The sequence below is a fragment of the Paracidovorax valerianellae genome (genome assembly GCF_900102625.1).
Lineage (GTDB): Bacteria > Pseudomonadota > Gammaproteobacteria > Burkholderiales > Burkholderiaceae_C > Paracidovorax > Paracidovorax valerianellae.
Genome location: NZ_FMZC01000004.1, coordinates 277,361 through 392,703 on the forward strand (window position 1 = coordinate 277,361; position 115,343 = coordinate 392,703).

At 66.5% G+C, this 115,343-nt stretch carries 85 protein-coding genes and 1 pseudogene (1 of these 86 cut by a window edge); 44 read left to right on the plus strand and 42 right to left on the minus strand.

The window, feature by feature from the left end; translation table 11 throughout:
- Positions 1–102, plus strand: the 3' portion of a protein-coding gene (locus BLT03_RS09040) for a putative signal transducing protein (RefSeq protein WP_092742596.1). It extends 207 nt beyond the left edge of the window; 102 of the gene's 309 nt are visible here — the last part of the coding sequence; its start codon lies off the left edge, out of view; it ends in the stop codon at positions 100–102.
- Positions 103–231: 129 nt separating this feature from the next.
- On the opposite strand, the gene BLT03_RS09045 is transcribed toward BLT03_RS09040, so the two are convergent.
- Together BLT03_RS09045 and purB are read right to left on the minus strand one after the other, a co-directional pair.
- Entirely contained in the window at positions 232–792 is a 561-nt protein-coding gene (locus tag BLT03_RS09045) for a YaeQ family protein (RefSeq protein ID WP_092742597.1), read from the minus strand.
- A gap of 86 nt (positions 793–878) precedes the next feature.
- Entirely contained in the window at positions 879–2,258 is a 1,380-nt protein-coding gene (gene purB / locus BLT03_RS09050) for an adenylosuccinate lyase (RefSeq protein WP_092742598.1), read from the minus strand.
- A 101-nt stretch (positions 2,259–2,359) separates the two neighbouring features.
- On the opposite strand from purB, the gene BLT03_RS09055 reads away from it, so the two are divergent.
- On the plus strand, positions 2,360–2,974 hold the full coding sequence (locus BLT03_RS09055) for a glutathione S-transferase N-terminal domain-containing protein (RefSeq protein ID WP_092742599.1): 615 nt from the start codon (positions 2,360–2,362) through the stop codon (positions 2,972–2,974).
- A gap of 349 nt (positions 2,975–3,323) precedes the next feature.
- On the opposite strand, the gene BLT03_RS09060 is transcribed toward BLT03_RS09055, so the two are convergent.
- The 7 genes from BLT03_RS09060 to BLT03_RS09090 form a co-directional block, all read right to left on the minus strand.
- On the minus strand, positions 3,324–3,911 hold the full coding sequence (locus BLT03_RS09060; protein ID WP_092742601.1) for a glutathione peroxidase: 588 nt from the start codon (positions 3,909–3,911) through the stop codon (positions 3,324–3,326).
- A gap of 117 nt (positions 3,912–4,028) precedes the next feature.
- Entirely contained in the window at positions 4,029–5,228 is a 1,200-nt protein-coding gene (locus BLT03_RS09065) for an HD-GYP domain-containing protein (protein WP_092743068.1), read from the minus strand.
- A gap of 152 nt (positions 5,229–5,380) precedes the next feature.
- Positions 5,381–10,507 (minus strand): hypothetical protein, encoded by a 5,127-nt coding sequence (locus tag BLT03_RS09070; protein WP_092742603.1) that lies wholly within the window; start codon positions 10,505–10,507, stop codon positions 5,381–5,383.
- A 201-nt stretch (positions 10,508–10,708) separates the two neighbouring features.
- The gene (locus BLT03_RS09075; protein WP_092742605.1) at positions 10,709–13,861 is read right to left on the minus strand and encodes an efflux RND transporter permease subunit; all 3,153 of its coding nucleotides are present in this window, start codon (positions 13,859–13,861) and stop codon (positions 10,709–10,711) included.
- An 87-nt stretch (positions 13,862–13,948) separates the two neighbouring features.
- Positions 13,949–15,187, minus strand: a complete 1,239-nt coding sequence (locus tag BLT03_RS09080; RefSeq protein WP_092743071.1) for an efflux RND transporter periplasmic adaptor subunit — start codon at positions 15,185–15,187, stop codon at positions 13,949–13,951.
- Between the two features lie 67 nt (positions 15,188–15,254).
- Positions 15,255–16,745: an efflux transporter outer membrane subunit gene (locus BLT03_RS09085; RefSeq protein ID WP_092742607.1), complete on the minus strand. Its 1,491-nt coding sequence runs from the start codon at positions 16,743–16,745 to the stop codon at positions 15,255–15,257.
- A 19-nt stretch (positions 16,746–16,764) separates the two neighbouring features.
- Positions 16,765–17,520 (minus strand): CerR family C-terminal domain-containing protein, encoded by a 756-nt coding sequence (locus tag BLT03_RS09090; RefSeq protein ID WP_092742609.1) that lies wholly within the window; start codon positions 17,518–17,520, stop codon positions 16,765–16,767.
- A gap of 202 nt (positions 17,521–17,722) precedes the next feature.
- On the opposite strand from BLT03_RS09090, the gene BLT03_RS09095 reads away from it, so the two are divergent.
- Positions 17,723–19,627, plus strand: coding sequence for a methyl-accepting chemotaxis protein (locus BLT03_RS09095; protein WP_092742611.1), 1,905 nt, complete (start codon positions 17,723–17,725; stop codon positions 19,625–19,627).
- Between the two features lie 128 nt (positions 19,628–19,755).
- On the opposite strand, the gene ssuD is transcribed toward BLT03_RS09095, so the two are convergent.
- The 9 genes from ssuD to BLT03_RS09140 form a co-directional block, all read right to left on the minus strand.
- Entirely contained in the window at positions 19,756–20,949 is a 1,194-nt protein-coding gene (ssuD, locus tag BLT03_RS09100) for an FMNH2-dependent alkanesulfonate monooxygenase (RefSeq protein ID WP_092742614.1), read from the minus strand.
- Positions 20,950–20,998: 49 nt separating this feature from the next.
- Positions 20,999–21,661 carry a methionine ABC transporter permease gene (locus tag BLT03_RS09105; RefSeq protein WP_092742615.1) on the minus strand — a complete coding sequence of 221 codons (663 nt, stop codon included), beginning with the start codon at positions 21,659–21,661 and terminating at the stop codon, positions 20,999–21,001.
- Positions 21,633–22,853, minus strand: coding sequence for a methionine ABC transporter ATP-binding protein (locus tag BLT03_RS09110; RefSeq protein WP_092742616.1), 1,221 nt, complete (start codon positions 22,851–22,853; stop codon positions 21,633–21,635). The genes BLT03_RS09105 and BLT03_RS09110 overlap by 29 nt, the downstream gene beginning before the upstream one ends.
- On the minus strand, positions 22,850–23,680 hold the full coding sequence (locus BLT03_RS09115) for a MetQ/NlpA family ABC transporter substrate-binding protein (RefSeq protein WP_092743074.1): 831 nt from the start codon (positions 23,678–23,680) through the stop codon (positions 22,850–22,852). Before BLT03_RS09115 ends, BLT03_RS09110 begins: the two co-directional genes overlap by 4 nt.
- Positions 23,680–24,495, minus strand: a complete 816-nt coding sequence (locus BLT03_RS09120) for a MetQ/NlpA family ABC transporter substrate-binding protein (RefSeq protein ID WP_092742617.1) — start codon at positions 24,493–24,495, stop codon at positions 23,680–23,682. The genes BLT03_RS09115 and BLT03_RS09120 overlap by 1 nt, the downstream gene beginning before the upstream one ends.
- A 70-nt stretch (positions 24,496–24,565) precedes the next feature.
- A complete protein-coding gene (locus BLT03_RS09125; protein ID WP_092742620.1) occupies positions 24,566–25,414 on the minus strand; it encodes a MetQ/NlpA family ABC transporter substrate-binding protein in 849 nt (282 codons plus the stop codon).
- Positions 25,411–26,904: an LLM class flavin-dependent oxidoreductase gene (locus tag BLT03_RS09130; protein WP_092742623.1), complete on the minus strand. Its 1,494-nt coding sequence runs from the start codon at positions 26,902–26,904 to the stop codon at positions 25,411–25,413. The genes BLT03_RS09125 and BLT03_RS09130 overlap by 4 nt, the downstream gene beginning before the upstream one ends.
- A gap of 1 nt (position 26,905) precedes the next feature.
- Entirely contained in the window at positions 26,906–28,168 is a 1,263-nt protein-coding gene (locus tag BLT03_RS09135; protein ID WP_092742625.1) for an SfnB family sulfur acquisition oxidoreductase, read from the minus strand.
- 75 nt (positions 28,169–28,243) lie between these two features.
- Entirely contained in the window at positions 28,244–29,485 is a 1,242-nt protein-coding gene (locus tag BLT03_RS09140) for an SfnB family sulfur acquisition oxidoreductase (RefSeq protein WP_092742626.1), read from the minus strand.
- Positions 29,486–30,032: 547 nt separating this feature from the next.
- On the opposite strand from BLT03_RS09140, the gene BLT03_RS09145 reads away from it, so the two are divergent.
- The 8 genes from BLT03_RS09145 to BLT03_RS24805 all read left to right on the plus strand — a co-directional run bounded on the left by BLT03_RS09145 (position 30,033) and on the right by BLT03_RS24805 (position 41,160).
- Positions 30,033–31,331, plus strand: a complete 1,299-nt coding sequence (locus BLT03_RS09145) for an AAA family ATPase (protein ID WP_245711297.1) — start codon at positions 30,033–30,035, stop codon at positions 31,329–31,331.
- Entirely contained in the window at positions 31,328–33,547 is a 2,220-nt protein-coding gene (locus tag BLT03_RS09150; RefSeq protein ID WP_092742628.1) for a S8 family peptidase, read from the plus strand. The genes BLT03_RS09145 and BLT03_RS09150 overlap by 4 nt, the downstream gene beginning before the upstream one ends.
- A 50-nt stretch (positions 33,548–33,597) precedes the next feature.
- Positions 33,598–34,368: an RNA polymerase sigma factor gene (locus tag BLT03_RS09155; protein WP_092742629.1), complete on the plus strand. Its 771-nt coding sequence runs from the start codon at positions 33,598–33,600 to the stop codon at positions 34,366–34,368.
- A complete protein-coding gene (locus BLT03_RS09160) occupies positions 34,365–34,961 on the plus strand; it encodes a hypothetical protein (protein WP_092742630.1) in 597 nt (198 codons plus the stop codon). The genes BLT03_RS09155 and BLT03_RS09160 overlap by 4 nt, the downstream gene beginning before the upstream one ends.
- Positions 34,962–34,963: 2 nt before the next feature.
- Positions 34,964–38,389, plus strand: coding sequence for an ATP-dependent helicase (locus BLT03_RS09165; protein WP_092742632.1), 3,426 nt, complete (start codon positions 34,964–34,966; stop codon positions 38,387–38,389).
- A 92-nt stretch (positions 38,390–38,481) separates the two neighbouring features.
- Positions 38,482–39,411 carry a multiubiquitin domain-containing protein gene (locus BLT03_RS09170; RefSeq protein ID WP_092742633.1) on the plus strand — a complete coding sequence of 310 codons (930 nt, stop codon included), beginning with the start codon at positions 38,482–38,484 and terminating at the stop codon, positions 39,409–39,411.
- Positions 39,411–40,817, plus strand: a complete 1,407-nt coding sequence (locus BLT03_RS09175) for a ThiF family adenylyltransferase (protein WP_092742635.1) — start codon at positions 39,411–39,413, stop codon at positions 40,815–40,817. The genes BLT03_RS09170 and BLT03_RS09175 overlap by 1 nt, the downstream gene beginning before the upstream one ends.
- A 25-nt stretch (positions 40,818–40,842) precedes the next feature.
- On the plus strand, positions 40,843–41,160 hold the full coding sequence (locus BLT03_RS24805; protein WP_245711317.1) for a ubiquitination-like system serine protease family protein: 318 nt from the start codon (positions 40,843–40,845) through the stop codon (positions 41,158–41,160).
- 258 nt (positions 41,161–41,418) lie between these two features.
- On the opposite strand, the pseudogene sfnG reads toward BLT03_RS24805, so the two are convergent.
- The 3 genes and pseudogenes from sfnG to glnE all read right to left on the minus strand — a co-directional run.
- Positions 41,419–42,408: pseudogene (gene sfnG, locus BLT03_RS09185) on the minus strand (dimethylsulfone monooxygenase SfnG); the annotation flags it as partial.
- 79 nt (positions 42,409–42,487) lie between these two features.
- A complete protein-coding gene (gene msuE, locus BLT03_RS09190; protein WP_092742636.1) occupies positions 42,488–43,087 on the minus strand; it encodes an FMN reductase in 600 nt (199 codons plus the stop codon).
- A gap of 368 nt (positions 43,088–43,455) precedes the next feature.
- Entirely contained in the window at positions 43,456–46,284 is a 2,829-nt protein-coding gene (gene glnE / locus BLT03_RS09195) for a bifunctional [glutamate--ammonia ligase]-adenylyl-L-tyrosine phosphorylase/[glutamate--ammonia-ligase] adenylyltransferase (protein WP_092742637.1), read from the minus strand.
- Positions 46,285–46,386: 102 nt separating this feature from the next.
- On the opposite strand from glnE, the gene BLT03_RS09200 reads away from it, so the two are divergent.
- The 4 genes from BLT03_RS09200 to BLT03_RS09215 are packed head-to-tail and all read left to right on the plus strand — an operon-like array spanning position 46,387 to position 54,114.
- Positions 46,387–50,640, plus strand: coding sequence for a YhdP family protein (locus BLT03_RS09200; RefSeq protein WP_092742638.1), 4,254 nt, complete (start codon positions 46,387–46,389; stop codon positions 50,638–50,640).
- Positions 50,637–51,452: a carbon-nitrogen hydrolase family protein gene (locus BLT03_RS09205; RefSeq protein ID WP_092742639.1), complete on the plus strand. Its 816-nt coding sequence runs from the start codon at positions 50,637–50,639 to the stop codon at positions 51,450–51,452. Before BLT03_RS09200 ends, BLT03_RS09205 begins: the two co-directional genes overlap by 4 nt.
- Complete coding sequence (locus BLT03_RS09210; RefSeq protein ID WP_434802341.1) at positions 51,449–53,485, plus strand: two-component system sensor histidine kinase NtrB; 2,037 nt, start codon at positions 51,449–51,451, stop codon at positions 53,483–53,485. Before BLT03_RS09205 ends, BLT03_RS09210 begins: the two co-directional genes overlap by 4 nt.
- Positions 53,485–54,114 carry a response regulator transcription factor gene (locus tag BLT03_RS09215; protein WP_092742641.1) on the plus strand — a complete coding sequence of 210 codons (630 nt, stop codon included), beginning with the start codon at positions 53,485–53,487 and terminating at the stop codon, positions 54,112–54,114. Before BLT03_RS09210 ends, BLT03_RS09215 begins: the two co-directional genes overlap by 1 nt.
- Before the next feature lie 111 nt (positions 54,115–54,225).
- Here BLT03_RS09215 and BLT03_RS09220 read toward each other — a convergent pair whose 3' ends face one another.
- Complete coding sequence (locus tag BLT03_RS09220; protein WP_092743080.1) at positions 54,226–54,873, minus strand: YiaD family glycine zipper/OmpA-like lipoprotein; 648 nt, start codon at positions 54,871–54,873, stop codon at positions 54,226–54,228.
- A 679-nt stretch (positions 54,874–55,552) separates the two neighbouring features.
- On the minus strand, positions 55,553–55,708 hold the full coding sequence (locus BLT03_RS24440; RefSeq protein WP_175537709.1) for a hypothetical protein: 156 nt from the start codon (positions 55,706–55,708) through the stop codon (positions 55,553–55,555).
- Between BLT03_RS24440 and mltA the strand changes: the two genes are divergently transcribed.
- From mltA to BLT03_RS09235, 3 genes are all read left to right on the plus strand, one after another.
- Entirely contained in the window at positions 55,641–56,867 is a 1,227-nt protein-coding gene (mltA, locus tag BLT03_RS09225; protein ID WP_092743083.1) for a murein transglycosylase A, read from the plus strand. The two genes, BLT03_RS24440 and mltA, sit on opposite strands and share 68 nt — an antisense overlap.
- A gap of 195 nt (positions 56,868–57,062) precedes the next feature.
- The gene (locus BLT03_RS09230) at positions 57,063–57,500 is read left to right on the plus strand and encodes a DUF8788 domain-containing protein (RefSeq protein ID WP_092742642.1); all 438 of its coding nucleotides are present in this window, start codon (positions 57,063–57,065) and stop codon (positions 57,498–57,500) included.
- 154 nt (positions 57,501–57,654) lie between these two features.
- Positions 57,655–58,845, plus strand: a complete 1,191-nt coding sequence (locus BLT03_RS09235) for a hypothetical protein (RefSeq protein WP_139160354.1) — start codon at positions 57,655–57,657, stop codon at positions 58,843–58,845.
- A gap of 16 nt (positions 58,846–58,861) precedes the next feature.
- On the opposite strand, the gene BLT03_RS09240 is transcribed toward BLT03_RS09235, so the two are convergent.
- Both BLT03_RS09240 and BLT03_RS09245 read right to left on the minus strand, forming a co-directional pair.
- On the minus strand, positions 58,862–60,001 hold the full coding sequence (locus BLT03_RS09240; protein WP_217640152.1) for a hypothetical protein: 1,140 nt from the start codon (positions 59,999–60,001) through the stop codon (positions 58,862–58,864).
- 561 nt (positions 60,002–60,562) lie between these two features.
- Positions 60,563–61,918 carry a hypothetical protein gene (locus tag BLT03_RS09245; protein ID WP_217640153.1) on the minus strand — a complete coding sequence of 452 codons (1,356 nt, stop codon included), beginning with the start codon at positions 61,916–61,918 and terminating at the stop codon, positions 60,563–60,565.
- 222 nt (positions 61,919–62,140) lie between these two features.
- On the opposite strand from BLT03_RS09245, the gene BLT03_RS09250 reads away from it, so the two are divergent.
- On the plus strand, positions 62,141–63,373 hold the full coding sequence (locus tag BLT03_RS09250; protein WP_092742645.1) for a hypothetical protein: 1,233 nt from the start codon (positions 62,141–62,143) through the stop codon (positions 63,371–63,373).
- Positions 63,374–63,404: 31 nt separating this feature from the next.
- Here the strand turns inward: BLT03_RS09250 and BLT03_RS09255 are convergent, their stop codons facing one another.
- The 4 genes from BLT03_RS09255 to BLT03_RS09270 all read right to left on the minus strand — a co-directional run bounded on the left by BLT03_RS09255 (position 63,405) and on the right by BLT03_RS09270 (position 68,699).
- Positions 63,405–64,568 carry a hypothetical protein gene (locus BLT03_RS09255; RefSeq protein ID WP_217640154.1) on the minus strand — a complete coding sequence of 388 codons (1,164 nt, stop codon included), beginning with the start codon at positions 64,566–64,568 and terminating at the stop codon, positions 63,405–63,407.
- Positions 64,569–64,815: 247 nt separating this feature from the next.
- A complete protein-coding gene (locus BLT03_RS09260) occupies positions 64,816–66,198 on the minus strand; it encodes a hypothetical protein (protein WP_217640155.1) in 1,383 nt (460 codons plus the stop codon).
- A 132-nt stretch (positions 66,199–66,330) separates the two neighbouring features.
- On the minus strand, positions 66,331–68,052 hold the full coding sequence (locus BLT03_RS09265) for an MFS transporter (RefSeq protein WP_092742648.1): 1,722 nt from the start codon (positions 68,050–68,052) through the stop codon (positions 66,331–66,333).
- A 152-nt stretch (positions 68,053–68,204) separates the two neighbouring features.
- Positions 68,205–68,699 (minus strand): Lrp/AsnC family transcriptional regulator, encoded by a 495-nt coding sequence (locus BLT03_RS09270; protein ID WP_092742649.1) that lies wholly within the window; start codon positions 68,697–68,699, stop codon positions 68,205–68,207.
- A 181-nt stretch (positions 68,700–68,880) separates the two neighbouring features.
- Between BLT03_RS09270 and BLT03_RS09275 the strand changes: the two genes are divergently transcribed.
- The 5 genes from BLT03_RS09275 (at position 68,881) to BLT03_RS09295 (ending at position 78,439) form a co-directional block, all read left to right on the plus strand.
- Positions 68,881–72,450 carry an indolepyruvate ferredoxin oxidoreductase family protein gene (locus tag BLT03_RS09275; protein ID WP_092742650.1) on the plus strand — a complete coding sequence of 1,190 codons (3,570 nt, stop codon included), beginning with the start codon at positions 68,881–68,883 and terminating at the stop codon, positions 72,448–72,450.
- Positions 72,451–72,779: 329 nt separating this feature from the next.
- Positions 72,780–73,115: a preprotein translocase subunit YajC gene (gene yajC / locus BLT03_RS09280; protein ID WP_092742652.1), complete on the plus strand. Its 336-nt coding sequence runs from the start codon at positions 72,780–72,782 to the stop codon at positions 73,113–73,115.
- An 83-nt stretch (positions 73,116–73,198) separates the two neighbouring features.
- On the plus strand, positions 73,199–75,091 hold the full coding sequence (gene secD, locus BLT03_RS09285; RefSeq protein ID WP_092742654.1) for a protein translocase subunit SecD: 1,893 nt from the start codon (positions 73,199–73,201) through the stop codon (positions 75,089–75,091).
- A gap of 12 nt (positions 75,092–75,103) precedes the next feature.
- A complete protein-coding gene (gene secF / locus BLT03_RS09290) occupies positions 75,104–76,057 on the plus strand; it encodes a protein translocase subunit SecF (protein ID WP_092742656.1) in 954 nt (317 codons plus the stop codon).
- Positions 76,058–76,093: 36 nt separating this feature from the next.
- Complete coding sequence (locus BLT03_RS09295) at positions 76,094–78,439, plus strand: DUF1631 family protein (protein WP_092742658.1); 2,346 nt, start codon at positions 76,094–76,096, stop codon at positions 78,437–78,439.
- 93 nt (positions 78,440–78,532) lie between these two features.
- Here the strand turns inward: BLT03_RS09295 and recX are convergent, their stop codons facing one another.
- Positions 78,533–79,000: a recombination regulator RecX gene (gene recX, locus BLT03_RS09300; protein ID WP_092742660.1), complete on the minus strand. Its 468-nt coding sequence runs from the start codon at positions 78,998–79,000 to the stop codon at positions 78,533–78,535.
- A gap of 79 nt (positions 79,001–79,079) precedes the next feature.
- Positions 79,080–80,195, minus strand: a complete 1,116-nt coding sequence (gene recA / locus BLT03_RS09305) for a recombinase RecA (RefSeq protein WP_092742662.1) — start codon at positions 80,193–80,195, stop codon at positions 79,080–79,082.
- A gap of 140 nt (positions 80,196–80,335) precedes the next feature.
- Between recA and BLT03_RS09310 the strand changes: the two genes are divergently transcribed.
- From BLT03_RS09310 to BLT03_RS09320, 3 genes are all read left to right on the plus strand, one after another.
- Positions 80,336–80,884: a MarR family winged helix-turn-helix transcriptional regulator gene (locus BLT03_RS09310; RefSeq protein WP_092742664.1), complete on the plus strand. Its 549-nt coding sequence runs from the start codon at positions 80,336–80,338 to the stop codon at positions 80,882–80,884.
- 136 nt (positions 80,885–81,020) lie between these two features.
- Complete coding sequence (locus BLT03_RS09315) at positions 81,021–81,695, plus strand: response regulator (protein ID WP_092742666.1); 675 nt, start codon at positions 81,021–81,023, stop codon at positions 81,693–81,695.
- 81 nt (positions 81,696–81,776) lie between these two features.
- A complete protein-coding gene (locus BLT03_RS09320; RefSeq protein ID WP_092742667.1) occupies positions 81,777–83,234 on the plus strand; it encodes a sensor histidine kinase in 1,458 nt (485 codons plus the stop codon).
- A gap of 39 nt (positions 83,235–83,273) precedes the next feature.
- On the opposite strand, the gene BLT03_RS09325 is transcribed toward BLT03_RS09320, so the two are convergent.
- From BLT03_RS09325 to BLT03_RS09335, 4 genes are all read right to left on the minus strand, one after another.
- A complete protein-coding gene (locus tag BLT03_RS09325) occupies positions 83,274–83,597 on the minus strand; it encodes a DUF4148 domain-containing protein (protein ID WP_245711299.1) in 324 nt (107 codons plus the stop codon).
- 241 nt (positions 83,598–83,838) lie between these two features.
- Positions 83,839–84,177 (minus strand): DUF4148 domain-containing protein, encoded by a 339-nt coding sequence (locus tag BLT03_RS09330; RefSeq protein WP_092742669.1) that lies wholly within the window; start codon positions 84,175–84,177, stop codon positions 83,839–83,841.
- Positions 84,178–85,160: 983 nt separating this feature from the next.
- The gene (locus BLT03_RS23850; protein WP_139160355.1) at positions 85,161–86,048 is read right to left on the minus strand and encodes a hypothetical protein; all 888 of its coding nucleotides are present in this window, start codon (positions 86,046–86,048) and stop codon (positions 85,161–85,163) included.
- Between the two features lie 442 nt (positions 86,049–86,490).
- Complete coding sequence (locus BLT03_RS09335; RefSeq protein ID WP_245711300.1) at positions 86,491–88,164, minus strand: adenylate/guanylate cyclase domain-containing protein; 1,674 nt, start codon at positions 88,162–88,164, stop codon at positions 86,491–86,493.
- A 146-nt stretch (positions 88,165–88,310) separates the two neighbouring features.
- Between BLT03_RS09335 and BLT03_RS09340 the strand changes: the two genes are divergently transcribed.
- Entirely contained in the window at positions 88,311–89,018 is a 708-nt protein-coding gene (locus BLT03_RS09340) for a Crp/Fnr family transcriptional regulator (protein ID WP_092742670.1), read from the plus strand.
- Between the two features lie 127 nt (positions 89,019–89,145).
- Here BLT03_RS09340 and BLT03_RS09345 read toward each other — a convergent pair whose 3' ends face one another.
- Positions 89,146–90,060 carry a LysR substrate-binding domain-containing protein gene (locus tag BLT03_RS09345; protein ID WP_092742671.1) on the minus strand — a complete coding sequence of 305 codons (915 nt, stop codon included), beginning with the start codon at positions 90,058–90,060 and terminating at the stop codon, positions 89,146–89,148.
- A 111-nt stretch (positions 90,061–90,171) separates the two neighbouring features.
- Between BLT03_RS09345 and BLT03_RS09350 the strand changes: the two genes are divergently transcribed.
- The 4 genes from BLT03_RS09350 (at position 90,172) to xopAC (BLT03_RS09365) (ending at position 95,721) form a co-directional block, all read left to right on the plus strand.
- The gene (locus BLT03_RS09350) at positions 90,172–91,134 is read left to right on the plus strand and encodes a tripartite tricarboxylate transporter substrate binding protein BugE (protein ID WP_092742672.1); all 963 of its coding nucleotides are present in this window, start codon (positions 90,172–90,174) and stop codon (positions 91,132–91,134) included.
- Positions 91,135–91,152: 18 nt separating this feature from the next.
- Positions 91,153–92,109, plus strand: a complete 957-nt coding sequence (locus BLT03_RS09355; protein WP_092742673.1) for an N-formylglutamate amidohydrolase — start codon at positions 91,153–91,155, stop codon at positions 92,107–92,109.
- Between the two features lie 167 nt (positions 92,110–92,276).
- Entirely contained in the window at positions 92,277–93,917 is a 1,641-nt protein-coding gene (xopAC, locus tag BLT03_RS09360) for a leucine-rich repeat domain-containing protein (RefSeq protein ID WP_092742674.1), read from the plus strand.
- Between the two features lie 172 nt (positions 93,918–94,089).
- Entirely contained in the window at positions 94,090–95,721 is a 1,632-nt protein-coding gene (gene xopAC / locus BLT03_RS09365) for a XopAC/AvrAC family type III secretion system effector (protein ID WP_092742675.1), read from the plus strand.
- 41 nt (positions 95,722–95,762) lie between these two features.
- On the opposite strand, the gene BLT03_RS09370 is transcribed toward xopAC (BLT03_RS09365), so the two are convergent.
- The 3 genes from BLT03_RS09370 to BLT03_RS09380 are packed head-to-tail and all read right to left on the minus strand — an operon-like array spanning position 95,763 to position 98,063.
- Entirely contained in the window at positions 95,763–96,551 is a 789-nt protein-coding gene (locus BLT03_RS09370; protein ID WP_092742676.1) for an SPOR domain-containing protein, read from the minus strand.
- A gap of 25 nt (positions 96,552–96,576) precedes the next feature.
- A complete protein-coding gene (locus BLT03_RS09375; RefSeq protein ID WP_092742677.1) occupies positions 96,577–97,416 on the minus strand; it encodes a biotin--[acetyl-CoA-carboxylase] ligase in 840 nt (279 codons plus the stop codon).
- Positions 97,413–98,063, minus strand: coding sequence for an SET domain-containing protein (locus BLT03_RS09380; protein ID WP_092742680.1), 651 nt, complete (start codon positions 98,061–98,063; stop codon positions 97,413–97,415). Before BLT03_RS09380 ends, BLT03_RS09375 begins: the two co-directional genes overlap by 4 nt.
- Before the next feature lie 102 nt (positions 98,064–98,165).
- On the opposite strand from BLT03_RS09380, the gene BLT03_RS09385 reads away from it, so the two are divergent.
- The 11 genes from BLT03_RS09385 to BLT03_RS09430 all read left to right on the plus strand — a co-directional run bounded on the left by BLT03_RS09385 (position 98,166) and on the right by BLT03_RS09430 (position 111,547).
- Positions 98,166–101,138 carry a DNA topoisomerase III gene (locus BLT03_RS09385; protein ID WP_092742681.1) on the plus strand — a complete coding sequence of 991 codons (2,973 nt, stop codon included), beginning with the start codon at positions 98,166–98,168 and terminating at the stop codon, positions 101,136–101,138.
- A complete protein-coding gene (locus BLT03_RS09390) occupies positions 101,135–101,329 on the plus strand; it encodes a hypothetical protein (RefSeq protein ID WP_092742687.1) in 195 nt (64 codons plus the stop codon). Before BLT03_RS09385 ends, BLT03_RS09390 begins: the two co-directional genes overlap by 4 nt.
- Before the next feature lie 106 nt (positions 101,330–101,435).
- Positions 101,436–103,412, plus strand: coding sequence for a UvrD-helicase domain-containing protein (locus BLT03_RS09395; protein WP_092742688.1), 1,977 nt, complete (start codon positions 101,436–101,438; stop codon positions 103,410–103,412).
- A 90-nt stretch (positions 103,413–103,502) separates the two neighbouring features.
- The gene (locus BLT03_RS09400) at positions 103,503–104,264 is read left to right on the plus strand and encodes a 3-oxoacyl-ACP reductase (RefSeq protein ID WP_092742689.1); all 762 of its coding nucleotides are present in this window, start codon (positions 103,503–103,505) and stop codon (positions 104,262–104,264) included.
- Positions 104,265–104,479: 215 nt separating this feature from the next.
- Positions 104,480–105,223: a glutathione S-transferase N-terminal domain-containing protein gene (locus BLT03_RS09405; protein WP_092742692.1), complete on the plus strand. Its 744-nt coding sequence runs from the start codon at positions 104,480–104,482 to the stop codon at positions 105,221–105,223.
- Positions 105,224–105,392: 169 nt separating this feature from the next.
- Complete coding sequence (locus tag BLT03_RS09410) at positions 105,393–106,376, plus strand: glycerophosphodiester phosphodiesterase family protein (protein ID WP_175537710.1); 984 nt, start codon at positions 105,393–105,395, stop codon at positions 106,374–106,376.
- Positions 106,377–106,814: 438 nt separating this feature from the next.
- On the plus strand, positions 106,815–108,656 hold the full coding sequence (locus BLT03_RS09415) for a DEAD/DEAH box helicase (RefSeq protein ID WP_175537711.1): 1,842 nt from the start codon (positions 106,815–106,817) through the stop codon (positions 108,654–108,656).
- A 1-nt stretch (position 108,657) separates the two neighbouring features.
- Positions 108,658–109,653 carry a hypothetical protein gene (locus tag BLT03_RS23855; RefSeq protein WP_139160356.1) on the plus strand — a complete coding sequence of 332 codons (996 nt, stop codon included), beginning with the start codon at positions 108,658–108,660 and terminating at the stop codon, positions 109,651–109,653.
- 11 nt (positions 109,654–109,664) lie between these two features.
- On the plus strand, positions 109,665–110,249 hold the full coding sequence (locus BLT03_RS23860; RefSeq protein WP_139160357.1) for a hypothetical protein: 585 nt from the start codon (positions 109,665–109,667) through the stop codon (positions 110,247–110,249).
- A gap of 406 nt (positions 110,250–110,655) precedes the next feature.
- Positions 110,656–111,177, plus strand: a complete 522-nt coding sequence (locus BLT03_RS25080) for a peptidoglycan recognition protein family protein (protein WP_353615275.1) — start codon at positions 110,656–110,658, stop codon at positions 111,175–111,177.
- Positions 111,167–111,547, plus strand: coding sequence for a PACE efflux transporter (locus tag BLT03_RS09430; RefSeq protein WP_139160358.1), 381 nt, complete (start codon positions 111,167–111,169; stop codon positions 111,545–111,547). The genes BLT03_RS25080 and BLT03_RS09430 overlap by 11 nt, the downstream gene beginning before the upstream one ends.
- A 128-nt stretch (positions 111,548–111,675) precedes the next feature.
- On the opposite strand, the gene BLT03_RS09435 is transcribed toward BLT03_RS09430, so the two are convergent.
- Positions 111,676–112,809, minus strand: coding sequence for a Fic family protein (locus BLT03_RS09435; RefSeq protein ID WP_092742709.1), 1,134 nt, complete (start codon positions 112,807–112,809; stop codon positions 111,676–111,678).
- A gap of 96 nt (positions 112,810–112,905) precedes the next feature.
- The gene (locus BLT03_RS09440; protein ID WP_092742712.1) at positions 112,906–113,481 is read right to left on the minus strand and encodes a flavin reductase family protein; all 576 of its coding nucleotides are present in this window, start codon (positions 113,479–113,481) and stop codon (positions 112,906–112,908) included.
- Positions 113,482–113,823: 342 nt separating this feature from the next.
- Between BLT03_RS09440 and BLT03_RS09445 the strand changes: the two genes are divergently transcribed.
- Positions 113,824–114,210 carry a VOC family protein gene (locus tag BLT03_RS09445; protein ID WP_092742715.1) on the plus strand — a complete coding sequence of 129 codons (387 nt, stop codon included), beginning with the start codon at positions 113,824–113,826 and terminating at the stop codon, positions 114,208–114,210.
- A gap of 88 nt (positions 114,211–114,298) precedes the next feature.
- Here the strand turns inward: BLT03_RS09445 and BLT03_RS09450 are convergent, their stop codons facing one another.
- A complete protein-coding gene (locus BLT03_RS09450) occupies positions 114,299–115,270 on the minus strand; it encodes an alpha/beta fold hydrolase (RefSeq protein WP_092742718.1) in 972 nt (323 codons plus the stop codon).
- Positions 115,271–115,343 lie beyond the last annotated feature (73 nt).

Here is a 115,343-nt window from a genome sequence, read left to right on the forward strand (position 1 = left end):
GACCTGCCCCAGCGCCGCTGGCTGTGCGGGTGCGGCGAAATGGTGGAGGGCGGGTTTGAGCAGTGCTGGCAGTGCGGGGCGCTGATGCCGCAGCCGGCTTAGCGCCGCAGCAATGAGGGCCTGCGTGGCACGGCCGCATCGACTGGGTTGCTCATCTTTTAATAGCTGTCTGCCCTAGCGGAATATGCGCTGGAGGGCGATTTGGCCTTAACCCTTACGCCGGTGGCTACCTCACTTCCAACGCTGGGGTTCCACGTGCACGCTGCCCAGGTTGCTGCTCAAGGTCAGTGCGCCTTCCTGCACGGTGGCCTGCAGTTGCATGCTGCGCTCCGCCAGGGCTGCCATGGCCTGCGAGGCTTCGGCCGGCAGGCGCCACACCTGCAGCTTGTCCAGGCGCGAGAGCTTGGTTTGAATGCCCTTCCACCACACCTCGGCGGCATGGTGGAAGCAGTAGACGATCACGGAGTCCGACTTGCTGCAGGCCTTGGTGAGCGGCTTGTCCTCGGGCTGGCCGACTTCGATCCACACGCGCTTGCGGCCAGTGAAGTCGGTCAGTGAGACGTCCGGATCGTCCGGGTCGGACAGCCCCGCGCCGAAGGCCAGCGTGCCGTCGCCGTTGCACACCGCCTGCAGCTGGTGGGCGTTGAGGGCCAGCGCGGCCAGCCGCACCATCATGCGTTCGTCGGTCTCACTCGGGTGGCGGGCCAGCGTGAGCGAATGGTCGGCGTAGTAGCTGTTGTCGATGTCGGCGATCTGCAGGTTCGCCTTGAAGATGGTGGACTTGATGGCCATGGGCTGGTGCTCACAAAAATATAGCAGTCCGCACCCGATGGAGGGGCGCGGACCGGCAAAAGGGCTTCAACCCGGGCGGAGGGTGGTCAGACGCGGCGCGCCAGCTCGGCGGCCTTGCCGATGTAGCTGCCGGGCGTCATGGCGAGCAGGCGTTCTTTTTCGGCCTCGGGAATCTCCAGGCTGCGGATCAGCCCGTGCAGGGCCTCGGCCGTCACGGTCTTGCCGCGAGTGACTTCCTTGAGCTTTTCGTAGGCCCCCGGCACGCCGAAGCGGCGCATCACCGTCTGGATCGGCTCGGCCAGCACTTCCCACGAAGCGTTCAGGTCGTCCGACAGCGCCTCTTCGTTCAGTTCCAGCTTGTTCAGGCCGGTCATGAGCGAGGTGTATGCCAGCGCGGCGTAGCCCAGCGCCACGCCGATGTTGCGCAGCACGGTGCTGTCGGTCAGGTCGCGCTGCCAGCGGCTCACGGGCAGCTTTTCGGACAGGTGCTTGAGCAGCGCGTTGGCCAGGCCCAGGTTGCCTTCGGCGTTCTCGAAGTCGATCGGGTTGACCTTGTGCGGCATGGTCGAGGAGCCGATCTCGCCGGCCTTGAGCTTTTGCTTGAAGTAGCCCAGGCTCACATAGCCCCAGATGTCGCGCGACAGGTCGATGAGGATGGTGTTGGCGCGTGCCACGGCGTCGAACAGTTCGGCCATGTAGTCGTGCGGCTCGATCTGGATGCTGTAGGGCTGGAAGGTCAGGCCCAGGCCCAGGGGCTCGGGCGTTTCGATCACGCGCTTGCTGAAGGTTTCCCAGTCGAAGTCGGGCCAGGCGGACAGGTGGGCATTGTAGTTGCCGACCGCACCGTTCATCTTGCCCAGCATCTTCACCGAGGCCACGCGCTCGCAGGCGGTCTGCAGGCGCACGACGACGTTGGCGAGTTCCTTGCCGACCGTGGTGGGGCTGGCGGTCTGGCCGTGGGTGCGGCTCAGCATGGGAATGGCGGCGTACATGTGGGCCATTTCGCGCAGCTTGAGCACGATGCGGTCCAGGCCCGGCAGCACGACCTGGTCGCGGCCCGAGCGCAGCTGCAGGGCGTGGCTGGTGTTGTTGATGTCTTCGCTGGTGCAGGCGAAGTGCACGAACTCGGCGGCTTTCTCCAGCTCGGGCCGGGCCTCGAACTTGCCCTTGAGCCAGTACTCCACGGCCTTCACGTCGTGGTTGGTGGTCTTTTCGATGTCCTTGATGGCGGTCGAATCGGCCTCGGAGAAATTCTTGACCAGCCCCAGCAGGTAGGCGCGGGCGCCGGTGGTCAGGGGCTTGAATTCGGCGAAGCCGGCATCCGACAGGGCGATGAACCAGGCCACTTCCACCTGCACCCGGCGGTGCATGTAGCCGTGCTCGCTCATGATCGGGCGCAGGGCGGAAAGTTTGGCGGCGTAGCGGCCGTCGAGGGGCGAGAGGGCGGTGATGGTGGACAGGCTCATGGGCGGGGATTGTAGGTGGCGCTGCCTGTAAGCTAGAAGGCAAGACTGCCCATAAAATCAGCGGTCTTGCCCCTGTCCCCCGCCGTGCCCGGAAGAACACCATGAAATTGATCGGATCCTCAGCCAGCCCCTATGTGCGCAAAGTGCGCATCGTGATGGCCGAGAAGAAGCTGGACTACCGCTTCCTCGAGGAAGACGTCTGGGCCGAAGACACCACCATCGCCACCTCCAATCCGCTGGGCAAGGTGCCTTGCCTGGTCATGGAAGGCGGCGAGGCCGTGTTCGATTCGCGCGTGATCGTCGAGTACCTGGACACCCTGTCCCCCGTGGGCCGCCTCATTCCCACGCAAGGCCGCGAGCGCGCGGAGGTCAAGACCTGGGAAGCCCTGGCCGACGGCGTGATGGATGCGGGCGTGCTCGCACGGCTGGAGTCCCGTTGGGCCGGGCGCCAGGACGGCGAACGCAGCCAGGCGTGGATCGACCGCCAATTGGGCAAGGTCGATGCCGGCATCAAGGCCATGGCGCAGGGCCTGGGCGAAAAGCCCTATTGCAGCGGCATTCACATGAGCCTCTCCGACATCGCAGTGGGCTGCGCGCTCGGCTGGATCAGCTTCCGTTTCCCCGAGATCGAGTGGCGCGCCGAGCATGCCAATCTGGCCCGACTGCTCGACAAGCTGGAACAGCGCGTGAGCTTCGCGGACACGCGGCCTGCGTAGACCGAACACAACGGTGTGCTGATCCGCTCACCGTGCTCTCAGAAAGCCAAAAGGGCGCAACTTGCGAAGGTTGCGCCCTTTTTCGTGGCGGAATAAAAAAGTTGCGAAGCGTCCCGAAACGAATTAGAGAGGGAGGGAGGAGAAGCGCTTCAGGGTTTCAGTCGAACCACCAGGGTCCAAAAGGCTTCGCAACAGTAAACGGTTGACTGGGTGCGGCGCCGTCGCCGTCGCCGTCGCCGTCAGTGGTTACTAGAGTAGGGGCTATCTTTGAAAGTTCCAGTGCTTTCTCCGTTAGAACCCTCAAAAAATGTAACTGCCAGTTTGCAACGCTCGGGCTCAAGAAGCTGCTTCAGCGGCCGATCGCCAACTGCTGCTCGATCGCGCGTACCAGCTTGGGGTCTCCCGGCTCCACGGCGCTCGCGAAGCTGCCCACCACCTTGCCGTCCCGCCCCACCAGGTATTTATGGAAGTTCCAGCGCGGCGCCTCTCCGGATTGCGCCTTCAGCTCCAGGTAGAGGGGCGATGCTTCGGCGCCCTTGACCCGGCTTTTGGCAAACATCGGAAATTTGACCCCGAAGGTGCTTTCGCAGAAGTCGGCGATCTGCGCATTGCTGCCGCCCTCCTGGGAAAAGTCGTTGGACGGAAACCCCAGCACCGTGAAACCCCGGTCCTTGTAGCGCGAGTGCAGGGCTTCCAGCCCATGGTACTGCCCCGTGAAGCCGCAGTAGCTGGCGGTGTTGACGATCAGCAGGACCTTGTTGCGGTACTGGCACAGCGGCTGGGGCTGCTCGTCCTGCAGGCGCAGCGGCGTGTGGCGCAGCAGGGGCGGGCATGTGCCGTCTTCCGTCCCGATGGCCGGAGGGGCGGCTCGGGCAGGAAGGCTGGACAGGGCCAGCGGAACGGCCGCGAGGGCGAGGCACACGAGTCGGCGCAGCATGGGGAATCCTCCTTATGGGTTCGCCACGGACGCGTGGCATCAGGCGCGATGAAACCGTTTTTGGATGAGTTTGGCGCAATTTCGCCAAAAAGTCGCTAGGCCGTGCGCTTCGGCGGGCTAGACCAGGCTCAGCAGGCGGTTCAACTGAAGCTGTACGCGCACGTCGCGCTGGGCCACGGCGCCGGTCACTTTCCAGGCGGGCTGGGCCGTGTCGCGCGGGATGAGCTCTCCGGTGGGCATGCCGTTACGGTTCAGCACCACGGCCACCCGGGGCGTCGTGGCATTGCCGCCGCGGCGCAGGGTCACGCCGATTTCCTGGCTCACGAGCCGCACGAAGGCGCCGGGCGGGTACACGCCAAGGGTTTTCACCAAGGCCGAGCCGGCCTCGTCCACCTGGTGCGATTCGTCGTAGTAGCTGGCCTGCATCGCTGCGGTCACCGGCATCGGCGCGCGGGAGGCCCGGGGCGCCAGGCGCGCACCGAACACGTCGGCGCGCTGGATGAGGCGGGCGATCTGCTGGGCCTCGCTCTTGTCCGCCAGCGGCCCGGGCAAGCGGTGATGGTGGCAGCGCACGGCCTCCAGCCACACGGGATCGTGCACGCCCAACTGGCGCAGCAGGGCCTCTGACCGGGTGGCATGGCTTTCCACCGCGGCGATCTGCTGCGAGGTGAGTGGTTGCGTCTGCACCGCCAGCTGGTCCTGCAGCGCAGTCATGGCGATGTTCATCGACAGCGCGGCGCGCCCGGTCTGCATCACGCGCTCGACCGGCCAGCGCAGCTGCTCGATAGCGACCAGCATGCACACGCACGAGACCAGCATGGCGTGGGTGCCGCTGTACTGGCGCGTTTCGTGGCCCGACAGGTAAATGAGCGCGAGCAGCACCGCATCCGGGTTCTGGCGGCAATGCAGGGCGAGCTCGCGGTGCAGCGCATCGAAGCGGTCGGGGAAATCGTTCGCCTGCGGCGCGCGCAGCAACTGCGTGGCGCGCAACTGCAGCCCGGGCCAATCCGGCGGGCCGCCTTCGGGGCGGTCGCGCGAAGACTGGGCGGCGCTGATCTTCATCGAGGCGATCTGCCCGAGCGAGGTGTCGGACATCAGCATCTGCTGCAACTGCGCGAGGTAGGCACGGTGGCTGTCGCCCGACTCGTCGGTGTCCACGCACAGTTGCAGGCCGCGCGACAGGAGCACGTCCAGTTCGTTGCGCGTGCGGATCACGTAGCCCTTTTGCGCCAACAGCACGCCATCGGCCCCGCGCAGGATGAAGGGGAGCGGGGAGCCGAGTTGGATCGAGTCGATGTTCAGCGCAACGAGGTTCATGGTGGGTCGCCGCATTATCGGCGCACGAACGCACGGCGAAGGCCGGTGTCACGGCAGGATTTCATCCCTGTTTGGCGCTTCGTCGGGCCATCCGGGGCGGACAGGATGGGCGCACCCTCTCATACGCAGTCCGAGCTGCGAGGCCGATGGCTTCAGGTGGCTGGTTGGGATCCCGGGGTATGCGCGGCGGCGCGGTCTTGCGCAGGCGTCGGCAAAGGGTAGCTCTGCGGCTCTGCCGAGGGGGTGCTGCGGCGCTCCGGCGGCCGGGAAGCCGGGACGGATTGCGGGGTCGGCAAGGGATAGGACTGATCGGGGGCTGGGCGGGTCCCGGATGTTGAAAGTGTGGCCTGGCGCAACCCGCGCAGTGGCGGGGGAGGGGAGCCCGCGGGCGGCAATGGCAGTGGATAGCTCTGCGGCGCTTCACGCGCGTTGCTCGAGGTGGATGGCGGCGTCAGCGCGCCCTCTTGGTGGACCGCTGCCTCTTCAGGCACCCAGTCCCTGAACGACGGGCTCGCGGACATCGGGGGCCTCGGAAGTTCGTGAAGGGGATGCTTGTCTCCGAACGGCGCTTTGAACAGTTCGCCCAGCGTCGGGCGCCTCGGCTTCACGGGCTGCTCTGGAACGGAGGTCTCGGAGGATTGGAGAACCGTTTCTGGGTCTTCTTCCACTTCGGTTTCCGGTGCCAGTTTCTTGTTCATGGCTTCGTTCGTCCTCGCGGCCAGGCTTTGCGCATGCTGGTTCGCCTGGGCCGACATCTTGCTCACCTGCGTCTCGGCACGGGCCCGCCAGAGCGCCTCGGGATGGATCGCTTCCGTCTCTGTCGTCTGCTCCGGGTCGGACTCAGGGATCGGGTTGCGCGCCACGGGTGGCAACTTCGGCGACCACCGGGCCGAATGGTCCTCGGGCGCGGCGGCATGCTGCATCGGGGTGCGGCCGACCTGCTGGGAGCCCGCCGGCAGGAATTCGTGCAGCCGGGTCGATTCCGAGGCCGCCTTGCCTTGCAGGATGCCGAGGGCGGCGCTCTGCGACACCTCGTCCTTGGCTTTGGTCTTGAACTGCAGGTTGTTGGCGATCCAGGCGTCGTGGCTGTTCAGCAGGTTGCGCACCTTGGCGCGGTAGCCGTCGGCCTTGGCCTCCTGGGTTTGCGCGATGGTTCGCAGGCGCGCCGCCTCGGACTGCTGGTCTGCCGCCAGGGCCCGCAGCCGGGTCGCGTTCGCTTGCTGGGCCAGCGCCTCGGTGGGCTGGCCCGCGGCAGCGGCCCGCCGGATCGCGGCACTGGCCTGCTGGCTTTCCGTGGTGCTCCGCCGGGCGGCTTCGGTCGCCTGCTCCGCTGCGGCGGCGGCTTTGTGGCCTGCCTCGGCGGCCTGCTGTGCCAGGCCCTGCAGCTTGTCGTAGGCCTCGGCGGCCTGGGGGCGCAGTTTGGTCACCACGGAAAACGCCATGCCGGGTGCGCTGGCCTGGGCGGCCTGCACCAGCGTGTCCTGCAGCCGCAGCCAGGCCCGGCCGGTCTTTTCGGCGGCGGTGGCATCGGGAACGCCGTCGCGTGTTGCCAGGACCGAGACGAACTCGTGCATGCGGGGCTCCAGCTCCGCCAGAAAGTCGTCCAGGTCTTCGAACTCCCGGATCATCTGCGTCTGGTCGGCCCAGGTCTCGCCGTGGCGGGTCGTGATGCGCAGGGTGGTATCGACGCCGCTGTTGGCCAGCTGCTTGCGCACGTCCACGCCCGCCCCGCGGGCCTGGGCCGCCTTTTCGGGATCGTGCCGTGAGGCCGGCACCAGCCCGAGGCTGGCATTGGCGCTCGCGCGGGCTTCGGCCCGGTGCTGGGCCGACAGTTTGTACTCTTCCACGTTCAGTCCGGACCGGCTTTCGGTCTGCACGGACTGGGAGCGCTGGGCGCTGCTGGACATGCCCGCCTGCACGCCGACCCCGATGGCCCGCCGGGTGGCCCTGCGGTCGTCATCGTCGCGTTCGCGGGACCCGCGAACGCGCACCATCGCGTTGGCGCCCACGGCCAGTTCGGAGGTGCGGCTGCGCTTGGTGTTGGACAGCTCGGCCACGGCCAGCGCGGGGAAATGCTCCAGCAGATGGGCCAGCGGGTCGGGTCCGGCGCCGCCCTCCGGTGGCAGGCCCCCGCCCTGGGTCATGGCGATCAGCGCGTCGGTGAATTGCCGCCGCAAGGCGTCTTCGTGGGCCGCGGTGCGCTGCATGCGCAGGCTCACGCCCTGGGTTTGCGAGGTTTCGCCGCCCGCCTCGAAGCGCATATCGAACCGCAGCGCGATGCCGGCTTCGTCGTCACCCAGGTTGAATTCGTGGTCCTTGTGGCCCAGGGCGCCGCGCACGCCCAGGTTGAGCCCCACGCTCGCGTTCCTGGAGTCCGCCGTGGCGATCTGGATCTGCATGGCCGCGCCGACCATGTTCAGGTCCATCGAGCGCTCATGCCCCAGGCCGACGCCGGCGATGGGGGTGACCAGCTCCGGCGTGGCGGTGGTGACCGACACGGCCTTGCCCAGTTCCAGCCGGGCCAGTCGGGCATCGCTGCTCTTGATCTTCTCGCCGAGGCTGATGCGCTGCGCCAGCGATTTCATGACTTCGGCGGCATCGGCCGGGCCGCGCAAGTCGTTGAACAAGGTCACCGTGTCGGCCACGCACAGTTCGAAGCGGTTCACGTGCACGTCCCGCTGCAGGGCTTGCAGCGCGGGCGCCGCCGCCGCCACGGCATCGGCCACCGAGCGGGGCGCGTGGCTGGTGGACGCGGCCGCCGGGTCCGCCGCGGGCACGCTCCAGGGCACGGCGCTGGCCGCATCGACCAGCGTGCGCATCAGCCGGCCGGCGTCGTTGCCCGATGCCTTCATCGCCTTCCACGCGCTTTGCACCGACGCGGGCCAGCGCTCCTGGAGGGTTTCGATGGCCTGGTGCCAAGGGGGCCGCTCCCCCTCCGGCAAGGTTGTCAGCCAGGCGCTGGCGAGCTGGTTTTCGATGGCCTCGAACGTCTCGATGCGCAGCGACCGCAGGGCGGCCGGGGGATTGACCTTGGCCAGCACGGTGGCCGAGGCTTGCATCAGATCGGCCAGCGCCTGGGTCGGCTCGGACTCGGCCTGTGCGGCCGCGTGGGCTACCTCGGCGATGTCCTTGAAGCCGTCGATGGCTTCGTGCGCGATGGCATCGGTGCGCAGCCCGCGGGCGACCTGGGTGGGCACCACCGTGGGCGAGAGCGTGCCGTCGGCCATGGCGCGCAGATCGATGTGTTCGCTCAGCAGCCGCAGCAGGTGCCCGACGTTGGGCCGGCTGCCTCGCAGCGACTGCCAGTTCGCCGCGAGTTCCGGGGACAGCCGGGCCATGCCCTCCGCGCCCAGGTGGGCCTCGACCTTCTGGAACAAGCTTTTTCCCAGGTGCTTGAGCGTGCTTTGCGACGGCGGATTCGAATGGGCGCCGAGCTTGAGTTCTTCCAGCACGGCGAGCATCAGCGTTTCGGCGGGGGCTGCGTCCGCGCCCGTGCGCGTCTGCAGGTGCGCCCGCATGTCGGCGGCCGTACGGTGCAGCGCCGCCACGGCCTCGTCGCGGCGCGGCAGCATGCCGTTCTCGCTGGCGGCCGCGGTCAGCTTGCGCATGACCGACTTGCGCCACATCGTCGGCTGCGCGCCGGGCAGCCAGGACGCGATGGCCGGCAGCGCTGGGGCCAGCAGCCCTTCCAGGTTCGTCGAGTTCTTGACGATGGCCTTCGGCAGCCCGCCCGTCAGCCAGTTCTGGAGCCGCCCGAACCGCCCCGATGCGGCGCGCGCGTTGCGCTGGGCCGTCTGGTCCAGTGCGCCGTCGCTGAATTGCAGCAGGCGTTCACGAACCCGGTCGTAGCTGGAGCCTTTTTCCTTGCTCGTGAAGCCGTTTTGCAGGCACCCGAACGCCTCGCGCTGTGCTGCGTCCCGCTCGGGTGCCACGGCCGGGGCGCTTCCTGGCTGGACTTGCTGGAGCGCATGCTCCACCGCGGCGCGCAGCAACCCGATGTCCGCCTTCGCGGGGGTGGTGCCCGGGGCGCCTTGCCGCAGCGGCTCCCATTCCACCATGGCCCTCATCGCCACCCGCAAGGCAGTCTTGCGCGCGCCCATGGCCGGCGGATCGGTCATCTTGTCCAGCAGGTGCTCGCCCGCGGGCGGACGGGCGATGGCGACGGCCAGGCGCAGCAGCGGGTCCTGGGCCGTGGCCGTCGCCGCCGGTGCATCGGTATTGGCATTGGCATCGGCCTGGAAGGCATCGTTCACCAGGCCGACCAGGCGGGCCGGCGAGCTGTGCGACAGGTCTTCCATGGCCTTCACCATGGCCTCCGGGTCGCTCTCGAAGGTGTTGCGGGCGGCATTGATGAAGAGTTCGACGCCCAGCACGTCCGGCACCTTGGCCCCGCGGTTCAGCGCGGCGACCAGGGTGTCCGCCGCAGCCTGCAGGCGCTCGTGCAATGCCTCGGGCGCGCTGGCCACCAGTTCCGCCACCATTTCGGCATTCGCGGCCGTGGCCTTGTCCTTCGACTGCAGCTCGGCCGCCTTGCTGGCGTCGGTCAACCGCTGCAGCGCCTCTTGCGTGTCCAGCCGCTCGCCGTCGGGCAGGGACGCCTGCGTGGCAAGGTGGATCGTCGCCTTGGCCTTTTCCGCATGGACCAGACTCTCCAGGTGGCTCAGGACGATGGCTTCCGGCCCCGCCGAGCCGCCCTGGCTTCCGTTGAAGCCCTGGGTGCCGTAGAACATCGCCAGCGCATCGCCGGGCACGCTCTCGGGGCCCTTGCCGATCGCCAGCACCGAAAGCGCCTGCTGGGTCCAGTACTTCGCCGTGCCCGCCGCCTGCTCGGCCCAGCCCGGCGCCTGCGCGTCGGGCGACTGGCCGGTTTCCACTTGGTGCAGCGCCTGCTGCACGGCCTGGGCGAGCCCGGTTTTGGTGGCATTGGGCAGCGGCACCGTTGCGTCGGTGTCGAACCGCGGTGCCTGCACCTGGTTGTGCCGCCCGATCGGGTGCTGGGTCTGCGTGCCCACGGCCAGGGGGCCCAGATTGGCGTTGGCGGTGGTCTTGCTGGCTTTCCAGTAGTTCTTCAGCTTGGAGAAGACGCCACGATCAGAACGCTTCGCCATGTTGGCGGTGGTGTAGACCGCCTCCGCACCGGCCTTTTCGCGCGCTTTCAGCCCGTCGGGCGCGCCCAGGGGCGTGCTGGGCCGCGCAGGGCTTTGTGGCCGTGTGGACGGCGGCGGTTCGGGCCGCTCGAAGGCGACTGGGCGGATTTCCTCCGATTTGGCAGTGCGCACGGTCTTTGTCTCCCCTGGATTTCTTGGATTCCATGGTTGTATACAAAGCGGTGCGCATTCCTTCGCGGTGCGAAGGGGTTGGCCGACCTGCGAAGCGGCCGGGCCGGCGTGCCTGGAGCGGCCGAAGGAATGTGTTAAAGGGTGTTAATGGCCTGGCGCGCGGCGGAGCGTCCGCCGGCGGCCAGGCCATGGCCGCCGCCTTCAGTGGGGCGGGGCCGGCTGAACAGGCTGCACGGGCTGAACAGGCGCTACGGGGTGCGCCCCGTGCACTGGCCGCCGCATCACCTTGCGCTGGAACCACTGCGCGAAGTCGTCCACGTAGGTGAACACCGCCGGCACCACCAGCAGGCTGAGCACCGTCGAGGTGATGAGCCCGCCGATCACCGCCACCGCCATGGGCGAGCGGAAGCTCATGTCCGCGCTGCCCAGGGCCAGGGCGATGGGCATCATGCCCGCGCCCATGGCGAGCGTGGTCATGATGATGGGGCGCGCGCGCTTGTGGCAGGCGTCAAGCAGCGCATCCCAGCGGCTCATGCCGGCAACGGCGGGCCGGCCGTCGCTGCCGTCGTGCCCGCGGCGCGCGACGATGGCGTATTCCACCAGCAGGATGGAGTTCTTGGTGGCGATGCCCATCAGCATGATGAGCCCGATGAGGGAGGGCATCGAAAAGCTCTTGCCCGCCACCAGCAGCGCCACGAAGGCCCCGCCCAGCGACAGCGGCAGCGCCGCCAGGATGGTGACCGGCTGCAGAAAGTCCTTGAACAGCAGCACCAGCACGAGGTAGATGCAGATCACGCCGGTCAGCATCGCCAGGCCGAAGCTGGCAAACAGCTCGCCCATCATCTCGGCGTCGCCCACGTCGATCAGGCGCACGCTGGCGGGCAACTGGGCGACGGCGGGCAGCTGCTTGACGGCCTCGGTCACCTCGCCCAGGCCGCGCGCGCCCAGCTCGATCTCGAAGTTGACGTTGCGCGCGCGGTCGTAGCGGCTGATGACGGCCGGGCCGCCCGCCACTTCCAGCGTGGCCACCTCGCCCAGCCGCACCGGGCCGCGCGCGCCGGGCACCGTGAGGCGCTCCAGCACCGAGAGGTCTTCGCGCGCCGCGTTGTCCAGGCGCACGACGATGGGCACCTGCCGCTGCGCGAGGTTGAGCTTGGGCAGGTACTGGTCGTAGTCGCCCACCGTGGCCACGCGCAATGTCTCGGCGATGGCGCTGCTGGTCACGCCCAGGTCGGCGGCGCGCGCGAAGTCCGGGCGCACGGCGATCTCGGGCCGCACCAGGCTGGCGGTGGAACTCACGCCGCCGATGCCGGGAATGGTGCGGATGCCGCGCTCCACCGCCTGCGCAGCGGCAGCCAGGGCCTGCGGGTCTTCGCTGGCCAGCGCCAGCACGTACTTGTCGTTGGAGCCGCCCAGGCCGATCTTCACGCGCACGCCGGGCAGGTCTTCCAGCGCCGCGCGCAGCTGCTGCTCGATGACCTGCTTGCGCGGGCGCTCGCCGCGCGGGTCCATGCGCAGGGTGAGCGTGGCCTTGCGCGGATCGCCCGCGCCGGCCCCGGCGAACGGGTCGGAGCCGGCCGAGCCGCCGCCGATGGTGGTGTAGATGCTGACCACGTGGCCCACGCGCTTCACGCGCTCGGTGGCCTGCGCCACCGCCACGCGGGCGTCGGCCAGCACGCTGCCGGGCGGCAGCTCCAGGTTGACCTGGGTCTGCGCGTTGTCGTCGGCCGGAATGAAGCCCGAGGGCAGCAGCGGGATCAGCGCGATCGAGGCGGCGAAGAACACCAGCGCCCCCAGCAGCGTGATCACGCGGTGCCGCAGGCACCAGGCCGAGGCGCGCATGTACGTGGCGAGCCAGCCGGGTTCCTTCTCCTGCGCCACCATGGGTTTCATGATGTAGGCGGCCATCATCGGCGTGAGCAGCCGGGCCACCACGAGCGAGGCGAACACCGCCAGCGCCGCCGTCCAGCCGAACTGCTTGAAAAAGCGCCCGGCGATGCCGCTCATGAAGGCGGTGGGCAGAAACACCGCGATCAGCGTGAAGGTGGTGGCGATCACCGCCAGCCCGATCTCGTCGGCCGCCTCCATGGCCGCCTGATAGGGCGACTTGCCCATGCGCAGGTGGCGCACGATGTTCTCCACCTCCACGATGGCATCGTCCACCAGAATGCCCACCACCAGCGACAGCGCCAGCAGCGTGATGATGTTGATGGAAAAGCCCAGCAGGTGCATGCCGATGAAGGCCGGAATCACCGACAGCGGCAGCGCCACGGCCGAGACGATGGTCGCGCGCCAGTCGCGCAGAAAGAGCCACACCACCACCACGGCCAGGATGGCGCCTTCGTACAGCAGCCGCATGGAGCTGTCGTATTCGTCGCTGGCGATGTCCACGAAATCGACCGTGCGCGTGAGGTGCAGGTCGGGCCGCTCGGCCTGGAGCTGGTCCAGCGCGCGCTGAACGCCCGCGCCCACCTCGACCTCGCTGGCGCCGCGGCTGCGCGAGACCTCGAAGCCGATCACCGGCTTGCCGTCCAGCAGCGCGGCGGTGCGCTGCTCGGCCACCGTGTCGCTGATGGTGGCGACCTGGTCCAGGCGGACGTGGCGGCCGTCGGTCAGCGGGATGTCCATGGCGCCGATCTCCTGCGCCGTCTGCACGGTGGCGATGGTGCGCACCGGCTGCTCCGCGCCGCCGAGGTCGACCCGCCCGCCGGCGCTTTCGATCTGCACCTGGCGCAACTGGCGCGACACGTCCGACGCGGTGGCCCGCAGGGCCTGCAGGCGCAGCGGATCGAGCGACACCCGCACCTCGCGCGTGACGCCGCCCACGCGGTTCACGGCGCCCACGCCCGGCACGGCCAACAGGCGTCGCGTGAGCGTGTCGTCCACGAACCACGACAGCGCCTCGTCGTCCAGGCGGTCGGAGGCGATGGCGAAGGCCAGGATGGGCTGGGCCGAGAGTTCGAGCTTGGCGACGATGGGGTCGCGCAGGTCGGCCGGCAGGTCGGCGCGCACGCGGCTCACGGCCGAGCGCACGTCGTCCACGGCCTCCTGCACGGGCTTTTCGAGCTGGAACTCGGCCGCGATGGTGGCCGTGCCGTCCACCAGCGTGGAGGTGATGTGCTTGAGCCCCTGCGTGGTGGCGATGGCGTTCTCGATCTTGCGCGCCACGTCGGTTTCCAACTGGCCCGGCGCGGCGCCGGGCAGCGAAGCGGTGACCATGACCACGGGCAGGTCCATGTCGGGAAAGTTCTGCACCTTCATCGCATGGAACGACAGCATCCCCGCGAACGAGAGCAGCACGAACAGCATCGCGGCCGGAATCGGGTTGCGGATGGACCAGGCGGACAGATTCATGGCAAGTCCTTGCGGGCGGCGGGGCCGCGGTGGCAAACGGGCAAAAACATGTTTTGCTCCTTAATTAATAGCAATGTGCCCTAGTGCTTATTGCGCTGGATGCACTTTTGATGCGGATTTTGAAGGCGCGGCAGGGGCGGCCGGTGCTGCGGACGCCGGAGTCGCCGGGGCCGCTTTTGCGGGGGCGGTGCCCGCGGGCGCTGCCGCCTGCACGCGCACCAGGTCGCCGTCGTTCAGGAACGCGCCGCCGCGCTCCACCACCGTCACGCCCGGCTGCAGGCCCGAGACGATCTCCACGCGGTCGCCTGTGCGCTGGCCGGTCTGCACGCGGCGCATCACCACGCGGTTGCCTTCGCCCACCTCGAACACGCTGCTGAAGCCGTCGCGCACCACTACCGCCGACTGCGGCACGCTGATGGCGTCGCGGTCGCCCAGCATGAAATCGCCACGCGCGAACATGCCGGCGCGCACGTCGGGGTGCGCCGGCAGGTCCACGTACACGAGGCCGTTGCGCGTCTGCGGATCGACCGTGGGGGCGATCATGCGCACCGTGCCGGGCACCTGGGCGCCGCTGGCGGCCGTCACGCTCACCTGGCTGCCGGGGCGGATGCGCGGCAGGTCGCTGGAGGTGACCTCGGCGCGCCATTCCAGCCGCCCCTTGCGCACCATGCGGAACAGTTCGGTGCCGCCGCCGAGCACCGCGCCCACGGTGGCGGTGCGCGAAGAGATCACGCCGCTGTCGGGCGCCAGCACCTGCGCGTGCTTGAGCCGCAGTTGCTGCGCGTTCAGCGCCGCCTGCGCGGCCTCCACGCGCGCCTGGGCCGTCTCGCCGGCGGTGGCGTATTGCTGAATTTGCTGCTGGCTCAATGCGCCGGTCGCCTGCAGCGTGCGGGCGCGCTCGGCGTTGGCGGCGGCCTCGGCCGCGCTCGCGCGGGCCTCCAGCAGGCTGGCGCGGGCCTGGGCCACATCGGCCTGCAGCGTTTCGGGCGCGAACGTGGCCAGCACTTGGCCGGCGCGCACGGTGTCGCCCACGTTCACGCGCACATCGGTCAGGCGCAGGCCGCTGCTTTCGGTGCCGATGCTCGCCTCCTGCCAGGCGGTCACGTTGCCGTTGGCCGGCAGGCGCAGCGCCAGCGAGGTGCGCGTGGGCTGCGTGGTGGTGACGGTGAGCGCCGGCCGGGGCTCGTTGGCCTTGGCGTTCTTGGCGTCGTCCGCCGCACGCGAGGGGCCGGCGGCCATCAGCGCGCCGCCAGCGGCGAGCACGCACACGGCCACCACGGCCAGTGCCGCAGAAAGGGAAGAGGGGACGAATTTCAAGCGTTGCATGGAGGTTCCGTTCATGCGGTCAACGACGACTGAAGGCTGAAGAAAAAAGAAACGGGCGCGCGGCGGTTCATCGCGCGGTGGATGCCGAGGCGGCCGGGGCGGCCGCGGCTGCGGTCGAAGGCGGCATCGGCGCTGCGGCAGCGGCCTGCGGGGTGGCTTCGGCCTCCCAGCCGCCGCCCGCGGCGCGGTACAGCCCGATCCACGCGGCCATGCGCTCCTGGCGCAGGTTGATCAGCGCCGATTCGGAGGCCAGCGCCGTGCGGCGCGAGTCTTCCAGCTCGACCAGGCTCGCCAGACCGCCGCGCCAGCGCGCTTCGGTGGCCGTGAACGAGGTGCGGTAGCCCTCTGCGGCGCGCTGGGCATCGGTGCTGCGCGCGGCGGTGCTGGCCAGGCGCACCAGGGCCTGTTCGACCTCGCTCACGGCCTGGCGCACGGTGCCGCGGTATTGCTGCACGGCCGCGTCGTACTGGGCCTCGGCCGAATCGACCTGCGCGGCGCGGCGGCCCGCATCGAAGATCGGCAGCGACAGCCCCACCGGCCCGATGGACCAGGTGTTGGAGTCCAGCGTCGCGCCGCCCGTGCGCACCCAGCCGCGGCCGACCGAGCCGCTGAGCGTGAGGCGCGGCAGGCGCTGGGCGCGGGCGCTGCCCACGTCGGCACTGGTGGCGGCCACCTCGCGCTCGGCGGCGTACACGTCGGGCCGCTGGGCCAGCACGCGGGCGGGCAGCGCATCGATGGCGAAGAGCGCATCGGGCACCGGCGCCGGCGGCGCGGCGGCGGCGCGGGTGCGCAGCGCGGATTCGTCCGTGCCTGTGAGCGCCACCAGGGTCTTCAGGTCGATCTCGCAGGCCATGCGCTGCTGTTCGGCGCGCACGCGGCCCTCGGCTTCGCTCGCCTGGGCCAGTGCCAGCGTGGCGGGCGCGGTGAACCCGGCCTGCTCGCTCTGGCCCGACAGGCGCGCCGTCTGCGAGCGCGATGCGGCATCGGACGCCGCCACCTCGGCCAGCGCGAGGCACTGGCGCCAGCTGCTGTATTGGTTCGCGACCTCGGCCGCCACCGATACGCGGGCCTCGTGCCACTGGGCCTGGGCACCGGCCAGGCGCTGGAGGGCCGCCTCGTTCGCTGCGGCATTGCCGCCGAACAGGTCCACTTCCCAACTGGCCTGCAGGGCGGCCTGGCCGGTGGTGGCAAGGCCGCCGACCTGCTCGTTCACCCCGCGGCTGGCGCTGGCCTGGCCGTCCAGCGACGGCAGCAGCGCAGCCCGCGCGCTCACCCGCGACGCCCGGGCCTGCGCCAGCCGCCCACGGGCCTGCGCCACGCTGGGGCTGATGTCCTGCGCCGCGGCGATCAGTTCGGCCAGCAGCGGGTCGCCTGCGCGCTCCCACCAGCGGGCGATGTCGGCCACGCTGCCGTGGTGCGGCAGCGGCGCCTGCCAGCCGGCGGGCGTGGGCGCCTCCACGCGGGCCGCGGGGCTGGGAACGGCGCAGGCGGCCAGCCACAAGGGCAGGGTGATCGCCAGCAGGGCGCGGGCGGTGCGGTGCGAAGGGATGGTGTTCATGGTCGGGACAAGAAAGGCTTCAGCGCCGCCGGGGCTCGGCGCGCCGGGCAGGGGTGGCAGGGGCGTCGGCGGTCACGGTGGTCTTGGTGGTCGTGGTGGCGGCACCTGCCGCTGCGCGCAGCGCCCGCTCGGCTTCCACCATGGCGAGCGCGTATTCGGTGAGGCGGGCGGTCCACGCGTCCACCGCCTCGGCGGTGTCCAGCAGTTGCGGCTCCATCACCGCCACCACTTCCTGCTGGCTCCAGATCTGGAACGCCAGGCCGGTGATGGCCAGGGCCAGCCGGTGCAGGCCGTCGTCGGGGCCGGCCGCGCCCAGGTGGCGGCACAGCAGCCGCACCATGGCGTCGTGGGGCTGGCGCACGTCCTGGTCCAGCTCCTTTTCCCACTGCTCGGTGGGGTCCAGCATTTCGCGGATGTGCAGCCGCATGTACTGGCGGGCCATCTCCCCGTGCTGCAGGGGCGACAGCACCCCGCTGAAATAGCGCTGGAACGCCTCGCGCAGGTCGAGGCCGTCGCGGGTGAAGTCCGCCACCAGCGTCGGCATGTCGCCGAACGGCTCGGAAAACAGCGCCGAATACAGCGCCGCCTTGTCGCCGTAGTAGTAGCTCACCGCCGCCACGTTGGCCTGGGCCGCCTGCGCGATGGCGCGGATCGACGTCTTGGCATAGCCGCGCTCGGCGAACAGCCGCAGGGCCGCGTGCAGCAGCCGCAAGCGTGCCGTGGGGGGGCCGGCCGGGGTTTCGGCGGGGGCGTCGGGGGGGCTTTGGGGGGACATCGCGGCGGATTACACCACGATAAATCAAACGTTTGTTTTAAATTGGGCCGAGCCTTGCGTTTGCTTGGCCGTAGCCGTGCCGACACAAAGCGATAAATCACCGGTAGCCGACGGGTTTCGTCGGCTTTTTCTGGCAAACTTTTTGTTGCAAATGGTGTGGGGTGTGGCCCGTCTTGGGCCGGTTCGATCAAGGGGCGCGCGCATGTTCAGGAATCTTTCCATCCGGGTGGCGCTGCTGCTCGTGCTGCTGTTCTTCACCGGCGCCCTGCTCGTCTCGGTGGGCGTGGGCTGGGTCGGCACGCGCGCCGGCGTGGTGGCCGGCGAGGTGCAGGACCGCACCACGCGCGACATGCTCGCGCTCAAGCAGGCCGAAATCCGCATGTGGGACAACCGCGTGGCCCTGGCCGTGGGCCACCGCAACGTGCTGCGCGGCGACCCGCCCGAAAGCGTGCGCTCGCAGACCACGCGCGCCGAAAAATCCATGCAGGAAGCGCGCCCCATCCTGCAGTCCGTGGCCCAGGGCCTGCCGGCCGACTGGTCGCAGGAGCGCCAGCTGGCCGCCTCGATGCTCACCGCCTTCGACGCCTACGCCGCGCTGGTGCAGCGCGGCGCCGTAGGCCTGGCGGGCGGCAACGAAGCCGAATACAGCGGCAAGGAGATCGTCGCCCAGCGCAACAAGCTGCTGGCCGACATGGAGGGGCTGATGAAGCAGCTTTTCGAGGCCGAAGGCCAGCGCGGCAACGCCCTGCAGGCGCAATCGGTGCGCCTGTTGAAGATCGCCGAAGTGGCGGCCGGGGTGCTGATGGTGGTGGGCGTGGTGCTGGCGATCCTGTGCTGGGTGTTCATCCGCCGCAACGTGCTGGCGCCGCTGGACGAAGCTGGCGCGCTGCTGGAAACCGTGGCGCAGGGCGATCTCACCACGCGCATCGAAGTGCGTTCGACCAACGAGATCGGCCGGCTCATGGGCGCCGCGCGCACCATGCAGGAGGGCCTGGCCCGCATGGTCACGCAGGTGCGCCAGGGCGTGGAGGAGATCCACACCGGCTCGCGCGAGATCGCGCTGGGCAACGGCGACCTGAGCGGCCGCACCGAGCAGCAGGCCGCGTCGCTGGAAGAAACGGCCGCCAGCATGGAGCAGCTGTCGTCCACCGTGAAGCAGAACGCCGACAGCGCGCGGCAAGCCAATCAACTGGCCGCCAGCAGCATGGCGGTGGCCCAGCGCGGTGGCGCGGCCGTGGGCGAGGTGGTGGCGACCATGCAGGCGATTTCGGACAGCTCGCGCCGCATCGCCGACATCGTCACGGTGATCGACGGCATCGCCTTCCAGACCAACATCCTGGCGCTGAACGCTGCGGTGGAAGCGGCCCGCGCGGGTGAGCAGGGCCGGGGGTTCGCCGTGGTGGCCAGCGAGGTGCGGGCGCTGGCCCAGCGCAGCGCCAGCGCCGCCAAAGAGATCAAGGGCCTGATCGACGAGTCGGTCGGCAAGGTGGGCGCGGGCTCGACCCAGGTGGAGCGCGCAGGCGCCACCATGCAGGAGATCGTGGCCTCGGTCCAGCGCGTGACCGACATCATGGGCGAGATCTCGGCCGCCTCCATCGAGCAGTCGTCGGGCATCGACCAGGTCAACCAGGCCGTGGTGCAGATGGACCAGGCCACGCAGCAGAACGCTGCGCTGGTGGAAGAGTCCGCCGCCGCCGCCTCGTCGCTGGAAGAGCAGGCCAAGCGCCTGCGGGAGGCCGTGTCGCAGTTCCGCGTGGCGGCCGGTGCCGTGCCGCTGGCGGCTGCGGTGCGCCCGCCCGCCGCCGTCTCTGCGCCCGTGCGCAGTGCGGCATCCGCCCCGGCCCGCGTGGCGAGCCGGCCAGCGCCCGCGCGCCCCGCCATTCCCGCCCCGCCTTCCAAGCCGCGTGCGCCTTCGCCATCAGCGTCGGCGGCATCGGCACCGGCCCATCCGAAGCCTGCTTCCCCGGCGCCTGCGTTGTCCGCTCCCGCCGCCAAACCCAAGGCGCCTGCTGCGCACAAGCCCGCAGCACCGTCCGCCAAGCCTGCCGCACAGCGCGCTGCGCCCGCTGCGGCATCGCGGTCGGATGACGACTGGGAAACGTTCTGAGACCCGTGGCGGATTTGCTACTGTTTTAATAGCTGTTAGCGCATGCTGTTAAAGCGCTGGAGGCATATTTGGTGCTTGGTGCTTGGTGATTGGGTGATGGGTGCCTGCAGCTGCCTTGGCCAGGAGGCTCAGCGCACGGACTCCGCTTCAGCCTCCGCCACGGCCGTCACGGCCGCCTCGCGCGTCGCACGGATGTCGAAGGCCCCGCCAGTCAGCGACTGATCGCGCAGCGTCACGGCCTGCTTGCCTGCCAGCCGGGGGAACACCAGTTCGGCGAAGCGGATGGCCTCTTCCAGGTGCGGGTAGCCCGACAGCACGAAGCTGTCCACGCCCACGTCCACGTATTCCTGCAGCCGCGCGGCCACTTCCTCTGCATTGCCCACGAGCGACGTGCCGGCGCCGCCGCGCACCAGCCCGACGCCGGCCCACAGGTTGGGGCCCACCACCAGCCGGTCGCGCCGGCCGCCGTGCAGCGCGGCCATGCGCTGCTGGCCGTGCGAATCCATGCGCGCGTAGTTCTGCTGGGCGCGGGCGATGTCGTCGTCGGTCAGGCGGCTGATGAGCCGGTCGGCATCGGCCCAGGCTTCCTCGCTCGTCTCGCGCACGATGACGTGCAGGCGCACGCCGAAGCGCAGCGGGTGCCGGGCCAGGTCGCGGCCCTGGCGCGCGGCGTGCCCGCGCACGTCGGCGATCTTCTCGGCCACGGCGGCGGGCGGCTCGCCCCAGGTCAGGTAGGCATCCACGTGCCGAGCCGCCAGCGCGTGCGCGGCCGGTGACGAGCCGCCGAAGTAAAGCGGCGGATAGGGCTGCGTCACGGGTGGGAAGAAGTTCTGCGCGCCCTGCACCTTGAGGTGACGGCCCTCGAAATCGACCTTTTCGCCCTGCAGCAGGCGGCGCCAGATGGCCAGGAATTCGTCGCTCGCGGCATAGCGCGCGTCGTGGTCGTAGAACACGCCGTCGGCCGCCAGTTCGGTGGCGTCGCCGCCCGGCACCACGTTCAGCAGCAGCCGGCCCGGGCCGAGGGCCTGGTCCAGCGAGGCCGCTTGGCGCGCCGACGCGGTGGGGTGGCCCAGCGATGTGCGCAAGGCCACCAGCAGCTTGATGCGCTGGGTGACGGGCACGAGGCTGGCGGCGGTCACCCACGGGTCCAGGCACGAACTGCCGGTGGGGATGAGCAGGCCGTCGTAGCCGAGTTGTTCGGCCGTGACCGCGATCTGGCGCAGGTAGCCGTTGGTGGGTGCGCGGCCGAAGTCGGACGTGCCCAGGTAGCGGGTGTCGCCCGAGGTGGGCAGGAACCAGAAGATGTCGGGGCGCAGGCTCATGGGAAGGAAAAGTTCGGATTCGGGTTCGGATTCGTTGTGCGCACGGCGTTCAGCGGCTGCGCAGCCAGCGCACCCAGCGGTCGCCGCTGAACTGCACCAGCGACACCAGGGCGATCAGCACCGCGATCACGATCAGCATCACCTGCGTGTCGAAGCGCTGGTAGCCGTAGCGAATGGCCAGGTCGCCCAGGCCGCCCGCCCCCACCGCGCCGGCCATGGCCGACGAACTGATGAGCGCCACCAGCGTGATGGTGAAACCGCCGACGATGCCCGGCAGCGCCTCGGGCAGGTACACGTGCCAGACGATGTGCCACTTGCGGCAGCCCATGGCCTGGGCGGCCTCGATCAGGCCCGGGTCCACCTCGCGCAGGCTCACCTCGGCGATGCGCGCGAAGAACGGCGTGGCGCTGATGGCCAGCGGCACGATGGCCGCCCACACGCCGATGGTGGTGCCGGTGACCATCCGCGTGAACGGGATCAGCGCCACCAGCAGCACGATGAAGGGCGTGGCCCGAAAGCCGTTGACCACGCTGCCCACGCCGCGGTGCACGCGCGGCGACGCCAGAAAACCGCCCGGCGCCGTAACGATCAGCAGCACCGCCAGCGGAATGCCCGCCACGAAAGCGATGCCGGCGGAGGCCCCCACCATCGCCAGCGTATCGGCGAACGCCTGGGTGTAGCGCTCAAAGGGAATGCTCAACGTCAGCGACATGGCCGATCACCTCGATGGAATGGGCAATGGCGCCAGGGCCTTGCACCAGGGATGAAAGCGGGGGCACTGCCACCGCACCGGGAACGGACAGCAGCAGCCGCCCCTGCGCGTGGCCGCGGATGCGGTCGATGCCGCCATGCACCAGGCGCACCGGGCTTTGCAGCGCGGTGGCGATGCGGGCGAAGTCGGGCTCCAGCCCGTCCTCGCCGGTGTAGCCCAGCCGCAGGATGCGTTGGTACGTGCCCGTGGCGGGCGGCTCGGGCCGCAGGCAGGCCTGCAGGTCGTCGGGCAGGCCGTGCTGCAGCGGCGCCAGCAGCGCGCGGGTGGCATCGTGCTGCGGCGCGCCGAACACCTGCCACACCTCGCCCAGCTCGGCGATGCGGCCTTGTTCCAGCACCAGCACCTGGTCGGCGATCTCGCGGATCACGCTCATCTCGTGCGTGATGAGGATCACGGTGATCCCCAGGCGCCGGTTGATGTCCCGCAGCAGTTGCAGGATGGAATGCGTGGTCTCCGGGTCCAGCGCCGAGGTGGCCTCGTCGCACAGCAATATTTCGGGGCCGGTGGCCAGGGCACGGGCAATGCCCACGCGCTGCTTTTGCCCGCCCGACAGGCGCGCGGGAAAGGTGCGGTGCTTGTCCTGCAGGCCCACCAGCGCCAGCAGTTCTTCGACGCGGCGGTGCACTTCGGCAGGCCGGACGCCGGCCACGCGCAGCGGCAGCGCCACGTTGTCGTACACCGTCTTGGCCGACAGCAGGTTGAAGTGCTGAAAGATCATGCCGATGCGCCGGCGCAGCGCCACCAGGCCGTCGTCGTCCAGCGCGGCGATGTCCGCCCCGTCCACCAGCACCCGGCCGGACGTGGGCGATTCGAGCCGGTTGATGGTGCGCAGCAGGCTCGACTTGCCCGCGCCGCTGCGCCCGATGATCCCGAAGATGCTGCCGGCCGGAATGTCGAGGCTGATGCCCTCCAGCGCGGGCACGGGGCCGGCGGACGAGTCGTACACCTTGGCCACGCGGTCGAAGGCCACCGTGCCGGTGAGCCCGGTCGCGCCTTCTCGGCGTCTTGCAGGCTGGGTCGGCTGCAGGTCCTGCACGGGTGTGCCGGGCGAGGCACCGGCGGCGGCGGGCCGCTGCGGCGCGGGTCCGGCCACGGTGCGCCACAGCGAGGGGCGGGGTGTGGCGGTCGTCATTGCGTTTTCCAGGGCAGGGTGTAGAGCTTGGCGTCGTTGTTGAACCGGCCGGCGATCACATTGCGCACCTGGGCCGAGTTCTGGAACAACTGCACGAAGCGGGCGATCTTCGGGTCTTGCGCCTTGTCCTTGCGCGCGACGAAGCCCATCGCATAGAACGAATCGTCGATGCCCGAATACAGCAGCGCGCGGCTGGCCTGCTCTTTCTTGCCCGCGTTGACGAAGTAGCTGGGCCACACCACGGCCAGGTCCACGTCCTGCAGCGAATGGATGAGCTGCGGGCCTTCGATCTCATAAAAGCGCAGCTTCTTCGGGTTGCCGACCACATCGTTCACGCTGGCGCCCACGGCGTTGCCCTGGCGCAGCGTGATGAGGCCGGCCTTTTGCAGCAGCAGCAAGCCGCGGCCCTGGTTCACCGGGTCGTTGGCCACCGACACCTTGGCGCCGTCGGGCACGTCCTCCAGGCGCTGGATGCGGTTGGAATAGATACCGATGTTCTGCAGCAGGCCCAGGCCCACCAATTGCAGCGAATAGCCGCGTTCCTTGATCGCGTTGTTCAGGAATGCCTGGTGCTGGAAGAAGTTCAGGTCGATGTCGCCGTTGTTCACCGCCTCGTTGGGCAGCGTCCAGTCGGTGAACTCGACCAGCTTCACGTCCAGGCCCTGTGCGCGGGCGTCGGCCACCACGGCCTCGATGGCGTCGGACGTGACGCCCGGCGTGGAGCCGATGCGGATCACATCGGCAGCGTGCGCGGTGAAGGCGGCGGCCACCAGCAGGCCGCCCAGCACTGCGCCGGCGGCGGCTTGGAGAAAGCGGTGCGTGCGCATCATTGCTGCGTCCAGGTCAGCACGTACAGGCGCTTGTCGCCTGCGAAGGCCCGGTCGATGGCGGCCTTGACCCCGTCGGAGTTCTGAAACACCTTCACGAACTTCTGGATCACCGGGTCCTGCGTGCGGCTGGCCTTGACCACGAACTGGATGGCGAAGCGCGCGTCTTCCACACCCGAATACGCCAGGCCGCTGGACGGGTCGAACGCCTTCGATGCCACGATGAAATGCGGGTAGCCCTGCGCGATGTCCACGTCGCCCGTGATGCGCACGAGCTGCGGACCTTCCACCTCGACGAAGCGCAGTTTCTTGGGGTTCTGGACAATGTCGTCCACCGTGCCCACGAAGCCCACGCCCGGCTTGAGCGTGATGAGACCGACCTTTTGCAGCAGCAGCAGGCCGCGCCCCTGGTTCACCGGATCGTTGGCCAAGCCCACCTTGCCGCCCACGGGCACGTCGTTCACCGACTTGTGCTTGAGCGAATACAGGCCGATGTTCGCCAGAAAGCTCGTGCCCGCGCTGGCCAGCTTGAAGCCGTTCTTCTGGATCGCGTTATCCAGGAACGGCTGGTGCTGGAAGAAGTTGATGTCCAGGTCGCCGGAATCCACGGCCACGTTGGGCGTGGTCCAGTCGGTGAACTCGGTCACCGTCACGTCGATGCCCTGGGCCTTGGCGTCCTTGGCCGCCGCCGCAATGGCATCGGCGTACACGCCAGGCAACACACCGATGCGCAGCTTGTCGGCCGCGTGGACGGCGCTGGTGCCCAGCAGGGAAAGTGCGACGAGGGGCGCGAGAAGAAAGCGAGGGAAAGTCATGGATGGGGCGGCTCAGCGAGGCCGTAAAGGTGAAGGAAAGGGTTGAGAGAGGGAGATCGAAGAAGCGGCATCACGGCGCCGGCCGGGCCAGCCACGGCAGGCTGTAAAGCCGGTCGTTGCCCGCGAAGGATTTGCTGATCTGCGCGCGCACGGCGGGCGAGTCCTGGTAGACCTTCACGAACCGCTTGATGCGCGGGTCCTGGGCCTTGTCCTTGCGCGCCACGAAGCGAATCGCATAGGCCAGATCATCGATGCCCGAGTACAGCAGCGCGCTGCCCGCCACCTGGGGGCGCCCGGCGTTCACATAGTGGGCGGGGTAGCCCTGGGCCAGATCCAGGTCGTCCAGCGCGCGCACCAGTTGCGGCCCTTCGATCTCGGCGAAGCGCAGTTTCTTTGGGTTGGCGACGATGTCGTTCACGCTGCCGCGCGCACCCACGCCGGCTTTGAGTTGAATGAGCCCCGCCTTTTCCAGCAACAGCAGGCCACGGCCTTGGTTCACCGGGTCGTTGGCCACGCCCACGCGCGCACCGTCCTTCAGGTCGGCGAAACGCTGCACCTTGAGCGAATACAGCCCGATGTTGGGCAGCAGGCCCGTGGCCACGCTGACGAAGGCATAGCCCCGCTCGCGGATCGCGTTGTCCAGAAAGGCCTGGTGCTGGAAGTAGTTCAGGTCGATATCGCCCGCCTCCAGCGCGGTGTTGGGCGTGGTCCAGTCGGTGAACTCGATGACCTTCACGTCCAGCCCCTGCTGGCGCGCCTCCTGTGCGGCCACCTGCACCGAGTCGGCCAGCGAGCCCGGCGTGACGCCGATGCGCAGCGGCGCGGTCGGCGCCGGGGTCTGCGCGTGCAGCGCCGGGGCCAGGCCCGCGGCGGCGAGCACGGCAACGAAGGAAAGCAGATGCCGGGCAAGGCGTTTCATGGCTGGGCCTCCAGGACGGATGGGGAATGGCGGGCCGCGTGCTGCACAGCCGTGCCATTCGTGCCGTCCGTGGTTTTGGCGGCATCGCCGGCATCGGCGGCTTCAGTGGCATTCGCGGAGCGGACAGGGGTGCGGCGAAAGGCCTGCGCGGCGTGCCGCGCCGGCAGCCGGTCGCCCTCGCCGAAGAGCCGGTGGCGCAGGGTGCCTTCGGCGTAGTCGGTCTTGTAGACGCCGCGGCTCTGCAGCTCGGGCACCACCAGGTCGATGAAGTCCTCGTAGCTTTCGGGCACCACGGTGCGGCTGAGGTTGAAGCCGTCCACGCCGGTCTCGGCCACCCACGCCTGCAGTTCGTCGGCCACCTGCTGCGCATCGCCCACGATGGCGGGGTAGCGGCCACCCAGCGCGAAGAGCTCGAGCAGCTTGCGGCGCGTCCAGCCGTGCTGCTGCGCCGTGCGGCTGGCCGACTCGATGGCGTTGCCGGGCGAATAGTCCACCGGCGCGTCGAGGTCGTACTGCGCGAAGTCGATGCCGGTGCTGGCGGCGAAATGCGCCAGTCCCGCCTCGCGGCTGGCGTAGCGCAGGTAGTCGGCATGCTTTTCGCGCGCCTCGGCCTCGGTGCGGCCCACCACCACCGCCGCGCCCACGAACACCTTCACATCGTCCGGGCGGCGGCCCGCGCGCACCAGTTGCTCGCGCAGGGCCTGCACCGTCTTGCGGGCCGCTTCCTTGTTGGGCGGGGAGATGAACACGCATTCAGCATGGCGCGCCGCGAACTGCTGGCCCCGGCCCGAGCTGCCCGCCTGGAACAGCACCGGCGTGCGCTGCGGCGAAGGCTCGCTGAGGTGATGGCCCTCCACGTCGAAGTAGCGGCCGTGGTGCACCACCTTGTGCACCTTCGCCGGGTCGGCGAACACGCGCGCGGCCTTGTCGCGGCGCACGGCGCCGTCTTCCCAGCTGCCCTCCCACAGTTGGTAGAGCACGTCCAGGTATTCGTCGGCGCGTTCGTAGCGCTCGTCGTGCGGCAACTGCTGCGGCTGGCCCATGGCGCGGGCGGCGCTGTCCAGGTAGCCGGTCACCACATTCCAGCCGATGCGCCCGCCCGTCAGGTGGTCCAGCGTGGAAAACCGCCGTGCCAGCAGGTAGGGCGCCTCGTACGACAGGTTCACCGTCACGCCGAAGCCCAGGTGGTGGGTGGCCGCCGCCATCGCGGGAACCAGCAGCAGCGGGTCGTTCACGGGCAGCTGGATCGACTCGCGCAGCGGCGTGTCCACGTTGCCCTGGTACACGTCATACGTGCCCACGATGTCGGCCAGGAACAGGCCGTCGAACAGCCCGCGCTCCAGCGTGCGCGCCAAGTCGGTCCAGTAGCCCAGCGTGCGGTAGTCGGTGGACCGGTCGCGCGGGTGCGTCCAAAGGCCGTGGTTGATGTGGCCCACGCAGTTCATGTTGAACGCGTTGAGCAGGATGTGCTTGGGGTTCGGTGTCGTCATGTCAAAGGGCCCCGTGGCGCGGCGGAATGCGGCCGTTCAGGTGGAAATTGCCGACGGCGTGGTACTTCCAGCGCACCGGGTCGTGCAGCGTGTGCGTGCGGGCGTTGCGCCAGAAACGGTCCAGCCCCTGCTGGCCGGTGGTGGCCGACGTGCCCGCCAGTTCGAAGAGTCGCGTGCCGGCGTCGAGCGACGCGGTGGTGGTGAGTGCCCGCGCTGCAGCGACGGCGATGGAAGCCTCGGCCACGCTCTGCTCAGTCGGGTTGGCCTGGGCCGCATCGACGAAGCGGCCGGCGCGGCGCACCAGGGCTTCGGCGGCTCGAATCCGCACGGCGGTTTCGCCCACCTGCTGGATGAGCAATGGATCGTCGGCGGCGCGCTCCACTCGCGCGTCGATCCAGGGCCGTGCGTGGTCGCGTACCTGGGGCAGCGTGGCGGCCAGCGCACCGCAGGCCAGCCCCAGGTCGATCGCCGCGTGAAGGAGCTGCGCCAGCGGACCGATGGGCGTGGGCCGCTCGAACGATGCGAGAAACGGCACGACCCATTCGGCCTTTACCCGCACGTCGTCGAACTGCACCGAGCCGCTGCCGGTGACCCGCTGGCCGAAGCCGTCCCAGTCGTCGGTGATGTGCACGCCTTCGGCCGTGCGCGGCACGAAGGCGAGGTAGGTCACATCGCGGCCCGCGTCGTCGGCCACCACCAGCGTGGGAATCCAGTGCGCATAGAGCGCGCCGGTGCAGTAGAACTTGCGGCCCCGCACGCGAAAGCCTTCGCCGTCCGGCACCAGCCGCGTGCGGCGCTGAAAATCCTTGTGGCCGATTTCTGCCAGCGCGTTGCCAAAGCGCTCGCCAGCCAGTGCGCGGCCGTAGAAGAAGCGTTGCTGGGCTTCGGTGCCACCCACGCGCAGCACCTCCAGCGCGTAGAAATGGTTCTGCGGAACCTGGCCGATCGAGCCGTCGGCCGCGCTGACGAGGGCGATCACCTCGGCCAGCGTGCCGGCGGACACGCCCGGGCCGCCGTGGGCGCGGGGCACGGTGATCGACCACAGGCCCGTGGCGACGAAGTCGTCGAGTTCGGCCCACGGCAGCAGGCGCTCGCGGTCGCGCCGCGCAGCGCCCGGGGCAATGCGCGCGGCGTAGCGCTGCGCGGCGGCGATGGCCTCCGCATCGGTGGCGATGCGTTGCGGGGCATGCAGCGGGGGCGCTGCGGGTGGCGGCGCGGTAGCGGCAGCAGCCAGGGGGTCGAGCGGGGCTTGCAGCAGGGTCATGGGGATGTGCGATGGATCGGTCAATCGGTCACTCACTCATTTACTCAGTCATGGGCAGGCGCGGCATTGAGCCGATCAGTTCCACGAATGCCGGGCCGGCAGCACGCCGTTCAGGCGGTGGTTGCCGATGAGGTGCAGCTTCCAGCGCACGGGGTCGTGCAGCGTGTGCACGCGGGCGTTGCGCCAGTGGCGGTCCAGGTTGGGCGCGGCGCGGGTGGAGGCCGAGCCGGCCAGCTCGAACAGCTTCTCGCTGGCCTCCAGCGCGATGCGCGTGGTGAGCACCTTGGCCTCGGCCACCGCCACCGACGCGCGGGCGCTGTCCTCGGCGCTCAGGCCCGGCTGTGCGGCCAGGGCATCGAACAGCTCGCCGGTTTCGCGCAGCACCTCGCGCGCCGCCTGCAGGTCGATTTGCAGGCGGCCCACGTCGGCGATCACGTAGGGGTCGTCATGGGCGTGCGCCACGCCGGAATCGATCCAGGGGCGCGAACGCTCGCGCACGTAGCGCATCGCATCGGCCACGGCGGCTTCGGCAATGCCCTGGTCGATGGCGGCCTGCAGCAACTGCGAGGTAGGGCCGTACAGGCCGGGCCGGTCGGCCAACCGCCAGAGCGGCAGCACATCGTCCGCCGACACGGGCACAGCGTCGAACACCACCGTGCCGCTGGCGGTGGTGCGCTGGCCGAAGGCGTCCCAGTCGTCCACCACAGCCAAGCCAAGCGCGTCGCGCGGCACCCAGGCCTGCACGGCACGGCCCGCGTCGTCGATGGCGCGCACGGGAATGCGGTGCGCGAAGAGCGCGCCCGTGGAATAGAAGCGCTTGCCGGTCAGGCGCAGGCCGTCCGGCGTGGTGCGAAGCCGTGTGCCGCTGTGCAGGACAGTGGCGGCGCCATCGGCTTTGCGCTCGGGCCCCGCGTTGCCCAGGCGGCGGCCGGCCAGCACCTCGCCGTAGAAGCGCTGCTTCTGCGCCTCGGTGCCCAGTTCGCGCAGCACGCCCAGCACGCCGAAGTGGTTCTGCGGAATCTGCCCGATGGACGGGTCGGCCGCGTTCAGGATCACGAACACCTCGGCCAGCGTGGCGTACGACACCTGGGCCCCACCGTGCGTGCGCGGCACGGTGATGCCGCCCAGGCCGCTGGCGGACCAGCGGGCCAGTTCGTCCCAAGGAAGGATGCGGCCCCGGTCGCGTTCGGCCGCGCCTTGGGCGAAGTCGGCCGCCAGCCGATGGGCCGCAGCGATGGCTTCAGCGTCGGTGGCGATCCGCGCCACGTCGGCAGGGATTTCGGGGAGGTGTTGTTGCAGTGCCGGTCTTGCTGTCATGCCCCGATTGGAGGGCGAGACGGCGCTGCGTGGTGCGAAGGAATCGGCGCATCGATATGCGGAATTCGTTGTGGGTATTCGCTGCTGGGGTGCGCGTTGAACGAGTTGCCGCTGATGGGATTGAGGCCACCTGCGTTGCGGCACGTCCTTGAGAGGCTGGATGTTCCGGCTTGACTTCGGGATCTGCCTGGCTGTCAATGCAGATGCACGGCTATTGGCTGGTGGACGGTATGGCCGTTGTTGTCGTTAAAAACTCTACCGCCTATGGCTGCTGTGCAGCGATCGCGGAAGCTCGAGGCCGATAGACAGCTTCACGGTGCGTGATTTCAAGCCGTCATCGGCTTACCTGAAAGCTAGCCAACTGCATTGACTGGAGTCGGGTGCGCTGCGGTCACTCAGCCTGACAGGCGACAGGTCGCGCCGTCAACCTGCTATGCACGTTAAGGGTCGAGCTCACGCTGTCGAACCTCGGTGGTCGTTCTGAACTGTTCCGGGAGCGGTTCACTGCGCTAGGAGGGCTTTCAATCCGATCTGATCCACGTGGGACTTGGCTCTCCATTTTGGTGCGCGAGCAGCTGCGCTTGCGATCTTTTTCGGCCTTTGCATCAAAAACGTGAGAAAATACATCTATTCCGCTTTGTATATTTTATTTCTTGTTTATTATCAACAACTTACAAACATGTTGGACGAAATGAATGATGTCCAATCAGATTTAGCCCAGCTGATTCGGCTTGCACTTGCAGAGCAGACGGAGGATGTGCGGCTGTTCGTGGCCCGACTCGTGCGCAAGTATCGCAACACGGATCCGGAGCTGGCTGAACAGATGGATCTGTACCTCCGCGCGAAGGCGCCCCGCGCAAGCGCTCCAATGCGCAAGGTCGCGCCGCCCGCTTCCCCAGTACAACCAATTCCGGTCGATGACGAATCAAGGTTGTCGCTGCTGAAGGTCTTCAAGGACGACCCTGATCGTGAGCAGCCGCTGCTGTCTCTGGACCTGGAAGAAACCTTGAGCCAGTTGATCCAGGAACGCCGCCAGACCAAGCGACTGGCATCGATGGGCCTGAACCCCACGCGTTCGGCCATCTTCGTCGGCCCACCCGGCGTCGGCAAGACGTTGACCGCGCGCTGGCTGGCGTCTCAACTGGGTGTGCCGCTGTATGTACTCGACCTGACCGCCGTCATGAGCAGCCTGCTCGGGCGAAGCGGGAGCAACCTGCGGGCCGCACTCGACTTCGCCAAGCGCAGCCCCTGCGTGCTGCTGCTCGATGAAATCGACGCCATCGCCAAACGCCGCAGCGACGACACCGACATTGGCGAATTGAAGCGCCTAGTCACGGTCATCCTGCAGGAAGTCGATGATTGGCCTGCCACCGGCTTATTGCTAGCGGCTACGAATCACGCGGAACTGATCGACCCCGCGCTGTGGCGTCGCTTCGACTTGGTGATCAACTTCAAGGCGCCGGAAATGCCTACGGTCAAACAGGCGATCAAGCGCTTTCTCGGCCCCGACTATGCATTGTTCGGCCGCTGGATCGACATCCTGACCTTCGCCTTCAACGGCGAGTCGTTCAGCGACATCGAGCGGGATCTTCAGCGTTTCCGGCGCGCTGTTGCATTAGGCACGGCCTCGGACGCCGATCTGATCGAGGAGTTCGTTAAATCGCGCGCACTGGTTCTGGAACGCCAAGGCCGCATCGATCTGGCAGTCCTGCTGGCCAAGCAGACCCGCCTGTCGCAGCACACCATCTCCGACATCACCGGCGTCAGCCGCGACACGATCCGCAAGTACACCAGTGAGCAGCCCGTGGCAGCGAAGAAAACCTCGAAAGGAAAGCCTGACGCATGAGCCAAACCAATTTTCTGATCGGGCGCGGCGAGCTGCTGACGCATGACATCAAAGGGCCGAAGCGCATGCCAGGCAAAGCGGAGGTTTATTCCTTCGCGCAGGCCGCGCAGCGACTGACGCCGCAATTCTCGGCGACCGCGACGGACCTCGACGCATTGCCCTCGAACGCTTGTCCTGGCGATTTTGGGGTGGCCCGGCTGACGATGAACCCCAGCTACATCGCCCGGTCCTTCTTCCCGACGGCAATGCTGCGCGCCGTGGGTCTGGAATCGGTCGGTAGCCGAACCGTGAAGGTGACACCTGGCGGTTGGACCAAGAAGGGCGAGCCCCAGGAATGCACGACGACAGAGCTGTTCGTCGCCGGAAAGCGCCAGGCATTTCGCCATCTCAATAAGTGGACTCGGCAGATCGAACCCGAGTCAGACGAAGCGTTGGACCTGGCACACATCGAGCAGTTTTCCGCCTTCACGCCTCGCGAGCGCATCGCCGACTATGGCAGCCCCAAGGATCGCTTCTTTGAGGTCGGTATTCACCTGCTGCCCGATGAGAGCCGCCTGCTCGTCCAGCAGGCCTTCGTGAATTACGCCAAGGAGGTGAGAGTCAAGGTTCACAGCGACCTTGGTTTCACAGCGGGCAACCTTTGGTTCGTGCCCGTCGAAGGCAAGCACGACCACATTGAGCGGCTTGCCGAATTCGTCTTCGTGCGCGTCATCCGTCCGGTGCCCAAGCTGCGCGGCATGCGGCCCGTGCACCGTACGGGCGAGGTAACGGTAGGCTGTAGCTTGCCGACCGAGCAGCCGCTGTCGTCGGAGCCTAGGGTCGCCATCCTCGACGGCGGCCTGCCTAAGCAACATGCCATCGGCCCGTGGCTGCGCTCTTACCGTGTTCTGGACGAAGACGCGCAGGACGATCCGGCGGGCCTGGAGCATGGCTTGGCCGTCAGCTCCGCCTTCCTGTTCGGTCCCATCCAGCCGAACGGCGCCGCCAGCCGCCCCTTCGCCTATGTAGACCACCTGCGCGTACTCGACAAGGACGCCGATACGGAAGACCCGCTGGAGCTGTACCGGACCTTGGGCTTCGTCGAGCAGGTGCTGCTCTCACGGCAGTACCAGTTCATCAACCTCAGCCTCGGCCCTGATCTGCCGATTGAAGACACCGACGTACACGCCTGGACGTCGGTCATCGACGACCTGCTGAGCGATGGCGACACCTTGATGACCGTGGCCGTTGGCAACAACGGCCAGATGGACCGGGCCTCCGGCAATGCCCGCGTGCAGGTGCCTTCGGACTGCGTCAACGCGTTGGCCGTCGGGGCAGCCAACGACACTGAAGCCACCTGGGCGCGTGCACCGTACAGTGCCGTCGGCCCTGGCCGCAGCCCGGGTGTCATCAAACCTGACCTGATGGCGTTCGGTGGCAATGCCGGGAACTACTTCCATGTGCTCTCACCGGGAAAGAAAGCGGCGCTCTCACCGCAGCTGGGCACCAGCTTCGCTTCTCCGTATCTGTTGCGCAGCGCGGTCGGCATTCGCGCCATCCTCGGACCCGAGTTGTCGCCGTTGGCGATCAAGGCGCTGCTGGTCCACGCCGCAGACGCTGCGACGTACGACAAGCTCGAAGTCGGCTGGGGTAAGGTGCCCGAAGACCTGATGAGCATCATCACCTGCCCTGAAGGGGTCGCGCGCGTGGTTTACCAGGGAGAGTTGAAGCCGGGCAAATACCTGCGCGCCTCACTGCCATTGCCCATCGGCGGCCTGAAAGGCAGTATTCGACTCAAGGCGACCTTCTGCTATGCCTCGCTGACCGATCCGCAGGACGCCGCCGCGTACACGCGCGCAGGCCTGGAAGTCGTTTTCCGCCCCAGCGACGAAAAGATCAAGGACGGCAAGACCAACGCCGACACCAAAAGCTTCTTCGACATGAAGAAATACGCTACAGAGGAAGAGCGGCGCTCTGACATGGGCAAATGGGAAACGGTGCTGCACAGCGCGAAGAACATGCGCGGCAGCACCCTCAAGAACCCGGTCTTCGACATCCACTACAACGCGCGCGAAGCTGGCCATAAGGCCAACGGTGCCGAGAAGATCCGCTACGCACTGATCATCACCGTCGAGGCCCCCAAGCATGCCGACCTCTACAACGAAATTCTGCGCGCCTATGCGAAGACGCTGGTGCCGATCCAGCCGCAAGTGTCGTTGCCGATTCGCATTCGTTAAAACGAACACAGTCACCCTGATCCACCAAAGAAGAATACGGGAGTCAAGGAATGCCGGCAGCACTTAAACGCAAGGACAAAGACGGCAAGCCCTACGAGCGGCCACCGGAGATCGAGGCTTGCATCGAGAAGCTTGACGCGCTCGACGCAGGGACTCGGCTTTCGCGGTTCGACGGGGCGTCAAGAAAGCACCCGCAGTATGTGCCCACAGAAGTCGTGTTTCACTTTCTGCGGCGGGCCTGGGTCGATGGAGATCAGGGACAGTTCGAGAAAACCTTTCGTATCCTGTTGAAGCGGCTTGATCAATCGCTGTACTCAGCGATTCCCGATGCGCGCATGGACGGTGCAGCAGACATTCGCGATGAGATTCGCAGCCGTTTCGTCGTCCTGCTCACCAATGACTGCAACACACACCCCGGTTTGCTCGACTTCTACGAGATCCGCTTTGACAAGGCAATGGTTGCGCTTCGAACTACTGTACTGCGCAAGATTGGCCCCGCCACTCGCAAGATCAAGACGGTTCCGTTAGGTAGCAAAGATGATGAAGGTCCTGAGATTTCCGCAGAAGTCGAAGCGGCACTCGAAAAGTTTCTGAGCGGCGATCCAAAAAAAATTGACGATCCTGCTTTCCGGTTGGTGTTATTCGCTGCGATTGACCATCTACCCCAGGATCAGTATCAGGTCGTTGGTCTCTTTCTGCAGGGAATCCCAATCATGACAATTGCAAGCATGCTGAAATGTGACGAACGAACGGTTTGCAACAGGAAGACCCGGGCCTGCAAAGCGCTCAAGGCCATCCTTGAAAAGGAAGCCGAACTATGAACACCGAAAATTCCAGACTCGACGAAGAAGAGGTTCTCCACGCGTTTTCCGTTGAGCCCCGGCATGACTGCGCCACCCTGGAGCATTACTTGAACCAGTACCCGGAACATTCGCTAGCCCTCGTGGATTGCTCCATTGAAATGATGATGGATGCTTCCCATTCCAGCGACGAGGTTCAGGTTTCGTCAGATCAGGTTGTTGATCAGGCTTGGCGGCAATTCCAGGCAGCAATGGGGTCGGTACAAGGCACTGCTGCTATCGCCAACCCCTTTGCGCAGTTGCAACCCACAGCGTTCAAGTCAATAGCCAAGAGATTGGACGTCAGCAATTTGTTCTTGATTCGCGTGCGTGAACGAGCAATCGATGCTGCCACCTTTCCCCGACGCTTTGTTCGGCAACTCGCTGCCGAACTTGGCGCGACCGCTGATGCTGTTTCGGCTTATCTGCGTAGCCCGCCCACCATGGCGTCCAGCCTGAGTTTTCGATCCAACGTGAAGCCCGAGGTGGCCGCCCAGATACCGTTCGATCAAGCGGTCGAGACGTCCCAGCTGACACCTAGCCAAAAGGAAGCTCTGCAGGCATTGCGAGACTGATCATGGATGCAACCGAGGCCGCACGGCGCGAGGCAGAACGCATCCACCAGGCTGCGGTCGCGGACGGTGTTGATCCATGGAACCTGCTCGAACTCGTCAACCGCGAAGCGGCTCGGCGAGATCTCGATGTGTATGCGTTGGCGACTGGTGACTCGGCACTGAAAGGCGGTCGGGCAGTGCTCGACCGTGAAGCCGAGTGCATCCTGTATGAAGACATCGGTTCGGCATTCGACCGCGCTTTTTTGATAGCGCACGAGCTGGGACATTTCGTCTTGGAGGGCGATGCTCAGAACGTGGTGACAGGTGAAGTCGAACCCGGCCGTTCGGCCGAAGATGCACCGGTCGGCGTGGAAAGCGTGCTCGACTACGGCGCCAGGGAACGCAGAGAGGTCCGGATGGATCTATTTGCGCGCGAGCTCTTGCTGCCGCGTTCAATGGTGCGGCACCACCACATCGACTGCGGTTGCTCCTCCGCCGATGTCGCCACACGCCTCGAAGCACCCTTGCATGTGGTCCAGCAGCAACTGCTGGATTCGCTGCTCTTGCCGAACGAGCCGCCTGCCGTCGTGGAGCCTACCGCAGCAGCTGTCGTGCCCACCCCTGACCCTACCCAGATGGAGGCGGCCAACCATCGCAACACAGCATTTCAGTTACAGGCAGGTCCGGGAACGGGCAAGACCCGCACACTGGTGCAGCGCATCGAGAGTCTTCTGGCTGAGGGCGTGGATCCGATCTCCATCCTTGTTCTCACGTTCTCCAACAAGGCGGCGAACGAGTTATGCGAGCGGCTCGCCGCCCGCAATCCGCGGGCTGCCGCAGCGATGTGGATCGGTACGTTTCATGCATTCGGCCTGGATATCGTGCGCCGTTTTCATGACAAGCTCGGACTTCCCGCCAACCCCCGTCTCATTGATCGATCCGAAGGCATCGAACTGCTGGAGGACGAGCTGCCGCGGCTATCGCTGCGCCACTTCCGGAACTTGTGGGATCCGGCGCTTGATCTCAGTGACATGCTCAGTGCGATTTCACGCGCCAAGGACGAAGTGGTCGATGCCGCCGGCTACCGGGCATTGGCCCTAGCCATGGCACAGAGTTGCGGTCCGGATGCCGAGGCGATGAAGAGCGCCGAGAAGTGCATGGAAGTTGCCTTGGTCTACGAGACTTACGAGCGCCTGATGGCGGCGAGGCAACTGATCGACTTCGGCGATCTGGTTGCCCAACCTGTGCGACTGGTAGAAACCGATGCCGAGGTGAGAAATGCTTTGCGCGCGCGGCACAACCATGTGCTGGTGGACGAATACCAGGACGTCAACTGCTCGTCTGTGCGCCTTCTCAAAGCCATTGTTGGTGACGGGCGAAACCTTTGGGTGGTAGGAGACGCGCGGCAATCCATCTACCGGTTTCGCGGCGCATCGGCCACCAACATGGCTCAATTCAACTTGGATTTTCCCGGAGCGCAAATCGCCCAACTCGGCGTCAACTATCGTTCTCGACAAGAGGTCATCAATGCCTTTACTGCCTTCTCCGGCACCATGAAAGCATCGACTGGGCCCGTGCCATTGCATCTGAATGCAAGCCGCGGGGCTTCGGGCACCAAGCCAGAGTTCAAGGTTGTGCGCTCAACCGATGACGAAATCTCAACGGTAGCTGCCACGATCAAGTACCAACAGGAAAGCGGCACTGCATTCCGTCATCAAGCGCTTCTTTGCGCATCCAATGCCCGCCTGAGCGAAATTGCCGAGGGCCTCGAAGCCAGAGGCATCCCTGTGCTTCACCTTGGCAGTCTGTTTGAGAGACCGGAGATCAAGGATCTTCTCGCCATGCTCTCGATGCTGAGCGACCCCTATGCCGTTGGACTGGTGCGCGTGTCCACGATGTCGACGTACGAACTGCCGCTGCAGGATGTGGTGCAGATCATCGAATGCCTGCGCGAAAGCAAAGTGGCGCCTCTCGAGTGGCGCCTGAATAAAAACTGGCCACCGGAATTTGCGGAAGCCAGCAAGACGGCACTAGCCCGGGCCGCCATGCTTTTCGATGGGGTGAGTCCGACGGGCAACCCTTGGAGCATCTTGACCACATGGGTGATAGATCGGCTCGGCCTCGCCAAGTCGCTGTATCTGGCAGGCGATGCACGAAGCAGGATGAAGGGCTTGGCACTTTGGCAGTTCCTCAACTTCTGCCGTCAGCAACCCTCCGGCACCGGCTCACCTTGCGTGCGCCTCCTTGATCGCATTCGCCGACTCGTCCTACTTTCGGAAGATCGTGGGTTGCGCCATTTTCCAGGTGTTGCCGACGGCATCGATGCCGTCCGCCTGATGACGATCCATGCCAGCAAGGGGCTCGAGTTCCACACAGTACATATTCCTGGCATGGTGACCTCGGGCTTGCCGCGCAACAACATGGCACCGCGCTGCGTGCCACCCGACGGGCTCATTCATGGCTCCGACGAAATGACCGGACTGGAAGCGGTGAAGGCCGGGCACGATGAAGAGGAAGAATGCCTGTTCTTCGTCGCCCTCTCCCGTGCGCGCGATCGATTGTTCCTCTACGCGTCGTCAGTTCAGTCGGATGGCAGAACGCGCAACCCTTCCAAGTTCATGCCCTCCATCCTGCATCACCTGATCCAACTACCGGTTCCGGCTCAGCGCCATGCAGGACTGCGAGCATCGTCAGCCCTGCAGATTGTTTGGGAGCAGAAGCCGGCCTGGACCGACAGTCAAGTCAACCTGTTCGAACGATGTCCACGCCGGTTTCTCTATACCCACGTCATGAAACTTGGAGGCCGCCGCACGGAGACGGCCTTCATGAAGATGCACAACGTTGTTTCGAACGTGTTCGATTGGCTCAAGACCGTGCATGCAATGACGATGCCGGCCGAAGCCGAACTCGGCGTACGCTTCGACCAGGCATGGCAATCAAAGGGACCGGTCGATCATGGCTATGCGGAAGACTACCGCCGCATCGCTCGGCGGCTTGTGGATGTTGTAGTTGAGACCCGCAGTCTCGGCGTACCGGCTCCCGCGACTCCCATCTCGCTCGGCTGGGCGGAAGGCGAAATACTTGTCCGACCGGATAGTGTCGCCCGTGGCGACAACGGGCAAATCGTCGTTCGGCGCGTCAAGACCGGGAAGCCCAGATCCAATGCCTTCGATGACATCGAGTACACCTTGCTCCACCTCGCGACCACGCAGGCGTATGGCGGATCGGCCCAGGTCGAAGTGACCTACCTGACCAGCGAGACAACGCAACCGATGGAGATCACCGAGCGCAAACTCAAGACGCGTAGCGAGAAGGCCCAGGATTTCGTCAGGCGTGTCCGCGCTGGCGACTTCCCTCTAAAGGAAGAGGCGCGCACTTGCCCGAGGTGCCCCAGCTTCTTTATCTGCGGTGACCTCCCGGCTGGCGCGATCACTATAAAAAAAGTTTGATTCAGCTTTCCGGTCCGGATTTCGGCCGCGATTGACTTAGTGGAGGCCAAGAAAACTGCAATCCCGCAGATGGCCGACAGAAAGTCAATCAAATGCAAACGCAAAATCCTGGCGATGACAGCCGCATCCCGCTCGAAGACATCGGTGCCGCCATCCGCGAAGGCCGTGGCCTTCGTCTGGCACACCTTTACCGTATCGTGGTGGCCGATGAACAGCTCAACGAGCGCAACCTGGATCTGAGTGATCCGGTCCCCACCGGCCGCCAGATCCTGCAGGCTGCTGGAGTTCGCCCGGTGGCTGACTACAGCATCTACGCGATCCTGCCATCCGGCGAATTTGAAGATCTGCGTCTCGACGAGACTTACGACTTGCGTGAGCTCGGCGCGGAGCGTTTCGTCATCTTCCAGACGGACCGCGCATTCAAGTTCACGATCGACAATCGCCAAATGGAATGGGGTAAGCCCTCGATCAGCGGCAAGATCTTGAAGGTGTTGGCTGGCGTCCCTACCGACACCTATGACGTCTACCTCGAAGTCCGCGGCGGCGGCCAGGATGTTCTCATTCGCGACGCCGACTTGCTCGACCTCAGCAAGCCGGGCATCGAGCGCTTCATCACGCTGATCCGTGACACGACGGAAGGACTCGCGGCGCTGCCGGAGGCCGATCAGCGCTATCTGGACAGCCACGGCTTCGCCGTGGAAGTGGTCGGTGACGGCTCGCACACGGGTGTTGTGTTGAAGCAGATGCAACTGCCGCAAGGCAAGTTCAACCACCCTGCGGCCGACGTGTTGGTGATCCTCCCTCCCGGCTATCCCGACGTGGCACCGGATATGTTCTTCTGCGACCCCTGGTTGACGCTGGTGTCTGCTGATCGCTACCCGACATGTGCGGATCAGCCGCACGCCTTCATGGGCCGCAACTGGCAACGCTGGTCTCGCCACAACACCAGCTGGCGGCCGGGTGTCGATGGCCTGCACACGATGATCAAGCGCATCGAGCACGCACTAGCGGAGGCCAAGTGATGTCGGCCGCAGCGCTGGACATCATCTTGCTTGAATCCCATGAAGCGGCGCTGCGCGCGCTGCTTCACCGGGAAAACGGCACTGAGGCAGCCGCCTATGTGCTGTTCGGCAAGGCCGAGATCGCAGCAGACCCGTGGTCCAAGCAGCCACGCCTCCGCCTGATCTCGCACGAGGTGGTGCCGATCACGTCAGACGAAATGGTTTCGTCCTCCTCGACGCATGTGACGTGGTCGACGCAGGGATTCATGCGGCTGCTGGGCTTGGCGCAGCATCGCAACCTCGTTCCTGGGCTGGTTCACACACATCCTGGGGCCAAGGCGTTCTTCTCCGACCAGGACGACCGCAACGAAGCTGAGCTGGCGCGCACCACCTTCAACAAGGGCACACAGGGGCTTGCTAGCATGGTCTTCGGCCAGGACGACGCCATCGTGGGGCGCCTGTGGACATCGGCTAAGGCATCCACGCAAGCCTCATCGATCTCCATTGTCGGAAGCCAGATCAAGATCTGGCGTGAGGATGCTGGGCATGAAGACACGGCGTTTTTGACTCGACAGGCAGCACTGTTCGGCAAAGGATTTAATCCGATCGTGCGGGCGCTACGCGTCGGCGTAGTCGGTTGCGGTGGTACGGGCAGTGCCGTGGTTTCGCTGCTGACTCGGCTGGGGGTCGGTCACTTGGCGTTGATGGACAACGACACGATCGACACGACCAACCTCAATCGTGTCCACGGTTCACGCGCTGCAGACGTACCTGCCAAGCTGGCCAAAGTGGACATCCTCGCACGCGAAATCGAGGCGTGCGGCTTGGGCAACCATGTAGTCACCCGGCGCGCGTGGGTGGGCGATCCATCGCTGCGCGACGTTCTGCGGTCTTGCGACGTGCTTTTCGGTTGTACCGATGACAACCAGGGCCGTCTGACCCTGAATCGGCTTGCCCACTACTACGGGATTCCCGTGATCGACGTCGGATTGCGCATGCGGTCGGCCAAAAGCGGGGTGGACTATGACATGACGGGCCGCGTCACGACGATCCGACCAAGCAACCCTTGCCTGATGTGTCTTGGCGTCATCAGCGCCCAGCGTGCTGCAGCAGAAGGTCTGCAGCGCAATGATCCCGCAGAGTTTGAACGGCGCAAGGCTGAAGCGTATGTGGAGGGCGGCGGCGACCCAGCCCCAGCAGTGGTCACGTTCACCACCAGCATTGCTTGCGCAGCGGTGGATGAGCTGGTCCAGGGTTTGACCGGTTTTCGCGGCCCAGGCGGCATGGCGCACAACCGCATTCGCCGATTCGACCGTGTGGAGGATCGCTCCACGACGTGCCGACCAGTTCCAACCTGCCCTGTTTGTGGAACCGAGGCCACCTGGGGCCGTGGTGACGTGAACCCCTTTCTCGGCGTGATCGAGTGACTATATGACGCGTTTTTTTGCATTGATGCTGCGCCGCCTCGGTCTCCTGGACTTCAACTTTCTCGTGAAGCGAGTGGCTCGACATCCGGGTAAGGCCGAGATTCCGGCAGGTGAGTTATGGCTGGTTGTGGACGGCGGGATCAAAAAATGGGCATGTTTGAGTTGCCCAGGCGGGTGCGGTGTGCAGATATCGCTGTCATTGAACCCCGAACGTCGCCCACGCTGGGAGGTTGATCAAGACTTTTGGCAGCGACCTACGATTTCACCGTCCATTCATCAGCAGAAAATGTGCCGATGCCATTTTTGGATCCGGAGTGGATTGGTTGAGTGGTGCAAGACTTAAGTTGAATTGCAAGATGCAGCCTTGCACGCAGCTGAGGCTGGTTTCTGAACGAAGCAGCCGATCGACCCAGCGGGTACCGAACGGCAGGTTTCGGCGGCTGCCGCCTCTCGGCCGTGAAAAGTGTCGGCAAGCAGCCTGAAGCCGCCACCCCGGAGGTCGGTTTTGCAGCGATTGCCGCCGCTGACACGGGAACGGCATGCGCACGGTCTAAGCCGATTCGCGGTCATTGACATCTCTGTCGCTCGCGTGGCGCGAGCGACCCACTGCCTTCAGCGCGACGATGCGCTCGGCGATCTGACGCGGGGTACCGATCAGGTTGGTGCGAAAGCCATCGTTGTATTGCACCAGGTCCTCGAAGGTGGACTTCGCCCAGTTGCCTTCGCCCTCGGGCGAGGCCTTACCCGCCTGCCGGGCGGCGTCGCCGAAGGCATGCACGGCTTCCACGTGCGCGTGGGCGATGATGTCCTGCAGCACCGCGCGGGCCTCTTCCTCGGTGTCGCGCGCGATGACGAAGGCGTTGAGACCGATGCGCACGTGGTGGCCGTTGGCAGCCGCCTTGGTGCGGATGTCATCGATCTGCGCCTTCACGCCTTCGGGGGTGTTGCCGTTGGTGAAGTACCAGTCCGACACGCGAGACGCCATGTCCCGCGCGGCCCGCGAGCTGCCGCCCTGGAAAATTTCCGGATGGGGGTTTTGCGCGGGCTTGGGGCTCAGCGTGTAGTCGTTGAAGCGGTAGAAATCGCCCTTGAAGGTGAAATGGTCCTGCGTCCAGATACCCTTGAGCGCGCGGATGAATTCTTCGGACCGCCGATAGCGCTCGTCATGCTCCAGCCACGGCTCGCCGATGGCCTGGAACTCGCCCTTGAACCATCCGCTCACCACGTTGATGCCGATGCGGCCCGCGGAAATGTGGTCGATGGTGGCGATCTGCTTGGCCACCACCGCCGGGCTCCACGGGCCGGGCAGGATGGCTGCGAGCACCTTCAGCGTCGTCGTGGCATGCAGCAGCGCCTGGCTGAACGACACCGATTCGTGCTGGTATTCGGCGCCGTAGCCGGCCGTGAACCGGATCTGCGTCAGCGCGTATTCGAAGCCGGCTTTCTCCGCCGCCTGTGCCAGCCGCTGGTTGTAGTCCAGGCTCCAGTCGGTGCGCTGGGCGATGGTGCTCACCACCAGCCCGCCGCTGACGTTGGGCACCCAGTAGGCGAACTTGACGGGGTTGGCGGATGGGATCGTGGCTTGGCTCATGGCGATGCTCCGTAAGCGGTGACGGTGGCGGTGACGAAGTACGTGGAGGCGGCAGGCAGGCAGGCCGTCGCGCGCCGGCTCAGGCGGCCTGCGCCAGGCGCAGCGCAGCGGCTGCTGCCGCCACGGCGGGCGATGCGTCGGTTTCCAGCCCGACCAGCGGCGCGGCGCGGCGTGCCGCCAGCGCGATACGCTCTTGCAGGGCGCCGCTGGCAATGGCATAGCCCTGAAAGTCTTGCTCCGACGCGTATACGCCCAGCGGCAGCGTGCGCGCCTGGAAGAAGCTGAACAGCGGGCGCAGCTGGTGGTCGATCACCAGTGCGTGCCGGTCGCTGCCCCCGGTGGCGGCGAGCAGCACGGGCACGTCGATGAGCGCCTCGTGGTGCACGAAGTCGAACAGGTGCTTGAACAGGCCCGTGTACGAGCCCCGGTACACCGGGCTGGCCACGATCAGCAGGTCTGCCGATTCGATGGCGGCCAGTTGCTCCTCCACCGCCGCGGGCAACTGGCTGCGGTACAGCGCACCGCCGATCTGCGGGGCGAGAGGGCCCAGTTCGATGGTGCGGGCTTCGATGGGCAGCACTTCGCTCAGCGCGGCGATCAGTTCTTCCACCAGCACCAGCGTGCGCGAGGGGCGCTGCACGTTGCCGGAAACCGCTACCACTTTGTATTGACGCGTCATGAGGTTCAACCTTTCCTTCGGTGCCCGGCGCGACCATCGCGGCGGGTGATGAAAGTGGATTGAAGACCTTGCGGCGCGTTGGCGCTGCAAATGAATCGGCGCATGCTTATGCGCAATTCGTGCGTAGCGGCAAGTAGTTGATTCCAAAGGAGAAATGGCGAACACCGCAGCCCTCGGCGGTATGGCGGGCCGTTGCGCAAGCGCCCGCGTCGGCGCAGCGCTGGCAGGCATGCGCTGCCCACCTGGCTGCTGTTCGCCGATCGCGCCTGCGCTGTTGCCTAGGTAATTGCTATTGTTTTGATAGCTGTCACCGCATGATTTCCTAGGGCGGGAGGCCTAAATGCCTGGAAATACCGCCAGGGGCCTGGTCAGGCCGCGAACACCGCCTGCCACAGCGCCAGCACGGCAGCGCGCTCGGTCTGCAAGGTTTCGGGGGCGACGCGCGTGGGCTGCTCGTTCAGGCGCGCACGGTGCTGCACCTGGCGCAGCGTGCGGTACGCCGTGGCGGCAGCGGTGCCCACGCCGTCGGGCAGAAAGCCCGCGGCCTCGGCGCGCTGCAGCAGGGTGATGTTGCCCCGGTTCTCGCGCAGGCTGGGATGGGTGGCGGACTGCGACAGCACCAGGTACTGCAGGGCGAATTCGACATCCACCATGCCGCCCACGCTGTGCTTCACGTCGAACTGCCCGGCAGGCACCGGGTGGGCCGCGCGCACGCGGTTGCGCATGGTGACGATTTCTTCGCGCAGCGCGGCGGGATCGCGCGGCGCGGTGATGACGGCCTCGCGCACGGCGTCGAAGCGGGCGCGCAGTTGGCGGCCGCTGCCGGTCAGCGATTCGGGGCTGCTGCCTTCGGGCACCGGGGGCAGCGCGCCGGGCGGTGCCAGGTCTTCGGTGCCCAGCAGGAAGCGAGCACGGGTCATAGCCTGGTGTTCCCAGGTCCAGGCGGTGTTGCTGCCGCGGCGTTCCTGGTAGTTGGCGTACGCGGTGAAGCTGGTCACCAGCAGGCCGGAACTGCCGTTGGGCCGCAGGGCCGTGTCGATCTCGAACAGATCGCCCTCGGCCGTCTTCACGGTGAGCCAGTTGATCAGCTTGCGCACGAAGGCCGAATACACCTCGGGTGCGCGCTCGTCGTCGTCGTCGAACACGAAGACGATGTCCAGGTCGCTGCCGTAGCCCAGCTCTTTGCCGCCCAGCTTGCCGTAGCCGATGATCGCGAACTGCGGCACGTCGCGGTGGCGGTTCTTCAGGCGGCTCCAGCACCACTGCGCCGTCACGCGCAGCACGCTGTCGGCCAGGGCCGAGAGGTCGTCGGCGACCTGTTCGACGGTGATGCGCCGCTCCACGTCGCGCGCCAGGGTGCGGAAGGTGTCGGCGTGGTGGGCGCGGCGCAGCAGGTTCAGCAGGGTTTCGTCGTCGTCTTCGCCGGTGGACTGCAGCGAGGCGATGCGCAGGGCCAACTCGCGTTCGAAGTCTTCGGGCACGAAGCGCTCGGACAGCAGGGCGTCGCCGGCCAGCTCGTCGATCACGCCCGGGTGCTGCAGCATGTAGCGCGCAGGCCATTGCGCGGCGCCCAGCAGGTGCAGCAGGTGTTCATGCACCGAAGGCCGTTCCAGCAGCAGCGCCAGGTAGATGTCGCGCCGCAGCAGCGATTCGAGCCAGCCGATCAGGCGCACCACGGCGTCTTCGTTCACCTGGCCGTCGGCCAGCCAGCGCGCCGTGCGCTGCACCAGCCGCAGCAGCCGGTCGCGCGATTCGTCGCTCAGGCCCTGCACGCGCGGGTGGGTGCGCCATTCGGACACGCGGGCCCGCACGTTGGGGGGCAGCTGTTCCAGCACGGTTTCCAGCTCGGGCGCGGCGGGCGCGCCGGCGCGCGGGCCGCCACAGCCGCCGCTGCCGCATTGCTTCTTGCCGGCACCGCCCAGCAGCGTGTCGAACTCTTGCGCCACCAGTTCGCGGTGCGCGTCCAGCTGGTGCAAGAAGGCGCAGCAGCCCAGGCCCAGGGTTTCGGCGATCCAGGCCAGATCGTCGTCGCGCGTGGGCAGCACGTGGGTCTGCTGGTCGTCCAGGTACTGGATGCGGTGCTCCACCTGGCGCAGGAAGGTGTACGCCTCGGCCAGCGCGTCGGCCGTTTCCTGAGGCATGAGGCCGGCGCGGGCGAGCCGCTGCAGCGCCTCCAGCGTGGGCCGGCAGCGCAGTTCGGGGAACTGCCCGCCGCGCACCACCTGCAGCAATTGCACGATGAATTCGATCTCGCGGATGCCGCCGCGCGACAGCTTGACGTCGTTGGCGCGCTCGGGGTGGCCGGCGCTGCGCTTGGCGGCGTGGTCGCGGATCTGCCGGTGCAGCGAGCGCAGCGCGTCGAACACGCTGTAGTCCAGGTAGCGGCGGAACACGAAGGGCAGCACCACTCCGCGCAGCGCCTGCACCTGCTCGCCGATGACATGGTCGCGCGGTGCGACCACGCGGCTCTTGAGCCAGGCGAAGCGCTCCCATTCGCGGCCGTGCAGCTGCAGGTATTCCTCCAGCGCCGCGAGCGACACGGCTGCCGGGCCGGAGTTGCCGTTGGGCCGCAGCGCCAGATCGACCCGGAAGACGAAGCCGTGCTCGGTGGTGTCGCCCACCAGGCTGTAGATGGCCTTGACGGCGTGGCCGAAATATTCGTGGTTGGAGATGCGCCCGCGCCCCTCCGCGTTGCCGGCGGTTTCGCCGTCGTGCTCGTAGACGTAGATGAGGTCGATGTCGCTGGAGACGTTCAGCTCGCGGGCGCCCAGCTTGCCCATGCCGACGATCCACAGCTCCACCGGCTGGCCGTCGGGCCCGCGGGGGGCGCCATGGCGGGCATCGAGCACTTCGCGGGCCTGCACGCAGGCCTGATCCAGGGCCAGCTCGGCCAGTTCGGTGGTGGCCCGGGTGATGTCGGACAGCGGCGCGCCCTGTTCGCAATCGAGGCGCATCAGCCGCTCCATGACCACCTGCCGCAGGATGCGCAGGGCCGCGCCGGTGTCGTGCCCGCGGGCGCGCAGGGCGGCCAGCGCTTCGGCCATGGTGGCCCGCGTGGGGGCGCCGGGCGGCAGCACCGAAAACTCGTCGGCGTAGCGCCGCTGGAGCCTCTGGTGAAAGCGCGAATGGGACGCCAGCGGGCCGCCTGTTGCGGCGCCGGGGGCGATCTCTGGAACGTCAGTGCAAGTCAGCGGCATAGCAATGGCCCTGGGCCCGGAAACCGTACATAACGACACCGTTTGGTGCTGAACCCGCACAGCGGGCGCGGGTCATAATTCCTGTCACATCCAAGCCCACCAATGATTGAACAGCCACCGCACCCCTCACGCCTGCTCCGATGCCTGGCAGGTCTTGCGCGGTGGTCACTGGGCTTGCTCATCGCCTTCTGGCTATTGGTGGCCGTCGCCTGGGGGGTGCTCCACGGCTGGATTGTGCCGCGTATCGGCGACTTCCGTCCGCAATTGGAAACCCATGCCACACGCGCGCTGGGGGTACCGGTGCGCATCGGCGCGCTGTCGGCACGGTCCGACGGGCTGGTGCCCACGTTCGAGCTGAACGACGTCGCCCTGCTAGACCCCGAAGGCCGTGTGGCCTTGAAGCTGCCGCGCGTCGTCGGGTCGCTGTCCCCGCGCTCACTGCTGCGCAGGGGATTCGAGCAGCTTTATATCGAGCGCCCCGAACTGGACGTGCGCCGGCTGGCGGACGGCCGCATCTTCATCGCGGGGCTGGCGTTTCGCCAGACCGAAGGGGGCGACAGCGCCGGTGCCGACTGGCTGTTTTCGCAAAGCGAAGTCGTGCTGCGCGGCGGCATGGTGCGCCTGACCGACGAGCAGAGCACGGCCCCCCCTCTGGCACTGGAGCAGGTCGACCTGCTGCTGCGCAACCGGGGCTGGGGCCACAACCTGCGCATCAAGGCCACGCCGCCTGCGCAGTGGGGCGACCGGTTCAAGCTCACGGGGCAGTTCCGCCAGCCGTTCCTGACGACGCACGACGGCTCGTGGCAGCAATGGACGGGGCAGCTCTTCGCCGATTTTTCGCGCGTGGACGTCTCCCGGCTGCGCCACCATGTGCACATCGATGGCGTGCAGGTGGCCGAGGGGCGCGGCGCACTGCGCGCGTGGATCGACTTCCAGCGCGGGCAATTCGTTGGCGGCACGGCCGACCTGGCCCTGGCCGACGTGAATGCCCAGCTGGGCGCCAAGCTGGAGCCGCTGGCGCTGCAGTCGGTGTCCGGCCGCGTGGGCGGGCGGCGCCTGTCCGACGGGTTCGAGTTTTCCACCGAGGGCCTGCAGTTCACCACGCAGGACGCGCTCCGCTGGCCCGGCGGCAACCTCACGGTGCGGCACACCGGGCGCAACAGCAGCCGCGAGCAGGGCGAACTGCGGGCCGACCGGCTCGATCTGGCCGCGCTCGCCCAGATCGCCAGCCGGCTGCCGCTGGAGCCGGCCTTGCATGCGGCACTGGCCGACTACGCGCCGCGCGGGCTGGTGGGCGAGCTCAAGGCCAGCTGGCGCGGCCCCCTCGACCACATGCAGCAATACCAGGCGCGTGGCAAGGTGACCGGGCTCGCCTTGGCCGACCAGCCGCGGCCCGAGGGTGCGGCCTCCGGCGTGCCCGGCCTGCGCGGGGCGGATGTAGAGTTCGACGTGTCGCAGGCAGGCGGCAAGGCCTCGCTGGCCATGGCGAACGGCGCCCTGGTGCTGCCCAAAGTATTTGAAGAAGGCACCGTGCCGATGGACCGCCTTGCCGCCAAAGTGCGATGGCAGATCGAAGGCCAGCGCATCGCGGTGCAGGCGGACGACCTGCAATTCGCCAATGCCGACGCGCAGGGCGAAGCGAAGCTGGCCTGGCACACCACCGATGCCGAGCGCTCCGGCGCCCGGTCGCGCTTTCCCGGGGTGCTCGACCTGTCCGGCGCGCTGCAGCGCGCGGACGGCACGCGCGTGCACCGCTACCTGCCGCTGTCCATTCCGCCAGACACGCGCCACTACGTGCGCGATGCCGTCACGGCCGGTACCGCCAGCAACGTGCAGTTCCGCGTCAAAGGCGATCTGCACGACATTCCTTTCAATGCGCCCGGGCAGGGCGAGTTCCACATCGCTGCGCGCGTGAAGGACGTGACCTATGCCTACGTGCCGCCGCGCCTGCAGCACGCCAACGAAGCGCCGTGGCCCGCGCTGACCGAACTCGCCGGGGAGCTCATCTTCGACCGCTCCTCCATGGCCGTGAAGGGCGCGAGCGGCAGCTTTGCCGGCACGCCCAAACTGCGCGTGAACAAGGTGGAGGCGCGCATTCCCGATCTGGCTCACTCGGTCGTCGCCGTCAACGCCGATGCGCGCGGGCCGCTGGCCGACATGCTGTCGTTCGTCACGACCTCGCCGCTGTCGCACATCACCGGCAACGCGCTGGACAAGACCACGGCCAACGGCGATGCCGACCTGCAACTGGCCCTGTCGCTGCCCATCAGCCACATCGACCAGTCGAAGGTGCAGGGGCGCGTGACACTGGCCGGCAATGACGTGCGCATCGCGCCCGATGCGCCGGCCATCGCCCGCGCCCGCGGTGCCGTGCAGTTCACCGACACCGGCTTCACCCTGGCGGGTGTCCAGGGGCGCGCGCTGGGCGGCGACCTGCGGCTGGAGGGCGGCATGCGGGCGCTGCCGGCCGGGGCGCTGCCGGTCGAATCCGCCGTGCAGGTGCGTGCGCAGGGCGTGGCCACGGCCGAAGGCCTGCGCCAGGCCACGCAATGGCCCGGGCTGGCGCAGCTGGCGCAGCGCGCCACCGGCAGCACGCCTTACGCGCTGGCGCTGGGCGTGCGCCGGGGCACGCCGGAAGTGCAGGTCACCACCACCTTGCAGGGCATGGCCTTTGACCTGCCGGCCCCGCTGGGCAAGACGGCCGAGGCCATGCTGCCCATCCGGTTCGAAACACAGCTCACCCGCGAATCGCTGGTGGCGGGCGCGCCCCTGCACGAGCAGCTGGCGCTGGACCTGGGCACGCTCGGCTCGGTGACCTATGTGCGCGATATTTCTTCCGCCACCCAGCCGCGCGTGCTGCGCGGCGCGATCGCGCTGGGCTTGGCGCCCGGCGAGGCCGCGCCCCTGCCTGAACGCGGCGTGGTGGCCAACGTGCAGATCGGCGAGTTGGATGCCGACGCCTGGCACGCGGTGCTGCATGGCGGCGGGCCCTCGCCAGCAAAGGCATCAGCGGCCGCGCCGTCCGCAGAGGCGGCATCGGCCACCGCTGCCGTGGCGGCCGCTCCAGCCAGCAGCGCGCCCGGGAGCAATGTGGCGCCTAACGGCGCAGTTGGTGCCGTGGCCAGCGGTGCGGGCGCCCCTGCGGAGTCTTCGCCCATGCAGGAGTACCTGCCCACGCAGTTGGCCGTGCGGGCCCGCCAGGTGGACTTCCAGGGCCGCTCGCTGCACAGCGTGGTGATGGGCGGCTCGCGCGACGGCAATACCTGGCGCGCCAACGTGGATGCGCAGGAATTGAATGGCTACGTCGAATTTCGCCAGGGCGCGGGCATCGGGGCCGACGGCAGTGCGGGCCGCGTGTTCGCGCGCCTGTCGCGCCTGGCGGTTCCGCAGAGCGATGCCAAGGAGGTGGACGCACTGCTGGCCGAAGAGCCGGCGGCCGGGGCCGGCACGTTGCCGTCGCTGGACATCGTCGTGGACGATTTCGAGCTGCGCGGGCGCCGCCTGGGCCGCATCGAGATCGAGGCGCAAAACCGGGGCGGCGATGGCGCACCGCGCGAATGGCGGCTGGCCAAGTTCAACATCGTCGCGCCCGAGGCCACGCTCACGGCCAACGGCAACTGGGCGCTGCTGGGCAGCGAGTCGGGCGCCGATGCCCGCCGCCGCACGGTGATGAACTTCAAGCTCGACATTCGCGACTCGGGCGATCTGCTGGCGCGCTTCGGCATGGCGGACGTGGTGCGGCGCGGCAAGGGCCGCATGGAAGGGCAGGTGGCGTGGATGGGGCCGCCGCTCACGCCGGACTACCGCACCATGTCGGGCCAGATGAACGTGAACGTCGAATCGGGTCAGTTCCTCAAGGCCGACCCGGGCCTGGCGAAGCTGCTGGGCGTGCTCAGCCTGCAGTCGCTGCCGCGCCGCTTGACGCTCGATTTCCGCGACGTGTTCAGCGAGGGCTTTGCCTTCGATTTCGTGCGCGGCGACGTGCGCATGGAGCAGGGTGTGGCCAACACCAACAACCTGCAGATGAAGGGGGTGAACGCCGCTGTGCTCATGGAAGGCAGCGCCGACCTCGACCGCGAAACGCAGGATCTGCACGTGGTGGTGGTGCCCGAGATCAACGCCATGACCGCCTCGCTCGTCGCCACGGCCATCAACCCCGTGGTGGGCCTGGGCAGCTTTCTGGCGCAGGTGTTCCTGCGCGGCCCGCTCATCCAGGCGGCGACGCAGGAGTTCCGCATCGATGGCACCTGGACCGACCCGCGCATCGAGCGCGTCCCCCGGCGCAAGCTGGGCAGCGCCGGCGTGAACACCGCCAAGCCACCGGACCCCGAGCCGCCCAACGGAGACAAATCATGAAAGCCGCCGCATTGCAAATGGTGTCGGGCCTGCACGTGCCCGCCAATCTGGAGCAGGCCCGCCACCTGTTGGAGCAGGCCGCCGCCGAGGGCGCCGAACTCGCCGTGCTGCCCGAATATTTTTGCGCCATGGGCGCACGCGACACCGACAAGCTCGCGCTGCGCGAGCCTTACGGACAGGGCACCGTCCAACGCTTTCTGGCCCAGGCGGCCAAAGACCTGGGGCTGTGGGTGGTGGGCGGCACGCTGCCGCTGCAGTGCGAGTCGGAGCACCAGGTGCGCAATACCTCGCTGGTGTTTTCGCCGCAGGGCGAATGCGTGGCCCGCTACGACAAGATTCATCTCTTTCGCTTCGACAACGGGCGAGAGCGCTTCGATGAAGCCGCCGTCATCGAAGCCGGCAGCACGCCGGCACGGTTCGACATGACCGCACGCGACGGCACACGGTGGCGGGTGGGGCTGTCGGTGTGCTACGACCTGCGCTTTCCCGAGCTGTATCGCCAGCACGCGCGCGCCGGGGCCGATCTGCTGCTGGTGCCCAGCGCCTTCACGCACACCACGGGCGAGGCGCATTGGGAACTGCTGCTGCGCGCCCGCGCGGTGGAAAACCTCGCCTACGTGCTGGCCCCCGCGCAGGGCGGCGTGCACGAAAACGGCCGTCGCACCTGGGGACACAGCATGGTGGTCGATCCGTGGGGCGTGGTGCAGTCGCAGCTGCCCGAAGGCGCGGGCGTGGCCATGGGCCAGCTCGACGCGGCCCGGCTGCAGCAGGTGCGCCAACAGCTGCCGGCACTCGATCACTGCGTTTTGTGAGCGACGGCACGCCGTTCCTGTGGCCGTGGCACCGCTGGCGCAGCGCGTGGAAGCGCTGGTCGCTGTGGGCCCTGCTCGTGCTGCTGGTGGCCGGCATGCTGGTCACCCAGGTCTGGCTGGCGGGCCGCTACGAAGCGAGCGAAGTGCAGAACCGGCTGGATCGCGACGCGGCCGATGCCGTGGCCGACATTCGCCAGGGCTTCGCCCACAACCTGCAGAACCTGCAGGCGCTGCACGGGGGCACGCCGGATCTGGCGAGCTGGGAATCGCGCGCCGCCGCGCTGCTGAGCGTGCGCCGCGAGCTGGTGCGCCTGGAGTGGCGCAGCCCGTCGCTGGAGGTGCGCGCCCATGTCGAAACCCCATACCGCCCGGTGCAGTGGGACGCGGAAATGCGCAGCGGCATGCATTCCAACATCGCGCTGGCCTGCGGCAATGCGCGCCGTGTGGCGGGGCCGTCGTATTCCGCCAGCTACTTTCAGCCGCAGGGCGACGGCCGCGGTTCCGAGATGATGGAGCTGTGCCTGCCGCTCATCCAGGACGGCCGCAACGAAGGCTTCGTGGTCGCCACCTATTCGCTGCACAACGTGCTGATCGATCTGGTCGTGCCCAGTCTCAAGCGCGGGCAGGAGGTGTCCTTCACCGAGGCCGACGGCACCCGACTGGCGATGGTTGGGGCCAGCCGGCGCGGCACGCGCCTGTTCAGCTCGCAGCAGTTGTTCGACCTGCCGGGCGCCACGCTGGTCCTGCGCATGGACAGCTGGCACAGCGCGCCCAGCGTGTTCCCCAACGTGCTCACCGCGCTGGTGACGGCCATGTCGATCGCGCTCGTCACCGTGCTGATCGTGCTCGTGCGCGACAACCGCCGCCGGCTGCGCGCGGAGCGCGACCTGGGCGATGCGCTGGCCTTTCGCAAAGCGATGGAAGATTCTCTGGTGACCGGGCTGCGCGCTCGCGACCTGCAAGGGCGCATCACCTACGTGAACCCCGCTTTTTGCGAAATGGTGGGCTTCACCGCGCAGGAGCTGCTGGGCCAGAGCGCGCCCGTGCCTTATTGGCCGCCTGAGTTCGCCGACGAATACCGCCAGCGCCAGGCGATCCGCCTGTCCAGCCTGCACCCGCCGCCGCGCGAAGGGTACGAATCCACCTTCATGCGCAAGGACGGCGTGCGGTTTCCGGTGCTGATCTTCGAGGCGCCGCTCATCAACGCGCAGGGCCTGCACACCGGGTGGATGAGCGCGTTCCTGGACGTGAGCGAGCAGCGCCGCGTCGAGGAGATGTCGCGCGCCTCGCAGGAGCGCCTGCAGGCCACCGCGCGGCTGGCCACCGTGGGCGAGATGGCGTCGCTGCTGAGCCATGAACTGAACCAGCCGCTGGCCGCCATCGCAAGCTATGCCTCGGGTTCGCTCAATCTGCTCCCCACGGACGGCGGACCGCCCCACGAGCCCTTGCATGACGTGCACGTGGCGCTGCAGCGCATCGCGCAGCAGGCCGAGCGCGCGGGCCGCGTGATCCGCAGCGTGCACGACTTCGTGCGGCGGCGCGACCAGTCGCGTGAAGTGGTGTCCGCGCATGACCTGCTGGATGCGGTGATGCCGCTCATCCGCCTGCAGGCCCGCAAGCTGGAAGTCTTCGTGAAAATCTCGGTGGATGCCGACCTGCCGCCCGTGCTGTGCGACCGCACCATGGTCGAGCAGGTGCTCTTGAACCTGGCGCGCAATTCCATGCAGGCCATGGACGACCCCGCCACGCCGCAGCGCATTCTGGAGTTGCGCGTGCGCCGTGCCGCATCGAACGCCCAGAGCGCCTGGCTGGAGTTCATGGTGATCGATCGGGGCTGCGGCATCGCGCAGGACGTGGGCGAAAAACTCTTCACGCCCTTCTTCACCACCCGGCCCGAAGGCATGGGCCTGGGGCTGAGCCTGTGCCGCACCGTGGTCGAGCAGCACGGGGGCTTTCTGGGCCATGCACCCAACGAGCCGCGTGGTACGGTATTCACTTTCACCCTGCCTGCCAGCGCGGACAGCCACCCCTGATGGAACCCGTCTCCAACGCCACCATATACATCGTCGATGACGACTCGGGCGTGCGCGAAGCGCTCGCCTGGCTGCTGCGATCGCGCCGGCTGCCCAGTGAGTCCTTCGACAGTGCCGAAGCCTTCGAAGCCATGCTGGACGAGCGTCCACCACCGCGCCAGCCCTGCTGCCTGCTGCTGGACGTGCGCATGCCCGGCATGAGCGGCCTCGCCCTGTTCGACCGGCTCGCCGAGCGCCGCCTGATCGAGGCGATGCCTGTGATCTTTCTCACGGGCCATGCCGACGTGCCCACGGCGGTCGCCACCGTCAAGCGCGGGGCCTTCGATTTTTGCGAGAAGCCGTTTTCCGACAACCTGCTCGTGGACCGCATCGAGCAGGCTCTGGCGCAATCCGCCCAGTACATGGAACAGGTGCGCCAGCACAGCGACCTGCAGGTTCGGCTGTCGGAGCTGACCGATCGCGAGCGCGACGTGATGCGCCTGGTGGTCGAGGGGCTGCCCAACAAGCTCATCGCCGATCAGCTGGACATCAGCGTGCGCACCGTCGAGGTCCACCGCGCGCGCGTGTTCGACAAAATGCAGGTCAAATCCGCCGTGGAACTGGCCAACCTGCTGCGCGCTGCGCTGTAAAAAGCCACAGGGCGCAGAAGCGCCCTGTGGCTTTTTGCCTTGTGGCTCGGCAGCCTGTGAAAGGATCAGGAACGCTGACCCCTTGCAATCAGCGCCTGAACCCGGCGCCCATCAGCCCGGTTGGCGCTCGCCCACGAAGATTTCTACCCGGCGATTGCGCGCACGGCCGTCGTTCGTGTCGTTGGTGGCGATCGGCTGGTGCGAGCCGCGGCCCTCGACCTGAATGCGTGCGCCATTCACGCCCCGCGTCGTCAGGAAGTTGCGGGTGCTGGCCGCCCGGTCCATCGACAGCGGGTTGTTGATGGCATCGCTGCCGGTGGAGTCGGTATGGCCGACGATGCGCACCTCGGTATTGGGGTTGTTGCGAAGCCCCTCGGCAAAGCGCTCCAGCACGGGGGCGAAGTTGGACTGGATGTCCGAACGGTTGGTGGCGAACGAGATATCGCTCGGAATGTCGAGCTTGAGCTGGTTGTCGGCGGTCTGCGTCACCACCACGCCGGTGCCCTGCGTGACCTGCTGCATGTCGCGCTTTTGGCGCTCCATGTGCTGCGACCAGATGTAGGTGCCCAACGCACCCACGCCCGCCCCGACGACCGCCCCGGTGCCTGCCCGGCCGCCGGTGGCGGAGCCGATGACCGCCCCGGCCACCGCGCCGACGCCAGCGCCCGTCGCGGTGCGCCGCTGGGTATCGTCCATGTTGGCACAGCCGCTCACGAGCAGAACGGCGGCAGTGGCGCCAATGAGAATCTTGTTGCGCATGGGATCTTCCTTTTCCAAGTAATGGGCCGCCGCTCGCTGCTTGAGACGGGGCGAGCCCCTGGACTCATGCGCTGGCCGGCGGACCTTGAGCGAAATCGACAGAGCGCTATTTTTGGCGCTGGCCGTGCCGCTCAGGGTAGGACCAGTTCGTCAGGGTCTTCGCCCAGCCCGGCCTGGGCCTGGAAAGCCGGGCCCAACCGGGACACTGGCGCGCCGCTGCAGGCATGCTGCCTGACCATTTCGCCGTCCTTCCACACCATGACGCCTGTCTTCTCTCCCTAATGCGCGCCGAACGCGCTGTACACCACGTAGGAAAAAGGCGGTTGGTTGAACCTCAGGTAGTTGCCTCCGCCTGCAGAGTGCCGAAGCCTTTTGGCCAAAACGTTTTGCCGCCACGCTGCGTCGGTCTTCGCGGTTGGAAGCGCTATTTCTATCCGCCCCGGTTGTCCAAACCGGTACTGCACATGGCCGTGTTCGCTATCCAAAGGCTTGGAGGCGCATACCGATACCGTACGCCTGGACTTTAGATTGCAGGTGAAGACGACATCCTCGTCAGCTTGGCACAGGCCCTGTGGTGCGTTGATGGTCTGGAGTGCAGGCTGCGCCATTGAACGGGTGCATGCCACCGCCCCCAGCAGCAAGAGCCATCGCCAAGCCTTGGAACGAACCATTGACATGCTTATTTGTCAGATTCGCCGTCGCGTTCCTTGTCTTCAGGGGGCGGTGGAGGCGCAGGGGGCAATTCCCCTCCCTTGCGCCCCGCAAACATCGTCCACCAAACAATAGCGACCAGGACGACCAGCGCCAGCAATGCTTCAAGCAAAATCAGCCCCATGAAATTCCGTCTCCTGCGCCTTGTGACAACGGCGCTGATTGTAGGAACCCTGGTGGCCTGCTCCACCACGCCCCTGCCTCCGTCATCCCCATTGCCACCCGGCGCACCGCTGCCGGGCACGCCGGGCGGCGTTTTGCCCCCAGAGCCGTCCGGCCCGTTGCCGGGGCCGATGTCCCAGCCCAAGAGCCGCTGGATTCCGGTGCACTGGGCGGAGTTGCCCGGGTTTACCGAAGATTCGCTGCACGAAGCGTGGAATGCCTGGATCAAGAGCTGCGAGCGCCCTGCGCCGGCTTTTGCGCCGCTGTGCGGCGAGGTGCGCCGCCTGTCCATCGCCAGTCCCGAGGAGCAACGCGCCTGGATGGTGTCGCGGCTGCAGCCGTATCGCATCGAGGCGTTCGATGGCGCGGTGGATGGCATGCTCACCGGTTATTACGAGCCGTACCTGGATGCCGCGCGCCAGCCGGGCAATGGCTTCACCGTGCCGCTGTACCGCCTGCCCGCAGGGTACGGGCAGCGCAAACCCTGGTACACGCGCCAGCAGATCGACACGCTGCCCGAGGCGCAGGCTGCGCTGGCCGGCCGCGTCATCGCCTGGGTGCGTGACCCGGTCGAGGCACTGGTGGTGCACATCCAGGGATCGGGGCGGCTGCGGGTGCAGGAGGCCGATGGATCGGTAACGCTGCTGCGCGTGGCTTTTGCCGGCACCAACGACCAGCCGTATCAAAGCGTGGGCCGCTGGCTGCTGGACCAGGGCCTGGTGCGCGATGCGACGTGGCCCGGCATCCGGGCATGGACGCTGCAGAACCCGCAGCGCGTGCAGGAGATGCTGTGGGCCAACCCCCGTTACGTGTTCTTTCGCGAAGAGCCGCTCGACGCGATGGACGCCGGCTTCGGACCCAAGGGCGCCCAGGGCGTAGCCCTGACGCCGGGCCGCTCGATCGCGGTGGACCGCCAGAGCATTCCCTACGGCACGCCGGTGTGGCTGACCTCCACCGGGCCCCAGGTGCAGTTGCAGCGCCTGGTGATGGCGCAGGACACGGGCACGGCCATCGTGGGCGCGGTGCGGGCCGATTACTTCGCAGGCTGGGGTGCGGAGGCGGGCGAGTTGGCGGGGCGGCTCAAGCAGGGCCTGCGGCTGTGGGCGCTCTGGCCGAGGTAGAAAACAGCAGCATTCATAACGCTTCAGGAAGCTTCAGCCCGCGGGGGTTGTGGTTCAGTTTCCATCAAGCAGAATGAATTGGTCGGTGCTGCGCTGCATCACCGATACGAGGCCCCAGAGGTCCACGGACGCCTGGGGAATCGTCTGCCAATGCAGATTCCTGCATTGACTACCAATTAAAGGGAGAGAAAGCACATGACAACTATCAACGTCCTCGTGGCCATCAATGTCGGCCAGGCTCTCAACGGCATCGCCGCTGGCAATGCCAATATCGGAAACTATGTCTACATGGTCGATTCCACCGGGAAGTCGAACAGCGGCCAGGGCGGCGACGAACTGGTGACCACGGTGACGGTGGGGGACACCCTCACCTGGCAAGTGGTGTCCATCGATCCGTCCGAGCAGGTGATCATCACCGGCTTTACCGGCGCTGCCATCGGCACCAATGCCGGAAACATCGTGAATCCGGTGCAATACCCCCAATACAACCCCACGGGCAGCGTCTGGGGTGGGTACGTGACGGCACCCACGTCACCCCAGGGCTCGCAATCGCAGTATTCGCTGCAACTGCTGCTCAACGGCCAGTCGCACGGCTGGTTTGATCCGTTCATCATCTCCAATGCACCGAAGTAAGCTGTTGCCTGCCTAGGGGTTTTGACGGGCCCCTGAGCCAACGCCACTGCGGCTTGGTTCAGGGGCCCAACCGCGTTTTCCGAGCCGGGCATGCAGGCCTTGCCGCCGACCTGCATGCCACTGCCGGCCACACATCGGCGCAGGAGGAAACGGCATGCAATGGACAACTCGCCAGGTGGCGCGCAGTGCGGTGTTCTGGGGCTGCATGGGGTTTGCCGCAGTGGCCTGCGCGCAGGCCACTGGCCCTGTTTTTCGGCCGGACAGCGCCGCACGCTTCATTGGCTTCGATGCCACACCGGCCAGCGCACCGGCCCCCATGACGAACGCGCCGCAGTTGCGCTTCGAGGTTCGCTCGCCTCCGGATTCCCGTGTGCCTGCGCCTGCCCGCCCCTTTACCGTCACCATGGATACGGGCTCCACCGGCGTGGTGATTTCCGCGGTCGATCTGCCCGGTTACTCGCGCAATGAAGAAGCTCGCAAAGCCAACGAGGGCTGGGAATACCTCTCGAGCAGCAAGCGGCTGTGGATCGGCCACTGGGTGATGCGCGACCTGGTGTTCAGCCCCGGCGCGAACGAAGTGATCGCCAGAGTCCCCGTGCTCGCGGTCGAGAAAGAAATGATCTGCCCGAATTGGGATGAAAAGGTCAATCTGCCCGACTGCGAAAAGCCCACGGAAACCAAAGAAAGCCCGCCCGGCATCGCCTACATGGGCGTAGGTTTCGGGCGTGAGCACGACGGCCAGCCTCAGGGCACGCCGGACAAGAACCCGTTGCTGAACATCGCCTCCATCGACGGCAAGCCCGTGGCCCCCGGCAGCATGCGCAGCGGCTACATCGTCACCGCCAAAGGCGTGCACGTGGGGCTGACCCGGGCCAACACGACCGGTTTTTCGTATGTGAAGCTGCAGGGCCGGAGCCTGAACGCCGCAGGCCAGCCGGCCTCCAGCGACCCGCGCGACTGGCCCCAGGCGACGATGGCCGTTTCGGTGAACGGCGCGCCCGCGCAGACGGGGGCCGTCCTCGTCGATACCGGCATCGCTCAGATGTACCTCACGGTGTCCAACCCCTCGGCGCTGCCGACCACGGCCATCCCCAACCCGAGCCGCAAGGGCGCGACCGCCACGGGGCTGGCAAACAGTACCGAGGTGAAGGTGTCGTTCCCCGACGATGCCGCGCCCGTGGCGGAATACCGCTTCCAGGTGGGATCGCCCCAGGCGCCCACGGCGGTGATCGTCACCCGCCCGTCCGATCAGGCGTTCGTAAACACGGGCCGGCACATGCTTCGCCAGTTCGACGTGCTGTTCGATGCCGATGGCGGGTGGTTCGGCCTGCGCCGCAACGAGTGACTTTGCGGTAGCGGGCTCAAGCCTGGTGCGGGTTGGGGGCAGAGGCGGCCCGCTGCATGTCGAACCGCAGCGGAAAGTCGGTCAGCTGGCGGCCCGATTCATCCTGGACCTCGTAGCGGACGTTGGGATTGCCGCTGAATGGCACATCCCAGCGGTCGTCAGCGTACTTCACGCTGTCCGTGACAACGTCTGCGGGATCGCGGAGCCTGTTGGCTTTGAACTGCTCGATGATCGGCGATTGATTGTCTATTAAGGCTTCTTGCCGTAGCGCTTCGATATCCAGGGAGGCTGACTGCGTGCCGGCCGGTTTGGTGTGGGCGACGCCACCGCCTGCGGCACCGAGCAATGCACGGTGCATGGGAAGCGCGTCCTGAACGAGGGTAGGGGAGGCGAAGGTGGCCCATGGGTCCACCACGATGTCGTGCTCGCGTTTCTTTCCCCGGATCACGACGAACGCGTGATTTCCGTTCGGTCCGCCATCCACGATGTCGATTCTGGCGTGCCTGAGCGCTGGATTCTGCGAAAGAAGTTGATAGGCCAAGCCGGCGTGTGCATCACAGTTGCCCCCTTGAAACCGAATGGCCTTGGTCGCAAGGGTGGTGGGATTTCCGGTATTGGAATGCGATAGGGACGCCCGAAGGGCGCTGTCTCCCGCAGTGGCCGCGATGTCTTTGATCTGATTGCCGGCACCATCGGGCATCAGCGCCTTGACCAGGTCGATGGCCTCCCGTGCGGCGGCCAGATGCGCGGCAGTTTCAGGCGATATCGACCGCAGTTGGTGCTTCATATCGGGCATCTGCGTTTTGACGCCAGGATGGGTTGTGGAAAGCGCGTTGGCTTGGTTCAACTGGTCGGGCGAAAGCTCGATGAACTGGTCAGAGCGCAACAGTCCCGGGACCAATTCCTTTGCGGGCACCAGAACGGTGTTCTGGGCAGCGTCGAAAGTGAGGTAGGTAGTCAGTGGGTACGGCTCTGCCGACAGAGGAGACCCGTCATGTATTTGCTTGAGCAACGGGGTCGCCCCGTCGAGCAGGCACTTCCTGGCTTCTTTCGCTTCAGAGATATTGGCATCGATCCATGCCCTGGGGTCAGGTTCTGGCGCTTTGCCGGACGGACCCGAACCCCATCCCATGAATCCCCGCATGGTGCCAAGCATGGAGGGTTGCGACGCGGAAGAGGGCCTGTAGGGCAAGTTGTCGGTGCGTGGGCGGACACCGGCATCGGAACTCGGATGCCGGGGGCCTCCTGCGAGAGCGTGGGGTGCCTTGCCGCTGGACGACGCACCGCGTTGCGATGTCTTATTTGGGTTTTCTTCCTGCGCAGTCGCTCCGCTTGGGCTTTTGGCGTGCGATAGATGGCTTAGCTTCATGGGTCGGTTCCCTTGGCGATCCTGCCTCTCACCAAGAAGCGGCAGTTTCAAATGAAGCCAGGATAGAGCGCGCGTGCACCAGCGAACCCGTGCCAAACGAAGCACTTCCCCGAGGCCGCGAAGCGACCGCTTCAGCGATTCAACTCCACCACCCGCCGCCGACAACAGCGATACCAGCCCAAGCCGCGAAGGCGCGTCCGCAGGGCTGGCAAGCGGTACCCAGGTGAAGGTGTCGTTCCCCGATGGTGAACACGGGCCGGCACATGCTTCGCCAGTTCGACGTGCTGTTCGACGCCGATGGCGGGTGGTTCGGACTGCGCCGCAACGAGTGACTTTGCGGTAGCGGGCTCAAGCCTGGTGCGGGTTGGGGGCAGAGGCGGCCCGCTGCATGTCGAACCGAAGGGGAAATTCAGTCAGTTGGCTGCCGGACGCGTCGCGTACCTCGTAACGAACGTTGGGATTGCCGCTGAATGGAACATCCCAGCGGTCTTCCTTGCCCTCCAGGTTCTTCGTGATCGCAGTCTTGGGGTCACGGTACCTTTCAAACTGGAACAGATCTGAGATGGACGATTGGTTTTTGAAACCTTGGCGTCTCAGCGCTTCCTTGATGTCAAGCGCGGAAGAAATGGAGCCAGCAGCCTTGTTCTGCCGGACACTTTCGCTTGCTTGTTCGAGTATCTCCCGATGCAGAGGAAGCGCATCCTGGGCGAAGGTCGGTGATGCAAAGGGGGTCCACGGGTCCACCACGATGTCGTGCTCGGGAGTCTCGCCTCGGATCACGACGAACACGTGTTTAGGACCATGGACCATATCGATCTTGGAGTCCTTGAGCGCCGGATTCCGTGAAAGCAATTCAAAGGTCAGACTCGCCTGCGCGACGCAGTAGCCACCCTGGTACAGGATCGCTTCGAACGCATGGTCTGCCGCGCGTCCACCGTGGGCATACGACAGCGCGGACCGAAGGTAGCTTTCTCCCCCGGTTGCCGCCATGTCCTTGATTTGGTTGCCTGCTCCCCCGGGAAGAAGGGCCTTGACCAGATCGATCGCTTCTCGCGCCAATGCCAGGTTCGCCGCGACTGCGGGCGAGATCACATGCAATTGCGGCTCCAGGTCTGGCATTTGTGTTGTGACGCCAGGATGCGTCGTGGAAAGGGCGTTGGCCTGCTTCAACTGGTCCGAAGACAGCTCGATGAATTGGTCGGAGCGCAAGAATCCCGGCAGCAGCTCCTTGGCTGGAACCAAGACGATGTTTTGCTCTGGGCCATTGAAGGTGACGTAAGTGTCGAGCTGGTAAGGTTCTCCAGCGAGAGGGGACGCGCTGTTGACATGCTTGGGCAAGGGGGCCGCATTGTCCAGCAGGCGTTGCCTTGCGGCTTTCGCCTTGGAGACGTTGCTGTCGAGCCAGGCCTGGGGGTCGGGCTCTGGTGCTGCCACTGGGGCGCTGCTCGACGATCCCCATGACATGAATCCCCGCACGGTGCTGAACACCGATGAACGCGATTCCGGATGGACCGGAGCCTGCAGGTTGTCGCTGCGGGGCCGGATGCCGCCACCGGAACTGGGATGGCGCGGGCTCCCGCCTGCCAGGGCGTGGGGTGCATTCGCGCTGGACGACGCGCTGCGCTGCGACGGTTTGGGTGGGGCCTCTTCCTGCGCAGGCGCGCCTCGGGGGCTCTTGGCGTGGGAAAGGTGGCTTGGCTTCATGGATCTCTTCCCTTGGCGATCCTGCCACCCACCGTCAGGCGGCAGTTTGCAAGTGAAGCCAGGATAAAGCGGGCGCCAGGACGCGAAACCGTGCCCAACGAAGCATTGCAAGGGCGTGCGAACAGATTCGCCCGGGCTGCAGTGGCCTGCGGGGTGCGGCACGGCCCGGAGGATCGTGTAGCCTGCTCTTCCCATCAAACACTCGCCAGGCAAGGAGATCCCATGCCCATTCCGCTTCGCGCAGCGATCACCTGCGCTGCCGCGCTGCTCGCCTGCGGTGCCGTACCCGCGCAGGCGCCATTGCCCGCCGCCGCAGCGGCCACCGCTGGCCCCTCGCTGCGCCCAGGCACCGACTCGCGCTTCATCCGCCTCCATTCCCCGCCGGGAGAGGGCTGGTCTTCCCCCATGACGGACGCGCCGCGGCTGCGGTTCGAAGTCCGCATGCCGACGGACACCGGCGTGCTCGCGCCCCCCCGGCCCTTCATCGTCACCCTGGACACGGGCTCCGCCGGCGTGGTGATTTCCGCGGTCGATCTGCCCGGTTATTCGCGCAACAAGGAAGCGCGCCAGGCCAACGAAGGTTGGGAATATCGCTCCAGCAGCCGGCAGCTGTTGATCGGTCACTGGGTGGTGCGCGACGTGGTGCTCAACAGCGACTGGAACGAAGTGATTGCCCGGGTGCCCGTGCTCGCGGTCGAAAAGGAAATCATCTGCCCGCGCTGGGACGAGAAGGCCAACCGGCCCGACTGCGAAAATCCCACGTACACCACGGAAAGCCCGGGCGGCATCGCCTACATGGGCGTGGGCTTCTGGCGCGAGCACGATGGCCAGCCGCAGGGCACGCCCGACAAGAATCCGCTGATCAACATCGCCGAGATCGACGGAAGCCCCGTCGCCCGGGGCGCGGTGCACGGGGGCTACATCGTGACCAGGCACGCGATTCACGTAGGCCTCACGCCCGACCAGGCCAAGGGCTTTCGGTTCGTGAAGCTGCAGCCCGGCAGCCTGCTTGCGAATGGCCAGCCGGCCTCCAGCGATCCCCGCGACTGGCAGCAGGCCACCGTGGCCGTGTCGGTGGACGGCGGCGCGCCCGAAACCGGTCCCGTACTGGTGGACACCGGCATCGCACAGATGTACCTCACGGCCGCCGACCCGTCGGCTCTGCCCACGGCGCAGATCGCCGATCCCACCCGCCGGGGCCGGCCGGTGACGGGCTTGAAGGACGGCACGCGGGTGCAGGTGATGTTCCCAGGCGCGCAGGCGCCTGTGGCGCAGTACGACTTCCGCGTGGGGGATGCGGACGCGCCCCAGTCCGTGCTCGTGAACGCGCCGGGCCGTTTCACCTTCGTGGGCCGTCCCGCCTTCATGAACACCGGGCGCTACCTGTTGAAGCAGTTCGACCTGCTCTACGACGCCGAGGGCGGATGGTTCGGCCTGCGGCCTTCGCGGCGGTGAGGGCCTTGAAGGGGCGCTGGGCGTTCCGTCCTCAGCGCTCCAGCTGTTGGCCCATGCCGGTGCGCTGCATGTCGAATCGCAGCGGAAAATCAGTCAGCTTGTGGCCGGATTCATCCTGGACCTCGTAGCGGACGTTGGGGTTGCCACTGAATGGCACATCCCAGAGGCCTTTGCCATGGCCCAGATAAATGGCGAGTCCCAATTCGCGATCAAAGCCCATCGCATGAAGGTACTGCTCGGAGAGCGGCGGATTTTTTTCGACCGTTCCTTGTTCCCTCAGGGCTTCATCGATATCCAGCGTTGGTGGTGAAACGGTGCCGGCGGGCTTCGTATGCCTGATGCCCTCCTGCCCTGCGCTGAGCAGGTCCCGGTACATGGGAAGTGCGTCGACGACGAATGTCGGCGTGGCGAAGGGGGCCCAGGGGTCGACCACGATGTCCTGCTCGGGCGTCTGACCGCGGATCACGGCGAATACGTGATCGTGACCCCCACCCGGACCATCGAAAACAATGTCGATCCTTGAATTCTGGAGATCCGGGTTCTGTGAAAGAAGCTGAAAAGCCAGGCTTGCCTGGGCATTGCAGTTGCCGGCCTGGTACTTGATGGCGGCGCTCGCGCAGGTCGCGGGATCGCCCTTCCCCCGATATGACATCGCTGAGCGAAAGCAGTTTTCTGCCCCTGTGGCAGCGATGTCCTTGATCTGATTGCCCGCGCCTGCGGGAAGAAGCGCCTTGACCAGATCGATCGCTTCCCGAGCCAATGCCAGGTGGGTGGCCGCTGCGGGCGATATCACGCGCAATCGGGGCGCCATGTCCGGCATCAGGGGGGTGACGCCAGGGTGCGTTGTGGAAAGCACATTGGCTTGTGTCAGCCGTTGCGATGAAAGCTCCATGAATCGATCGGCGCGCAAGAGTCCGGGGTGCAGTTCCTTCGCGGGAACCACAACGGCGTGCTGGACCGGGCACTCCCCGGTGATGTAAGTGTCGAGCGGGCAAGGCGTTTCTGGAAATCGGAGCGTGTCGTGGACCTGCTGTAGCCCGGTTGCGCTGTCGAGCAGGCGGCTTCTGGCGGCCTTCGCCTCGGAGGCGTTGCTGTCGAGCCATACACCGGGCTCGGGCGGTGGCGCGATGCCGGATGAGCCCATTTCCATCGTGCCGGGCACGCGCGACGGCGATTTGGTGGAGGGAGTGGGCATCCCGTTGTCGCTGCGCGGGCGGATGCCGGCGCCGGGATTTGAAAGGCGTGAGACCCGGGCTGCCAGGCCTTGGGGTGCATGCCCGGTGGACGGCGCACTGCGCCGCGTTGCAGGGGGTGGGGGCTCTTTTTGCGCAGTCGGGGTTCTTCGGCTATCGGCGCCGGTAAGAGGGCTTGGCTTCATGGATATATCGCTTTGCAGTTCGTCTGGCTGATCAAAGCCACTGAATGGAGCTTTGCAACGACGGTCATCGCGTTCGCGCTGGCGTCTCAGTGGCGGACTCCCGTTCCGCCGGGGCCCGCTGCATATCGAACCGGATCGGAAAATCAGTGAGCGCACGCCCAGAGGGATCTCTGATTTCATACCGGACGTTGGGATTGCCGCTGAAAGGCACATCCCAGAGATTCTCTTTTTCGATCAGAACTTGTGTGATCGCAGCGTCAGGATCACGGTGGGCGTGAAGCCGAAACGCCTCGGAAAGCGACGAGTATTTTTCGACGGCACTTTGCCATTGACTTTGCCGTTTCAGCGCCTGTTCGATGTCCATTGCAGGTGCAACGGTGCCAGCGGGTTTGGATACCCTGATCTTCCCGCGCTCAGCGTCCAGCAGGGTCCGATGCATGGGAAGAGCGTCTCGAACGAATGTTGGCGATGCAAAGAGGGCCCAGGCGTCCACGACGATGTCCTCCTCGGGTTTATCTCCTCGAATCACGGCGAACACATGCGCGACGTTTTGACTGACCTCGACGATATCGATCTGGCAATCCTTGAGCGCAGGATTCTGTGCAAGAAGGTGGAAGGCCAGGCTCGCATGGCCGTCGCAGTCGCCCCCTTGGAATTGGATGATGGAGTGCGCAAGATTTGCGACGCCGCGATTGTGGTTAAACGACAGGCGGGAGCGAAGATAGCTTTCCCCTGCCGTTGCCAAAAAATCCTTGATCTGATTGCCGGTTCCGCTGGGAACAAGGGCTTTGACGAGATCGATCACTTCCCGTGCCGATGCCAGGTTGGCTGCTACGGCCGGCGAGATCACATGCAATCGCGGCTGCATGTCAGGCATCTGTGTGTCGATGCCAGGATGCGTGGTGGACAGGGCGTTGGCGCGGTCCAGTTGCCCGGGTGAAAGTTCGATGATCTTGTCGGAGCGCAAGAGCCCCGGGATCAACGCCTTGGCTGGCGCCAGAATGGCGTTTTGTGTCTGGCCGTCGGAGGTCATGTACGTGTCGAGCTGGTAAGGCTGCGCAGCCAGGGGTGACGCGATGTGGAAAAGCTTGAGCAATGGGATCGCGCCGTCGAGCAGGCGTTTTCTTGCGGCTCTCGCCTCGGTGGCATTGGCGTTCAGCCAGGCTTTTGGGTCGGCCTCGATCGCGAGCGGGTTGCGGGACGCACTGGCTTTCCTCGCGCCGAGCACCGAGGATCGCGATGCAACCGGTGGCATCGGCAATGGATTGCTGCTGCGTGGGCGGATGTCTGCCCCGGCGTTTGAAAGGCGTGGCCCCCCACCTGCCAGGCCTTGAGGCGGATGCGCGGTGGAAGGCACAACGCGCCGCGCCCCACCGGGTGCGCGCATGCTTTCCTGCCCGCCTGTGGTTCTGCGATGGTCGGCACGGCTCAGTGTGCTCGACTTCATGGACGACTCCTTTATTGATCTACCTGAGCAGGCCCCAGGCGACCGTTTCAGAGTGGACCGAGAATAGGGCGCGCTTGCGTCGGCAACGGCTTGCGCGCCGAAGCCCTTTCACGGTGTGCGAACCGATCCGCTTCAGCGCTCGAGCTCGACCAGGTAGCGCGACACCACCGGCGGCGCCTCGCCCGTGTGGAAGGCCAGCTTGCGGTCGCGCAGCGCCACGTCGGAGGCGGTGACGCGGTCGAAGCGGCGCAGGTGCTCGGTCCACGATTCGTCCACGATGCGCTCCACATAGCGCGAGGGGTCGGCGATGTCGTGCTGCAGCTGCCAGTCGAGGGCGCCCTGGCGCAGGCGGCTGCGGCGGCTTTCCTGCATCAGCGCGCGAAATTCGGCGGCCCGCGCGGGGTCGATGTGGTACTCGATGGTGACCACCACATGGCCGCGTTCGGGCGTGGTGGGCGCGACCGGCAGCTTGAAGGCGGTCGAGGGGCTCAGGTCTTCTTCCATGGTGCGGTCCACCACCCAGCGCTGCACCAGGGCCATGGCGACGGTGCCGGTGAGCGCGGCCAGCGCCAGGCTCATGTGCACGGTGGTCAGCGAGGCCACCTGGCCCCACAGGGCCGCGCCCGCCGCGGTGGCGCCCATGATGGCCATCTGGTAGATCGACATGCCGCGTGCGCGCACCCAGTTGGGCAGCGCGAGCTGGGCCGACACGCTGAGCGAATTGGCCGTGGTGATCCACGCCATGCCGCCCAGCACCATGGCGGGCACGGCCACGTACACGTTGGGCGCGATGGCGATCACGGCCGTGGAGGCAGCCTGGAGCAGCGCCCCGCGCGACACCAGCGTGTCGCGCGACATGGCCTGGCGCAGGCGCGGCAGGAACAGCGCGGCCGCGATGGCCCCGGCGCCCATCGAGGCCAGCAGCAGGGTGAAGGTGCCGGCGCCGCCGCCTTCCAGGTCGCGGGCCACCAGGGGCAGCAGCGCCAGCAGCGCGGTGGCGTGCAGGAAGAAGACCGAGATGCGCCACAGCACGGCGCGCATGCGGGGCGACTCGCGCACGAACTGCACGCCCACGCGCATGGCGCTCGTCAGCCGCTCGCGCCCCAGCGGGCTGGGCACGTGCGTGCGGCGCCAGCGCATGATGGTGAAGCCCGCCACCACCGACAGCAGCGCGTTGAGCACGAACACCCAGGCGCTGCCCACGCTGGCGATGATGGCGCCGGCCAGCAGCGGCCCGATGATGCGCGAGGCGTTCATGGCCACGCCATTGAGCGCCAGCGCCGCCGGCAGCTGCTGGCGGCTGACCAGCTCCGGCACGATGGCGGCGAACACCGGCCAGCGCATCGCCAGGCCGATGCCGTTGGCGAAGGTCAGCGCGAGCAGCAGCGGCGCCGTCATGCCGCCCATCAGGATGGCCACGCACAGCACCAGCGCCACCACGGCCACCCAGAACTGCGTGGCGATGAAGTAGCGGCGCCGGTCCAGGATGTCGGCCAGCGCGCCGCTGGGCAGGCCCAGCAGGAACACGGGCAGGGTGGAGGCCGTCTGCACCAGCGCCACCAGCACGGGCGAGCTGGTGAGCGTGGTCATGAGCCACGCGGCCGCCACGTCGTTCATCCACATGCAGGTGTTGGCGGCCAGCCAGGTGAGCCAGAGCATGCGGAACACGGGCACCTGCAGCGGCGCGAACGGCGAGAGGCTGGCGCGCCGGGCGGCGTCCTGGTCCAGCTGCGCGGCGGCAGCGGCCTCGGCGGTTTGCGCCTGGCCCGCGGCGGCGGTGGCCGGGGGACTGTCGTCCAGGGGCGGGAACGGGGTGGGGCGGGGCGGTCTCTCGTGGGGCGGCAAAGGGGGCATAGATGGTCTCGATTGTGCGCAGTGCGGGCGTTTTGTGCCCGGCGAGGCGCCGACGTCCCGGATGGCGGCGCGGAAAAGCGAGCAGACGGGCTTGAAGCCAAAAAGGCCTCCAGCGCAATAACCACTAGGGCATGTTGCTATTAAATTTGTAGCTACTTGCTGTTCTTGCCCAGGGGCCCCAGGTGCGCCAGCGGCAGGGCGCCGCTGGCCTTGACCTCGCCCAGCGAGAAGCTGGTGTGCATGTCCTTCACGTTCGGCAGGTTCAGCAGCACGTTGCGGGCGAAGTGCGAGAAGCTGTCCAGGTCGCGCGCCACCACCTGCAGCTCGAACGTGCCGGTGCCGCTGATGTAGTGGCAGGCCACCACCTCCGGAATCTGGGCGATGGCGGCTTCCATCTCGCGGGTGAGGCCCCCGGTGCTGCGGTCGGCATCCAGCCGCACGAAGGCCAGCACGCCCAGCCCGATCTTGTGGCGGTCGATCTCGGCGTGGTAGCCCTTGATGAAGCCCGACTCCTCCAGCGCGCGCACGCGGCGCCAGCACGGCGCGGCCGACAGGCCCACCCGCTGGGCCAGCTCGGCATTGGTCAGCCGGGCGTCGGCCTGCAGCTCGCCGAGGATCGCCAGGTCGAATTTGTCCAAAGTATTCATTGCATGATTATTTTGCGAAAGATCCTTTCTAAAACGAGGGTAAACACGGCATGAAAACGAAAGGACATATCCGGCCGTCCTGCCTACACTGCCCTGACAAGGCGGTGCGTCCCAGCCCAGGGCACCCGCTGAAACCGCGCTCACGAGGCGACGGCCAACGACCCCACTGGAGATTCCCCCGATGAACGCCCCCTTGCCCGAGCACATCCGCCGCGCGATTGAAACGGTCTCGCTTGATGACAAATACGCCCTGCCGGAGGGCCGTGCCTTCATGAGCGGTGTGCAGGCCCTGGTGCGCCTGCCCATGCTGCAGCGCCAGCGCGATGCCATCGCGGGCCTGAACACCGCCGGCTTCATCAGCGGCTACCGCGGCAGCCCGCTCGGCACCTACGACCAGGCGCTGTGGTCGGCCAAGAAGCATCTGGCCCAGAACCACATCGTGTTCCAGCCCGGCGTGAACGAAGAGCTGGGCGCGACGGCCGTGTGGGGCACGCAGCAGCTCGACCTGTACCCGCAGACCAAGAAGTACGACGGCGTCTTCGGCATCTGGTACGGCAAGGGCCCCGGCGTGGACCGCTGCTCGGACGTTTTCAAGCACGCCAACATGGCGGGCACTTCCAGGCACGGCGGCGTGATCGCCATCGCGGGCGACGACCACATCAGCAAGAGCAGCACCGCGCCCCACCAGAGCGACCACATCTTCAAGGCCTGCGGCCTGCCGGTGTTCTTTCCCAGCAGCGTGCAGGACATCCTGGACATGGGCCTGCACGCCTTCGCCATGAGCCGTTTCTCCGGCGTGTGGTCGGGCATGAAGACCATCCAGGAAGTGGTGGAGTCGTCCGGCAGCATCTCGGTGGACCCCGACCGCGTGAAGATTGTGCTGCCCGAGGATTTCGCCATGCCGCCCGGCGGCCTGCACATCCGCTGGCCCGACGCGCCCCTGGAACAGGAGGCGCGGCTCATGGACTACAAGTGGTACGCCGCGCTGGCGTACATCCGCGCCAACAAGCTCAACTACAACGTGATCGAGGGCCCGCACGACCGGTTCGGCATCATCGCCAGCGGCAAGGCCTACAACGACACGCGCCAGGCGCTCATCGACCTGGGGCTGGAAGACGAAGTCTGCCGCCAGCTGGGCATCCGCCTGCACAAGGTGAACGTGGTGTGGCCGCTGGAGGCCACCATCACGCGCGACTTCGCCCAAGGGCTGCAGGAGATCCTGGTGGTGGAGGAAAAGCGCCAGGTCATCGAATACCAGATCAAGGAAGAGCTCTACAACTGGCGCGCCGACGTTCGTCCCAACGTGCTGGGCAAGTTCGACGAAGTGCCGGGCGACAACTCCGGCGGCGAATGGAGCATGCCCAACCCCAGCCAGAACTGGCTGCTGCGCCCCAAGGCCGACCTGACGCCCGCGATCATCGCGCGCGCCATCGCCAAGCGGCTCAAGAAGCTGGGCGTGCCGGACGACATCGTGGCCCGCATGGACGCGCGCCTGTCGGTGATCGATGCGCGTGAACGGGGCCTGGCCGAATCCAAGGTCGACACGGGCGACCGCACGCCGTGGTTCTGCAGCGGCTGCCCGCACAACACCAGCACCCGCGTGCCCGAAGGCTCGCGCGCGGTGGCCGGCATCGGCTGCCACTACATGGTCAACTGGATGCCCGACCGCAACACGTCCACCTTCACGCAGATGGGCGGCGAGGGCGTAACGTGGGTGGGCCAGCAGCCCTTCACCACCGAAAAGCACGTGTTCGCCAACCTGGGCGACGGCACCTACTTCCACAGCGGCCTGCTGGCCATCCGCCAGAGCATCGCGGCGGGCACCAACATCACCTACAAGGTGCTCTACAACGACGCCGTGGCCATGACCGGTGGCCAGCAGGTGGGCGAGCGGCCCGAGGGCCATTCGGTGCTGCAGATCATGGCCAGCCTGAAGGCCGAGGGCATCGCCAAGCTGGTGATCGTGACCGACGAGCCCGCCAAGTACGACGGCGTGGCGCTGGCCGATGGCGTCACGGTGCACCACCGCGACGAGCTGGACAAGATCCAGCGCGAGTTCCGCGAGATCGCCGGCTGCACGGCCATCATCTACGACCAGACCTGCGCCACCGAAAAGCGCCGGCGCAGGAAGCGCGGCACCATGCCCACGCCCACCAAGACCGTGGTCATCAACGAGCTGGTGTGCGAGGGCTGCGGCGATTGCTCGGTGCAATCGAACTGCCTGTCGGTCGAGCCGCTGGAGACTGAATTCGGCCGCAAGCGCCGCATCAACCAGAGCACCTGCAACAAGGATTACTCGTGCGTGAAGGGCTTCTGCCCGAGCTTCGTCACCGTCGAAGGCGGCACGCTGAAGAAGCCCAAGAAGGAAAAGAAGGGCGACCTGTCGGCGATGCCGCCCATCCCCGAGCCGGTGCTGCCGGTGGCGGAAAGCGCCTGGGGCATCGTCGTGGCCGGCGTGGGCGGCACGGGGGTGATCACCATCGGCTCGCTGCTGGGCATGGCCGCGCACCTGGAAGGCAAGGGCGTCGTCACGCAGGACGCGGCAGGCCTGGCGCAAAAGGGCGGCGCGACCTGGAGCCACATCCAGATCGCCAACCGGCCCGATGCCATCTACACCACCAAGGTGGACACGGCCAAGGCCGACCTCGTCATCGGCTGCGACTCCATCGTCGCGTCCCACAAGACCACCATGGCCGTGATGCAGCCGGGCCGCACCTTCGTGGCGCTCAACACCCACCGCTCGCCCACCGCGTCGTTCGTGCACGACCCCGACTGGCAGTTTCCCGGCGGCGACTGCGACACGGCCATCGCCTCCGCCGTGGGCAGCGAACTGCTGGCCAGCTTCGACGCCGAAGAGGTCGCCATGCAGATGCTGGGCGACAGCATCTACACCAACCCGCTGATGCTCGGCTACGCCTGGCAAAAGGGCCGCGTGCCGCTGTCGCACGCCGCGCTCATGCGCGCCATGGAGCTGAACGGCGTGCAGGTGGACAACAACAAGGCCGCCTTCGAATGGGGCCGCCGCTGCGCCCATGACATGGCGGCCGTGCAGGCCCTGTTCAAGGCCGCGCAGGTGATCCAGTTCGTGAAGAAGCCGGGCCTGGCCGAACTGGTGGCCAAGCGCGAGCAGTTCCTCACGGGCTACCAGAACGCGGCCTACGCGGCCGAGTACAAGGCCTTCGTGGAGAAGGTGCAGGCGGCCGAGTCGCGCGTGGCCAAGGGCACGCGCCTGTCCGAGGCCGTGGCCCGCTACCTGTTCAAGCTCATGGCGTACAAGGACGAGTACGAGGTGGCGCGCCTGCACACCGACGCGGCCTTCACCGCCAAGATCGAAGGCATGTTCGAGGGCGACTACAAGCTGGTGCACCACCTGGCGCCCCCGATGACCGCCCGCAAGAACGACAAGGGCGAGCTGCTCAAGCAGCCGTTCGGCCCTTGGATGCGCAAGGCCTTCGGCGTGCTCGCCAAGCTCAAGGGCCTGCGCGGCACCGCGCTCGATCCGTTCGGCCGCACCGAAGAGCGCCGCACCGAGCGCGCGCTGATCGCCGAGTACCGCGCCTGCATCGACGAACTGCTGGCCGGCCTGACCGCCGAGAACCTGCCGCTGGCCGCCGACATCGCGCGCATTCCCGAAGACATTCGCGGCTACGGCCACGTGAAGGAACGCCACCTGAAGGCCGCCCGCGCCAAGTGGGCGGGCCTGATGGAGCAGTGGCGCCATCCGCAGCCCGCGATGCGCCAGACGGCCTGAGCGGTGGGGCGGCGGGAAGGGAAGGCGGCGGACTGGGCGCGCAAGCGCTGAAAGCCCCGCTTTTCACCCCGGGCGGCCAGAAATGGCTTTGCTATTAAAAATATAGCTATGTGCCCTGGTGAATATTGCGCTGAGCGGTGATTTCATGCTCCATCGAAGGCCGGCCTCTGTGCCGGCCTTGCCACGCCAAGACCCCCGGGGGCGCGGGTTTTGGCATGGGCTTTGCCAGGGGGCGCCGCATACAATCGCCTGTTGCCCTCCCGGCTGGCGCTGCTGTGCCGTGGGCGGGTACTTGAAAACGACCATCCATCCGAACGGAGCCTGTTGCCGTGTTTATCTCTTCCGCTTTCGCCCAGACCGCCCCTGCCGCCGCTACCGGTGGCACGGACATCATGTCCTCCCTGACGGGCATGCTCCCGCTGGTGCTGATGTTCGTGGTGCTGTACTTCGTCATGATCCGCCCCCAGATGAAGCGCCAGAAAGAGCATCGCAACATGATCGAAGCCATCGCCAAGGGCGATGAAGTCGCCACCGCCGGCGGCATCGTCGGCAAGGTCACGCGACTGTCCGAAGGTTTCCTGCACATCGAGATCGCCTCCGGCGTCGAAGTGCAGATCCAGCGCAGCGCCGTGGCGCAGGTCCTGCCCAAGGGCACGGTCAAGTAAGTCAACGCAATGGCGCGAGCCGTTCCGATCTGGCGGCCGGCCCTGCGGGCCTGCGCCGCGACCTGAGAGTTAAGAGCGCGATCATGAACCGTTACCCGGTCTGGAAGTACGCGATCCTCGTGATCGCGCTGCTGGTGGGGGCCCTGTACACCCTGCCCAATTTCTTTGGCGAGGCCCCTGCGGTGCAGGTGTCGTCCGCCAAGGCGACGTTGAAGGTCGATGCCGCCGTGCAGCGCCGCGTCGAAGAAGCCCTGAAGGCGGCGGGCGTCGTGCCCGACACCGTGAGCTTCGACGGCAACTCGGTGCGCGCGCGCTTCGACTCCCCCGACAACCAGCTCAAGGCCAAGGATGCGATCCAGAAGGCCCTGGTGCCCGATCCGGCCGACCCGCCGTACATCGTGGCGCTGAACCTGGTGTCGCGCTCGCCCGAGTGGCTCACCGCGCTGCACGCGCGCCCCATGTACCTGGGCCTGGACCTGCGCGGCGGCGTGCACTTCATGCTGCAGGTGGACATGCAGGCGGCCCTCACCAAGAAGGCCGAGTCGTTCGCCGGCGACCTGCGCACGCAGATGCGCGACAAGAACATCCGCCACGGCGGCATCAGCCGCGACGGCCAGGCGGTGGACATCCGCCTGCGCGACGAGGCCACGGCCACCGCCGCGCGCAACCTCATCACCGACCAGTTCCCCGACCTGGTGGCCACCAGCAGCCCCGACGGCCAGGGCGTGCGCGTGCGCGCCACCATCAAGCCCGAGGCGCTGCGCAAGGTGCAGGACCAGGCGCTCAAGCAGAACATGACCACGCTGCACAACCGGATCAACGAACTCGGCGTGGCCGAGCCCGTGATCCAGCAGCAGGGCCTGGACCGCATCGTGGTGCAGCTGCCCGGCGTGCAAGACACGGCCAAGGCCAAGGACATCCTGGGCCGCACCGCCACGCTGGAAGTGCGCATGGTCGATGAAAGCGCCGAGGCGCGCTCGGCCGAGCTCGGCTCCGGCCCTGTGCCGTTCGGCGACGAAAAGTACCTGGACCGCAACGGCCAGGCCATCATCGTCAAGAAGCAGGTCATCCTCACGGGCGAGAACCTGACCGATGCGCAGCCCGGCTTCGACGGCCAGACGCAGGAGCCCACGGTCAACCTCACGCTGGACGCCAAGGGCGCGCGCCTGTTCAAGGACATCACTCGCGAGAACGTGGGCAAGCGCATGGCCATCGTCCTGTTCGAAAAGGGCAAGGGCGAAGTGGTCACGGCCCCCGTGATCCGCAGCGAAATCAGCGGCGGCCGCGTGCAGATCTCCGGCCGCATGACCACGGCCGAGGCCAACGACACGTCGCTGCTGCTGCGCGCCGGTTCGCTGGCCGCGCCGATGGAAATCATCGAGGAATACACCATCGGCCCGAGCCTGGGTGCCGACAACATCGAACGCGGCATCCACAGCGTGGTCTGGGGCATGGTCGCGATCGCCGCCTTCATGTGCGTGTACTACGCGCTGTTCGGCGTCTTCTCCACCGTGGCGCTGTCCGTGAACGTGCTCATGCTGCTGGCCATCCTGTCCATGCTGCAGGCCACTCTCACGCTGCCCGGCATCGCCGCCATGGCGCTGGCGCTGGGCGTCGCCATCGACTCCAACGTGCTGATCAACGAGCGCATCCGCGAGGAACTGCGTGCCGGCGTTTCGCCACAGGCGGCCATCCACACGGGCTACGAGCGCGCCTGGGCGACGATTCTCGATTCGAACGTCACCACGCTGATCGCCGGCCTGGCGCTGCTCGCCTTCGGCTCCGGCCCGGTGCGCGGCTTCGCCGTGGTGCACTGCATCGGCATCCTGACCAGCATGTTCTCGGCCGTGTTCTTCTCGCGCGGCCTGGTCAACCTCTGGTATGGCCGCAAGAAAAAGCTCAAGAGCGTGTCCATCGGCCAGGTGTGGAGGCCCGAGCCCGACAGCACCACGACCGCCGTGGTCAAGTCCAACTAAAGGAGACGGGCCATGGAATTTTTCCGCATCCGAAAAGACATCCCCTTCATGAAGCACGCGTTGATCTTCAACGCGATTTCCTTCCTGACCTTCGCGCTGGCCGTGTTCTTCCTGCTCACCCGCGGGTTGCATCTGTCGGTGGAGTTCACGGGCGGCACGGTCATGGAAGTGGCCTACAGCCAGCCGGCCGAGCTCGGCAAGGTGCGCGAAAGCGTCGCCGCCCTGGGCTACCCCGACGTGCAGGTGCAGAACTTCGGCACCGCGCGCGACGTGATGATCCGCCTGCCCGTGCAAAAGGGCGTGACCTCCGCGCAGCAGAGCGACCAGGTCCTGGGCGCGCTCAAGGCCGCCGATCCGGGCGTGACCCTGCGCCGCACCGAGTTCGTGGGCCCGCAGGTGGGCGAGGAACTGGTGCACGGCGGGCTCATGGCGCTGGCCATGGTGGTGATCGGCATCGTCGTGTACCTGGCGTTCCGATTCGAATGGAAGTTCGGTGTCGCCGCCATCATCGCCAACCTGCACGACGTGGTGATCATCCTGGGCTTCTTCGCGTTCTTCCAGTGGGAGTTCTCGCTGTCGGTGCTGGCCGCCGTGCTGGCCGTGCTGGGTTACTCGGTGAACGAATCGGTCGTGATCTTCGACCGGATCCGCGAGGCCTTCCGCAAGTACCGCAAGATGACCACACACGAGGTCATCGACCACGCGATCACGAGCACCATGAGCCGCACGATCATCACCCACGCCTCCACCGAGGCGATGGTGCTGTCGATGTTCTTCTTCGGCGGCCCCAGCCTGCATTACTTCGCGCTGGCGCTGACCATCGGCATTCTGTTCGGCATCTATTCGTCGGTGTTCGTGGCCGCCGCCATCGCCATGTGGCTGGGCGTCAAGCGCGAAGACCTGATCAAGGCGCCGCCCAAGAAGGACGGCGACCCGAACGATCCGAACGCCGGCGCCGCCGTCTGACCGGGAACGCCGCGGGCGCCCCATAATCGACGGCGTATGGAAGCAACCCGTCCTCCCCCTGCTGCCGCCCCGCGGCGCCTGGCCCGTCTGGCCCGGCAGCGGTTCGTGGAGGGCCTGGAGGCCGGATTGCCCGGGCTGGACAAGGAACTGTTCGACTTCCTGACCCAGCTCATGGGCCTGACCGCCACGCAGCGCGAAATGCAGACGCGCCGCGACCTGTGGACGCGCTACCAGCAGCGCCACAATGCCTGGATCGCCGGCTGCGGCCGCGCCCTCTCCGAAGCCCAGGCCCCCCTCGTCAGCACCACCCGCGGCGCATTGCCGACCGCAGGCGGGTTCGAGCTGCTGAGCGACGACGTGGTCGAGAACAAGATCATCGCCTCGCGCATGGCGCTCACGGTGATGGAGCACACGGGCAACGCCTTCGACACCCTGCGGCAGTTCACCCAGCACCTGGAAGGCCAGGAGCTGGACAGCCGCGACATCCTGCGGCCCGAAACGGTGTGCCTGCTGTTCGTCGACCAGTGGGTCGAAGCCGGCATGGAGCGCACCGACCTGCAGACCGTGGTCGATCCCCTGCAGCGCCAGCTGGGCGATCTGGTCCTGCGGCAGTACCAGGCCCTCAACGCCTTTTTCACCGACCAGGGCATCAAGCCGGACGGTGACCTGCGCTCCAAGGTGCGCCGCACCGCGGGCGGGCAGTCAGGGACTGGTGGCCTTTCGGGAGGCCCCGCTTCCCAGGCCCTGCAGCAATCGGCCCAGTCGTTCGCGCGCGATTCCGCCCAGTCCAGCATGCACGGCATGCCCTCGCAGGGCATGCCTGCGGGCAGCCGCATGGGCGGCCCCGGCACCGCCTTCGGCGCCGGCATGCAGGCTTTCATGACCCCCCTGGCCCGCGCGCGCCAGCGCGCCCAGGGCGTGATGGGCCAGTTGCGCCGCCTGCTCGTGCAGCCCGCGACCGGCTTCGACATGGTGAATGCGCCGCCGGCCTCCGCCGCGCTGGCCCAGGCCCTGTCGGCCCACCGGGTGCAGGCGCAGACGTATTACAGCGGCGTGGCCACGCTGGTCGAGGACTACAGCCCCGCCGCCGTGGTGCAGCTGGTGGGGACGGTGCGCGAGCGCTCGACCGAGTTCAAGGCCAAAGCGTCCACGCCCGGCGAAAAAGCCATCATCGAAGTGGTGGCCCTCATGTTCCAGAGCATCCTGAGCGAGGACCGCATTCCGCCCGCCGTGCGCGTGTGGTTCGCCCGGCTGCAGGTGCCGGTGCTGCGCGTGGCGCTGGCCGAGCCCGAATTCTTCAGCGATGTCGCCCACCCGGCGCGCCGCCTCATCGACCGCCTGGGCGGCGTGGTGATGGGCTTCGATGCCACCGCCATCAACGGCAGCGCCCTGGAGGGCGAAATCCGCCGCGTGGTGCAGGTGATCGAGCAATACCCCGAGACCGGGCAGCGCGTGTTCCAGCTCGTCTATGACGAGTTCGAAAAATTCCTCGCCAAGTTCCTCACGGCCAAGCAGGCCACATCCAAGCTCGTCACCGTGGCGCAGCAGGTCGAGCAGCGCGAGACGCTGGCGATCCAGTACACGATCGAGCTGCGCACCATGCTGCGGGACATGCCGGTGCGCGATGAGATCCGCGAGTTCCTCTTCAAAACGTGGGCCGAGGTGCTGGCCATGTCCGCCGTGCGCGACGGTGCCCAGCACCCGGACACCATCGCGCTCAAGCGCACCGCGGCCGACCTCGTCTGGGCCGCCAGCGCCAAGCCGCACCGTGCCGACCGGGCCAAGGTCATCCAGAGCCTGCCGCCATTGCTGCAGCACCTGCGCCAGGGGCTGGCGCTGCTCGGCGTGGTCGGGCCCGTGCAGGACGCACAGGTGAAGGTGCTGACCGATACGCTGGCCGATGCCTTCCTGTCCAAGACGGCGTCCATTCCGCAGGCCCACATCGATGCGATGGCGCGGCGGCTGGCCAATCTGGAGGACTACATCAGCGATGCGACGCTGGGCGAAATGCCGCTCAATGCCGACAACATCGAACTGATGCTGGGCATCGATGCCTCGTCCATCCATGTGATCGCCGACAACGGCGCGCCCGTGGAGCCGGCCATGGTGGCCTGGGCGCAGGAACTGCAGCCCGGCGCCTGGTTCACGCTGGACCACAACGGCGCCTCGGCGCAGGTCCAATACGTCTGGCAGAGCCAGCGCAAGCAACTGCACCTGTTCGCTGCGCCGGACGGCAGCAGCTACCTGCTGCAGTTGAAGCGGCTGGGGGCGTACCTGCAGTCCGGCCTGCTGGTGGCCCAGGAAGAAGAAGCGCTCACGCTGCGGGCCACGCGCGATGCGCTGGCCAAGATCGACGCCAACCCCGAGCGCCTGCTGGACTGACGCCTGCGCGCCTGCAGTCCCGCCGACGGGCCTGCAGCGCGATCTGCGGATGCACGGACTGCCTGCTATCTGCTGTCTGCGAGCAGTGGCCGCTCAACCGTCTCTATCCTCGCTGTCGTCGCCACCGCCCCGCACCACGCGGCGCACCACGTCGCCCGCGAAACCCCGCGCTGCCATGAAGCGCATCTGCCGGGCGCGCTCCTGCGGCGTTTCGCCGGGCGTGCCGAAGCGCTGGCGCCATACGGCCTGCGCGCGCTCCAGTTCGGTGGCGCGAAGGCGCTCCGCGGTGGCGCGCACCAGCGCATCGTCCAGGCCCTTGCCGCGCAGTTCCTGCACCACGCGCTGCGTTCCCAGGCGGGCGGCGCGGCGGTTGACCACCGAGTCGGCCACGCGCTGCGCGCTGATGAAATCCTTGGCCTGCAGGTCGTCCAGCACGGCGTTCAGGTCATCGCCCTCCTGCACGTGGCGCTTCAGCTTGGTGGCGAGTTCGGCGCGGGAGTGCTCGCGCTGCGCCAGCAGGCGCAGGGCCCGGCCCTTGAGCGATAAGGTCGCGAATCCCATGGTGCTATAAAAATAAAAGCATCCAGCGCTTGCCAATCAAGCGCTGGATGCTGGTTCCGCTGTCAATCAGCAGGTTGGATTACTTCTCGGCCGCGTCCTTGGCCGTGTCCTTGCCCGTTTCCTTGCCCGATGTGGCCGCGGGTGCTTCGATGGCGGCCGGCAGCAGGGCGATGCCCAGGCTGTCGCGCACCTTGTTCTCGATCTCGCGGGCCAGATCGGCGTTCTCGCGCAGGAATTCGCGGGCGTTGTCGCGGCCCTGGCCGATCTTCTCGCCGTTGTAGGCGTACCAGGCGCCGGACTTCTCGACGATCTTGGCGTTCACCCCCATGTCGATGATCTCGCCCTCGCGGCTGATGCCCTCGCCGAACAGGATGTCGAACTCGGCCGTCTTGAAGGGCGGGCTCACCTTGTTCTTCACCACCTTGACCTTGGTTTCGTTGCCGATGGCTTCGTCGCCCTTCTTGATGGTGCCGGTGCGGCGGATGTCCAGGCGCACCGAGGCGTAGAACTTGAGCGCGTTACCGCCGGTGGTGGTTTCGGGGCTGCCGAACATCACGCCGATCTTCATGCGGATCTGGTTGATGAAGATGACCATGCAGTTGGTCTTCTTGATCGTGGCGGTGAGCTTGCGCAGCGCCTGGCTCATCAGGCGGGCCTGCAGGCCGGGCAGGGAGTCGCCCATTTCGCCTTCGATTTCGGCCTTGGGGGTGAGCGCGGCCACCGAGTCGATCACGATCAGGTCCACGGCACCGGAACGCACCAGGCTGTCCACGATTTCCAGGGCCTGTTCGCCGGTGTCGGGCTGGCTGATCAGCAAGTCGGACAGTTGCACGCCCAGCTTCTGGGCGTATTGCACGTCGAGCGCGTGCTCGGCATCGACGAAGGCGCACTGGCCGCCCTGCTTTTGCATCTCGGCGATGACCTGCAGCGTGAGCGTGGTCTTGCCGGACGATTCCGGGCCGTAGATTTCAACGACACGGCCACGGGGCAGGCCGCCCACGCCCAGCGCGATGTCGAGGCCCAGCGAGCCGGTGGAGACGACCTGGATGTCTTCGATCACCTCGCCTTCGCCCAGGCGCATGATCGTGCCCTTGCCGAACTGCTTCTCGATCTGGGCCAGTGCGGCTTGCAGCGCCTTGGCTTTTTCAGTGTTGACGGGTTGTGCGGGATGGGTCCCTTTGACGGCGAAGTCCATGGAATATCCTTTTAGAACAATGGGTTGGGTAACCTTGGTCCAGCTGTTGGTAGTCACAGGCTGGATGCTTGAACAGTAGTTTATGCGAGCTGTCTTATCGAGTAAACGCTCTTTTAAGTCAGTTTCCCTGATAATGTGGCATGACCGAAAACTCGCCGCTTTCTTCTTCCGCATCCGAGTCCCTCCCGGTATCGACTGCCTCTCTCCCGCCCCTGGATGACGGCTGGCGCCAGACCCATCTGGGCCGTTTGCTGGGCCACGCCATGCGCCGATTCGATGCACGGGTGCTCGAACTCATGGCCCACGACGTGGAGGTGCCGCTGGCGCTGTCCAACCTGGCCGCGCGCGACCAGGTCAGCGCGGCGCACGTCCACATCACGCGCCACCTCTCGCTGGACGGCGACCGGCTGACCGATCTGGCGCAGCGGGCGGGGATGACCAAGCAGTCCATGGCCGACCTCGTGGACCAGTGCGCCGCCTGGGGCCTTGTCACTCGCGAGCCCGACCCGCGCGATGCCCGGGCGCGCCTCGTGCGCTTCACCCCGGCCGGCCTCGCGTGGCTGCAGGCGTTTCGCGATGCCGTGGCGCAGGCCGAGGCCGAGTTCCGCGCCGAGGTGGGGGCCGAGGTCGCGACCGTGGTGGCCATCGGCCTGGAGGCCTATGCCGGCGGCGACGGCCTGCCGGGGTAGCGGGGCGGACGAAAAAAGCGCGCGCCGACAGGTCGTCCGATGCGGGAAGATGCGGGCTCCGCCGGGGCAGGGCGCCCCCTAGAATCGTGTCCCAAGCGGCGACTGCGCCACCCGCCCCACCCAGGAGACACCCCCCATGCGCATTCTCATTGCCGAAGACGACCAGGTGCTGGCGGACGGGCTGCTGCGCACGCTGCGCGGCTCCGGCGCGGCGGTCGATCACGTGGCCTGCGGCAGCGAAGCCGATGCGGCCCTGATGACCAACAACGCCTTCGACCTGTTGATCCTGGACCTCGGCCTGCCGCGCGTGCACGGGCTGGAAGTGCTCAAACGTCTGCGCGGGCGCGGCTCGGCCCTGCCGGTGCTGATCCTCACCGCCGCCGACAGCGTGGAAGAGCGGGTGAAGGGCCTCGATTTCGGGGCCGACGATTACATGGCCAAGCCCTTCAGCCTACAGGAACTCGAAGCCCGGGTGCGCGCCCTCACGCGGCGCGGCATGGGCGGCACCAGCAGCGCCATCCGCCACGGTCCGCTGGTGTACGACCAGGCCGGCCGCATGGCCACCATCGACGGCAAGCTGGTGGAGCTGTCGGCGCGCGAACTGGGCCTGCTGGAGGTGCTGCTGCAGCGCGCCGGCCGCCTGGTGTCCAAGGAGCAACTGGTGGAGCGCCTGTGCGAGTGGGGCGAAGAGGTGAGCAACAACGCCATCGAGGTGTACATCCACCGCCTGCGCAAGAAGATCGAGCGCGGCCCGATCCGCATCGCCACCGTGCGCGGGCTGGGTTACTGCCTCGAGAAGATCGCGGCCTGATGCTATTAATTAAATAGCAAGGTGCCCTAGTGATGATTGCGCTGCAGGCCTTTTTGGCTTAAAGCCTTCCCGGCGGCCGTCTTGAAGATCTTCCAGCGCGAGCAGCGCTCCCTCTTCGGCGAAATCCTCGACTGGATGCTCACGCCGCTGCTGCTGCTGTGGCCCGTGAGCCTGGCGCTCACCTGGCTGGTGGCGCAGGGCCTGGCCAACAAGCCGTTCGACCGCGCGCTGGAGTACAACGCCCACGCCCTGGCCCAGCTCGTCACCGTGCAGGGCGACAAGGCGCAGTTCAACCTGCCGCAGCCGGCCAGCGAGATATTGCGCGCCGACGAGTCCGACATCGTCTACTACCAGGTGGTATCGCCCACGGGTGAATTCCTCTCGGGCGAGCGCGACCTGCCGCGCCCGCCCGCGCCCGAGGACGAGCGGCCGCTGTCGGGCGAGGTGCGGCTGCGCGATGCCGAGTTGCGCGGCATCGAGATCCGCGTGGCGTCGATCTGGGTGCGCGTGCCCTTGCCGGGCGCGCCGGCCGCGCTGGTGCAGGTGGCCGAAACGCGCGAAAAGCGCAGCGTGCTGGCCACCGAAATCATCAAGGGCGTGATGCTGCCGCAGTTCGTCATCCTGCCGCTGGCCGTGCTGCTGGTGTGGCTGGCGCTGGCCCGCGGCATCCAGCCCTTGAGCCTGCTGGAAGAGCGCATCCGCGCCCGCAAGCCCGACGATCTTTCGCCCCTCGACCACAAGGCGGTGCCGCTGGAGGTCGCGCCGCTCGTGGATTCGGTGAACGACCTGCTGCGGCGGCTCAACGATTCGCTGGCGACGCAAAAGCGCTTTCTGGCCGATGCGGCCCACCAGCTCAAGACACCGCTGGCCGGGCTGCGCATGCAGGCCGACCTGGCGCAGCGCGAGGGCACCAGCACCGAAGAGTTGAAGCGCTCGCTGCTGCAGATCGGCCGGTCCAGCATTCGCGCCACGCACACGGTGAACCAGTTGCTGGCCCTGGCACGCGCCGAAGGCAGCGGCACCGCGCTGGCGCGCCAGCCGGTGGACCTGGCGCGGCTGGTGATCGAGGTCGTGCGCGATTCGGTGCCGCATGCGCTGGAAAAGCATGTGGACCTGGGCTACGAGGGTGCCGAACCCGGCGCGCCCGGCGTGTGGATGGACGGCAACCCCACGCTGCTCAAGGAACTGGCGCGCAACCTGCTGGACAACGCCATCAACTACACGCCCTCGCGGCCCGAAGCGCCCGGCGTGATCACCGCGCGCGTGCTGGCCGACACCTTCGGCCACGTGCTGCTGCTGCAGGTGGAAGACTCGGGGCCGGGCGTGCCGGCAGGCGAGCGCGAACTGGTCTTTCGCCCGTTCTACCGCGTGCTGGGCAACGAGGCGGACGGCTCGGGCCTCGGGCTGCCGATCGTGCTGGAGATCGCCCGCCAGCACGGCGCCACCGTGCAGCTGGAAGACGCGCGCCCCGGCCACGTGCCGCCGGGTGCGCGCTTCAGCGTGCGGTTCCAGGCCCATCCGCCGCCGCCGCCGGCATGATCCTGCCCGGCTTCAGCGGCGTGCAAGGCCCGCCAGCGTTTATTGGCTGCTGACGGCCGCAGCGCCGGGGGCGCGGCCTGCCTCGGCCTGCAGCGCGCCGCTGCGCAGGCGCTGGTATTCGGCCACGCGCTGCGGGTTCGTGTCTTCCAGCGCTTCGGAGCGATCGCCTTCGTTGACCCGGTTCAGGCCGGCGCGCTGCCACAGGCGCGTGTCCGCTTCCACGGCGGCACGCGTAAGTGTGCTGCGGGCGACCACGGGCTCGTCGCCGAAACGGTCTTCCTGCGAGGGCGCGGCGTGGGCGGCAGAAGCCGTGGCGCCTGCGAAGGCGATGGTGGCGAGGGCGATCAGGTGCTGAGTGTTCATGGTGTGCATTCCTTGGGTTTGAAAGGGTGTCGAAAAGGGTGTCGTAAAGGGCAGTGCGAAGGTGCCTGCTTGGGTCCCAGTTTCGGCGTTTGGAACGGTTGTGTATGTGCGTAAACGCACAGCTGAGCACACGTCGGCCCATCCGGTCAGCGGCCGGGCGGGCAAGAAAAAAGCCCCGGTGCTTGGCGCACGGGGGCTCGGTCGTTTGGCGCGCTGCGTGCGCGCCAGGATGCGGGGGGCATCAGTTCATCGTGGTGCTGGAGGCCATGCCGGCGACGTTGTGGCCGCCGCCGACGCGCTGGACTTCAGCCATGTATTCGGGGCCGCTGCGCAGGCGCTGGTACTCGGCCAGGCGCATCTGGTAGGCGGGATCGGCATCGGGCGTGCGGTCTGCCGCCTCGAACTGGTTCAGGCCGGCGCGGTTCCACAGGTTCAGATCGGCCACGACTTCAGCGCGCGTCAGGGGCTGGCCTTGCTCCACGGGCTGGGCGCCGAACTGGTCTTCCTGCGACACGGGGGCGGCGGAGGCGGCACCGGCGAAGGCGATGGCGGCAATGGCGATGAGATGCTTGCGGTTCATGGTGAGAGATCCTTCCTTGATCGAGACTTCAACTGGACTGCAGCGCAGGATTGCGTCTGCATGGAAGCCAGTTTGCGCCGCTGCCCCCGCCAGGTCTGTGCGAAAACGCACAGTTTTGTGTAGGTCTGTGGCCTACCGGCCCGTGCGACCCGGGGCACCCGGGCGTCCGACATCGCCGCGCTTCCGAGGGAGAAATGGTGCATTGCAACATCGCGTTACGAAGGTGATTGGGTCTTTGAGCGCCGCGTTGCACGCTAGCCAACTCGTCGTCTTGTAGCGCAACTTGCGCCCCTTGGGCTCATTCAGCGGTTCAAGCTCCCAGTTCGACGGGCCGCATTTGTGCAACAGAGCCGGTTTGCACGGCTATGTTGCAAAAATGAATTTGCTTGCTGAAAAAAGAAAAACACTAAAGGGAAAGATTCTTGCGCGCATTAGGGCGCAAGAATCTTTCGCAAAGAACGATGATCTGGAGATAACAAAACCGGTTTGCTCAATATTCTGAGCCTCAGCTACTAAACGCAGTTGATTAAATCAAATGGCGGGCACCACGGTTCCATTGGGCCGACGATAACAACGCCTCCCGGACCGATGTCACCTGGTGGATAGGGGTACCAAACTGGTGTTGGCCCCTCGAGCGGGGGAGAATACCCTCCGACTGGTAATCCCTCGCCACTATATCCTCGGCCAGAATCTGGCTTCTTTTCAATAGGAGTCCAAGTAGTCGCACCTGAAGTTGGTGTAAGGTACTTCACGCATTCCACACCATTGCAAATAGTCACAGTATCATTTGCTTGCCATAACGGAACGCGTGGATTTACATAAACCGATATAAAAAGCCGAGCATCAATCGGGTTCATTGGTGCTGCGCACCCTCTACATAAATATGAGCCATAGTCGGCCGCTATGCATAGTATGGCAGTGAAAAAACCAACAGCTAGCCAAAATACAGACTTATTTCTTGCAAGCATAATGCCCTCCACTTCTCATTTTAAATTAGACTGAATTTGAGCTGCTTTCTTCATTCCTTCGCGCCTTTGCTCCGGAGTAAATTTATCTACAACATAGCTCATGTAGTTATTCAAACTATCCTTTAACTCCTTGGACGTTTCATGATTGCTCTGAAGCGATGAAATCCATAGCAACTCATACGCATAAGACGTACTCTGATTAGAAAGGCTCCCTAAAATTGGATCATCTTTACTCGCGCCATACATTGATGCAAGAGTTTTATAGGACCTCAGATCACCTTCTTTGGCTGCCTGCTCTAAAAACTGCACAGCCGTCTTGTTCCAACTGGCTATTTCATCTTGAGTTAATGGTATGTGTTCATTAGACGTCGGCCACCGACCGAGTGGGCCGGCTTCGAAATACAACATTTTTGCTTCAGCATCACCACTTTCTGCCAACTCTGCAAGAATATTCTTGCGAAGGGAAAAAGCCGAATCATTAAGCCCCCCGCAGTACTTAATGTAGTCCTGATTCACATCTAAAAGACTATTTGCATCATCCACTGACCCACGAGATCTTTGTGCCCCAGCAACTTGACCAACTGTTCTACGATTGGCGCAATAGCTGAGTCCGCTTATTATTTGGCCCTTTTCTAGATTGGTATGAGCGCTCTTCGCGCTATATTTTGAAAAAATCTCATGAACAGGATACTTGGGCTTGTGCATCCCCGTCATCCAGTCAGCGATATTTAGCTTTTCATCTGAAATCGCGTGAGTTACGGAATTCAATTCTCGAGTCACTTCGTTGGATTCCTCGTCAGTCTGAACTCTTTCCCAAGGAAACGCTGAGCCTTTCAATCTGTCGGAGACTGGCACGACCGCAGACCCGCCCTCAATGCCAATTGGTCTTGTCTTTGCAGTCATAACTAGGTAAGTGATGACTGCGACTAAGCACAAGACCACGAATACGGTAACGACAGGGCGCTTTACGAAGCCTTTAATTGACAAAAGTGATCCTCCTGAGGCATTCTAAATATTCGGAAACAATTATCAATGCGAATGGCATTGTTGCATAAACAATCTTCTTCCATATTGCCGCTTTCAGCGAAGGGTTCTTGCTATCAGAGTGGCGCAATATTCTTCTGAATTCTGGCACTTTGCAGCAATGGATTTTATTTGTGCGACAAAGCCAGTTCAGGCTATGACCATACCATTACACACAAGTATCTGATCCCTTATGAATCAACAGCTTAGGAGCGATGGTGCGCGGCATGCCGGGGATCCGTGGCGTGAGCAAAATCAATAACTTACGTTCACGCAAGCCATCGCTGGCTCATGCCCTTCGACTTGTGTGTAATGGGATGGGCTACGACGCGCCGCCGCCGAAGAGCGGCTCGCCCCACTGCTGGGCGGGGTGGACGACGTAGAGCACCTGCAGCGGCGCCGATCGGCCGCGCACCGTCACCGGCTCGGGTACACCGAGCGAATCGGCCACGCCCGCGAGACGCGCCGCGTCGAGCGACAGCACGAGCCGCGCGGAAACCACCTTGGAGTAGTCCTGCAGCCGGCTGGCGGTGTTGACGACTTCGCCCACCGCCGTGAACGTGGTGGTGTCCTGAAAGCCCACTTCGCCCACGGCCACGGTGCCGGCGTGCAGCCCCATGCCGAAGTCGAGCGGCTGCCCGAACTGGTCGGTGAACGAGGCGCCCCAGGCGTCCATGCGCTGCTCGATGAGCGCGGCGGCGCGCACGGCCTGTGCGCAGGCGGTGGGCAGATCGGTGTCGAGCCCGAAGATCGCCATCACGCTGTCTCCGATGAACTGGTTGGCCAGTCCGCCGCTGTCGCGCACCGCGGCGCCCACCCGGTCGAAATACTGGTCCAGCACCCACGCCAGATCGAAGGGCCACTGCCTCTCGGCCAGGCCCGACCAGCGGCGCAGATCCACGAACAGCACGGCCACCTGGCGCTCGCGCCCCAGGGGCCGCGCTGCGGCTGCCGCACCGGGCTGGAACAGCGGCGTCACCGCGATGTCGCCCCGCGGCCGCAACTGGCAGGCCAGGCGCACGCCGGGCGGGGCGTTCACGCGGCGCAGGGTGCGGCGTTCATCGCGGCCCGGGGCCGGCAGGTGTTCGGCCGGGCCTTGCACGCGCACGCGGCAGGTGGAGCAGCGCGCCCGGCCCCCGCACACCGACAGGTGCCCGATGCCGTGCTCGCGGCTGGCCTCCAGCACCGTCATGCCGCGCGGCACCTGCACCGTGCGGTCGGGGTAGCGCAGGGCGATGCGCTTGCCGCCGCGCCGTTCGCGCACGGCCGTGACGGCCCAGCGCGCCAGCAGCAGCCCCGCCACCAGTGCGATCCAGCCGGTGCGCAGCGCCTCGGACAGCGCCCGCGATGCCTGGGCGTCCTGCGGCGCGGGCACGGGCGCCTGCAGCATGGCCCAGGCGATCTCGCGGCCCATTGCCACCACGCCCAGCGCCGCCAGCACGGGCAGCAGCACCGCCGCAGCCAGCAGCGCCGGCTGCCAGCGCTGCCACGTGGGCCGGATGCGCAAGGCCATGTGCAGGCCCAGGCAACCGTGGGTCCACGCCACTACCAACAGCGCCAGTTGCTGCCACAGCCCTTCGGGGCTCCAGATGGCGCGCACGATCCGCACGTACGACGGCTCGACCCCGAACACGTCGCCCACGTAGCGCGTCCCCACGAAATGGCCGATGAGCAGCAGCGGCAGCAGCAACCCCAGCAGCAGGCGCAGGGCTTCCACCGCCGGCATGCGCAGGCTGCGGCGCTGCCACAGGGCCGCCCCGGCCATCGCCAGGTGCACGCCCACGGCCCCGTACAGCAGCGCCGTGCCCGGCAGCGTGCCCCACGCGCCATGCACGGCGCGCCGCAGCGCTTCGGCCGCGCCCAGCGAGACCAGCCCGGCGGCATGCGTGGCCAGGTGCAGCGCGACGTAGAGCCACAGCACCACGCCGCTGGCCCATCGCAGGTTGCGCGAGGACGGAAGGGGCAGGCCGGACAGAGGGGAGCGGGGGGCGGTCAAGGGAGGGCGGTCGGTGGGAGGCCCGGCGCATTCGGCCGAGGGCGGCGCTGAGCATAATGCGGCACCGGTTTCGCCGGCCGGCTTCTGCGCCGGTCCCAGCGCCTGAGGCCGCACCTGTTTCCTTCCAGCCCCGGCTGCCCGCCTGCATGAACACTCCCCCCGCCCGATCCAGCCTGGCCCTGCGCCGCATTCCCTTGTTCGAGGGCCTGGGCGAGGCCTGCCTGGACCGCCTGGCCCAGCAGTGCGACTGGCACCAGCTCGCGGCGCGCAAACCGCTCTTGTCGCGCGCGGCCGAGGGCGGCGACGTGTTCTTTCTGATTGCCGGCCGCCTGCGCATCACCACGTATTCGGCCAGCGGGCGGCAGGTCACCTTTCGCGACTGCGAGCCGGGCGAGCACATCGGCGTGATCGCCGCCATCGACGGCGGACCGCGCTCGGCCGACGTGGTGGCCGTGGACGACACCCTCGTGGCCAGCCTGTCGCGCGAGGGCTTCCTGGCGCTGCTGCGCGACGAGCCGCTGGTCGCGCAGCGGGTGATGCACTACCTCGCCACGCTGGTGCGCCAGTTGTCGGACCGGGTGATCGACCTGAGCACGCTGGGCGTTCATCACCGCCTGCACGCCGAACTGCTGCGCCTGGCCCGCCTGGCCGGCGTGGAGGCCAACCAGGCCCGCATCGAGCCTGCCCCCGCCCATGCAGACCTGGCCAGCCGGATCAGCACGAACCGCGAACAGGTCACGCGCGAACTGGGTGCGCTCGTGAAGGCCGGCGTGCTGCAAAAGGACGGCCGGGCGCTGGTGCTGGTCGATGCGCAGCGGCTCGAACGCATGGTGGCCGAGATGCGCGGAGAATGAGCGCGGAGTTGGGGGATCGGGTACGTTGCGCGGTTTGCTATTGTTTTAATAGCTGTCAGCGCATGAAAGACGGCGGTGCCAGGCACTTTTGGCTTGAATCGCCTCAATGCTCCCGGTTCGGCCCGGCTCAGTGGCCGGCAGCCGTCTCTGCCGCCGGGCCCAGCAGCCAGTGGCGGAACCGGTCCAGCGTGGCCAACTGGGCGCGGGCCTCGGGATAGCAGAACCAGTAGCCCAGCTCGCTCGTGTAGCCGCCCTGCGCCAGGGGCTCGGCCACCACGCCCGCGGCGATCTCGTCCTGCACCAGGCAGCGCGGCACCAGCGCCACGCCCATGCCCACCGAAACGGCGCGGATCATGCTCTCGAACTGGTCGAACTGCGGGCCCGCCAGCGCATCCAGGCCGCCCACGCCATGCACCTCGCTCCAGCGTTCCCAGGCGTCGGGCACCGAGACGTGGCGCAGCAGGGCGCTGCGCACCACGTCGCGCGGGGCGCGAAGGGGGCTGGCGTCTCCCGCGCCGGCGGGCGGTGCGATCAGCGCCACGTCGTTGCCCGCCAGGTAATGCGCCCGCGCACCGGGCCAGTGGCCGTCGCCGAAGAGAATCGAGCAGTCCAGGTCGGGGTTGGCGAAGTCGTAGCCGTGCACGAAGGGCACGAAATGCAGCGTGATCTGCGGGTGCTGCTGCTGGAACTGCGGCAGCCGCGGAATCAGCCATTTGGCGGCGAAGGTGGGCAGCGCGGACAGGTGCAGCGCGCCGCCACCGTCGCTGCTGGTGATCAGCTCCAGCGTGGCGGCCTCCAGCTTGGCAAGCAGGGCCCGCACGGCCTTTTCGTAGCGCTCGCCGGCGGGGGTGAGGGTCAGGCGCTTGCGGCTGCGCTCGAACAGCGCGATGCCCACCCAGCGTTCCAGCTCCTGCATCTGCTTGCTGACCGCGCTCTGCGTCAGGTGCAAGGCTTCTGCCGCGCGCGACACGCCGCCGAAGCGCGCCACCGTGCAGAAGGCCCGCAGCAGGTGCAGGGGGGGATTGAGTCGGCGCAAAGACATGGCAGGCTGCTTCTCAAAACATTCTTGAATGGAATGTTAACAGGCACATCAATTGCTTTTAAGTGTTCACCGAATTCGGTAATCTCTGCCCCATCACCGAGGAAAAATCCTATGCAACGCCGTCAATGGATCGCAGCCGTGGCTGCAGCAACTGTCCTTCCTGGAATGTCTTACGCGCAAGACAAGCCTTTGCGCATCATCGTTCCGTTCCCGCCCGGTGGCGCCACCGACATCGCCGGGCGCGCCCTGCAAGAGCCGCTGCAGCGCCTGCTGGGCCAGCCGGTGGTGATCGAAAACCGCGCGGGTGCCGGCGGCTCCATCGGCATGTCCGAAGTGGCGCGCGCCGCGGGCGACGGCCTCACGCTGGGCGTGGCCACCCTGTCCACCCACGGTGTGAACCCGGCCGTGTTCTCCAAGCTGCCCTACGACCCCATCAAGGACTTCGCCGGCGTGACCGAGATCGTGAAGGCGCCGGGCGTCATCGTGGTCAATCCCAAGGTCCTGCCGGTGAAGGACTTCGCCGAACTGGTGAAGTACCTCAAGGCGAACCCCGGCAAGGTGTCGTACGCCACGCCGGGCAACGGCACCATCGGCCACATGTGGGGCGAACTGTTCAAGATCAGCACGGGCACCTCGATGGTGCACATTCCCTACCGCGGTGCCGGCCCGGCCATCAATGACGTGGTGGGCGGCCAAGTGCCGGTGTACTTCGACCAGGTGGCCTCGTCGCTGCCGCACGTCAAATCCGGCAAGCTCAAGGCCCTGGCCGTGTCCTGGCCCGAGCGCCTGGACGTGCTGCCCGATGTGCCCACCTACGCGCAACTGGGCTTTCCGCAGGCCAACGAACCCTCGTGGTTCGGCCTGGTGGCTCCGGTGTCCACCCCTGCCGCCGCCGTGCTGCGCGTGCAGCAGGCCGTGGCCGCGGCGCTCAAGGAAGCCGCCGTGCGCGACCGGCTCGCCGGCCAGGGGCTCTATGCTTCCGGCACCTCGCCCGCAGACTTCACGAAGCAGATCGTGCGCGAGATCGACAAGATGAAGAAGGTGGCCGCCTATGCCAAGATCCAGCTCGACTGACACCGCAGGAGTGCGCCTATGCATGCAGCGCTGCAACTGATCCAACGCCGCCACCGCCTGGAGGCCGCCCAGCCCGGGGCGGCGGGCGCCCCGGCGGCCCCGCCCGCACCTGCGGCCCCGCCCGCATCTGCGGCCATGCTGTCCACCGTGCCGGGCCGCACGGCCCTGGTGCTCGACTCGCCCCACAGTGGCACGGTGTACCCCGACGACTTCCGCGCCGCCATCGACCTGCCCACGCTGCGCCGCGCAGAGGACACGCACGTCGAAAAGCTCTACGGCTTCGCGCCCGCGCTGGGCGTGGCCTGGGTCGAGGCCCACTTTCCGCGCATCTACCTGGACGCCAACCGCGACACCACCGAGGTGGACGTGAGCATGTTCGAGGGCGAGTGGACCGACCCCGTCACCACCGACCCGGTCGTGCTGCAGAAGGTGCGGCTGGGCAAGGGGCTGATCTGGAAGTTCACCGACGAGGGCGTGCCCATCTACGACCGGGCCCTGGCCGTGGCCGAGGTGCGTGCCCGCATCGACCGCTGCTGGCGCCCCTACCACGCCGCCGTCGCCCGGGCCATCGACGAAGCCCATGCCCGGCACGGCTACAGCGTTCACATCAACTGCCACTCCATGCCTGCCGTGGCCGCCAGCCATGCCACGCTGCACCCCGGCCTGCACCACGCCGACTTCGTGATCGGCGACCGCGACGGCACCACCGCCAGCCCGGCCCTGTCGCAGGCGATCTGCGCCTTCCTGCGCGAACGCGGCTACAGCGTGGACTACAACCACCCTTACAAGGGCGTGGAGCTGGTGCGCCGCTACGGCAACCCTGCCGCCCACCGCCACAGCATCCAGGTGGAGATCAACCGCAAGCTGTACATGGACGAGCAGACCCTGGCCATCGAGCCGGCCGGTTTCGCGCGGTTGCAGGGCGACCTGCGCGCGCTGGTGGACTGGCTGCTGGCGACCGATCCGCGGGGCTAGGGCGAAGGGTTCCTGTCTCCGAAGCATTGGCATTGCAGCCTGGCGGGCTGCGGCGGAACTTCGCTGGGCGGGTGTCGCCTTCGCACGGGCGGCGCGGGCAGGGCGGCCGCTCTCGTAGATTGCGGGCCCCAATCCCAACACACGCTTGGCCGCGTGCCCGCCTCGCCATGCCATCGCTTGCCACTTTGTTCGCCCGGGACCCGCACACGCCCCGTTCCGAAACGGTATCTCCGTCCGCATCTCCTGCTGCCACCAATCCCTTTGCCAAAGCTGCCGGGTCCAAACCTGCCTCGCGGTCCCTGCCTGCGTCGCCGCACGCCCAGGCCCTGCCGCCGCGCTCATCCGGCGGCGCCACCGCCGCAGGCGCCCTTGTGCCACGGGATGCGGCCCTCGGGCTGGCGCGCTGGAAACAAGACCTGCAGCGCTGGTGCGACGCCGATCCGCACCGCGCCCGGTCGAGCCATTCCCGGCGGTTCGCCTGTCTGCCCGCGTGGGGGCGCAAGTCCAGCGATGACCTGCCCCTGCTCGCCGAGCAGCGCGAAACGGCGATGCAGCGGGTGCTTGAATGCCACGCCCAGGGCGCCGATGGGCGATCCCTTGACCTGAAGTGGCTGTCGCTGTCCTCCCTGCCTCCAGGGCTGGACCGGCTCCCGCACCTGGAAACGCTGGACCTGTCCAACAACATCGGCCTCTTCGCCGTGCCCGAAGAGCTGGCCCGGTGCCAGAGCCTGCGCCGCCTTGCGGTGCGCAACGGCCTGGTCGCCGAAGTGCCATCTTCGATCTTCCAACTGCCGAACCTCGAAATCCTCGACCTGTCGGCCAATCCGCACCTGATGGCGCTGCCCGATGCCGTAGCGCAGGCGCCTCGCCTTCGGACGCTGCAACTGTCCCACTGCAACCTGAGCCGGCTGCCCGAGGGCATGGCCAACATGCCGGCGCTGCAGGTGCTCGACGTTTCGCACAACCTGGAACTGCATGCCCTGCCGCCCGGCCTGCTCGGCCGCAAGATTGCGCTGTCGCTGCAAGGGACGCCCGTGGCGCTCATGGACAGCCTGCTGCAGCCGCTCGCAGTGAGCCCGGCGCAGCGCGCCGAATGGCAAAACCACCTGGCTCCACTGTCGGAGGACTGGCAGCAACGCCAACCTTCGTTGCAGCCCGGCGGTCCGGCGCGCGCAGCCGTGGACCGGGCATGCAGCGCGCTCTCGCTCCAGCTGCGCACCGACCGCATGGACCCTGCCCGCGCAGAGGCGGCCTGGGCCGATGCGAACGCAGCCGTGCAGGGCTGGCTGAGCGCGGGCCTGCCGATCACCCGGGAGCGGCTGGTGGAGATTGGCTGGCGCATGAATGGCCGCCCCTCCGGTGGGCCGCAGCTTCGGGCCGTGGAGGTTCAAGCCGTCCCCGCCGGCCCCCACGGCTTTGACGTCGCCGTCGCCGAACACCTCGACCATCCGCGGGTCGGTTCGCTGCCCGGCCATCTGGACGCTCTGGAGCAGTGGCTGGGCGCAGGCAGTGCGACCGCAGGCGCGGCGCTGGACGCCGTGGAGCATTCCGCGCTGCTGTACCGCGCCCTGGTGAGCCTGCGTCCGTTCGATGAAGGCAGTGCGCCGGCCGCCCTCATGGCGATGGATTGGGCGCTGCAGCGGCAAGGCTTGCCGCCCGTCACCGGCGATGGCAGCGCGCAGTTGGCAATGGCGCTGGCTGGTGCCGCGTTCTTCCCTTCGTCTGGCGATGCCGATGTCCCCGAACCCCTGATCGCCGCCATGGTGCAGGGCATGCAGGAAACCGCGCGCACCGCGTCGGGCGGCTGAGGCGGCCCTTCACGGGCGAGCCGCCGTGCTGCGGAAATTTCGCACGCGCGGCCATGGCATCGCATCCCCGGCACTGCGCGCCGGGCCGGGTTTGTAGATTGGATACACCCCGTCACGCATGGCGGGTTTTTGTCACCAACCCCTCACTCCACGTTGCCCGCGTGACCCTGCCATGACCACGACCACCGACTTCCATGCCCGCGTATCCCACAGCCCTGGCGCCGAAGCCGGCGGCCTGACCAACGACGATTCGGCGTTCCGCTTCCTGCGTCGCCACTATTCCGCGCCCGGCAACGCCCGCCCGGCCGCTCCCGCTGCGAACACCCCCGACATGGACCGCTGGCTGAGCGAACTGCAGGACTGGTGCGACGCCGACCCCAACCTGCCCCCGCCCCGCAAAGAGGGCCTGTGGGCCCGCATGGTGGGCCGCCTGCGCCCGTCCGCCGCGGATCTCGACGATGAAACCGAAGGCGCCGCCACGTTCGTGGAGCGCCGCCGCGAGGCCGTGAACCGCGTGCTCGCCTGCCATGCGATGGGCGAAGAGGGCTGGCAGCTCGATCTGCGGGTGCTGCGCCTGTCGTCCCTGCCGCCGGGCCTGGACCGGCTGCGGCACCTCAAGCACCTGGACATCTCCGACAACACCGGCTTTCACCGCCTGCCCGAAACCCTGGCGCTGTGCCGGGGGCTGCGCACCCTCACGGCGCGCAATTGCTTCGTCACCGAAGTACCGCAGGCGCTGGCCTGGCTGCAGCACCTGGAGCTGCTGGACCTGTCGGCCAACTTCGGCCTGCGCGAGTTGCCCGATTCGCTGGCGCAGGCGCCCCGGCTCGCCACGGTGATCCTCACGCACTGCGGCCTGCAATCGGTGCCCGAGGCCATGGCCCGCATGCCCGTGCTGCAACTGCTGGACCTGTCGCACAACCTGCAGCTGCACTCGGTGCCCGCCGCCGTGCGGGACCACCCCGCGGTGGACCTGGCCGGCACGCCCGTGGCGCTGCTGTCGAACCTGCTGCAGGCCCCCCGCTGGAACCCGCCGCAGCAGGCTCGCCTGGCTGCGCGCCTGGATGGCGTGGTCGTCGGCTGGCAGGAGTGCCTGGGCGTGCTGCGCAAGAACGCCGGCCTGCGGACCGAAGTGAACGCCTGGCGCAGCGGCCTGTCGCTGGTGCTGCGCACCGACGGCGTGGGCACGGAAGACGCCTGGTCCGATGCCATGCAGGCCGTGGGCACGTGGCTGCATGCGGGCCAGCCCATCACGCCCGAGCGTCTGCTGGAGATCGGCTGGCGCCTGAACGGCTGCCCCGCTGGCGGCCCACGGGCCCGCACGCGCGAATTCCAGCGGCTGGCCGCCGGCACGGCCGGGGCGACGGTGTTCGGCGACCCCGGCGTGCCCACGCCCAGTTCGTTTATGCCCGGCCCGGGCGAGCAGCGCAGCTATCCCATGGCGGCCTCGCTGCCGCGCCATCTTGAAACGCTGGCGGCATGGCTCTCGCCCGCCACGGCGGTCTATCCCGCGCTGACCCGGCTGGAGGCCGTGGAGCGCGCCGCGCGCCTGTACCAGGCACTGGTCAGCCTGCGCCCGCTCGACGAGGGCAACGCGCCCGCCGCGCTCATGGCCATGGATTGGGCCTTGCAGCAGCATGGCCTGCCGCCCGTCGTGCTGGAGGAATCGGTGCTGAGCCAGGCCGTGGTGTTCGCCGAAGAGCTGCCCAACGAAGGCCCGAACGCCCTCGTCACCGCGCTGGTCGAAGGCATGGAAGAACTGGTGCACACCCTGTGCCCCGGCAGCCTGCGGCTGCTCGCCTGACCCTGCGGTGAATGGACGGGCCGGCGCCTTGGCCGGTCAGGTCAGCCGCAGGTGCGCAGCGGCCGGCTCGCCAGCAGGGCGCGCATCTGCGTCTCGGCCTGCGTGCGCAGCGCCGGGGTGGCGGCCGGCAGCCGCAGCACATAACCCGTGGCATCGGTGCGTTCCTGCACCACGCGTGCGGTGCGCACGCCCTGCGTGCCCAGGGTCGCCAGCGCGCGCTCGGCGGCTTCCTCGGTCGAAAAGCGGCCCAGCGACAGGCCCGGCTCCAGCGCGGCGCCTGGCCGGTCGTAAGGCACCTTGCGGGCGCGCAGTTCGGTGCGTTTTTTCTCCAGCGCCTCTTCGTCGGCGAAGCGGCCCATGTAAACCATCCAGCGGCCGGTGAGCGAGACCGGCTCCAGCACCCAGCTGCCCTGCGGCAGGTTGGCGGCGGCCGTGCGCAGGGCATCGAGCTGGCCTTTGTCGAACGTGCCGGCCTGCAGGCATGCGGCCGGCTCGGCCGGTGTCGCCGCCACGGAAGCGGGCTCGCTGGTGGCGGGTGCGGGCGTTGCAGCCGGGGCCGCAGGCGTGGCCGATGCGGCGGCGTCACTGGCCGCGCCGGCACCGTTCGCGCTGCCGCTGCTGCTGCCGTTTGCATTGCCGTTGCCATTGCCACTGGTGCTGGCACCGCTGGCGCGCCCCACGCGCAGGTTCTCGGGCTGGATCTGTTGCTCCAGGCGCTGGGGCTCGCTCTGCTCGGGCGGGGCCCAGCCCCAGGAGCGCAGCAGCCCTTGCGACCACGCGTAGTAGCCGGCATTGGCCAGCAGCAGAACCAGAACGGCGGCGCGCAGCATGACGGTGATCCTTTTTCTCGCGCGCTCAGCGCGGCGGCGTCTGGCCGGCGGGTCGCACGCTGACTTCGGAACTGGTCACGGCCTGCATGCCGTGCGCCGTGTGCACCAGCAGGGCGCCGTCTTCGCCCACGCCATGGGCCGTGCCCGCGGTGCCGTCGCTCAGCGCCACCGCACGGCCGCTGAGCACGTCGCGCTGGTGAAAGCGTGCCTGCACCGGCGCGAAGCCGTAGGCCTCGAAGCTCTGGAGCATGGCGATCAGCGGCGCGGCGATGCGCAGCAGCGCAGCGGGCGCATCCAGGCCGGGCTCCACGTCCTGCAGGCTACCGGGCGGCGTGCCGAGGCCCTCGGCCTGCGGCGGCTGCACGTTGATGCCGATGCCCGCCACCACGTAGCGCATGGCGGGCGGCACGTCGCCGACGGGCGCGACGAGGCTGGCGGTTTCCACCAGAATGCCGCCCAGCTTGCGGTCGCCGTCCAGCCACAGGTCGTTGGGCCATTTGAGGCCGATGCGTGCGGCACCGGGGCGCACCACGGGCTGCAGGCTCTCGGCCACGCTCACGCCCACGGCGAGCGACAGGCCCGACCAGTCGGCCGGTGCCAGCGGCAGGCCCAGCGAGAACGTGAGCGAATCCCCCACTGCGCTGCGCCAGGGCCGTCCCAGGCGCCCGCGGCCGGCGGTCTGCTGCTCGGCCACGAGCAGCGTGGGCTCGGCCAGGCCCGCACGGGCGCGGCGCATGAGTTCGGTGTTGGTGGAATCCACGCTCGGCAGCACCTCGACGGTGAAGCCCGGCAGCACGGGGGCCACGGCTTCCCAGATGGCCTCGGCGGGCCAGCGGATCGGGGCGGCAAGCGGGTGGCCGGTCACCGGCGGGGGCTCCGTGCCTTGGTGGTGGGGCGGGATGGTGCGGCGGTCTCGGCCGCAGCAGGGGCCTTGGCTTTTTTGGCCGCCTTGCCGGTGGGGCTGGCCTTGTTGCCGGGCTTTTCGGCCTTGGCAGGCTTTTCAGGCGCGAGGCCAGGGGGCGCCCAGCCGCGCTTGGGTGCCAGCAGCGTGCCGCGGCAGTTGGCGCTGCCGCACCAGCAGGGGTATTCGGCCTTGAGCTTGGGGGTGTAGCGCTCGTCGATGATGAGGCCGTAGTCGTAGTTCAGCTCGTCGCCTGCGGCGATGTTGCGCAGGGCGGTGATGAAAATGCGGCCGTCCTGCTCGTCGGCGAAACAATTCGGGTCGCAGCTGTGGTTGATCCAGCGCGAGGAGTTGCCGCCGAACTTTGCGTCGATCACGTGGTCTTCATCCACGTGGAAGTAAAAGGTATGGTTGGGCTGCGCGGGATCGTGCGGATGCCGGTCCTGGGCCTCTTGCCAGGTGATGACCTCGCCGGTGTATTCGATCAGCACTTCGCCTTCGGCGATATCCTGCACGGCGAAGACGCCCTTGCCATGCACGCCCGAGCGCCGGGTCTGGAGGCGGCGCCCCGGTGCGGACGGGGGGGCTTCGGGCGATGCGGTGCGGGGCATGGCAAAAACTCTGTTAGTTTGAATAGGCACACAGGTGCGTGCGCGTGTACGCGTGCGAAGAAGCGGATTGTAGAAGCGCCTTTCAATGGCGAAACCCACAACATGACCAAGACACTGGTAATTGCAGAAAAACCCTCGGTGGCCCAGGACATCGTGCGTGCGCTCACCCCCGTGGCGGGCAAGTTCGACAAGCACGAGGACCACTTCGAGAACGATCGCTACGTGGTCACCAGCGCGGTAGGCCACCTGGTGGAGATCCAGGCGCCCGAGGAATTCGACGTCAAGCGCGGCAAGTGGAGCTTTGCCCACCTGCCCGTGATCCCGCCGTATTTCGACCTCAAGCCGGTGGACAAGACCAAGAGCCGCCTGTCGGCCGTGGTGCGCCAGGCCAAGCGCAAGGACGTGACCGAACTCATCAACGCCTGCGACGCGGGCCGCGAAGGCGAGTTGATCTTCCGGCTGATCGAGCAGTACGCCGGCGGCTCCAAGCCCGACAGCAAGGGCCTGGGCAAGCCGGTCAAGCGGCTGTGGCTGCAGTCCATGACGCCGCAGGCCATCCGCGACGGCTTCGAGTCGCTGCGCTCCGAGCAGCAGATGCAGGGCCTGGCCCATGCCGCGCGCAGCCGCTCCGAGGCCGACTGGCTGGTGGGCATCAACGGCACGCGGGCCATGACGGCCTTCAACTCGCGCGACGGCGGGTTCTTCCTCACCACCGTGGGCCGGGTGCAGACCCCCACGCTGTCGCTGGTGGTCGAGCGCGAGGAAAAGATCCGCAAGTTCGTGAGCCGCGACTATTGGGAAGTGCATGCCGGCTTCCATGCCGAGGCGGGCGAATACCTGGGCAAGTGGTTCAACCCCCAGTGGAAGAAAAGCGAAGACCCCGAGGCCAAGGCCGACCGGCTGTGGAACCATGCCGACGCGCTGGCCATCGCCGAGGCCGTGCGCGGCAAGGCCGCCAGCGTTACCGAGGAATCCAAGCCCACCTCGCAGGCATCGCCCCTGCTGTTCGACCTGACCAGCCTGCAGCGCGAGGCCAACGGCAAGTTCGGCTTCAGCGCCAAGACCACGCTGGCTCTGGCGCAAAGCCTGTACGAACGCCACAAGGCCCTGACCTACCCGCGGACCGACTCCCGCGCGCTGCCCGAGGACTACCTGCCCGTGGCGCGCGATACCTTCGGCATGCTGGCCACGAGCGGCATGCGCCACCTGGCGCCCTTCGCCCAGCAGGCACTGGACGGCAACTATGTGAAGCCGACCAAGCGCATCTTCGACAACAGCAAGGTGAGCGACCACTTTGCCATCATCCCCACGCTGCAGGCGCCGAGCGGACTGTCAGAGGCCGAGCAGAAGCTGTACGACCTGGTGGTGCGCCGCTTCATGGCCGTGTTCTTCCCGAGCGCGGAATACATGGTCACCACGCGGGTGAGCCAAGTGGTCAACCACAGCTTCAAGACCGAAGGCAAGGTGCTGGTGCGGCCGGGCTGGCTGGCCATCTACGGCAAGGAAGCGGCCGACGAGGTCGAGGGCGCCAAGGACGGCGACAAGGGCCAGAACCTGGTGCCGGTCAAGCCCGGCGAGATGGTGCGCACCGAGTACGCCGAGCCCAAGGGCCTCAAGACCAAGCCGCCCGCGCGCTACTCCGAAGCCACGCTGCTGGGCGCCATGGAAAGCGCCGGCAAGCAGATCGACGATGAAGAGCTGCGCTCGGCCATGCAGGAAAAGGGCCTCGGCACGCCTGCCACGCGCGCGGCCATCATCGAAGGGCTGCTGACCGAAAAGTACATGCTGCGCGAAGGCCGCGAGCTGATCCCCACCGCCAAGGCCTTCCAGCTCATGACCCTGCTGCGCGGGCTCGAAGTGGAAGAGCTTTGCCGCGCCGACCTCACGGGCGACTGGGAGTTCAAGCTCTCGCAGATGGAAAAGGGCCTGCTCAGCCGCGAAGCCTTCATGGCCGACATCGCCAAGATGACCGAGCGCATGGTCAAGAAGGCCAAGGAATACGACCGCGACACGATCCCCGGCGACTACGCCACGTTGTCCGCGCCATGCCCCAACTGCGGCGGCGTGGTGAAGGAAAACTACCGCCGCTACGCCTGCGTGGGCAAGGCCGGCGACGGCTCGGACGCCTGCGGGTTCTCGTTCGGCAAGTCGCCCGCCGGCCGCACCTTCGAAACCGCCGAGGCCGACCGGCTGCTGCGCGACAAGAAGATCGGCCCCCTGGAAGGCTTTCGCTCCAAGGCCGGCTGGCCGTTCACGGCCGAGGTGGGCATCGTCTATGACGACGAGGCGCACAACTACAAGCTGGAGTTCGACTTCGGCGACGACAAGAACGCTGAAGAGTCGGGCGAGCTCGTCGATTTTTCCGAGCAGGAAAGCCTGGGCGCCTGCCCCGTGTGCGGCGCGCCCGTGTACGAGCACGGCAGCAACTACGTGTGCAGCAAGGCCGTGCCCACGGCGGCGCAGGCCACGCCCAGCTGCACCTTCAAGAGCGGCAAGATCATCCTGCAGCAGCCCGTGGAGCGCGCGCAGATGAGCAAGCTGCTCGCCACCGGCAAGACCGACCTGCTCGACAAGTTCGTCAGCATGCGCACGCGCCGCGCGTTCAAGGCGTTCCTCGCCTGGGACAAGGAGGCCGGCAAGGTCATCTTCGAGTTCGAGCAGCGCGAAAGCAAGTTCCCGCCGCGCAAGACGTTTGCTGCAAAAACAGGAGCAGCCGGCGCAGCAAAGACGGCGGCAGCGGCCAAAAAGGCTGCAAAACCTGCCGCCAAGACCTCGTCCGCCGCCAAGTCCGCTGCGGCCAAGAAGGCCCCCGCCGCGCCCAAGGCACCGCGCAAGCCCGCTGCCGGCAAGGCGCCCAGCGCCCTGCTGGCCGCGGTGATCGGGCCGGAACCGGTCGCCCGGCCCGAGGCCGTGAAGAAGATGTGGGACTACATCAAGGCCAACGGCCTGCAGGACGCGACCAACAAGCGCGCCATCAACGCCGACGCCAAGCTGCGCCCCGTGTTCGGCAAGGACCAGGTCACCATGTTCGAGCTGGCCGGCATCCTGGGCAAGCACCTGGGGGGCGAGGCATGAGCGCGCTCGCCCGCATCGGCCGCCGTCTGGCGGCGGTGGCGGCCCTGGCGCTGCTGGGTGGCCTCGCCGGCTGCGCGGGCGGCGCGCCGTCCGAGGCGCCCGCCCGCGGCACGCACGGCATCGGCGGCCAGGGCTCGAGCGGCGTCACCGTGTTCGGCGAGATCGACGTGAGCGCCGAGCGCCGGCGCTGAGTCCGCTGGTCCCTCGCCTCTCGCTCCTTCCTTCGCTCCCGCTTGCGCTCTGCGCCCCAGGCCCCCTGCACGGGGCCCGGCGCGGGCCCCGCCTGAAAAGAAATCCTTGGCGACCACCCCCGTTCCCCTGTTCCAGGCCAAGCAGATCGTGCCCACGGCCGAGCAGCAGGCGATTCAGCAGTCCGCCGCGCGCACGCTCGTCATCGAGGCCAACGCCGGCGCGGCCAAGACCACCACGCTCGCCCTGCGCATGGCCGAGGCCTGGGCGCGGGGCGTGGCGCCCGGGCGCTGCCTGGCCCTCATGCACACGGCCACCGCCTGCCAGGCGCTGCAGGCCGCGCTGCGTAAGATCGGCGTGCCTGCGCCCGTGGCGCAGCGCTTTCGCATCGCCACGTTCGACGCCTTCTGCGCCGAAATGCTGGCCGACCAGTACGAAGCCGCCGTGCCGCACCACCGCCACCTGGAAGAGCTGCGCCCCTTCGTCTGGCAGGCCGTGCAGCGCGTGGAAGACAACGAGCACGAACGCTGGCGCGACGAGTTACTGCTGCCCACGCTGGGCGACGCCGGCTTCGTCGAAGAGTTTCTGGCCACCAGCGTGTGGCTCAAGGGCACCATGAAGGACGACCTGGAGCGCGATGGCAGCCCGGCGTCGCCCGACCATGCCGGCAGCATCGGCGTGGGGTACACGCAGCTCAAGGTGTTTCTGGCCTACGAACGCATCCGCCGGCGCGAGCTGGCCGACGAGCCGCTGTTCCGCGGCCCCTTCGATGCCACCTACGACCTGGCGCGGCGCCTGCACGGTGGCGACACCGCCGCCAGCCTGCCGCGCTGGCCGCGCGGCGCGCAGGCCGTGCTGGTCGATGAAATGCACGACATGAACGAGGCCGCCTTCCGCGTGCTGCGCGAGTTGCTGGACACCACGCAGTGCACCTTCTGCGGCGTGGGAGACCGCGACCAGGTCATCTACGGCGCGCACGGGGCCGACGCTGCCTTCATGGGCGATGCCATCACCGCGCACACCGGCCGGCCCGTGGCGCGGCTGCGCCTCACGCCCAGCCACCGCTTCGGCAAGAAGCTCGCGGCCAAGGCCGGCCGGCTGGCCGCCAAGCCCTACGACTCGCTCGCCGGGCACGACACCGCGGTGGAACTGCTCTCGTACGGCGATGCCGCCGACTGCGTGGAGCAGGTCGCGCAGGCCGCCGCGCAGTGGCGCGCCCGGCCGCGCGCCAAGATGGCCGGCTTCGCCGTGCTGCTGCGCCATTCCAACCAATCGGTGGGCATCGAAAACCGGCTGCTGGCAGACAACGTGCCCTACACCGTGAGCGGCTTCGACAGCTACCTGCTGCGGCCCGAGGTGCTGCTGGTGCGCGGCCTGCTGGCCGTGGCCACCGACAACTTCGACAGCGTGGCCGAGCCCCGCACCCGAGAAAAGCTCATGCGGGCGCTGGTGTTCTTCTGCGGCGCGCGCATCGTCGTGGCCGGGCGCGAACACGAATCGCAGCAGGCCCTGCTGGACGACGCCATCCGCAGCGTGACCGACAACCCGCTGTTTCTGCAGAACTTCTTCACCCACCAGATCGTCGCCAACGTCGAGCCCGCCATGCAGCGGCGCCTGCGCAACGCGCTGCAGGTGGCCGGCGAGGCCGGCGGCCAGGGCACCCTGCCGCGCCTGCTGGAGGCCTTGCAGATCGATGCGGTGATCCGCGAAGTCTTCGTCTCGCGCCAGCGGCGCGACGACGCGCTCGCCAACCTGGCCGGCCTGTGCAGCGCGGCCGAGGGCTTTGCCAGCGCGCGCGACTACTTTCTGCACCTGAACCGCGCCGAGCAGCGCCAGCGCGAGCTGCGCAGCACCGCCAGCCTGGTGCTCGCCAACATCGAAGACGTGAAGGGCCTGGAGTTCGACCACGTGGTGATCCCGTTCCTGGAGCAGGGCGTGTTCCCCGTGCCCCAGGCGCCCTACGCGCAAGAAAAGAACACGCTCTACGTCGGCATGACGCGGGCGCGCCAGCAGCTCACCCTGCTGTGCCACCGCACGCGGCCGGGCGTGTTTCCCGGGCAGCTGGGATATGCCCCGTCGGCCTGACGGAGCGGCTTTCACCGCGCCCATCCCTCGTCGCTTTCCTCTCCTTTTTTTCTCCATCCACCCATCCATCCTGCAGCGAGCGACATCACCATGCAACTGTCCGAACAATGGGTCCTGGTCACCGGCGGCGCCCGGGGCCTGGGCGAATCCATCACCCGTGCGCTGGCGCGCGAAGGCGCCGGCGTGGTCATCAACTACCTCACCAGCGACACCGCCGCGCAGGCCCTGGCGCAAGAGTTGGGCCCGCGCGCCATCGCCCTGCAGGCCGACGTGACCGATGCCGCCGCCGTGCAGCGCCTGTTCGCCCAGGCGCACGAGCGCACCGGCCAGCCCATCAGCGCGGTGGTGAACAACGCGCTGGCGCAGTTCCGCTTCGACGGCGATGCGCGCCCGCAGATCGGCGACATCGCGTGGGAGCGCTTTCAGCAGCAGATCGACGGCGCCGTGAAGGGCGCGCTGAACACGCTGCAGGCCGCACTGCCCGCCATGCGCGCGCAGGGCTTCGGCCGCATCGTGAACGTGGGCACCAACCTGTTCCAGAACCCCGTGGTGCCGTACCACGACTACACCGCCGCCAAGGCCGCGCTACTGTCGCTCACCCGCACCGCCGCCAACGACCTGGGGCCGCACGGCATCACCGTGAACATGGTGTCCGGCGGCCTGCTGCGCACCACCGACGCCAGCCGCGCCACGCCCGAAGCGGTGTTCGACCTGATCGCCGGCATGACCCCGCTGCGCCGCGTGACCACACCGGCCGAGTTCGCCGACGCGGTGCTGTTCTTCCTCTCGCCCTGGTCGCGCGCGGTGACCGGGCAGAACCTGATCGTGGACAGCGGCCTGGTCAAGGGCTGACGGCGCACGGACTGCGCACGCACACGCAAACACGGCGCATACACCGGGCCGCACGCCGCGCCCTTAGCCGCAGACGCCGCCGCGCAAACGGGCGCTGGCGGATGGGCTGAATCGCGCAGGGGTTACTGAACGCCGGGCTGCACCCCGCAGTGCCCCGGGGTTTTAATCAAAACCCCTTTCGCTCCCCCGGCCGCCCGCCCTGCGGCCCAGAGACCATGACCACGCCCACGCCCACGCCAAGCCCTGCGCACAACGCCGCCCCCGCCATCACCCACCCCATCGCCGCCAAGTGGCCCGCCCGCCACCCCGAGCGCCTGCAGTTGTATTCGCTGCCCACCCCCAACGGCGTGAAGGTCTCGATCCTGCTGGAAGAACTCGGCCTGCCGTACGAGCCGCACCTGGTGCGCTTCGACACCAACGACCAGCTCTCGCCCGAGTTTCTTTCGCTCAACCCCAACAACAAGATCCCCGCCATCCTCGACCCCGACGGCCCAGGCGGCCGCCCGCTGGCGCTGTTCGAGTCGGGCGCCATCCTGTTCTACCTGGCTGAGAAGACCGGCCGCTTCCTGCCGCAAGACCCCGCCGCGCGCTATGAAACTCTGCAGTGGGTCATGTGGCAGATGGGCGGCCTGGGGCCCATGCTCGGCCAGCTCGGGTTCTTCCACAAGTTCGCGGGCAAGGACTATGAGGACAAGCGCCCGCGCGACCGCTACGTGGCCGAATCCAAGCGCCTGCTGGGCGTGCTGGAGCAGCGCCTGACGGGTCGCGCGTGGATCATGGGCGACGACTATTCGATTGCCGACATCGCCGTGTTCCCCTGGGTGCGCAACCTCATCGGCTTCTATGAAGCCCGCGACCTGGTGGGGTTTGACGACTTCCCGCAGGTGCAGCGCGTGCTCGACGCCTTCGTGGCCCGGCCCGCCGTGGCGCGCGGACTGGAGATTCCGCAGCGCGGGTAACCCGCGCGGGGCAAGGCGCTGCGGCTTGTTTGGGTGCCGGGCGCCCGCCCCGGGCGGCCCCATGTCGCCCGCCTGTCACGCACTTGCCACGGGTTTGCCATGTGCCACTTCTAGAGTGCGGCCTTCGCTCCCTCGACGTTGTTGTCGACACAAGAAAGAAGACGCTCCCATGAAACGACTCTCCCTGCTGGCCTCCGCCCTGTGCCTGTCTGCCCTGTCCCTCACGGCCTGCGGCGGCAACGACGACGCCCCGCCCGCCCAGCCCCAGGTCATCGCCCACCGCGGCGCCAGCGGCTACCTGCCCGAGCACACCCTGGCCGGCTATGAACTGGCCATCCGCATGGGCGCCGACTACATCGAGCCCGACCTGCAGATCACCAAGGACGGCGCCCTCGTTGCCATCCACGACGACACGCTCAACCGCACCACCAACGTGGCCACGCTGTTCGCCCAGCGCAACGGCGGCTACAAGGTGGCCGACTTCACCCTGGCCGAAATCCGCAGCCTGACCGTGGTGCCCACCGGCACCGGCAAGACCAGCTACCCCGGCTTCACGCCCAGCACCACCACCTTCCAGGTGCCGACCTTCCAGGAAGTGGTGGACTTCGCCAAGAAGCAATCCACCGCCCTGGGCCGCGAAGTGGGCCTGTACCCCGAAGCCAAGCAGGCCGATCCGGTCATGGAAGACGGCATCCTCAAAACCCTGAAAGACAACGGCTACAACGCCGAAAGCAAGGTCTACATCCAGTCGTTCAGCGACGCCACGCTGCGCAGCCTGCGCACCAAGCAGACCGCGCAGAACAACAAGATGCCGCTCATCCTGCTGGGCGTCGCCGCCAAGGCCGCCGACGGCACGCCGCGCATGGGCGTGATCTCCGGCAGCACCGTCACGCAGCTCACCTTCAAGGAAGTGGCCGGCTTCACCGAAGGCATCGGCGTGGTCATCAACACCGCGGCGTATCCCATCACCAAGGACTACATCGACCAGGCCCACGCCGCCGGCCTCAAGGTGCACGGCTGGACCTTCGCCCAGGCGAACGCCACCACGGCCGCCACCGAGTTCCGCAGCTACCTCGACATGGGCATGGACGGCATGTTCGCCAACTATCCCGACCTGGCGGTTGCGGCGCGCAATGCGTTCGTGAACAAGTAAGCCAGTCAAGTCAGCGGGAGAGTCGCAGCGGGCCGCCATTCCGGCTCTCCGCCAGTGCCCCCGGCACCATGCCGGGTGGCTGGGTTGCCCGGCACTGCTGACATTGTTTTTCATCGGGCCTTGAAAGGCCCAGCGAGTGCGGCGCCATCCGCACCAGCCTGCGCCCTCAGCGGCGCGGCCCACCTGCCCATGCAAGACGACGCCTTCAGCGTTGTCTGCGGCAAATCTCTTCTCAGCCAGCAATCCTCTAGTTCGCTATTGTTTTAATAGCTGTATCCCCTAGAGGAATATGTGCTGGAGGCCATTTTTGCTTGAAGTCCAGCACATGCCCTGACCGCATTACCCGACGGCCACACCTGGGTTTCCGTCAGGTAGAAATCAGCCAACCCCGCTATAAGCTGCAACAGATAGATACATCTGGGAGGGGAAGGGGATGGCATGGCAACCGTGATACCGGCGCTAGGCGCCTGCGCTGGCCGCATGACGTCGGGCGAACGCCGCCTGGCCGAGCGCCTGGAGCAGAAGCTGGAGGACGACTACCTCCTGTGGTGGGACGTGCCCATCGGCCCCAAGCAGACGCGCCCCGACTTTGTGGTGCTGCACCCTCGACGTGGAGCGCTCATCCTCGAAGTGAAGGATTGGCGGCTCGACACCATCCGCAACGCCACGCGCGAACGCTTCGAGATTGCGCCCGAAGGCCAGCTCAAGGTCGTCATGAGCCCGCTGCAGCAGGCCCGGCACTGCGCCATCCAGGTCGTGAACGCGCTGGAATGCGATCCGCAACTGGTCGAGGGCGAGGGCCCTTATCGCGGCAAGCTTGCCTTTCCGTGGGGCCACGGCGTGGTGTTCACCAACATCACTCGCAAGCAATTCGAAGGCGCCGGCCTGGGCGAGGCCATTCCGCCGCATCTGGTCATCTGCAAGGACGAGATGTTCGAGGACGTGGATGCCGAAGCCTTCCAGCAGCGCCTGTGGGCCATGTATCCGCACACCTTCGGCCGCAAAAGCGCCATCACCCTGCCGCAACTCGACCGCGTGCGCTGGATTCTCTTTCCCGAAGTGCGCGTGCCCCAGCAGCAAAGCCTGTTCGGCGCGGGCGCCGACGGCGGGGCGAATGGTGACGACGACGAAGACGCCCGCCTGCCCGACATCATGCGGGTCATGGACCTGCAGCAGGAGCAGCTTGCCCGCAGCCTGGGCGACGGCCACCGCGTGATTCACGGCGTGGCCGGGTCGGGCAAAACCATGATCCTCGGCTACCGCGCCGAGCACCTGGCGCAGACGCAAACGGCTGGCGCCAAGCCCATCCTCATCCTTTGCTACAACGAGCCGCTGGGCGTGAAGCTGGCTGCTACCTTCAAGGCCAAGGGGCTGGAAGAGCGCGTGCATGTGCGCCACTTCCACAAGTGGTGCCGCGACCAGCTGGTCGCCTATCACCAGCTGCCCGAAGGCACGCAGCGCTGGCCCGTGGACAAACTCATGGCCGAGTACGTGCAGCGCGTCATCAACGGCGTGGACGCGGGCCACATTCCGGCCGGGCAGTACCACGCCATCCTCATCGACGAAGGCCACGACTTCGCGCCCGAATGGCTCAAGCTCGTCACGCAAATGGTGGACCCGGCCACCAACAGCCTGCTGCTGCTCTACGACGACGCGCAAAGCATCTATGACCGGGCCGACAAGAAGAGCTTCAGCCTGAAAAGCGTCGGCATCCAGGCCCAGGGCCGCACCACCATCCTGAAGATCAACTACCGCAACACGCGGCAGATCCTGCAACTGGCCCACCGCATGGCCGGCGGCCTGCTACAGCCCGAAGACGCCGTGGGTGGGGAGGACGGTATTCCACTGCTGCAACCCATGAGTTGCGGGCGAGAGGGGCCGGAGCCGATCGTGATCGACCTGCCCACGTTGCCCGAGCGCGCGGCACGGGTGGCGGAGTTGCTGGCGGATCAGCACGCGCAGGGACATGCGTGGGGGGACATGGCGGTGCTGTGCCGGCATTACAGCGAGATGGAAGAGTGCTCGGCGGCGTTGGTGCGCAAGCGGCTGCCGCATCGGATGCGCAAGAGGTCGGGGGATTACCGGCCGGAGGAGGACACGATCAAGGTGATGACCATGCATGCGAGTAAGGGGTTGGAGTGGGCGGTGGTGGCGGTGGTAACAAGTTCCGGCAGCACCCGAAGTTTCAATGGCGAGGAAGAGCTTGAAGCTAGGCTTACTTATGTGAGTACGACTAGAGCAACGGATATGATTTATTTTTTAGAATTTAAGGGGGTTTAGCTTGAAGAAGAAAACTAGAAGTGTTCATTTTTATGAAATGGGCGTGAATACTTTGCCTGCAGACAATGTAAAAATCGAACCGACTCAGGCGGATTTCGCATCCGTTTTAGCCATGCTGCAACATTTTCTAAAAAAAGAGGAGTTGTTTGGTGCAAAGGCATCAGCGGTAGAGTTGGTGGATTTTGGTTATGTTAATGGCAATCTTTTCATGTTGCTTAACAAGGTAAATCCTGATCTGCCAGAAATAGGTTTCTATAAAACTAGCACTGGGAGTCGGAGAAGACCGGAAAAAGATGATGACGAATCAAGGGAGCAATCTGCTCATATTATGGTTGAACCGCGAGGAAGTTCCAATTTAGCCCGGGTGAAGATCACTACTGGCGCCGGAATTAGTGCGCATAAAGCAAAAAGCATTTTGCAAAATATATTCGATAAGAATAAAAATGTCCCCAAGCTAAAAAACCACAGAAAGCGCAATTGGCCTACAAATTCAGAAGATGCAAGGGGGCAAAAAAGAGAATATTATGTGGATTATAAATTCAGCATCGGTGCTGAGCCGAGTGAACTCTTGCAAGATATCTTAGATAAGCAAAGCGTAGTCCAACTTGATTTGGTTGATCCAAGTGACTTTAGCTTTGATGGGACTGATATTCATATCTCTAAAAGGACTTTCACTATTGAGGGTGATATTCCTGTTACTATTGCCGGAATTCGGGAAGTCTTGGCTGCGATCAAAAATAGTACTCATAAACTTGACGTTTCTCAATTGAGAATAACTTATGAAGAAGACGAGTCAGAAGAAACCTATGAATCCAGGAAAAAAGAGGGGAAATTAGGTGCTGATTTTCGGCGCAAAGAGAAAAAGGTGAAAACAGTTAATGCTTCGGAGCTAGAAAAAGCGTTCACTCGAAGTGATCGAATTCACTTGGTTAGCGATCATCCGGAAACACAGAGCAAACTGAGTCAGGAGATTATGGATGCTCTAGCTGCACTATGAAATAAGCCGCCATGAAAAACTATCGCGCATTTTTTAGACCCTTTTCCTTCCTTACTATTAAGCATAGCTCAGGCATTTTTAGGAATGTCATATGGGTTGCGCCGATTGGATTTTCTTTTGTTGTCGCGATAGTTTTTGTTTTGGCATTTAAAAATGTTAATTTCTTTGGCGAGACGGGTATGTTAAATAAATTTACCCCTTTTGTTCAAGGTTTGCCGGGGTTTTATATGGCAGCGCTCGCGGCAATTGCAACTTTTGGAGCCAGAAGCCTAAATAGAGTGATGCCGGGAGAAGCGCCCACTATGCATATATATTTTAATGGCGGCACTCTAAAAAATGAACCAATTACTAAACGCCTTTTTCTGTGTAGCATGTTTGCCTATTTGACAGTGCTCAGTTTTTTGTTGACCGTATCTGGTATCTTTGTGCAAGGCACGGCGGAGTTGGTGAAGGGGCTAATTTCTAGAGATTTTTGGGTGTGGGCAAAATTTTTTGTATTTTTTGCATACCTGCTATTTATATTTCAGTTAGTGTTTATAACCCTGTGGGGCGTTGCATATCTTGGAGAAAGAATGCATATTTCAGATATGGAATAATCGAGGCGAAAGCTCTGCTTTAATATTCATTGATTGTTAATGTTTAAGTATCATCTGAAATTTGTAGATGGTCGGGAAATTGCAGTCAAAATTAGGGCGGCGAATGAGGTTCTTGCACTTCTGCAAAAAATTTATTAAGCAGAAAGTGAAGCGAGGTCAAGTAATTTGAGGTTGCCTTCAAATTCAATTGACTGAACTGGCTTTAAGCTTGCTTATTTTAAAGGTCCAGATTTTCGATGTTGCTGGGTCTGTGAATGCTAAGCTCCGTTGTGTTATGTGGGAAAAAATAATTTTGACGGAAAATCGAAATTTTTCTAAGAGGCTGTAAATAATGAAAATTGTGGAGGGTATGATATACGGCTCTCGGATATTAAATTATCGCTATCCAAACTTGGAGCAGGGTGAGATGTTGCAGGTGAATGGAATTATCCTCCATCAAACCAATAGTAGAAGTGCATTTCCTACTTTGCTTGCTTATTATTGGAGAGATGTCGGTGCGCATTTCTTGATCGCCCCTGGTGGCATGATCTATCAAACGGCGAGGATAGATCGTGTATGTCATCATGTGGGAATGATTAGGTCGATGTGCTCTACAACCCATAGTTGTTCTCCGGACTACGATAAGGCTGTGAAAAGTATTATGGCTGGGTCTGGAGATCGAGACGAAAAGAGGATGGCTATCCACAAATTGGAGATGCAAAAACCGCCGCAACTCCGCTATCCAAGTAATATGGATTCAATCGGAATCGAGGTATGTGGAGCCTCTAAAAATGGAGTGTATGAGGCGCCAACTGCTGCGCAAAACAATGCGACCACGTGGCTCGTGGATATGTTGTTGACTCATCTGAGTCTGAAGAGATTGCAGGTTTATAAGCATCCTAACGTGTCTTATAAAGAGCCCACGGAGGCATCGCTAATTGAATTTTAATAAGAAAATAATTAGGGTTGCATTGGCTCTTGGGGTCGTGCTTGTGATTTTCACGGCGGTTTATGCGACTGTTTACAACCGGTCGTTCGACGCCGTAAGCATTGAAAAGGTGATAGAAAACCAGAAGCAGGATGAAATTTCAAGGCAGTTTTGCAGTGAGTTCCAGATGTCGGTGGCTGAGTTCAACAGCAAGTTAAATGGAGCCAAGGGGCTCTGGAGCTATGAGGTTCATGATTACGACTGGTTTCCCTGCTATTACAAAACCACCATCTCCGGCAAGGAATATCGACTGAGGTTGGGTGGGCTCGTCGAGATATGGTCGCCCAATGGGGAGTTGGAAAAATATCTTCATTGGAATGAGGGTAAATAACGCTGTGCGTTACGCTCATGCGTAAAAAAATCCTGACTAAATGCAACGACTGTCCAGCATTGCCTGAATCCGCTATGCGGGGCGTGATTTTTTATTGATTGCTCGACGGTTATTGCTCTCGAATCCGATTAATTGCCAGAAACCAGCACATAAGCGGTATTTCTCCCCCCACCCTCCACTCGCGTCAGAACCCCTCTAACGACCAGATCACTGATATCCCGCAGCGCCGTATCCGATGAGCACTTGGCCATGGCAGTCCATTTGGCATTCGTCAACTTCCCCTCCATGCCATCCAGCACCCGGTTCAGCACCAGCGTCTGTCGTGCATTCATCGGGGTCCCTGCCCAGCGCTGCCAGAACTGGGCTTTGACCAACACGCTTCCCAGCAGTGCGTCGGCCCCTTGTACGGCACGCAGCAGGCAGCCGAGAAACCATGCCAGCCAGGGCGTGACGTCGAGCGGCCCCCGCTGGGTGGTTTCCAACTGGCCGTAATACGCCTTGCGCTCGCGCTGGATTTGGGCGCTCAGGCTGTAAAAGCGCTGCGCGCTTCCCTCGGCCCGGGCCAAGCCCATGTCACCCACGGCACGACTGATGCGGCCGTTGCCGTCGTCGAAAGGGTGAAGCGTCACCAACCAAAGGTGTGCCAAGCCCGCGTGGAGCAGGGCGTCGCCCGTGGGCGCCGCGTCGAACCATTGCAGGAAGGCGGCTGTTTCCATCGGCAACGTGGGGGCAGGCGGCGCTTCGTAGTGGACGGTTTCGCGGCCTACGGGACCGGAGACCACCTGCATGGGTCCGGCGCTGTCGTTTCGCCACGAGCCCACCTGTATGCGTACCCGGCCGCTGTAGCCGGTAGGAAACAGCGCGGCATGCCAGCCGAACAAGCGGTCGGACGTCAACGGTTGGTCGAAGTGCTGGGTGGCGTCCAGCACCATGTCCACCACGCCGTCCACATGGCGGTCCGAGGGCGCCAGCGCCCCGATGTCCACCCCCAGCCGGCGGGCAATGGACGAGCGCACGGCGTCCTGGTCGAGCGCCTCCCCCTCGATGGCGCTGGTGGTCACCACTTCTTGCGTCAGCGCCTGCAGGGTGGCCTGGTCGCGCTGGGCCATCCCCAGGCCGGCCATGCGACCAGCCAGATGTCCCTGGGCGCGGTGCACTTCCGCCAACGGCGCGGCCAAGGCGGCTGCGTCGAATCGCCACTGAGGCCATTCAGGGCGTTGCCAGAGATAGGTACGGCGGCGGGGGGCTTTGTCTGACCACATGCGGTGATTATTGCCCTTATTCGCCGCAAAATGTGCGGTGAATAAGGACTGTATTCACCGCAAGCTCCAGCAGTACATCTGCGCCTTCCCCCGCGCTCAAACCCGCACCGACGCCCCCGTCGCATAAAACTGCCCACCCGCCACGTAATGCAGCGTGCGCATTCCCTCCGGCGCTTCGTCGAAGTGCCAATGCCCGTCGCGAAACACCCGGTCGTCGGCCCAGGCGGCGACCACCTCGGCAATGAACAGGTCGTACGCCTGCTGGTTGTGCGGCTCGGGCACCACGCGGCACATCAGCCAGGCGGCGCAGCCGTGCACCAGGGGCGTGGCGCCTTGGCCGGGGGCGTGGAACAGGTCCACGCCGTAGTGCTGCAGCTTGTCCGCCCGTGCCTTGGCGCTGTCGGTGCCCACGCCCACGGTGAGCGCGGCCATCGCCTGCGTGGGCAATTGCAGCGCGAACTGGCCGCTGGCTTCGACCAGCTCGCGTGTGCGCGTCGCCTTATCGATCACCACGGTGACCTTGGGCGGGCTGAAGTCCAGCGCGCAGGCCCAGGCGGCGGCCATCACGTTGTCGGTGCCCGCGTGGTGGGCCGAGACGAGCACGGTCGGGCCGTGGTTGAGCAGGCGGTAGGCTTTTTCGAGGGGGACGGGGGTGAAGTGGTCAGGTGACATGGCGGCGGGCGGCTGGTAGGTGAACGAGTGAATGAGTGAATCAAGGGTGAAGGTCTGTCGGTGCGCGGCGAAGGGCTTCGGGCATAGCACTGCGCTTTGGCGCTTGAAAACAATTTGCTCTGTTATTGATAGCAATGTGCCGGCGTATTGATTGCGCTGGAGGCCATTTTGGCTTGGATCGTGCTAGAGGGCTGTGTCCTTGCCCCGGCATTCTGGCCACGCGCCGGGGTGTCGCCAAGGTGGCGCACTGGCCTGTCGCACGGCCGTGCCGCGGTCGCCCAGCCGGTACGATCTTCCGTTCCCTTTTTTACAGCCCGGCAACGGGCGCCACGGAGTCAAGCCATGTTCAGTCATGTGATGTTGGGTGTGAGCGATCTGGAAGTGTCCAAGCGGTTCTACGACGCGTTGCTGGGCACGCTGGGCATCGCCCCCGGGGCGGGCCACAAGAACCGCTACTTCTACCGCAGCCCCACGGGCACGTTCGCGATCTCCACGCCCATCAACGGCGAGCCGGCCTGCCATGGCAACGGCAGCACCATCGGGTTCACCGTGCAGTCGCCGGAGCAGGCGCAGGCGTTTCACGACGCCGGTGTGGCCAACGGCGGCACCACCTGCGAAGACCCACCGGGCTTTCGCGAAGGCCCGAGCGGCGCGCTGTATTTGGCGTACCTGCGCGACCCGGACGGCAACAAGCTCTGCGCGCTGCACCGGCCGCCCAAGCAGGCTTAAGGGGTTCAGCGGTTGATGGGGTGAGATCGATCGCTTCTGTTTTGATAGCTGCCAGCGCTTGCTGAATCAGCGCTGGAGCCTGTTTTGATTAAGATTTTTGCGCGTTGTCCGCACGCTCGCCCGGCAGGGCGGCCAAAAACTGCGCGATGCGTGCCGCCAGGGCGGCGGGCTGTTCGCGGTGCGGCACATGTCCGGCGCCTTGCAGGATCTGCACCTGTGCCGGGCCCGCCGCCCAGCGGGCGATGCGCTCGGGCTGCTCGGTGGAGCCGTATTCGTCGCGGTCGCCGTGCAGGGCGAGCACGGGGCAGGTGACGCGGGCCAGGGCGTCGGCCAGCGACCAGCCGGCAAAGTCCGGGTGCAACCAGGTGTCCACCCACGCGCTCAGCACCCACGGCGCCTTGTCGCTGCCGTGGTAGCGGGCCAGGCGCTCCATCGCGCCGTCGCACTGGAACTGGTCGCGCGCCTCGCGAATGCCTTGCAGCGTGCGTTCTTCCACGCAGGCCTGGGCGGCGATGGTGATGAGGGCCGTGCCATCGGCGTCTACACCGCTGGCTGCATCGCTGCTCTGCGGGCGGTGGTGCGCGGCCGCGCAGTGCGCCGCCATGCCGCCGCCCACGCTGTGCCCCAGCACCACGCAGCGCTCCACGCCGAAGTGCGCGCGCAGGGCGGGCAGGCTGTGGCGCGCTTCGTCCTCCACGAAATCGAGGGGCAGCGGGCCCGTGCGCACGTCGGAGCGGCCGAATCCCAGCCGGTCGTACGCGATCACGTCGCGGCCGGTGGCGTGGCACAGCGCGGCGGGAAAGTCGCGCCACAGCTCCACGCAGCCCAGCGAGTCGTGAAAGAGCACGATGGGCGGCAGTGGCTGCGCTGGGGGCGTGCCTTCAAAGGCGGCGGGCGGTGGCGGTGGCGGCGCGCTCCAGCGCCGCGCGAACAGGCGGCCTTGCGCGGTGGCGATCCAGTGGTCGGCGGGCTCGGGGATCGCAGGGCGGGCGCAAGAGGGTGCGGGGAATGGTGCGGAAGAAGGTGCGGAGGACGGTGCAGAGAAATTAGGCGCGCTCATGCCGGGCCATTGTGTCGCCAACTTTTTCGCGCGCCGGTCGCCGATGCGGCTGCGCTGCGCCTATACGGGATAC

Excerpts from the sequence above, each read along its gene's own strand:
- BLT03_RS09205 (WP_092742639.1), top strand. The coding sequence starts at position 50,637 with ATGAAAGCCGCCGCATTGCAAATGGTGTCGGGCCTGCACGTGCCCGCC.
- BLT03_RS09105 (WP_092742615.1), bottom strand. The coding sequence starts at position 21,661 with ATGTCGCTGACGTTGAGCATTCCCTTTGAGCGCTACACCCAGGCGTTC.
- BLT03_RS09155 (WP_092742629.1), top strand. The coding sequence starts at position 33,598 with ATGCCGGCAGCACTTAAACGCAAGGACAAAGACGGCAAGCCCTACGAG.
- BLT03_RS09390 (WP_092742687.1), top strand. The coding sequence starts at position 101,135 with ATGAGCGCGCTCGCCCGCATCGGCCGCCGTCTGGCGGCGGTGGCGGCC.
- BLT03_RS09060 (WP_092742601.1), bottom strand. The coding sequence starts at position 3,911 with ATGCTGCGCCGACTCGTGTGCCTCGCCCTCGCGGCCGTTCCGCTGGCC.
- BLT03_RS09385 (WP_092742681.1), top strand. The coding sequence starts at position 98,166 with ATGACCAAGACACTGGTAATTGCAGAAAAACCCTCGGTGGCCCAGGAC.
- BLT03_RS09140 (WP_092742626.1), bottom strand. The coding sequence starts at position 29,485 with ATGACAGCAAGACCGGCACTGCAACAACACCTCCCCGAAATCCCTGCC.
- BLT03_RS09075 (WP_092742605.1), bottom strand. The coding sequence starts at position 13,861 with ATGAATCTGTCCGCCTGGTCCATCCGCAACCCGATTCCGGCCGCGATG.
- BLT03_RS09295 (WP_092742658.1), top strand. The coding sequence starts at position 76,094 with ATGGAAGCAACCCGTCCTCCCCCTGCTGCCGCCCCGCGGCGCCTGGCC.
- BLT03_RS09265 (WP_092742648.1), bottom strand. The coding sequence starts at position 68,052 with ATGCCCCCTTTGCCGCCCCACGAGAGACCGCCCCGCCCCACCCCGTTC.
- xopAC (WP_092742674.1), top strand. The coding sequence starts at position 92,277 with ATGCCATCGCTTGCCACTTTGTTCGCCCGGGACCCGCACACGCCCCGT.
- BLT03_RS09120 (WP_092742617.1), bottom strand. The coding sequence starts at position 24,495 with ATGACTTTCCCTCGCTTTCTTCTCGCGCCCCTCGTCGCACTTTCCCTG.
- BLT03_RS09165 (WP_092742632.1), top strand. The coding sequence starts at position 34,964 with ATGGATGCAACCGAGGCCGCACGGCGCGAGGCAGAACGCATCCACCAG.
- BLT03_RS09125 (WP_092742620.1), bottom strand. The coding sequence starts at position 25,414 with ATGAAACGCCTTGCCCGGCATCTGCTTTCCTTCGTTGCCGTGCTCGCC.
- BLT03_RS09055 (WP_092742599.1), top strand. The coding sequence starts at position 2,360 with ATGAAATTGATCGGATCCTCAGCCAGCCCCTATGTGCGCAAAGTGCGC.
- BLT03_RS09405 (WP_092742692.1), top strand. The coding sequence starts at position 104,480 with ATGACCACGCCCACGCCCACGCCAAGCCCTGCGCACAACGCCGCCCCC.
- msuE (WP_092742636.1), bottom strand. The coding sequence starts at position 43,087 with ATGACGCGTCAATACAAAGTGGTAGCGGTTTCCGGCAACGTGCAGCGC.
- recA (WP_092742662.1), bottom strand. The coding sequence starts at position 80,195 with ATGGACTTCGCCGTCAAAGGGACCCATCCCGCACAACCCGTCAACACT.
- BLT03_RS09080 (WP_092743071.1), bottom strand. The coding sequence starts at position 15,187 with ATGCAACGCTTGAAATTCGTCCCCTCTTCCCTTTCTGCGGCACTGGCC.
- BLT03_RS23860 (WP_139160357.1), top strand. The coding sequence starts at position 109,665 with ATGAAAAACTATCGCGCATTTTTTAGACCCTTTTCCTTCCTTACTATT.
- xopAC (WP_092742675.1), top strand. The coding sequence starts at position 94,090 with ATGACCACGACCACCGACTTCCATGCCCGCGTATCCCACAGCCCTGGC.
- BLT03_RS09260 (WP_217640155.1), bottom strand. The coding sequence starts at position 66,198 with ATGAAGTCGAGCACACTGAGCCGTGCCGACCATCGCAGAACCACAGGC.
- BLT03_RS09230 (WP_092742642.1), top strand. The coding sequence starts at position 57,063 with ATGACAACTATCAACGTCCTCGTGGCCATCAATGTCGGCCAGGCTCTC.
- BLT03_RS09340 (WP_092742670.1), top strand. The coding sequence starts at position 88,311 with ATGAACACTCCCCCCGCCCGATCCAGCCTGGCCCTGCGCCGCATTCCC.
- BLT03_RS09410 (WP_175537710.1), top strand. The coding sequence starts at position 105,393 with ATGAAACGACTCTCCCTGCTGGCCTCCGCCCTGTGCCTGTCTGCCCTG.
- BLT03_RS09150 (WP_092742628.1), top strand. The coding sequence starts at position 31,328 with ATGAGCCAAACCAATTTTCTGATCGGGCGCGGCGAGCTGCTGACGCAT.
- BLT03_RS09115 (WP_092743074.1), bottom strand. The coding sequence starts at position 23,680 with ATGCGCACGCACCGCTTTCTCCAAGCCGCCGCCGGCGCAGTGCTGGGC.
- BLT03_RS09130 (WP_092742623.1), bottom strand. The coding sequence starts at position 26,904 with ATGACGACACCGAACCCCAAGCACATCCTGCTCAACGCGTTCAACATG.
- BLT03_RS09400 (WP_092742689.1), top strand. The coding sequence starts at position 103,503 with ATGCAACTGTCCGAACAATGGGTCCTGGTCACCGGCGGCGCCCGGGGC.
- recX (WP_092742660.1), bottom strand. The coding sequence starts at position 79,000 with ATGGGATTCGCGACCTTATCGCTCAAGGGCCGGGCCCTGCGCCTGCTG.
- BLT03_RS09065 (WP_092743068.1), bottom strand. The coding sequence starts at position 5,228 with ATGAACCTCGTTGCGCTGAACATCGACTCGATCCAACTCGGCTCCCCG.
- BLT03_RS09220 (WP_092743080.1), bottom strand. The coding sequence starts at position 54,873 with ATGCGCAACAAGATTCTCATTGGCGCCACTGCCGCCGTTCTGCTCGTG.
- BLT03_RS09325 (WP_245711299.1), bottom strand. The coding sequence starts at position 83,597 with ATGAACACTCAGCACCTGATCGCCCTCGCCACCATCGCCTTCGCAGGC.
- secD (WP_092742654.1), top strand. The coding sequence starts at position 73,199 with ATGAACCGTTACCCGGTCTGGAAGTACGCGATCCTCGTGATCGCGCTG.
- BLT03_RS24440 (WP_175537709.1), bottom strand. The coding sequence starts at position 55,708 with ATGGGGCTGATTTTGCTTGAAGCATTGCTGGCGCTGGTCGTCCTGGTC.
- BLT03_RS09160 (WP_092742630.1), top strand. The coding sequence starts at position 34,365 with ATGAACACCGAAAATTCCAGACTCGACGAAGAAGAGGTTCTCCACGCG.
- BLT03_RS09235 (WP_139160354.1), top strand. The coding sequence starts at position 57,655 with ATGCAATGGACAACTCGCCAGGTGGCGCGCAGTGCGGTGTTCTGGGGC.
- BLT03_RS09435 (WP_092742709.1), bottom strand. The coding sequence starts at position 112,809 with ATGTGGTCAGACAAAGCCCCCCGCCGCCGTACCTATCTCTGGCAACGC.
- ssuD (WP_092742614.1), bottom strand. The coding sequence starts at position 20,949 with ATGAGCCTGCGCCCCGACATCTTCTGGTTCCTGCCCACCTCGGGCGAC.
- BLT03_RS09255 (WP_217640154.1), bottom strand. The coding sequence starts at position 64,568 with ATGCCCACTCCCTCCACCAAATCGCCGTCGCGCGTGCCCGGCACGATG.
- BLT03_RS09315 (WP_092742666.1), top strand. The coding sequence starts at position 81,021 with ATGCGCATTCTCATTGCCGAAGACGACCAGGTGCTGGCGGACGGGCTG.
- BLT03_RS09215 (WP_092742641.1), top strand. The coding sequence starts at position 53,485 with ATGGAACCCGTCTCCAACGCCACCATATACATCGTCGATGACGACTCG.
- BLT03_RS09330 (WP_092742669.1), bottom strand. The coding sequence starts at position 84,177 with ATGAACCGCAAGCATCTCATCGCCATTGCCGCCATCGCCTTCGCCGGT.
- BLT03_RS09275 (WP_092742650.1), top strand. The coding sequence starts at position 68,881 with ATGAACGCCCCCTTGCCCGAGCACATCCGCCGCGCGATTGAAACGGTC.
- BLT03_RS09350 (WP_092742672.1), top strand. The coding sequence starts at position 90,172 with ATGCAACGCCGTCAATGGATCGCAGCCGTGGCTGCAGCAACTGTCCTT.
- purB (WP_092742598.1), bottom strand. The coding sequence starts at position 2,258 with ATGAGCCTGTCCACCATCACCGCCCTCTCGCCCCTCGACGGCCGCTAC.
- BLT03_RS09270 (WP_092742649.1), bottom strand. The coding sequence starts at position 68,699 with ATGAATACTTTGGACAAATTCGACCTGGCGATCCTCGGCGAGCTGCAG.
- BLT03_RS09095 (WP_092742611.1), top strand. The coding sequence starts at position 17,723 with ATGTTCAGGAATCTTTCCATCCGGGTGGCGCTGCTGCTCGTGCTGCTG.
- BLT03_RS09355 (WP_092742673.1), top strand. The coding sequence starts at position 91,153 with ATGCATGCAGCGCTGCAACTGATCCAACGCCGCCACCGCCTGGAGGCC.
- BLT03_RS23850 (WP_139160355.1), bottom strand. The coding sequence starts at position 86,048 with ATGACTGCAAAGACAAGACCAATTGGCATTGAGGGCGGGTCTGCGGTC.
- BLT03_RS09240 (WP_217640152.1), bottom strand. The coding sequence starts at position 60,001 with ATGCTTGGCACCATGCGGGGATTCATGGGATGGGGTTCGGGTCCGTCC.
- BLT03_RS09380 (WP_092742680.1), bottom strand. The coding sequence starts at position 98,063 with ATGCCCCGCACCGCATCGCCCGAAGCCCCCCCGTCCGCACCGGGGCGC.
- BLT03_RS09085 (WP_092742607.1), bottom strand. The coding sequence starts at position 16,745 with ATGAACACCATCCCTTCGCACCGCACCGCCCGCGCCCTGCTGGCGATC.
- BLT03_RS09250 (WP_092742645.1), top strand. The coding sequence starts at position 62,141 with ATGCCCATTCCGCTTCGCGCAGCGATCACCTGCGCTGCCGCGCTGCTC.
- BLT03_RS09445 (WP_092742715.1), top strand. The coding sequence starts at position 113,824 with ATGTTCAGTCATGTGATGTTGGGTGTGAGCGATCTGGAAGTGTCCAAG.
- BLT03_RS09170 (WP_092742633.1), top strand. The coding sequence starts at position 38,482 with ATGCAAACGCAAAATCCTGGCGATGACAGCCGCATCCCGCTCGAAGAC.
- BLT03_RS09135 (WP_092742625.1), bottom strand. The coding sequence starts at position 28,168 with ATGACCCTGCTGCAAGCCCCGCTCGACCCCCTGGCTGCTGCCGCTACC.
- BLT03_RS09345 (WP_092742671.1), bottom strand. The coding sequence starts at position 90,060 with ATGTCTTTGCGCCGACTCAATCCCCCCCTGCACCTGCTGCGGGCCTTC.
- BLT03_RS09090 (WP_092742609.1), bottom strand. The coding sequence starts at position 17,520 with ATGTCCCCCCAAAGCCCCCCCGACGCCCCCGCCGAAACCCCGGCCGGC.
- BLT03_RS09045 (WP_092742597.1), bottom strand. The coding sequence starts at position 792 with ATGGCCATCAAGTCCACCATCTTCAAGGCGAACCTGCAGATCGCCGAC.
- BLT03_RS09415 (WP_175537711.1), top strand. The coding sequence starts at position 106,815 with ATGGCAACCGTGATACCGGCGCTAGGCGCCTGCGCTGGCCGCATGACG.
- BLT03_RS09310 (WP_092742664.1), top strand. The coding sequence starts at position 80,336 with ATGACCGAAAACTCGCCGCTTTCTTCTTCCGCATCCGAGTCCCTCCCG.
- BLT03_RS25080 (WP_353615275.1), top strand. The coding sequence starts at position 110,656 with ATGTTGCAGGTGAATGGAATTATCCTCCATCAAACCAATAGTAGAAGT.
- BLT03_RS09450 (WP_092742718.1), bottom strand. The coding sequence starts at position 115,270 with ATGAGCGCGCCTAATTTCTCTGCACCGTCCTCCGCACCTTCTTCCGCA.
- BLT03_RS09110 (WP_092742616.1), bottom strand. The coding sequence starts at position 22,853 with ATGACGACCGCCACACCCCGCCCCTCGCTGTGGCGCACCGTGGCCGGA.
- secF (WP_092742656.1), top strand. The coding sequence starts at position 75,104 with ATGGAATTTTTCCGCATCCGAAAAGACATCCCCTTCATGAAGCACGCG.
- BLT03_RS09440 (WP_092742712.1), bottom strand. The coding sequence starts at position 113,481 with ATGTCACCTGACCACTTCACCCCCGTCCCCCTCGAAAAAGCCTACCGC.
- BLT03_RS09175 (WP_092742635.1), top strand. The coding sequence starts at position 39,411 with ATGTCGGCCGCAGCGCTGGACATCATCTTGCTTGAATCCCATGAAGCG.
- glnE (WP_092742637.1), bottom strand. The coding sequence starts at position 46,284 with ATGCCGCTGACTTGCACTGACGTTCCAGAGATCGCCCCCGGCGCCGCA.
- BLT03_RS24805 (WP_245711317.1), top strand. The coding sequence starts at position 40,843 with ATGCTGCGCCGCCTCGGTCTCCTGGACTTCAACTTTCTCGTGAAGCGA.
- BLT03_RS09200 (WP_092742638.1), top strand. The coding sequence starts at position 46,387 with ATGATTGAACAGCCACCGCACCCCTCACGCCTGCTCCGATGCCTGGCA.
- BLT03_RS09245 (WP_217640153.1), bottom strand. The coding sequence starts at position 61,918 with ATGAAGCCAAGCCACCTTTCCCACGCCAAGAGCCCCCGAGGCGCGCCT.
- BLT03_RS09370 (WP_092742676.1), bottom strand. The coding sequence starts at position 96,551 with ATGCTGCGCGCCGCCGTTCTGGTTCTGCTGCTGGCCAATGCCGGCTAC.